Origin of the sequence: Rhodococcus jostii NBRC 16295, from assembly GCF_001894825.1 — a bacterium.
Taxonomy (GTDB): Bacteria; Actinomycetota; Actinomycetes; order Mycobacteriales; family Mycobacteriaceae; genus Rhodococcus_F; species Rhodococcus_F jostii.
Window position 1 is genome coordinate 1 of record NZ_BCWY01000008.1, and the last position, 85,690, is coordinate 85,690.

Genomic DNA, 85,690 nt, shown 5'->3' on the forward strand with positions numbered 1-85,690 from the left:
GGTGCGGAGAGCACCTTGCCGGACCAGCTGTGGTGGGCGGGGTCGGCGAGAAAGACGAGGGCGGTGTCGAAATCCGGTGCGATGTGCTGGTCGGGGAATTCGGGTGACGGGAGTTCGTCGACCAAGCGGATGGTGTTGACCTGTACGGTTCGCGCGCTGATGTCGTGTGCCGCGGCGGCGGTGAAGGCCTCGATCGCGCCGTCTATCACCTGACGGGCCAGGGTGGATTCCCTTGTGTCAGAGGCTGATCGGTCCACGCCCACGACGGTGACGATGGATCCTGCGCGGTTGCGGTCACTCATCGACTGCATCGCCCGGCGAACGGTTGTGAACAGCATCCGCAGGTGAGCGTGGAGGAATCGGTCCCAGTCGTGGAGATGGATCGACTGGAGCGATGTGCCGGTGGATTCGGGTCCGGGGATCCAGGCGGCGTGAATGACGGTGTCGATATGGCCGTGGGTGTCTTCGATGCCGGTGAACAGCCGGTCGACCTCCCCGTGGATGGTGAGATCGGCGACGGCGGCGGTCGCGCGGCCACCGAAGCCGGTGATGTCGTGGGCGATCCGTTCGGCCGCCTCCGAAAGGAAACTGTGTGCGATGACGTCGAATCCGTGCGTGCCGAGAGTGCGGGCAGCATGGGCGCCCTCAGGGTGTTCGACACCGGTGACCAGGACCAGTTTGCTGTTTCGTGTGGGTGGAGTCTGCGGGTTCAGCGGTATGGGGTCCACGTAGGTTCAGTGTGCGTCGGTGTCGGTGAGGATTCGCTGGGCACCGGCGACGGCGACGGCGTCCGCTTCGAAGAGCATGCCGTCGACGAGTAACGAGTTCTGTACCGCGGTCACCGCCGGCCAGGGGCTGGTGAAGAATTCGGCGCGGACCTTCTTGAACGTCTCGAAGTCGTCGCGGTTGCCGAGGTAGGCGGTCAGCTTGACCACCGACGACATCGAGGCGCCGTGCTGGTGCAGGATCTTTTCGATGTTGCGGAACACCTGACGTGCCTGGGCCTCGAAGCCGCCCTCGACGAGGTTGCCGGCGTCGTCGTAGCCGGCCTGACCGGACGTGAACACCAGGTCTCCGGCCTTGGCGCCCTGGCTGTACTGCGCGGACCGCGCCCAGGTGAAGGGGGCGGGGCGGGTTTCGACGATGTTCTCGGTGGTCGTCATCGACTGGTCGTCCTTTCGGTTCAGGTCCCGGTACGGGACCCGGGGTGGGTGAGGCGTGGCGCAGCCTTCGTCCGGTGACGGGTTGTCAGCCGAGCCGTTGCAGGGTGTGCCCCATGCGGTCGCGTTTGGTGGTCAGGTAGGAGCGGTTGTAGGCGGTCGGTGAGGACTCGTGTGGGATTTGTTCGGCGACGGTGATGCCGTGATCGCTCAGGGCCCGGACCTTGTCGGGGTTGTTCGTCATCAGCCGCACGCGGCCCACTTCCAGGTCGTCGAGGATTTCGCACGCGACGCGGTAGTCGCGGCTGTCGACCGGCAGGCCGAGGCTGACGTTGGCGTCGATGGTGTCGAGGCCCTCGTGTTGCTGGAGTTCGTAGGCGCGCAGTTTGTGACCCAGGCCGATACCGCGGCCCTCGTGTCCGCGCAGATAGATCAAGATGCCGGCGCCGGCCTCGGCGATCGCGCTCATGGCGGATCGGAACTGGGGGCCGCAGTCGCAGCGCAGGGAGCCGGCGAGGTCACCGGTGATGCATTCGCTGTGCAGCCGGACCAGCGGGGCGTCGGCGGCGGCAACGTCGCCCATCACCAGGGCCATGTGCTCGACGCCGTCGCCGGGTGCTTGATAGGCGAGCGCGTCGAACGTGCCGACCTCGGTCGGCAGGGTGCTGCGACCGGACCGCAGGACGGTGTTCTCGGGGCGGGCGGCGTTGTGGCGCAGCGGGGTCACCGTGCCCGCGGTGCGTGAGCGCCACGTTCGATCGGTGCGCGAGCGCCATGCGCGCAGTTCGGCGATGGAGATCATCGGGATCGAGTGTTGTGCGGCGAGTTGTTCGAGGTCGTCGCGGCGCATCATCTCGCGCCGGTCGGGGGTGACGATCTCACAGAGCAGGGCGGCGCCGCTGAGCCCGGCCATGCGGCACAGGTCGACTCCGGCTTCGGTGTGCCCTGGGCGCTCGAGGACTCCGCCGGGCTTGGCGAGTAGCGGCATCACGTGGCCGGGCCGGGCGAGGTCGGCGGGCTGCAGGGTGGGGTCGGCCAGAGCCCGGATGGTGGCGCCGCGATCGCCCGCACTGATTCCCGTGGTGGTGCCGTGCCGGTAGTCGACGCTGATCAGGAATGCGGTGTTGTGGGCTTCGGTGTTGTCGGGGACCATCAGGTCGAGACCGAGCTTGTCGGCGCGGGCCTCGTCGATGGCGACGCAGAGAAATCCGGATGTGTGTTCGAGGAAGAACGCGACCGCATCGGTGCTCGCGTATTCGGCGGCCATGATCAGGTCGCCCTCGTTCTCGCGGTCTTCGTCGTCGACGACGAGGACCATTCCCTTGTTTGCCAGTGCGGTGACCGCGTCCGAGATGGTCGACATGATCGCTGGCTCCTTCCTTGGCGAACACACGGAGTGTGGTGGGACGTCGGGGGTCGAGGCGGAGTCGCGGGCTGACATCGTTGTCCGCCCGACGACTCCGCGCTCGGGATCGGGGTGGTTACCGCTGGTGCGGAGCGGAGGTTTCGCTGAGGCTGCGGCCCATCGTTTCCGGGGCGAGGAGCTGGGAGACCGAGGCACCGACGACGCAGATGCCGGCAGCGATGAGCATCGTGGTGCCGGCGCCGAGGTTGTGCATCGACCACGGCAGCAAGAACGTGCCCAGGCCGGCGCCGACGCGGCTGAACGCGGTCGCGAAACCGGTGCCGAGGCCGCGGATCTCGGTCGGGAAGATCTCACCCGGGTAGACACCGGTCAGCGCAGTGCACATGGCGTTGGCGAATGCGAAGACCAGGAAGCCGATCAGCACCAGTACCGGCGGTGCAGAGGTCCACAGCCCGATGGCGGCCAGGACCGCGGCGCACACCCACTGCTGCGGGATGGTCAGCTTTCGCCGGCCGATGCGTTCGATGAGCAGGACCGCCACCACCACACCGGCCAGGGCGAGGCCGTTGACCCCCAAGGCGCCGACGAGTCCGTCACCGAGACCGTAGTCGGCGAGCACGCTGGCCGCGAAGGTGGCGATGGCGAAGTACGGTGCCACCACGCAGAACCAGAAGACGGAGATGAAGATCGTCGCCCGCCGGTAGGCCGGGGAGAACAACATCCCGAACGTGCCCTTGCGGGTTTGCTCGTTGGTGATGTCGAGGACGTCGGCGGGGTCTTCGAGATACGTGTGGGCGATCTCGGTTGCCTCTTCGGTGCGGCCCTTGTTCATCAGCCAGCGCGGGGATTCGGGCATGCCCAACCGGGCCAGGAGCAGGATGACGGCGGGCAGAGTGCTCGAGCCGAGCACGATGCGCCAGTCGAGGGACCATACGGCGGTCATCAGGAAGCCGGCGATAAAGGCCGTCATGAATCCGAGGTACCAGGCGACCTCGTTGCAGGCCATCAACCGGCCGCGCAGACGGGCAGGAGCGAATTCGGCGAGCAGTGGCCAGCCGACCGAGTAGTCGGCGCCGATCGCGACGCCCATCAGCAGCCGGACCAGGAACAGTTGCCACGTCGAGTCGACGAAGAACTGCAGGACCGAACCGACGGTGAAGATCACCAGGTCGATCGTGAACAGCGGCTTGCGGCCGAGTTTGTCGGCGAGCCAGCCGCCGAGGGGGCCGCCGATGAAGATGCCGATCAGCGCGGACGCCCCGATCAGCCCCTCCCAGAACAGCGACATGCCGAGATCGAGGGTGATGGCCCCGATGACGGTGCCGATGATGCCGAGAATGTAGCCGTCGATGAACATACCACCGGCGATGACACCGGTCAGCTTGACCAGGAAGCGCTTCTTGTCGACTGACTGCTCGTCAATGTCCACGGGTTCGTTGTTCGTGATGGTCATCAGCCCTCCTCGCTCGTGCGCGTCGACGTGGCGATCACGACCGACGACGGTGGGCAATCACCGTGCGCAGTGGCGGATAGGCGGGAAGCAGATGTTCGCACGTGATGTCACAACCTTCGTGAAGTGGTGCACGGCCGCGGAATCCGAGGGATCACTGGCGACTGCGGGTCGTTGGGATGGGCTCTATCGGTAGGGCGCTGCAGCTCAGCCCCGCTACGTGTTCATAAACTGAACGATGTGGTCAAAAGTGTGACATGGGACTCAGGGCACGTCAAGGCCCGCTCCAGCGAAACCTGCAATGGACGAAGGCGCGCCGTCTCGCGAATCGGTACCGACGGATCACCCCTCGCCCCAGCGCAGGGGCGAATCCGGCACCGGCGCGGCACATCACCAGCACCAGGCCCATACAGTCGCGAAGCGGAGCTCGACCAATGGACAGCCGTCGCCCGCAGCGGTGACCGGGCGAGCCGCGCCCGAGCATCCACACGGCGAACTCCACTGACGCACGCCCTGCCCCGCCACCCTTGACAGATTGTGATCTACAGCTCAGGATCGTTGGCAGCAGATTTTGAACTAGCTGTTCACTTTATGAACATTATTCGTTTTCGGAGGGTGCACCCCTCCCCCTGAGTTCATGGCGGTGAGGAGAGGCAATGGCGGAGACCGAGATCGTCACCGAACTGCACCCCGACCACGCCCGCACCGCTGCCGAGTCCGGCGCCACACACCGAAGAGGAGCCACCATGCTCACTGCCACCATCGACCAGGCGCACTACCGCACCGTGATGGGCCACCTGCCCACCGGCGTCGTCGCCCTCTCCGGCATCACCCCCGACGCCGAATACCCCTGCGGCCTGGTGGTCGGCACCTTCCAGTCGCTTTCCCTGGACCCGCCGCTTGTCAGCTTCAGCGTCGCCCACACCTCCACCAGCTGGCCCAAGGTCCGCGCCGCCGGCCGACTGTGCGCCAGCGTCCTCGCCGCCGGCCAGGAATCGGTCTGCCGCGCCCTCTCGAGCAAGCAGCCCGACAAGTTCGCCGACATCGACTGGTCCCTCTCCGAGGCCGGATCACCCCGGATCAACGGGGCCCACGCCTTCGTCGACTGCGAGGTCACCCACGAACTCGACGGCGGCGACCACGTCATCGTCATCGCCCGGGTCCTGCAGATGGACACCGGACACGGCGAGCCCCTCGTCTTCCACCAGGGCCGACTCGGCGGAATCCGGCAACTCACCGCCGCCTGACCTCTACCCCCGGCTACGCCGCACCCCGGCGCGAGCCTCGACTTCAGAAAAGGATCCCGCACTTCATGACTGACACCGCTCATTCGATCGAGACGGACACCACCGACGCACAACTCGACCACATCCTCGACGCCGCGGCAGCCGCCGCGCCGCTCTGGGAGGACCGCACCCCCCACGATCGCGCCGCTGTGCTCATCGCGATCGCCGACGCCCTCGAGGCACACGCGGACGGGCTGGTCGCCGAGGCCCTCACCGAAACCGGGCTTCCTCGGGCCCGGCTGAGCGGGGAACTGAACCGCACCTGCGTGCAGTTGCGGATGTTCGCCGAGGAACTGATCGACGGCACCTTCCTGGACGTGATCATCGACCGCGCCGATCCCGACTTCGTCCTCGGCGCCCGCCCGGACCTGCGCCGGTACCAGATCCCCGTGGGACCGGTCCTGGTCTTCGCCGCCAGCAACTTCCCCTTCGCGTTCTCCGTCGCCGGCACCGACACCGCCTCCGCGCTGGCCGCCGGCTGCCCGGTGGTGCTCAAGGCCCATCCCGGCCACCCCCGCACCTCCGCTGCCACCGCCGACGTCGTTGCCGGGGCTCTGTCCGCGGCCGGCGCCCCGGACGGCACGTTCGCGCTGATCAGCGGTTTCCGGGCCGGCACCCGCGCCCTCGAGGACCCACGGATCGCGGCGGCCGCCTTCACCGGGTCGGTCGCCGGTGGCCGCGCCCTGTTCGACATCGCCGCCGCACGCCCCAACCCGATCCCCTTCTTCGGTGAACTCGGCAGCGTCAACCCGGCCGTCGTCACCGCCGGTGCCCTCGACGAGCGGGTCGAGGCGATCGCGTCCGGGTTCGTCGGCTCGTTCACTCTCGGGGCGGGACAGTTCTGCACCAAGCCCGGCATCCTGCTGGTGCCCGCCGGCTCGCCGGTCACCGAGCAGATCACCGCCCTCGCCCAGCAGGTGCCCGCGGCGCGGATGCTCACCGCGAAGATCGCCGAGGGTTACCACCACCGGATCGACGAGGCCACCGCGGTGCCCGGCGTCGAGGTCCTCGTCAAGGGCACCGCCTCGACCGGCGAGAGCGGGGTACCCGAGGTCACCCCGACGCTGCTGCGCACCACCGCCGAGCAACTGGTCGCCCAGGCGGACACGCTGCTCGAGGAGAGCTTCGGCCCCGCCGCGATCATCGCCGAGTACGGCACCGAGGACGAGGTTCACCGAGTCCTGAACGGTGTCGACGGCACTCTGACCGTGACCGTGCACACCCGCACCGAACCGACCCCCGACGAACGCGACCAGCTCCGCAGGATCACCCGGATCGCCGCCACCCGCGCCGGGCGACTGGTGTTCAACGGCTGGCCCACCGGAGTCGCGGTCACCCCCGCCCAGCACCACGGCGGCCCCTACCCCGCCACCACCGCGGTCTCGCATACCTCGGTGGGCACCACCGCGATCCGCCGATTCCTGCGCCCGGTCACCTACCAGGACGCCCCGGAGGTGCTCCTGCCCGCACCGATTCAGGAACGCAATCCGCTCGAGATTCCCCGCACGGTCAACGCCGCCGGCGAATCGTCCACTTGGGGCCGCGCCCAGTCCTGACAATCCGCGAGCGCGCGGTATGCGCTCGATATTTCGCCACACTCTACCGCCCCGGCGTTCACTATATGAACGCCGGGGCGGTAGAGTGGTCGTGGAAGCGCGTTTCCCGAAGGATGTGGGTGCGCACCGACACGACAAAGGGGTGGCATGAGCGAAGTACCCGAACCGACGGAGATGACGAACAAGTCGGTGACCAAAGCGGTTCGGCTGCTACGGGAGTTGGCCGCGCACCCGCGCACCGGCGCCACCGTGACCACGCTCGCGAAGGGCGTGGGGATCTCCCGGCCCACCGCGTTCCGTCTGCTCTACAGCCTCGAACGCACCGGGCTCGTGGACCGGGTCGACAACAACTACATCCTCGGCTGGGAAATGGCCCGCCTCGGACGGCGCGCCGACCCCTACGCCGGCCTCGTTGCGCGCGCGCAACCGCTGCTGCAGGAGTTGGCCGACAAGTTCAACGAGTCGGTGACGCTGTCGGTGCCGAATTCGCACGACGGCCTGGACCTGGTCGCCGAGGCCGCCGGGTCGCACGTGGTCGGCATCATGAGCCGCATGTCATCGCACATGGTCGGCCAGCAATATCCGCTGCATGCCAGCTCCACCGGCAAGGTACTGCTCGCCGAGATGCCGCTGGACAAGGTGCTCGCGCTGCTGCCCGAGAAGCTCGAGGCCTATACCTCCCACACCATCACCGACCGCGCCGTTCTGCTCCGGGAACTCGACCAGGTCCGCGAGCAGGGGTTCGGCATCATCGACAACGAACTCGAAGAGGAACTGATTTCGCTGTCGCGGCCGGTGCGGGACTCCTCGGGCACGCTGGTGGCGATCTTGACCCTCAACAGCCCCCGCTACCGCTTCGGGCGCGACCGCATCCCCGAAGCGCTCCAGCAGATGCAGGCGATCGTCGACCGCCTCGTCGACGTGTTCTGGCAGGACGCGGCAGGCGAATAATCCAGTCGATCAACCACACTGCGTGAGCCACCGGAAACCGGAGCCCTGGTACGGACTCCGGTTCCCGGTGCTGTGTGCGGACGGCTCTCGCCGTTCCGCGAGAAGACGATCGGTCAGGTTCGAACGGGCTGACCGACGCGCGGGGCCGAGGTTTCGCTGAGGTTGCGGCCCATCGTTTCCGGGGCGAGGACCTGGGAGACCACGGCACCGACGACGCAGATGCCGGCGGCGATGAGCATCGTCACCCCGCTTCCGAGGTTGTGCATCGACCACGGCAGGAAGAACGTGCCCAGACCCGCACCGACCCGGCTGAACGCGGTCGCGAAACCGGTTCCCAGACCACGGATCTCGGTCGGGAAGATCTCCCCCGGGTAGACCCCGGTCAGGGCGGTGGACATGGCGTTGGCGAACGCGAAGACCAGGAAGCAGATCAGCACCACCGCGGGCGGCGCGGACGACCACAATCCGATGATCAGCAGGACCACCGCGCAGACCCACTGCTGCGGGATGGTCAGCTTCCGGCGGCCGACGCGTTCGATGAGCAGGACCGAGACCATGACACCGACCAGGGCGAGGCCGTTGACCCCGATGGCGCCAACGAGTCCGTCACCGAGACCGTAGCCCTCCAGCACGCTGGCGGCGAAGGTGGCGATCGCGAAATACGGTGCCACCGCGCAGAACCAGAAGACCGAGATGAAGATCGTCGCCCGCCGGTAGGCCGGGGAGAACAGCATCCCGAAGGTGCCCTTGCGGGTGCCCTCGTTGGCGATGTCGACGACATCGGACGGGTCCTCGAGGTAGGCGTGGGCGATCTCGGTTGCCTCTTCGGTGCGGCCCTTGTTCATCAGCCAACGCGGGGATTCGGGCATACCCAACCGGGCCAGGAACAAAATCACTGCCGGAACGGTGCTCGACCCGAGCACGATGCGCCAGTCGAGGGACCACACGGTGGTCATCAGGAAGCCGGCGACGAAGGCGAACATGAAGCCGACGTACCAGGCGACCTCGCAGTAGGCCAGCAGCTTGCCGCGCAGCCGCCGGGGGGCGAATTCGGAGAGCAGTGGCCAGCCGACGGAGTAGTCGGCGCCGATCGCGATGCCCATCAGCAGCCGGACCAGGAATAGTTGCCAGGCCGAGTCGACGAAGAACTGCATAACCGATCCGAGGATGAAGATCGCCAGGTCGATCGCGAACAGTGGCTTGCGGCCCAGTTTGTCGGCCAGCCAACCGCCGAGAGGGCCGCCGACGAAGATGCCGATGAGCGCGGAGGCGCCGATGAGCCCCTCCCAGTACAGCGACATATCCAAATCGAGGGTGATGGCACCGATGACGGTGCCGACGATGCCGAGGATGTAGCCGTCGATGAACATGCCACCGGCGATCACACCGGTCAGCTTGACCAGGAATCGCTTCTTGTCGACCGGCCCTTGGTCGGCCTTCGTGCCGACCGGGCCGTCCTCATACTCTCCGACGGAATCCGTGTTGGTAATCGTCACCAGGTCACTCCTTGCTGGTGCGCGTCGACATGACAGCCGACGTGGACGGTGCGAATGCCGTCCGGGGCGGGGAAAGGCGGGGATGAAGTGTTCACGTGCGTCGGCAGAACCAATTTCCACCAAAGACACACGTACGTTCAATAAGTGAACGTCACGATCAAAAGTGTGACATGGGCCTCACGGCCCGTCAAGACCCCACCTCCACGCCACTGCGACGAACCTGCCATTCCCAGGGCAGGCGCGAGGTCGAGCAGGACACACACGGCGGGCACTATCCCCAAATAGTGCACTTCGGCTGTGTAATTCGAGACGCCCGTAGGCGGGGCGCCCCCACGCACCGACTGCCGGCGCGGGCCCCCGCGGACGTCCGGTCCGTGACCCCGCCTTGACAAGCTGTGATCTACACCGCACTATCATCAACCACACACAATGAACGAACTGTTCAAATAGTGAGGATTCCGTAGGCGGTCGCGCAGGATGTGCAGCCGGCGCACGGAACGGCCGTCGGTACCGGGTCGGGCTCGTCTACGTGCTCATGGTGTGCAGACGGGACCGGGGAATCGCGACCCGTCAGCTGCCGCGGCACATCGGTCCTCGATCAACGGGTCGACGCGATCCCTACAACCGCGCGCACCAGGTCACGGTTCGCCGGACAATCTCGTCCCTGGTCGACGGATTCGAACACGCAGAGCACACGATGGGAGAGTTTCACGTGCGGTTGATCAATCTCGATGGCCGCCTACAGGTGTCGACGCGAAACGGTCTCGTCGATGTCGAGGCGGAAAGCCACGGCTACTTTTCTGCCGAACCGCAGAAGATTTACGAGCGGTGGGCGGAGTTCGTTACCTGGTACACGGGTAACCGAGACCGGGTCACCCCGACGCACTGCGGCGGGATCGACCCGGGTCGGCTCGGGGCGCCGGTGCCGGCTCCGCGCCAGGTGTTCGCCGTAGGGTTGAACTATGCCGACCACGCGGCGGAATCCGGGGTGGAGCGGCCCGAGTCGCCGGTGATCTTCACCAAGTTCGCCTCGGCGATCTCCGGCCCGGTCACCACGGTCCCTCTTCCCTCGGAGACGGTGGACTGGGAGGTCGAACTCGTGGTCGTGATCGGCCGGGGTGGCCGCAACATCCCGGCCGATCGGGCATGGGAGTCCGTCGCGGGGTTGTCCATCGGACAGGATCTGTCCGACCGCGGCCGGCAGCTGGCCGGACCGGTTCCGCAGTTCAGCCTGGCCAAGTCGCATCGCGGGTTCGCCCCGATCGGACCGGCGCTGGTGACGATCGACGAATTCGACGATCCGGACGATCTCACGCTCGAGGCCGGCATCAACGGCGAACTCGTCCAGTTCGGACGCACCGCACAGATGATCTTCCCGGTTCCGGCGTTGATCGAGCACCTGTCGCACACCCTCGAGCTCTACCCCGGCGACGTGGTGTTCACCGGCACGCCCGCCGGTGTGGGGGTGGGCCGGAGACCGCAGCGGTTCCTCGGCCCCGGTGACGTGCTGCGTAGCCGCATCACCGACATCGGCGAACTCGTCCAGACCTTTACCTCCAGCGTCGAACCGGTCGCCGCGCTGGTGTGAGGGTGCGCCGGGCGCGCACCCTCACAGGCCGCGACGCTCTCGCAGGCCGATCGCCACAGTCAGAGCAGCACTTCCCATGAAATGCCGAAGGAGCCAACCTTGTTGCCGGAAGACATGACCGCAGTTCTCTTGACCGGTCACGGAGGACTCGACAAGCTCGAGTACCGCACCGACGTTGCTGTCCCCCAACCCGATCGGGGCGAGGTGTTGATCGAAGTCGCCGCCGCCGGGATCAACAACACCGACATCAACACCCGCATCGGATGGTATTCGAAGACAATCACCTCCGAGACGAGCTCTGGTGGCGCGAGCGGCTTCGAGTCGGTCGACGACGACGACGCCAGCTGGTCCGGGACGACCCTGAAATTCCCCCGAATTCAGGGCGGGGACGTGTGCGGGCGCATCGTCGCGGTCGGGGACGGTGTATCTCCCGACCGCATCGGTGAACGGGTCCTCGTGAGCACCATGCTGCGCAGCTACGTCGACTACCGCCCGTACGAATGCTGGACCTTCGGTAGTGAGGTCGACGGCGGTTTCGCGCAGTACGCGGTGGCCCCGGCACGGGAGACCTACGTGGTCGACTGCGATTGGAGTGACGCCGAGCTCGCGGCACTTCCGTGCGCCTACTCCACCGCCGAGAACATGCTGCACCGCGCCGCGGTCGGAGCCGAACGTGTGCTGGTCACCGGCGCATCGGGCGGTGTCGGCCTCGCTGCGGTGCAACTCGCCAAACGCCGCGGCGCCACGGTGATCGCCGTCTGCTCGCCCGACAAGGCGGCCGAGGTCAAGGCGCAGGGCGCCGATCAGACCATCGAGCGCGGAGTCGATCTGATCGGAGAGCTCGGTGCCGGATCGGTGGATGTGGTGATCGATCTCGTCGTCGGACCGCAGTGGCCCCAACTGCTCGACGTGCTGCGCACGGGCGGGCGCTACGCCATCGCCGGTGCCATCGGTGGGCCGATCTCCGAGATCGACCTGCGCACGGTCTACCTCAGGGACCTCACGCTGTACGGATGCACCTTCCAGGACGAGGCGGTGTTCGAGAACCTCATCGGATACATCGAGCGAAACGAAATCCGTCCGGTCGTCTCGGCCACCTATCCGTTGTCGGACATCGTCCGCGCGCAAGAAGATTTCCTCGCCAAGAAGCACATCGGCAAGCTGGTGCTGATTCCACCGACGCCCCGGAAGTGACCGAGGCCGGCCGGCCCGGCCCTCCGCCCTGCCCACCACCAGTACAGAACTGGGATTGCATGTCCGACAGACTTTTCCCGATCCGGCCCCTGCCGCACCCGACCAGGATGTTCCCCGCGGGGAGGGTCTCCTAGATGCGCAGTGCTCAGTGGTTCGCGCGGGACGATCTGGCCGGCTTCCTGCATCGCTCCTCGATCGCGGCGACCGGCATCAACAGGCACACCCTCGACGGGCGCCCGGTGATCGGCATCTGCAACTCCTGGTCCGACCTGGTGAGCTGCAACTTCCATCTGAGGGGACTCGCCGACGCCGTCAAGCGCGGCGTCGCCCAGGCAGGCGGCATCGCCGTCGAGTTTCCGACCATGAGCCTGGGCGAGAGCCTCATGAAACCGACCGCGATGCTGTACCGCAACCTCGTGGCGATGGAGGTCGAGGAGTCCATCCGGGCGTACCCGATCGACGCCGTAGTTTTGCTCGGCGGCTGCGACAAGACCGTTCCAGCACAGCTCATGGGTGCGGCCGGTGCCGATGTGCCGGCGATCGCACTCACCGGGGGCCCGGCGAACCCCGCGATCTTCCGGGGACGGGAACTCGGAGTCGGAACCGACCTGTGGGGGTACGTCAACGAACTGCGTGCCGGCCGGATGAGCCAGTCCGACTTCGACGAGCTAGAGGCGGCATCCATGCCGTCGGTGGGGCACTGCCCGGAACTCGGCACCGCATCCACCATGGCCGCGCTCACCGAGGCGCTGGGCATGGCCCTGCCGGGGAGCGCGACGATACCGGCCACCAATTCCCGGCGCTACGCCTTTGGTGAAGCGACCGGCGAGCGCGCGGTGGCCTTGGCCCGCAGCGGGCCCCGCCCGTCACAGATCCTCACCGCGGCCGCCTTCGACAATGCGATCACCACCCTCATGGCCCTCGGCGGCTCCACGAACGCCGTGGTCCACCTACTCGCGATTGCACGCCGGATCGGTGTCCCGCTGTCCTTGGATCGCTTCGACGAAATCTCCGCACGGACACCTCTGATCGCCAATCTGCGACCGAGTGGCGAGGAGTTGTTCGCGCGGCTCAACGCCGTCGGCGGCATCCCCGCCGTCCTCGACCGGCTGGCCCCGCTGCTCGATACGACCGCGCTCACCGTGACCGGGCAGCCGTTGCTGGCCGGGACCCGCCCCAGCCCGGTCGACGACGTCGTCTTGTCCTCGCTCGACACGCCGTTCGCGCCCACCGGGGGCATTGCGGTGCTGCGGGGCAACCTCGCCCCCGACGGTGCGCTGATCAAGACCAGCGCCGCGACACCGGCGCTGTTGCGGCACCGAGGGCCGGCGCTCGTCTTCGACGATCACCACGAACTCAGCCACCGCATCGACGACCCGGACCTCGATGTCACACCGGACACCGTGCTGGTGCTGCGCAATGCCGGTCCCATCGGAGGACCCGGAATGCCCGAATGGGGGGCGCTGCCGCTACCCGAGAAGCTGCTCCGTCGAGGGGTCACCGACATGGTGCGCATCTCGGACGGCCGAATGAGCGGAACGGCGTTCGGCACGGTGGCCGTGCACGTCGCGCCGGAGGCGGCCGCGGGCGGGCCGCTGAGCAAGCTCCGCACCGGCGATCCGGTGGTGCTCGACGTCGATCAGCGGCTGCTGGCCGTGGACGTTCCCGACGACGAGTTCCACGGGCGAACCCCGTCGACCATGCCGGACAGCCCCTCGCGGGGGTACCTGCGGCTGGTCAACGACCACATCATGCAGGCCGACCAGGGCTGCGACTTCGACTTCATGCCCGCAGACGGGGCCGCGCAGGACCTGGCTCCGCGCTCGATCCCCGCCGGCTGGCACGGAGGTTGGTAACGCGTTCACGGACGGTCGCCGGTAAATCCACAGAATGGAGAACAACAGAATGACCTCGAACTCACCCTCGTCGTCTCTCGGAGCATGGCTGACACTCGACTCCGTATTCGGTGCCGAACTCATGGTGCGAACAGGATTCGATTGGGCCGTCATCGATTTGCAGCACGGCGCGATAGGAACAGATTCTGTCGTGCCCCTGCTTTCAGCCGTACAGGGCGCCGGCGCCGAGGCCTGGGTCCGTACGCAGGCGACGAACTACGCACAAGCGAATTGGGCACTCGACATGGGGGCCGATGTCGTTGTCGTGCCGCAGATCGGTTCTGCTGCCCAGGCACGTGAGGCGGTGGCTTTCTGCCGCTACGCTCCCGACGGCCACCGTTCGTGGGGACCGGTTCGGGCAGCACTACGCCCGGCGTCGGCACCCCGTCAACGGGTCTACCTGATGATCGAGGACACGGACGGCCTGGCCGAATCCGAGGCGATCTGCGCAACGCCCGGACTCGACGGGATCCTCATCGGTACCGCAGACCTCACGCTGTCCCTGGCCGGAACCGTCTCGGACGTATTGGGGGGAGCCACTTTCGATGCCGTTCGCACCATCGTGGAGGCATGCACCCGCCACGGCCTGGACGTCGCCGCCTACGGAGGGAGTCAGGAGATGACGACGGCCTGCGCCGAAAACGGAATCCGGACGGTCGCTGTCGCCGCCGACTACGAAGTGCTTCACGAAGGAGCGCAAGCGGCCTTGGCGCAAGCACGCGGATCATATGCCGCCCAAGGTGCCCGCTTCTGACAGCTGTTGCGTTACAAGTTCTTGCGTGGAGCGAGGCCCGTGTCGGGGTGAGTGGCAACACCCACCCGGACACGGGCCTCGCTGCTACCTCAGGCGCTCCACACGGCGACCGGGTCGCCGAGCACGGCCTCGTCGACCTCGATACCGAGGCCGGGGGCGATAGGGGGCAGGATGCCACCGTCCTCGGTCAGTACGTCGAACCTTGCGGTCTGCAGCGTGACCATGTCCTCGCAATTGAGGACGCACCGCAGGGTGCGCGGCGGCACGGTGGCACCGAGTTGCACGATCGCCGCGAACGCGATGGACGAGCCGACGGTGTCCTGCACACTGACGGTCATCCCCGCGGAGCGGCAGATGTCGCGGTGACGACGGCCCCGGGTCAGTCCGCCGGCCTTGGAGATCTTCAGGCCGATCCCGTCGGCGACATCGTGTGCCGAGGCGAAGGCGATGTCGTCGTCCTGCTGCGCGAGCTCGTCGATGATGATCGGGTACGGGCAGCGCTGGCGCAGTGAGATCGTCTCCCTCCACGTGGCGCAGGGGGCCTCGAGCACGAAGTCGAGGCCAGGCGGCAGCATCCGCAGCATCCGTAGCGCGGTCTCCGGCAACATCCCACCGTTCGCGTCGACCAGGAAGAACTCACCGGGTTGCTTGTCGGCCAGAGATGCGGCGATCCGCTCCGCATCGAGCGCGGGTCCACCCTCGCTGTCGAGTGCACCGATTTTGATGGAGTGACCGCGGTACCCCTTGGCGCGGTGATCGGCGACCCGTCGGCGCATCTCCTCTGGTTCGCCGGCGTAGATCGAGGAGATCATCGGCATCGGAACACCGGTCGAGCCGCCGAGGAGTTCGGCAACCGGAAGTCCGACGGACTTGCCGAAGACGTCCCAGCACGCCACGTCGAGAGCGGTCTTGGCGTGGTTGTGGCCGACGAGTGCCTCGTCCATGGCGTCGTTGATCCTGTCGACCTGGCGCGGGTCCCGGCCGAGGAGACGGGGCGCAATCTCCGCGATCCCGGCGCGGGTGCCGAGCGCATGGGAGGCGATGTAGGTGGAGCCGAACGGTGTGCTCTCGCCCCATCCTTGTTGGCCGTCATCGGTGGTGATGCGGACGATGGAGGCATCGAAGGCGGTGTACGAACGGCCGCCCGAGAGCAGGTAGACACCGCCCGAGTACGGCAAGTCCACCTGGAAGAGTTCGATCTGCGAGATCTTCACCTGTTCTCCTTGTTCATTGTTGATCAGTTTTCGTACTTGGTGGTTCAGCCGCGAGGAGCCGAAGTTTCACTGAGGTTGCGGCCCATCGTTTTCCGGAGCGAGGAGCTGGGAGACCGACGCACCGACGACGCAGATGCCGGCGGCGATGAGCATCGTGGTGCCCGCGCCGAGGTTGTGCATCGACCACGGCAGAAAGAACGTGCCCAGACCCGCACCGACACGGCTGGACGCAGTTGCGAAACCTGTGCCCAACCCGCGGATCTCGGTCGGGAAGATCTCACCCGGGTAGACGCCCGTCAAGGCCCGTGCACATGGCGTTGGCGAACGCGAAGACCAGGAAGCAGATCAGCACCACCACGGGCGGGATCGAGGACCACAAACCGAGGATGAGCAGGACCACCGCGCACACCCACTGCTGCGGGATGGTCAGCTTTCGCCGGCCGATGCGTTCGATGAGCAGCACCGCCACCACCACACCGACCAGGGCGAGCCCGTTGAAAGCGATGACACCGGCGAGTCCGTCCCCGAGACCGTAGCCCGATAGCACGCTGAGCGCTTCCTGTCGACCGATTCGTATTCGATGCCGACGGATCCGTGACTATCGACGGATTCTGGATTGGTAATCGTCACCAGTTCACTCCTTGCAGGTGGAGCGCCGAGGGGCCGGTCGGCGGGCGCCAGGGGGCAGATGGACAGTGAGACGCGTTGGCACGGGGTTGCCACGGGTTGCACGGGTAGACGAGGCCGAGGCTTGGCTCGATGCAACCGGGAGGAGGAGCAGGACGAGAACGTACCGCGTGTGTTCATATTCCGAACGCAGCGGTTGAAAGCGTGACAGAGGCCTCACTGGTCGTCAAGGTGGTCCGGGGCACGCCTACGCCGGTCGCGGCGACCGACGTCGGTGTCGCTCTGGACCGCACTTGTCGACCCCAGTGGCTGGAGTGCGAGATATCTGAACACTTCAGGTCAAGACTGGATTCGAGCGCAAGATTCCACGTTCGGCTGGTCGCTCACCGGTGGCGGCGCCGGCCCGGCCGCATGCTGCTTGCGCGCCCGACCGGCGACCCTCAAACGCTTGACAGGGTGTGACCTAGGACGCAATACTGTTGTCAGTTTGAACAAGACGTTCACTTTATGAACGTAATCAAGACTCCGTCCCCGACCCGACCGGCGTCCGCGCCAGCGTATGAGCCCGAAGAGGAGCCACCATGCTCACTGCCAGCATCGACCAGGCGCACTACCGCACCGTGATGGGCCACCTGCCCACCGGCGTCGTCGCCCTCTCCGGCATCACCCCCGACGCCGAGTACCCCTGCGGCCTGGTGGTCGGCACCTTCCAGTCGCTTTCCCTGGACCCGCCGCTTGTCAGCTTCAGCGTCGCCCACACCTCCACCAGCTGGCCCAAGGTCCGCGCCGCCGGCCGGTTGTGCGCCAGCGTCCTCGCCGCCGGCCAGGAATCGGTCTGCCGCGCCCTCTCGAGCAAGCAGCCCGACAAGTTCGCCGACATCGACTGGTCCCTCTCCGAGGCCGGATCACCCCGGATCAACGGGGCCCACGCCTTCGTCGACTGCGAGGTCACCCACGAACTCGACGGCGGCGACCACGTCATCGTCATCGCCCGGGTCCTGCAGATGGACACCGGACACGGCGAGCCCCTCGTCTTCCACCAGGGCCGACTCGGCGGAATCCGGCAACTCACCGCCGCCTGACCCACGACCGGGGCACGGCTTACGCGAGTGAAAAATGGTGTGGCGCGAACAGTTTCGAACAATAGGAACCGCGTAGAGGCGAGTCGCGTCCCGAGGTGGGAAGCGCCGAAGGAATCGAGGGTGTCATGACCGAGCCGAAGGCGGCCGCATTGATCGCGGTGAAGACCGGTGAACCGACGGAGATCGCCAACAAGTCGGTGACCAAGGCGGTTCGTCTGCTGCGCGAGCTTGCTTCCCGACCCAAGTCCGGTGCGACGGTGAGCACCCTTGCCAAAGCGGTCGGAATTTCTCGTCCCACCGCGTTTCGCCTGCTCCACAGCCTCGAGCGGACGGGTTTGGTGGACCGCATCGACAACAACTACATCCTCGGCTCGGAAATGTCCCGACTCGGACGGCACGCCGACCCCTATGCCGGTCTGGCTGCCCGCGCTCAGCCCTTACTGCAGGAGCTCGCCGACACGTTCAACGAAACGGTGACTCTGTCGGTGCCCAATGCAAAGGACGAGCTCGACCTCATCGCCGAGGCCGCCGGAACGCACGTCGTGGGCACCACATCCCGGACGTCGCATCACATGATCGGCAAACAGTATCCACTCCACGCCAGCTCGAGCGGCAAGGTCCTCTTGGCAGAGTGGCCGATCAAGAAGATCGTCGGCCGGCTGCCCGAAAAGCTCGACGCATTCACCGCGCGCACCATCACCGACCGCGCAGCACTGCTGACCGACCTCGAGCGGATCCGCGAAAACGGCTTTGCGCTCATCGACAACGAACTCGAGGAAGAACTGATCTCCCTCTCGCGTCCGGTCCGGGATTCGTCAGGGAATCTGGTGGCGATCGTGTCGCTCAACGGTCCCCGATACCGGTTCGGCCCCGACCGTATTCCCGAAGGCCTGCAACAGATGCAGCTGCTCGTCGACCGTCTCGTCGATGCCTTCTGGCGAGATTCGGCAATCGCCTAATCGGAATAGACACGCACTGAACGGGATACATGTCAACGATGCACGAGACCGACAACACCAATTACATGCTCACCTTCGCTCGAAAGTGGCGCCACTGGGGTGGTGGATCCGGGGAGGACATTCTCGTCGAATTCGGTCTCTCCCAGCGCGAGTACTTCCGGAAACTGCTGTTGCTACTCGACCAGAGAATCGGCGCCGCCGCGGATCTCCCGTTGCCGATCCGGCAGCAGCTCACCCATATTTGCCACTCACGTCTGCGAGATCGGCGCACCCATCGGACAGCGCCCTCCCGCTACCGGCCCGTCGGACTGGACTGAGGACCGGCCACATCGCTGCCCGAGTTCAGGAAACGAGATTCGCTGCGGCTTCGAGTGCGGCGCGGACAGCGAAGATGTCGCGTATCTCCTCGGCGGTTGCGCCCGGTCGGATCGCGACCAAAATGATCGACAGCCTGGAAGAGCAGTGGTCTCAGGGCAACGCGACGGCAGCGTACGACCAGCTCGTCTCCCAGATCCCCCTCGACCGCTACGGCACCGCCGACGACTCGTCGCCTGGCTGTTGTCGGACGACGCTTCCTTCGTCAACGGCGCCGTCTACTCCGTCGACGGGGGCACCACGGCATAGCGAAGCCGGACGTGAGCCGAACGACGCGGCCTCGAATGTCTCGTTCCTCTAGATCGGACTTCGAGGGGTACGAATGCCTCGGAGATGGTGTGCTGCCACTGGTCGAACGGGGTGGGCTCGCCTGTGGCCTCAGCGTGATCGGCCAGTAGCACGGGGTCTCCTCACACAGCAGTTCGGTCGTTGATCCGGCCACCGGAAGCACGTCGGCCGCAGTCTTCTCCCTCGCGGGAGTGCCGTCTATTGATAACCGAATTGTTGGTCGGTAAACAAGGAATGTTGCGAACAAATTACTTGGACTGAGCCGCGCGCATGGAGTATTGACCGTGCCGCGCAGGCAGTGCGACGTCATGGCTGATCACGATGAATGCGTTCTGAGCGTTCACATTTGATATAGGTAAAGCGCGGTGAGGCTCCAAAACAGTATCGAACTAGGATCTTGACACAGGGCGACACAGAAGACGGTTGTCAGTTACCTACTGAACGTACGGTTACGAAGAGTTGTCACACGGATGAGAAGGAAGTGACCGGTGAGCCTGAAAGTCGTTGTCTGTTACGGACACCCCGATGACCCAGACGCGTTCGATGCGTACTACCGGGATACCCACATACCGCTGGCACGCAAGATCCCCGGGCTGGCCGACTTCACGTGGGGCAAATGCAGTGCGCTCGAGGGTGACACGCCGCCCTACTACGGTGTCGCGACCCTGTCCTTCCCGGATGTCGAGACGCTGCACAGCGCCTTGACGTCGGAGGAGATGGGCGCGGCCGCCGAGGACGTGGCGAATTTCGCCACTGGTGGGGTGACGATGTACACGCAGGAAGAGCGGTCGGTCGTCACTGCGTGAGGCTTTCGGGATCAGTTTCCGGTGCCACGGGGCAGGCTGGTGAGATAGGCATCGGCAGCGTCCGACCAGCCGGGCGGCCGGAGGCGTGTGCGCAACGCGTTGTCGAGGGCGCTGAGGGCGTCGTGTATTCCCGGTCCTCCGTCCAGCAGGGGGCGGATGAGACCGTGCTCGGTGCAGGTGACGATGGCGGGCACGAGTTCGACGACGGCGTCGTCGGGCCGGCCGGCGGCATGCAGCGCACAGACGAGAAGCAGGCGTGCCCGCAGTTCCGCACGTGGCCGTGCCGATTGTTGTGCGCGGGTGAGTAGTTCGATGGCCAGCGTGACGGCCTGGTCGGCGTGCTCGTCCTCGGGATCGGCGAGAAGAAGCCGGATGGCCGAGTCGGCGTCGAGTTCGGTGGTGATGGCCGCGATGCCGTCGGACACCGCGTCGGTGGGTCGCGGGAGCTCACCCGTGTGGCGTTCGGTGATCAGGCCGGCGCGGATGCGTTCGTTCTCGATCCGCGCCGCCAGTCGTGGCAGGGACAAGTTCGCTGCGATTTCGGCGCCTTCGCGTAGTCGCTGTTCGGCCGCAGGTCGGTCGCCGCGCAAGGCCTTGATACGGGCGCCGGTGCCATAGGTGGCCAGCATGAAATCGACTACCCCGCCCTCGGATCCGAGTTCGTAGCTCTCGTCGAGAAGCTGATCGGCGTCGTCGATGTTCCCCTGCTCGTACAACAGGTCGGCGAGGATCGCTCCGGCCAGCCGTAGGGCGTGTGAGGAGCGGCCGCCGATCTGCCGGGCGAGCTGCCGCGCAGTGAGGAAGGCATCGTGTGCGCCGGTGGTGTCGAGTTGTTCCATTGCGGCGATGCCGGTGAAGCATGCCCCATACATCACGCTGAATGGTCCGGTGGTGCGTTCGTGGTACGGCGTCGCCCACTCCTGCCAGCGGCGGGCGGCGGCGAAGTCGAAGGTGTAGATGGCTTGGAATGCGGCGAGATTGGCTGCCGCGGAGACGATGAACGGACGCCGTGTCTCGGGTCGGGCGAGGCATTCGGCGATTCGCTTGTCCAGGCCGGCGACGTGGTCTGCGAACAACTCACTGACTCCCCGCACGAGGGAGACCTCGGCGAGCAGGTCGTCGGCGTCGCCGATGATGCTGGTGCGCGCGTGTTCGAGTGTGGATTCGGCGCTGCGGAGGGCATCCCGGACCGGGTGAGGTGGGTGGTGCAGCAAGACGTGAGCCCAGGCCACCGCGATCTGCAGTCGTGGGCGAGAGTGCACCTGCTCGGGAGCGAGCTTGGCGGTCAATCCCAGCAGTGTGGCCATCTGGGAGTGTTCGATCAGCAGCATGCCCTGGGCCTCGACGAGGTCTGCAGCGGTGTCGGGGTCGCCGGCGGCAAGGGCATGGTCGACGGCCTCACTGAGCATGGCGTGCTCGGCGAACCAGTGCGAGGCTGTGGAATTCAGGTCAGCGACCAGGTCGGGGTGGTCGCGTTCGAGTCGGCGACGGAGGAAGTCGGCGAAGAGGTGGTGATACCGGAACCAGTCGCCGTCGTCGTCGAGCCGGCGGAGAAACAGGTCACGCGCCTCGACCTGTTCGAGCATGGCCTGCCCGCGGGGGATGTCGGCCAGCCGGGCGGCAAGTGGGCCGCACAGTCGTTCGGTGACCGAGGTGCGTAGGAGGAAGTCGAGGACGTCGGGTTCGAGGGTATTGAGGACGTTCTCGACGAGGTAGTCGCCGATCGCGCGGTGCCGCCCGGACAGGTGCGCGATCAGCTCGGTGGGGTCGTCGCGGCCGCGCAATGACAGTGACGCGAGCTGCAGGGCGGCCACCCATCCGTCGGTGAAGGCGCGCAGCCGGGCGACGTCGTCAGGCGCCAGAGTGAGACCGGCCAGGTCGACGAGGAAGGATCGGGCTTCCCCGTCGTCGAAGCGGAGAGCTGTGGCGTCGACTTCGACCAATTCGTCGCGAACCCGCAGCCGGCTCAGCGGTAGCCCGGACCGGCTGCGGCTGGTCACGACGATCTGCAGGTGGTGGCAGCTGTGGGTGAGCAGGAAGTCGATGGACCCGAGGGTGGTCGGGTCGATGATGCGGTGCCAGTCGTCGATGATCACCACGAGTAGTTCACCGGTCTCGTGGATCTCGTTGACCAGCGAGGTGAGCACGTACCGTTCGGCGTCGTCGCCGTGCTCTTCGAGGGCTTGCCCGAGTTCGTGAGCCAGAGTGGGGCGCACCGTGCGGATGGCCTCGATCAGGTGGGCGAGGAACCAGACGGCGTTGTTGTCGTCGTGGTCGATGCTGAGCCAGGCCACCGGGGTGCCCGCGGCCGTCAGGTTCTCGCGCCATTGGGCGGCGAGGGTGCTCTTGCCGAAGCCGGCGGGGGCGTGGATGAGGACCAGGCGCCGGCGCTGCCCGGCCCGGAGCAGGGCGAGCAGCCGTGCCCGGGGCACGAGGGCCCGGGTCGGTGTCGGAGGCCGGTATTTCGTCGAGGCACTCGGTGGCACCTGGGCCCCCGGCGACCGCGGTGCCGGTGAGCGGGCCGCGGCACCGACCTGGACAGGCTCACGCGAACCGGTGAGGTCGTCCGGGAGCGCCATGTCGTCGGCGGGAAGACCGAGCTGTCGCTGCGCGTCGCGCAGCCGTTCGGCGAACTCGGCTACGGTGGCGGGACGCCCAGCCGGTTCGCGGGACATCGCCTGCTCGAGGACGGTGCAGACCGTGTCCGGGACACCGGTGGGACGCAGGTCGGGAATCGGTTCGCCGGTGATGCGCAGGAACTGTGCGACGATGCGCTCACCGGGCTTGCGCTCGAACGGAGAGTGGCCGGTGATCAGGCAATAGAGGGTTACCGCGAGGCTGTAGACGTCCGAGGTGACGGTGGGGGGTTCCCCTTTGAGGACCTCGGGGGCGGTGAACGACGGGGATCCCGCGACCGAGCCGGTGGTGGTCTCGAATCCGCCGGTGACCCGGGCGATACCGAAGTCGGTCAGCTGCGGTTCCCCGTACGCGGTGACCAGGATGTTGGCTGGCTTGACGTCGCGGTGCACGATGCCTACGCGATGCGCGAGGTGCAGGGCCCCGGCGAGTTTGACACCGATGGTGAGGGTCTCGGGTACCGAGAGTGGGCCGTGCTCGCGGAGGCGGGCGTCGAGGGAGGCGCCGGAGTGGTAGGGCATGACGATGTAGGGGCGACCGTGGGAGGTCACCCCGGTTTGCAGGACGTCGACGATGTTCGGGTGCCCGGACAAGGTGCCCATCGCCTGCTGCTCGCGCAGGAATCGAGCGCGATGATCCTGGTCTGTGTCATCCGTGAAGAGCACCTTGATCGCCACGGAGCGGTGCAGTGCTGGTTGCCTGCAGCGGTAGACGATTCCGAAACCGCCGCGGCCGATCTCACGGGCGTCCTCGAACCCGGCGTCCTCGAACTCGTCTTCGAGCGTCGGGCCTGCGTCCGCCTGGGTCGGCTCGGGATCGGTCGGATGCGACGGCATCTCACCGGTCCGTCGTCGGACGCCGGCCGCGTCGTTGCTGTGGAGGTGGACGCATCTCTCCTCGACCGTCACTGTGCTCAGACAGGTGGGTGGTCGCCCCGCAACGACCGGTCACCTGCGGCGGACGTCCTGGCTCGACCCACTGTCATTATGCGCGCAGCGGTCCGTCTGCAGGCGAACTCGGGCAGTTCTGCTCCCAGGTCTGCGGGCGGTCGTGGTCGGTGTGAGCGGCCTGCGCCCTGTACTCCCGGGGGGAGATGCCGTAGGTGGTCTTGAACAGCTTGGAGAAGTACGAGGAGTCGAGCAGACCCCATTGGGCGGCGATGGTCGCGATCGGTGTGGTGCTGTTCCGGGGGTCGAGGAGGTCGCGACGGCAGTGTTCGAGGCGCCGGCGGCGGATCCACTCGGTGACCGTTGTCCCTTCGCCCTCGAACATCTTCTGCAAGTAGCGGGATGAGATGTTGTGGGCACGGGCGATCAGTGTCGAGCTCAGCTCGGGATCGTAGAGGCGGGCGTCGATGAACGACTTGATCTGCAGCACCAGGGCGGCCCGGTGCGTTTCCGGGGGCACGTTCGACTCGCAGCCGAGCTGTTCGGACAGCGCCGCGGCGAGAAGATTGAGGACCCCGTTCGACAGTTGCTGGTTGGCGGCGAGTTCTTCGACGCCGCGGAGCTGTTCGGCGATACCGACCAGGAACTTCGACACGAGTCCGCCGACGCCGTGGCGACCGGAGACACGGCGGGCGGTCATGTCCTTCATCGAATCCGGCCGCAGGTGGATCAACTCGTACGGGAACATCACCACCAACTGCGCGAAGTCCCGTTCGAACGAGACCTGGTAGGGGCGGCGGGTGTCGTAGATGCTGAAGTCCCCAGGGGTCAGCGCGGCCTCACGGTCGTCCTGGGACAGGACGCAGTAGCCGCGGACCTGCATGCCCAGCTTCAGGTATCCGGGGTCGGAGCGCCGGATCGACTCGCGGGTGCGGCGCACCTCGACCGCTCCCCCGGTCACCTCGGAGACCTGCAATGAACCGATCGCTTCGGTCAGTAGACTTCCGCTGAAGGTGCCGGGGACGTGCGACTTGGCATCCAATGGCACGAACGCGTTGGACACCGTCTCGCGCCAGGCATCGAACTTATCCTGTGCGGGAAGGTCGTTGAACGAATGCAGGGAACTCACGGAATCACTCCTCACTCGCCATCCAGCGGCGTTCAGAGGTCGCTACACCGTCTCCGGAACAACGCTTTTCGCGTTCTACGGGGAAGTTTCGCCCTCTGCCGGAAACGATAGCCGCATCGGGGGTGGGGCATTGTCCGCCGAGCGCAGAAACTATCCGGTTCGCGCAAAGACTTTGTCACTCTGTTGATCTCGGGGCTTCTACGCCTTGGTCAGGGTCACGGAGGGGGACTGACCGTAGCGTCTGCGGTACTCGACGGAGAATCGCCCCAGGTGCCGAAAACCCCAGTGATAGGCGACATCCGATACCGCGCTGTAGCGCGGGTCGGCCACGACCAGCTCTTCGTGAGCGCGCTCGAGGCGGATACCGCGTAGATATGCCATCGGTGAAGCGCCGACGTACCGGGCGAATCCGTCCTGCAGCGTACGCACACTGACACCGGACAGGTCGGCGAGAGCGCGTACAGTCCACGACTCCTCAGGGTGCGCGTGCATGGCGTCGAGGGCAGACTTGACCGTCCTCGGGCGAGCAGCAGGCACCCGAGTGTCGAGCAACTCCCGGTGATCATGGTTCGCTGCAAGTAGTAAACCGCTGGTCAGAGCCTCGACGAGGGGGCGTGAGATCAACGGTGAGTAGAGCATGCTGTGATGCTTGTCCAGGTCCGCGACGAGGGTTCTCACCAGCGACAGCCAGCTGCTCACCTGAGGATCTGCCAGGTCGAGCACCGGGTCGAACGTCACCGGTGCTCGGGTGGGCCGCCCGAGAATCCCCTGCAGTTCCGCTTCGAGGTAGTCGCGGTCGAACTTGATCCCGTACTGGATGCCGCCCGCGCTCCATCGTGTGATCCGCGTGGGACGGTGCGGGAGGTAGATGCAGGCCTGACCGGGAGTGAAGATATGGCGCTGACCAGCGGAATCTGTGTCGTGTCGACCGGCAAGTGGGATGGCGATGTTGTAGGCGTTTCCGAGTTCGCCGAGATCGAGGCTGACCTCGACTCCTCCATAGGTCAGCCTCCCCACCGTCAGTGGTCCGAGTTGGACGGTGTGCAGTGACATGTCCATGACACTGCCCGTGCTGAGCTGGTCCAATCGGTGGGGAAAGTAAGTGTCCCCAAGCGCAGCCTGTGCATGATCGAGGTCGGTGGCCTCGAACGCGTGGACCTCAGGCTCCTCTGGCGCACCAGTTGCCTCACCCGCTGCCTTCGGCGACTCCTGCATCGTCCCTTTGCCTCCATACCTCACGCTACGCGTCCACCGATTTCGCTGGACCGGACGCCGAATCCGTCAGTTCCGCACCAGATCTTGGCAGGTGCCACTGCCGCCGACGCACGTTATTCGTCATCAGGGGGTGGATACCGCGCAAATCGGGCGCCCACAGGGTCGGATGTGCGGCTTGCGGTGAGGGCTGCGCGTGCAGCCAACTCGGCGTGCGGTTTTCTCCAACTATCTGTGCGCTCGAGTGCATGACTGGTCGGTGAGTGCGTGTACATACTCGTGATGCGGGTCACAACTGACCACAGTAATCGGGTGCAGACACCCTCGAGCGCTTGAAACAAGCGCAATCGACTCACCCGGAAATCCCGTGTCACACACACCGACGCGTCCGACGCGTCAGCAGGAGGAGATCTTCCATGAGCAAGCGAATCGCCATCGTCGGAGCCGGCACCGCCGGCCTGCACCTCGGTCTGTACCTGAACGAGAAGGGCATCGATGCAACGATTTTCACGGATCGCCGCCCAGAGGAGTACGCGAACGTCCGGCTGCTCAACACGGTCGCTCATCACTCGGTGACCACCGTTCGCGAAGACGCTCTCGGCGTGAATCACTGGCCGAACGACGGCTACTTCGGTCACTACTACTATGTCGGGATCCCGGGCATGCCGATCCGTTTCTACGGCGACCTGGCCAAGCCCAGCCGTGCGGTGGACTACCGAATCCTTCTGCCCACGCTCATGCAGGACTTCCTCGACCGCGGTGGAAGGATCGAATACCGCGACGTCGGCGTCGACGACCTCACCGATCTGTCCGACGCGTACGACCTCGTCGTGGTGGGCACCGGCAAGGGCGGGCTCGGCCAGAAGTTCGCCCGCGACGAGCAGAGTTCGCCATTCGCGGATCCACAGCGCCAGCTGTGCGTCGGCTTGTTCAAGGGTATCGCCGAACCGGAGACACGCGCCGTCACCTTCTGCATCTCCCCCGGCGCCGGCGAGATGATCGAGATTCCCACTGTCAGCTTCAACGGCCACTCGACGGCCCTGGTGTTCGAGAACCACATCGGTGGTGACCTCGAGATCCTGGCCAAGACTCGCTACGAGGACGACCCGCAGGCCTTCCGTCAGCTGATGATCGACAAGCTCCGCAAGCACTACCCGATCACTGCAGAGCGGCTCGACGAGGACGAGTTCGACGTGGCCAACAGCCACCTCGACATCCTGCAGGGCGGTGTCACCCCGGCCGTGCGGCACGGTCACATCAAGCTCGACAACGGCAAGCTCGCAGTCCTCCTCGGCGACGCCCACGCCACCGTCGACCCCGTGTTGGGCCAGGGCGGCAACATGGCGTCCTACGCCGCGCACGTGCTCGGCGAGGAGATCACGAACAGCGAGGTGTTCGACGAGCTGTTCTGCGAGCGCGTCGACGCCCGCCGGGCGAACAGGGTTCTCGGCGCCACTCGCTGGACCAACTTCATGCTGACCAACCTGCGGGAGCTGCCCAACGACTTCGTCGAGTTCCTCGGCCGAGTCGCGATGGACCGCCAGCTCGCCGACCGGTTCACCGACAACTTCAACTACCCCGAAACGCAGTGGGACATCTTCTCGAGCCCGGAAAACATGGTCGCCTGGATCGAGGCGAACGAGACCGGCGCGGAGGAGACCGAGCGCCCTTTCGCCCAGACGGGAGCACAGTCATGACCCGCGCGGCCGAAGCTCCCCCCGCGCCCGAGGTTCTCTCCGCGCCGGTGGAGGTCGCCGCCGACTCGACTCAGTTCCGAAACTCGGTCGCGCTGTTCGCTACCGGCATCGCGGTAGTGACCATGCAGGACGGTGAGGGCAGTGTGCACGGCGCCACCATCAACAGCTTCACCTCGATCAGCCTCGACCCGCCGACAGTGATGATCTCCCTCAAACCCGGCTACGCCCACGAGCTGATCAGCAAGAGCGGCTGGTACGGGGTAAGCGTGCTGAGCAAGACCCAGCAGGAGCACTCCCGATACTTCTGCGGCACCCGCGACAGCGACTGGCATCCCCAGTTCGTCGCCGGCGAGAACGTGCCCACCCTGTTCGGCAGCCTCGCCCGCTTCGAATGCAAGGTCATCGACACGATCACCGTCAACGACCACACCCTGTTCCTGGCCCGAGTGGCCCGGTGTGAATCCGAGGACGGCTCACCGCTGATGTTCTTCGCCAGTACCTACCACCAGCCGGCGCTGGGCGAGAGCTGACGTCAGTAGTCCCGGGCGGCCGCTGACGCGATTTACCCACAAACACCTGAGATACACGGAGAAACCATGAAAACGCTCGAACGGAAGATTTACGGACACGGAGTGCTGATGATCCTCAGCACGCTGATCTTCGGGTTGTTCCTGTGGATGAACCTCGTCGGCGGCTTCGAGATCGTTCCGGGGTACATCATCAACTTCAACATCCCCGGAACCGCAGAAGGCTGGGCGAAGGCCCACGTCGGGCCGGCACTCAACGGCATGATGGTGATCGCCATCGGCCTGGTCCTGCCGAAGCTGGCGTTCCCACTCAAGACCGCCAAGAAGCTCGGGTACATCATCGTGCTGGACGGCTGGGGCAACGTGTGCTTCTACTTCTTCAGCAACTTCGCCCCCAGCCGCGGCCTGAGCTTCGGCTCGAACCGCCTCGGTGAGACCAACATCTTCGGCGTCCTCGCTCTGGCCCCGGCCTACGTCTTCGGTGTCCTGGCGATCGGCGCACTGGCCATCATCGGCATCAAGGCCCTGCGGCAGACCGACGCCGAGGATCGTTCCATCGAATCGGCAAATGCCTGAGATCACCTTCACCGAGCGGATTCGACGACTCGGGTCCCGCTTCACAGCCCCTCGACCTACCCAGAAAGAACTCGCGATGACCACTGCAGACACCCTGCCCGGCGTCGGCACACCGCTGCCGGCCGGGACCCCCACCCAACTGTTCCTCAACGGCAACTGGCAACCGGCCTCCGACGGCGGCGTCTTCACCAACATCAACCCCGCCACCGAACAGGTCCTGGCCGAGGTGTCGGCCGGAACCCCCGACGACATCGACGTAGCCGTCCGCGCGGCCCGAGCTCAGCTGGGCGGCCAGTGGGGCGCGACCCCCGGAGTTGTGCGCGGACAGATCCTGAACAAGATCGCCGATCTGATCGAGCGCGACATCGACATCCTCGCCACACTCGAGGCGCTCGACGTCGGCAAGCCGGTCGGTCAGCCCAAGATGCTCGACGTCCCCAATGCGGCCGCCACCTTCCGGCACTTCGCCGGCTGGGCCGACAAGATCACCGGATCCTCGATCCCCACCGCCGGATACTTCGGCAAGCCCACCCACTCGTTCACCGTCCGGGAACCGGTCGGCGTCATCGGAGCGATCGTCCCGTGGAACACCCCGCTGATGATCGCCGCATGGAAGCTCGCCCCAGCCTTGGCCTGCGGCAACACCGTGGTCGTCAAGCCGCCGGAAGAAGCCCCGCTCTCGATCCTGCACCTGGGCAAGATCCTCGAGGAAGCCGGCCTGCCCGCGGGCGTGGTCAGCATCGTGCCCGGTAACGGTGCCGTCACCGGCAACGCGCTCGTCGAGCACCCCGACGTCGACAAGATCAGCTTCACCGGTTCCCCGGCGGTCGGCCGCCTGATCCAGCAACGGGCAGCGGCGACGTTCAAGCGCGTCACCCTCGAACTCGGCGGCAAGTCCCCACAGATCATCCTCGACGACGCCGACGTCCAGGCCGCCGTGCAGGGCACCGCCATGGGGTTGTTCTTCAACCAGGGCGAGGTCTGCGCCGCCGGCACCCGCGTGTTCGTGCACCGCTCCCTCTACAACGACGTCGTCGACGCGCTAAGCGGGGCTGCCGACGCACAGGTTCTCGGAGATCCGTTCGATCCGTCGACCACGCTCGGTGCGCTGGTCAGCGCCAAGCAGCGGGACACCGTCCTGAGCTACATCGAACTGGGCAAGAAGGAAGGCGCCCGCGTCGCCGCCGGCGGCACCCGACCCGATCACTCCGGCTTCTTCGTGCGGCCGACGATCTTCGCCGACGCCAACAACGACATGACCATCGCGCGGGAAGAGATCTTCGGTCCCGTCGGCACCGTCATCGCGTTCGACGACCCGGAAGAGGCAATCCGCCTGGCTAACGACACCCAGTACGGCCTCGCGGCCAGCATCTGGACCCGCGACGTCTCCCGCGCCCACACCCTGGCCCGCCAGGTGCGTGCCGGTGCGGTGTGGGTCAACGGCTGGGCTGCCATCGACCCCGCACTGCCCTGGGGCGGCATGAAGACCTCCGGCATCGGCCGGGAACTCGGCTACGCCGGCATCCTCGCCAACACAGAGGAAAAGGTCGTCACGATCGTCCTCTAGACCGACCGGCTGGTTGATCCGGACCTCTCCCCGTGGCGGGTCAACCAGCCGATTCCCCTGTAGTCCCCCATCTCTCGGAGTAGCCATGAACGCACCTCGCATACGCACCGACCAGCCCTGTCTGCAGCTGAAGGGAGTGGTTAAACGGTTCGGGAACACCACCGCGGTGGGCGGGGTGGACTTGCAACTCGCACCCGCGCGAATCCTGGCCCTGCTCGGCCCCAACGGTGCGGGCAAAACCACCACGATCGAGATGTGCGAAGGGTTCACTGCGCCGGACGAGGGGGAAATCTCCGTACTCGGGTTGAACCCGAGCACCGACGCCGATGCCCTCCGTCCCCGCATCGGGGTCATGCTCCAAGGTGGCGGTGGCTACCCCGGAGCCCGAACCGGGGAGATGCTCCGGGTCGTCGCCGGCTGCGCTCTCGACCCCCTCGACCCGGAATGGCTGCTGCAGACCCTCGGGTTGGCGGACGCCACCCGCACACCGTTCAAACGTCTCTCCGGCGGCCAGCAACAACGCCTGTCCTTGGCGTGTGCGCTCGTCGGCCGGCCCGAGCTGGTCTTCCTGGACGAACCAACCGCCGGACTCGACCCGCAGGCACGCCATGTGGTGTGGGAGCTGATCGACAGTCTTCGTCGCGACGGTGTCGCTGTCGTGCTCACCACCCATCTGATGGACGAAGCGGAAGCTCTCGCCGACGAGGCCGTCATCCTCGACCACGGACGAATCGTGGCCGCCGGATCCCCGGGCGAATTGGTCCGACGCGGAGCCGAACAGCAGGTGCGTTTCACTGCACTACCGGGCCTGGACCTTTCGACCTTGCAGACGACTCTGGCGGGCACCCACCGGGTTGACGAAACCAGCCCCGGCTCCTACCTGATCGAAGGCCATTTGAGCCCGCAGCTGTTAACGACCATCTCCACCTGGTGCGCTGGGATGAACGTGCTCATGACCGAATTGCAGGTCGAGCAACGCAGTCTCGAGGACTATTTTCTCGACCTGACCGGGCGGGAGATGAGCTACCGATGAGCACCCTCTCCCCCGGCCCGATGTTCACCGCCGGCACCTTCGCCCCCGCACCGCGACGAAACACCGCTCCGGCCATGCTCGCCGCCCTGACCCGACTCGAAGCAACATTGCTGCTCCGCAACAGCGAACAACAGCTGTTGACGATGATGCTGCCGGTCACCTTCCTGATCGGACTGACCGTCCTGCCGATCGGAACTATGCCCCACCCCCGCATCGACACCGTTTTCCCCGTCGTTCTCGCGGTGGCGATCATGTCCACCGGGTTCACCGGCCAAGCCATCGCCATCGGATTCGACCGGCGCTACGGCGCGCTGAAACGGCTCGGCGCCAACGCCATCCCCAAATGGGCGATGATCACCGGCAAGAGCGCCGCGGTCGTAGTCGTGGTCGCCCTGCAAACGTTGCTACTCGGCACGATCGCGGCAGTCCTCGGCTGGCGACCGAACCTACTGGAAATGCTCCTCACTGCCGCAGTGATCACCGTCGGCACCGCTGCTTTCGCCGCGCTCGGGTTGTTGCTCGGCGGCAGTCTACGTGCTGAAATCATTCTGGCGCTGGCGAATATCCTCTGGTTCTTGCAGCTGGGATTGTGCTCGATCGCGACGCTGCCCGGCACCTCTTCCACGGTGCAGAACCTGGTCGAGCTCACTCCCGCCGGCGCCCTCTCAGACGCGCTGCACCAGGCGAACACCGGCAGCCTCGCACTGTCCAGCCTCATCGTTATGGCGGTGTGGGCTTCTGCTGCAGCAGCTTTGGCGCGACGAACGTTCACGTTCGCCTGAGCTTGTCCGCTCTGGGCCGCAGCTACGTCATTACCTCTGGGAGAGTGGCGATCCTGAGGAGCCCTTCGGTTCGGAATCGTCGCACAATCCGAGCGCAAATTGACAAGACCGGACCCCGTCGGATGACAGAAGATGTGAGTGCCATCACAAAGCGGGGGCTCGAGTGGCGTACACCGCACCTGTTGGCGCGCTCAATTCTTCTGCAACGTAGACGAAATCCCCGTGCCTGCACCGAAGTCTCTGGAGACCAGGGACTTCCGACGCGAAACCCGCCCCCGAACTACACAGTGACCAGCTCGACAACGAGTTGGCGAAACACAAAAGGAGATGAGATACATGACCGACAAGCTGAAGTTCTTCTCGCAGGAGTGGTGTGACGCCGCACGCGAGGCTGTCAACGCCAACCCGGACGTCCTCGCTGGATTCAAGGACGCATCGTCGTTCACCAACAAGATGGAATTCGGCGTGATCGGCCGCGACGACGTCGCCAGCCACCTTGAGTTCAAGGAGGGCAAGGTCGTCTCCTGGTCACCGCGCGTCTTCGACCAGAGCGAGCTGTGGCTGGTCATTAACGGCAGCTTCCAGACCTGGCAGACCGCGGCCGCCGGTGAGGAAGAGGGCGGAAAGCTTCTGATGAAGGGCCTGATCAAGTTCGCCAAGGGACCGATGTCCGCGGCGATCGAGAACGCCGGCGCCCTCAACGCGTTCCTGCGCACCTGGGGACAGATCCCCACCGACTGGGACGTGTAGTCGACCTCCGTCAATTCGCTCACACCAGTTAGCCCCTCGCGCGGGACTCATGTCCTGCTGGAACGAGTCCCGCGCGGGTCCGAACATCCGAACCCTCACCGAACACCATGCTTGGAAAGGCCTTGACCCATGACAACCGTCGAGAAGGGCTACGCCGTCACGATGTACGACGGCGAGGACGCTAACGGCGTCGCCGGTATTGTCGGGATGCTGCTTGGGCAGAATCTCGAGAACTTCCCCTCCCGCGTGAAGTTCGCGCGTCGCATCTCCCGGCCGGTATCGATCTACAGCACCGACACCGAGACCGCCTGCACCATCATCTTCGGCAGTGACGAGGCCGTCGTCTACAACGACATCGTCGGCAAGCCCGCCGTCACGGTGATGGCGACCGTCGATCAGATCCTCGACGTCTCCCAGTTGCCGATGAAGGCCGGTGGTCTGGTGCCGGTCGGATTCTTCACCGGCCGCGGTGTGTCCGTTCTCGGGGAAATCCTCGAGCACAAGCTCGTCGTCAAGGGACTGCTGACCCACACCGTGACAGCGCTACGCACGATCGCGTTGGTCTCGGTCGTCGACGCATGACCGCGCTCTCGGGCCGAGGGCGCCCGTCAAGTCACGCCCTCGACGATCGCACCGACGTCTTCGAGTTGCCCTATGTCGGTGACCCCGAGGCATTCGAACCGGATCCGCCGCGGGCGTCGGCGAAGATGAACATTGCCCGCGGGCTGCTCGTGCTCGCGTTGATCCCGATTGGCGCGTTGTACCTGTATCCGCGGATCTACGATCTGACGGCGACGCCGTACCGGCTCGATCAGGCAGTGGTCTCGGCAGGTAATTACAACCCCGCGCTCGACCAAATCGTCGAGCACGAGAAAGTCACTCTCGCCGCGTTCGATTCGCTCGAGAAGATGAAGATCTCGCTGGCGAGTGTGCTGAGCACCGACGCGACGGTGACCGCGGAACTGAACACCTTGACCGGGCAGATCAGCGGCGACGTCCAGGCAACCCTGAATCAGGCCGGGGCGAACGTGACCGACCTGGTCGCTTCCCTCGATACCTTGACCGCGCACATCAATTCGCTGCAGCCCGCGGCCGACGGCGCCACTGACGCCGTTGCCGGCAACCGGGCCACCTTGGACGCGATCCTCGACGACGCACGCTCGACCGCCGAGAAGGTCCACAGCGCCCGCCTGTCCGCCGAAGAATCCGCCAACGATTTGTCCGGAAAGTAGGAGATGTACCCGTGATTTTCTTCGGACGCCGCGGCGGTCCGGCCCGATTGGTGCTGTCGGTCGTCGCGGTTGGCGTGCTCGGCCTGCTCGCGTTCGTGGTGTTCAACCTCAACACCCGACTCGACAACCAGCAACGGGCCAACGAAACCAGTATCACCGCCTCCTCAGCGATTGTCGACGTGAACGACCGGCTGACCAACCAGCTGCAGCAGCTGACCGAGCTCACCCACACCGCGCAGAACGCGCTCGACTCCACTGCGGCGCTGGGTCCGTTGCTCGTCAAGCTGGACGAGGCGATCTCCCCCGCCGCGCAGATGCTGGCCAGTAACACCGAAGGGGCGCAGCTGACCAATGATCAGCTGACGAACATTCAGGGCATCCTCGGCGAGGTGCAGAACACCGTGGTGCCGCTGGTGGAATCCGCCCGCGCCTTCGGCGATCAGGGCCAGCAGCTGTTGGCCGTCGTGCAGGGCCTGGTCAGTGACCTGCAAGGGTCGGTCGCTGCGGCGCAGACCATCAACCAGATGCTGCCGCTGCCCGGCTGATCGACCTTCCCCTCCCCTTTGAACCGACAACCGATCGATGACTGGACGTGACATGAAGATGGGCACCGACCTGCCGGACGAGGCATATCCACGCCGCGGCCTGGCCCGATTCCAGCGTTTCGATGTTCCCGCATCAGCGCTGCCGTACCGCAAGGGCGTGATACCGCAACGCCCGGATGTACCAGCGACCGCCGTAGCCGGCTCGAATGGTTTCACTGTGGCCACCGAATGGATGGGCCGGTTGGCCGCGGTCCTGGCCCTCGTCCTGTTCGCACTGGTCCTCATGGCCATCCACAAAGGCCAGCTCGTGCAGGACAGTGCCCGCACCATCGTGGACAATTTCCGGACGACCAACGGTTACTTCGCCGACCGCGCCGACCTGACCGCGCCGGCGACCGCCCGCAAGCAACTCGACGAACTCGCCGGGGTACTGGCGGATCTCAACACGGCCACCGCGACCGATGTCGATCATCTTGCGGCGCTGCTGCCGGACGCGCGGGCGTTGCTTGCCGCCGGGCAGGGTGACACCGCGATCGCCGGGCAGCTCGAAGGTGTCGCCACCACCCTGCAGGGATCGGCTGCCTCCCTGCACCAGATCTCCGGGGACGCCAACACCACGGTCTCCGCTGTCGACAACGAACTCACCACGGCCATCGACCTGGTCAACCAGCTCAACCGTGAGCTCACCCGCACAACCAACAAGCTGGCGCTCATTCCCGCCCAAGACGCCATCATTCCTGCACCCGGAGGCAACTGAATGATCACCAAGAAGGCATGGCTCGGGGTCGTCCTCGGTCTCGGCGTGGCACCGGCGGTGCTGCTGTGCGCGGTCAACGGGTTCGTTCCCGGTCTCGACGACGTCGTCGACCCTCTTGGTCGGCCGTCCCAGCTCAGCCTCGAAGTCATCGACTCCGCCGGACAGTTCGACACCCTCACCGGCATCCTCGTTCCCAAGCACACCCAGCTCTCCGGAGACATCCAGACCCTGGGCCCGCTGGCCGACGACCTCGAGGGTCTCACCGACAAGGCCGGCGAACTATCCGGGCAGGCGAAAACGCTCAACTCCTCGACCGGCGACGTCAGCACGATCGCCAAGCCGCTACCGGACCTGGTCGCGAACGTGACCGGTCGCGCCAATCAGGCCGCCCCCACCGTTGCGGGACTGTCTACCGCCGTCGGGTCGGTGACCACCCAACTCGAGGCCGTCAACGAAGGTCTGACGACGGTCGGAGGCACTCTGAGCACCCTCGGCCCGAAGGCCACCGCGATCGCCGCGACCCTGGCGAACGTGGAGGAAGAAGCACGCCACGTCCAGGAGATGGGTCCGCTGCTCGCAGTAGTCGGACCTCCCGTCAACTCCCTCAACCTCCCCGCACTCGGTGTCGCAACCACTCCCACCCCGTAACGCTCGCCGCGGCCACCCGGCCGCACACGAGTGAAAGGCAGAACACAGACGATGTTTCGGCTCTCCTGGGCAATTGCCGCAGCCTCCACCATCGCGCTCCTGTGTGGCATCTTGATCGTCACAAGGGACCTCGCCATCACCAACGACATCTTCAAAGACGGTGTGGTACAAGCGCAAACGGTGGACAAGACCACCAACGACGCACTGGTGGGTGCGAAAGAGCTTCCTCCCGCCAACGCCGCCATCAACCAGGGCCTGCCCGAGGTGGTGGGAGTCCTGGACTCCCTGACCCGCGCCGACCAGACACTGGGCGATCTCGGCACCCAGCTGGCATCTCTCGGTGACGCTCTGAAGGCCGCCGACGCCCCCCTGGGCGGGATCATCGACGCCGGCGCGGCGGCGACGGATCAGGCCAACGCCGCCGCAATGCCGGCCGAGCAGATCGTGCACACCCTGGCCGACGCCGATGGCAAGGTGCAAGCTTTGGCTCCGCTGCTGGACCAGTCCCTCGCCCTCGGGCAGGAAATCGACTCGAAGCTGCGGATCGCGCTGATCTTGCCCGTGATCGGGGAGTAACCGGTGGGGCGGTAACACCGGACCCTCGCTCGTGCTCGTCGGAGGAGCACGAAACGAGACCGCACCTCACGCATCAACCATCCGAAGTACGACGGAGAACGACATGGATCCCTACGATCAGGCCCTGCTCGAGCACACCTTGCGGTGGTGCAACTACGGGGGCGGTGACGAACACATCTTCCCCGAGTTCGGTCTCACCCCGGAAATGTTCTATCGGCGTGTCCTCGCCGTGGTCGACACGCGCAGTGACCTCGAGTTTCCCGCCAAGCAGTACCTCCGCGCGTACTGCACCGAGAAGGTCACCAATTCCGCTCGCCGACGCAGGACCCACCCGTTCGGCCTTTGACAACCGGGGATCATCACGCCGGGGCGGATCCTCAGGATCTATGGTCTGCCACGGCTGCGGCTACTAGCGTCGCCTATAACTGCCGCACCCCGCGACTTCTTCATCGAGGGAGCGCCATCGTGACCGAACGTCAGTTGCGCCGACATCAGGTGACGCCATCGCTCCGACACGTCCTCCGGGCAACGTCGCGGCGTGAACCCGACCTCGATCGTTTGTATCCGAACGCCACAAAATGGAGGTGGAAGTTATGGAAACCCTGCAGCGAAAGATGGCCGGCCACGGCATCTTGATGATCTTCTCCACACTGATCGCGGGGCTGGTCCTGTGGGCGAAGCTCCTCGGAGGATGGGAAGTTCGCCCCGGCAAGATCGTCAAGTTCGACGTCCCCGGAACCGATGAGGGGTGGGCTCGCGCGCACACCGGCCCAGCGCTCAACGGCATGATGGTCATCGCGGCCGCGTCGGTGATGCCCCACACCGGCTTGCCCACCAAGACCGCGAAACGTCTCGGATGGATCGTCGTTGCCGACGGTTGGGCGAATGTCCTGTTCTACTTCGCGTCGAACTTCACCGAGAACCGGTCGCTGAGTTTCGGCCCGAACAAGCACGGCAAGCAAAACATCTTCTCGACCATCGGACTTCTGCCCGCATACGTGTTCGGCGTCCTCGTCACCGTCGCGATGCCGATCATTGGTTGGAAGGCTCTGAAGAACAGCACCGCGACGAGCAAGGTTCTCGAGCAGATCTGAAGTCCACACCCGCGCTCAGCCCTAGCGCAGGTCAAGTATCAGGAGTTCCGTGGGCGCCGCCCGAACCGGCCGGCGCCCACGCCTCTCGATCGCCCCCCGAGCACCGCTCTCAGCTTCGAACAAGACAAAAGCAACGATTGTCGTGGATCCCCAGACGACTTCATTGGTCAAAACGAGCTTCACATCCATCGGAGCGTCTCCCGGGGGCGAGAACGCGTTCGCGCGATCCTTTTACGCCGTCCTGTTCGCCGCGCACCCTGAAATCCGCCATTACTTTCCGGCCGCCATGGACATGCAACGCGATCGACTCATGCGGGCCGTCGGGTACGTGATCGACCGACTCGACACACCGGCCACCGTTCTCTCGTTACTGGCCCAACTCGGATGCGATCACCGCAAGTACGACGTCACCGAGGAACACTACGGCGCCGTCGGGGAAGCGCTCGTCACCACGCTGGCGGGCCTGGCGGGACCCGAATTGTGGACCGACGAGACCGAGCAGGCATGGCGCAACGCGATCGCGCTGATCGTCACCACCATGACGGAAGCCGCCGACGCGGAGCCTGGCCCACCGACGTGGGTGGGCGCCGTGATCGACCACCGCCGAGTCCTCGACGACCTCGCCATCGTCCGCCTCGAACTCGACCAGCCCATGCCCTACGCCCCCGGCCAGTACGTCAGTGTCCAGGTACCCAGCCGGCCGCGAATGTGGCGCTACCTCTCGTTCGCCACCCCACCTACCTCCGACCGGATCGTCGAGTTCCACGTCCGCCGGGTATCCGGTGGCTGGGTCAGCCCGGCGATCACCGGAGAAGCCCACGTAGGTGACACCTGGCTGATCGCTTCTCCGCTCGGCGCCCTCGGTGCGCGGCAGAGGCCCGGCCGAAGTCGGCTGATGATCGCCGAGGGAACCGGAATCGCGCCGTTGCGAGCGCAGCTGATAGACACGCCTCGCCTCGGCGACAATCCCCGGACCCACCTGTTCTTCGGCGGCACGTACCCACACGATCTCTACGACCTCGATCTCCTCTGGGCAATGTCCCGGACAGGTCCGTGGCTCACTGTCGTTCCGGCCACCGAGAACAGCGACAATCCGTGGTGGTTCTCGGGAACATTTCAAATTCCTGATGCGATGCACGATCGGCTCGTCGGCCAGATCGGAGGTGTCGTGGCCGAGTACGCGGACTGGACCGACCACGACATCCAGGTCGTCGGCTCGCCCTCTATGGTTCACACCACCAAATACCGGTTGATGGCCGCCGGCGTCGAATCCGACGACATTCACCACGACCCCCTGTACTGAGAACCTCGCAGCCGCGTGTGGGAGCGTGCACCAGCCTGCGTAACTGCTGACACACGAAGACAGTGCCCGCGGACGTCGGCCGGCCGCTAGGGCTTCACGTCTATCCGGACTGCCTGATATCCGAGCTCCGGCATCCGGGTAGGTACCGGCTCGCTGACCAACGTGAGCGCTGTGGAGCCGTCGAGGATGGCGTCGAGGCCCACACTGATGATCCCGCGGGCCAGATGCATTCCGACGCACTGATGCCGGCCGACTCCGAAGCCGAGGTGTTGCGCGATGTTGTCTCTGTCCAGCACGAACTCGTGTGGGTTGTCGAAGACGGCCGGATCACGATTGGCTGCCGCATAGACCAGGGTGACCGGCTCGGTGGGTGTGATCGTTGTCCCCCGGATCGTGGTCTCGCGGCTGACTGTCCGGGCGAAACCGCGATAGGGAGTGAAGAGACGGATGTATTCCTCCGTAGCTGACGATCGGAACTGGCGGTTGCGGCGAAGTTGCTCCTGCAGTTCGGGTTCGGTGGCCAGATGTTTGGCCATGGAGCCGATGAGCAGTGGCGGCGCCACCATGCCCACTACCAGCGATTGGCGGATAGCACCGATGACGAGGTCGGGCTCGAGGGGCTGACCGTCGACGCGTTCGCTCAACAGCGAGCTGGCCGGGTCCGCTGTGACGTCCCGTGGGTTGCTGGTTCGGTCGTCCACCAGCCATCGAGCGACCTGGTACATCTCCTCGCTGAATCGGGTGACCTGGTCCGAGTCCCGGTTCCGCCATGCGTCGACCCAGGCTGTTGCTGTGGTGGCAAGCCATTCGACACGCTGCTCGTCGAGGTTCAACCACGTTGCTGCGGCGTACGCGGGAAGCAGGGTTCCGAAGGATCGGGCGATGTCCTGGTCCGGGCCATCGACAAAGTCGGCGAACAGCGCAGCGGCACGGAGACGAAGGGCCTGGACGATCTGCTCGACCCTGGTGGTGGACAGGGTCCTGAGTAGTGCACGTCGGAACGGCGTGTGCCGGGGTGCGTCGAAGTTGAGGGGCGGTCGTCGGATCCCGCGTGGATCGCTGGGGACTACGGCTTTCACGGAGGAGATGAAGAGATCCGAGTCGACCGCCGCGTCGCGTACGTCGTCGTAGCGTGTCAGGGCCCAGTATCCGCCGTAGTCGGAGGTGTGGGCGACGGGACAGTTGGCTTGCAGATCCTGATACACCTTGAATACGTGGTCGGGATCGTCGTTGCCTTCGATGCTGAAATCGTCCCTGGTGGTGGTTCCCATTCGTTGGTCCTTAGAGTCCGATGAATTCGAGTGGGACCGAGCGTGTGCCCCATTCCGCCCACATGGCCATGCCGGGCGAGTCCGTGAGGAGGAATTCGGCGCGGGAGAGGGCTTCTTCGAGTGTCACTGTGAGCATGATGCGCGCGAGTGGGGCACCGGGGCAGCTGTGAGTTCCTCGGCCGAAGCTGATGTGGTCTTTGATGTTGGAACGGTCGAGGATGAACTCGTCGGGGCTTTCGAAGACGCGGGGGTCTCGGTTCGCCGCCGTGTACACCAGCGCTATCGGGTCGTCTTTCAGAATTTCTTGGCCGCCGACCGTGGTGGTGTCGCGGGCTGTGCGTGCCATGCCGCGGTACGGGTTGTACAGACGGAGGAATTCTTCGACGGCGGCGGGAATCTTGTCGGGGTTGGCACGCAGAAACGACTGCAGGTCTGTATCGCGGCCGAGGTGTACGAACATGTTGCCGATGAAGACGCTGGGCGCGACCATCCCGGTCACGATGAGCTGCCTGACGCATCCGAGGATCATCGCGGCCGGGAGAGGTTCGCCGTCGTGTGTGCCGTCGAGCAGGGCTGCGGTGAGGTCTTCATCGGGACTGTACGACCCGCTCGCGCGGTCGTCGATGATGGCCTGGGCGACTTGGTACAGTTCGCGGCTCAGTCGGCGGACGGTGTCGTGGTCGAGGACCTGGATGGCGTCGACGTAGGTTCCACTGATGCGCTTGATGTCGGAGCTCAATTCCACTGAGAGATTGAAGAACTCGGCGAAGACGTGGGCGGGGAGCTTTTGCGAGTACTCGAGAGCTACATCGACCTTCCCCTTGTGGATGAGCGGATCGAGGAGCTCTGTCGAGCAGCGGCGGACCTTCGGTTCGATGGCTCTCATTTTCGGAGGGGTGAAGAACTGGTTGATGATTCGCCGATACGCCATGTGTTCTGGAGGGTCCAGGTGGAGCGGTGGGCGGACGCCGGTGAACGCGAAGGATGGGATCGCATTCTGTTTGGTGGTGGTGAACCGGGAGATGTCGGTGATGACCTCGAGCAGTTCGGGGTAACCCAGCATTGCCCAGAAGCCGCCGAACTCTTGGCTGCGGGCGACGGGGCAGCGACTGCGGATTTCCCGGAACTGCGTGTGCGCAGTGTCGAAGGCCTCGGGTACTTGTGGATCGAAGTCGTGGTCGTCTCGTCGTGAGTGGTTGATCGGGGCGGATTCGTTGGTCATCAGTTGACTCCCAGTAGGGCGTTGATCTGTGCCGAGTCGGCCAGGTTGATGTTTTCCACTCGCGTGAATCGCTTCGTTCCCTCAGGGTCGTACGGTGAGATGCCGTCGGAGTCGTCGTTGAGCAGTGTGTTGCCTTCCTCCGACATCAGGTAGCTGGCGAGAAGCTTTGCGCCGGCCGGGTTGGGCGAGTTCTCGGACAGCGCCAGGGCAGCTTCGGGGCCGGTGGTGGGCGCCAGGCTTACCAATTGAACGGGCGCGCCTTGCTTGGTCAGGTTGTTGACGATCGCGGCGACTCCGGGAAAGCCGACTTGGGCTTCGCCGGCGGCAATTCCCTGTGTCAGCGGCACTGCACTGCTCATGAACTGGGGCTGGTTGGCGGCAATCTGCTCGAGGAAGCCGTCGCCGAACTGCTGTTTCATCAGGCTCCAGAATGCGATGTTGGCGGGCGACGAGTCCGGCTTCGTCAGCATCAGCTTGCCTTTGAATTGGGGATCGGCGTACGCATCCCAATCGGATGGAGTGTCCGAGGTTTCGTCGGAGTTGATGACCATCTCGCTGGGAATGAGGGAAACCACCGCGGCGGAGCCGTCGTGTGTGAGGTATTCCTCGGGGAAGGTGTCGGCGGCCGGCGGCAGGTCTTGTTGGGCGATGGGTGTGATCCAGTCCTTGGCGAGAGCATCGGCGAAGAATCCGGAATCGGTCAGCAACATGATGTCGGCGGCGCTCTTGCCCGTCGAGGCTTCGGCCGAGTATCGCTGGATGAGGTCGGCGGTTACCAGCCGGACGGGTTCGACGCGGACTCCGTAGCGCTTGGTGAAGTCTTCGGAGAGCGCGCGCAAAGTGCTCTCGTCGAGCATGCTGTAGAAGGTGACGGGCCCGGCGTTCTTTGCCTCTGTGACCAGGGCTTGGGTTTCTGCGTCGAGGTTGGTTGCGGTGCCGGTGTTTGCGGTGTCGGTGCCACCTCCGCCGCAGGCGGCCAGCAGGGAGGTTGCGCACGCGAGTGCGAGGAGAGTGAGTTTCTTCATGGTTCTTCCCTGTTCTCGATTCGAGGGTCAGTGAGTGGATCGGGACTTGGCGACACCGAATCGCTTCGATGTCCAGATCACCAGCAGCAGAACCGTTCCCGTCACCAGGACGAGGACGGCGGACAGCGCAGCGAGTGTGGCGTAGGAGCCCCCGTTGAACACTTCGAGGATTCGAAAGCCGAGGACGACGTTGTTCGTTCCGGACAGGATCGCCGAAGCCGTGAGGTCACCGACGATGCGGATGAACAGCAGAGCCCATCCGCCCACCAGTCCGGGCAGCATGAGGGGTGCGTAGATGCGTAGGAACGTTTTCCAGTCCCTGCCGCCGCTGATCCTGGATGCCTCGGCGAGTTCGCGGCCGACGACGGCGACTGCCGCGTCGGAAGCGATGGAAGCCTGTGGGAGGTATATCGCCAGGTATCCCACTAGCAGGATAATCCAGGTGCCGCCGAGGTGGAAGGGTGCGCCGCCGAGGAGGAGCAGGATTCCCACGGCGATGACCATGTGGGAGATCGACGAGGGGAGTTTGATGGCTGCGTCCAGGATTTGGGTCGCACGACTGCGTCGCTGGGCGATATAGATGGAGACGATTGCGGCAGCAGAGATGCCGATCAGCCCGCCGACGAGGCCCAGTCCGAGGCTGTTGGTGAAGGCCTGTTGTGTCTTGGGATCTGCGAACAGCGCAGTGTGGAAGGCTTCGAAGCCGAGCGAATCCCATTTGATCTTGGGAGTCCAGTAGCCGTTGAGGGCCACGAGGAACAGTCCGGCCATGGGCAATACGGTCGACAGGGTGACGTAGAGCAGGACGATCCCGCGGACGATGGGCCGCCATCTGCCCAGGCGGGTGATTTTGTGCGTGGCGCTCTTGCCGGTCATGCTGCTGAAGCGTGAGGTTTTCAGAATTCTGTACTGGACGAAGTACGAGATCCCGACGAACACCATGACGATAGCGCTCAGCCCGAGTGCGAGATCTTCTTCCGGGGGGTAGGAGAAGGTCAGCAATTGGACGATGCGCACCGCGATGACGTCGATGTGTGCGGGGGTTCCGATGATGGCGGCGATCGAGAACATGCCGAAGCCGAACCATGTGCAGAGCAGGAATCCGGCACCGATCGAGGGCGCCAGGGCGGGGATGGTGACGCGGCGCAAGGTGGTGAGGTAACTGGCGCCGCTCAGTCGCGAGGCTTCTTCGAGACTGGAGTCGAACGTGGTCATCGCCGCGGAGACGTTCATGTAGACGTAGGGCACTGCGTAGATGGTGTAGACCATGACCAGTCCGTACCAGGTGTTGATGTCGAACGGTCCGCTGTCGAGGTGAATCCCGATCAGCTCCAGACCATCCCGTAGCCATGCGTTGATCAGCCCGGCCTTGGGTGAGAGGAGCATCGTCCATCCCACCGCTCCGGCGATGGGAGGAAGTAGGAACGGCAGGTACGGGAGGACGTCGTTGAGTATTCCCATGCGGGCGTCGGTGCGTTCGTTGGCCCATGCGATGAGGGTGCCGATGATGACGGCCATCACGCTGCTGGCGGCAACGACGACGACGGTGTTCAGGATCAGTTTCCCAAGGTCGGGAATCGCCAAGGTGCGTCGAATGGCATCGAAACTGAGAGTGCCGTTCTGCCAGAACATGTCGACCACGACGTTCAACAGTGGAACGCACACGATGACGATCAGGCCCGCGGCGATCAGGAGGGCGACGAGGTTGAAGCTCGTGGGTGCTGCGAGTTTGCGTGGACGCGAGCCCTTTACGGGCAGGTTGTCTGTGGGTGGAAGGGTGTGTGTGGTCGTCACGAGGCGGCCTTCTCGAGCTCGCGTGCGTCGGTGGTGGAGGTACTCGAAGTGTTCGGGAAGACCATGACGTCCTCGGGTCGGATTCCGATCCAGACGGTGTCGTCGACCTGGAAGCGTCCGTGTTGGCTCGTCCAGACCCTGGATCGCACCTCGGCGGACCGAATGATGTACTCGGTGTGTGTTCCCATGAACAAGGACGCGACGATCCGGCCCTGGAACCCGTTCATGTGCGTCGGCTGCTCGTGAAAGAGGTGACCGGCTTCTGGTCGCCAGAGCAGGGTCGCCTGCTCGGGTGAGCCGGATTCCGGGCCGGTGTGAATCTCGCCGACGTCGGTCGCGTAGATGGCGGCGGCGCTACCTGTGACCCGGCGCCCGGGCAGCTCGTTGGTGTTCCCGATGAATTTCGCGACGTATTCGGTCGACGGGCGGCTGTAGATCTCGGCAGGCGTGCCGAGCTGCTGCACTCTTCCCTTGTCGAGAACTGCTATTCGGGTCGCGAGCTCCATGGCCTCGGCCTGGTCATGGGTGACGAACAGAGCTGTGAATCCGAGCCGCCGCTGAGTGGCGAGCAGTTCGATACGTAGTTGCTCACGAACCTTGGCGTCGACATTGGACAACGGTTCGTCGAAAAGCACGACGTCGGAGTCGTTGACGAGCGCGCGGGCAAGTGCGACCCGCTGCTGTTGTCCACCGCTGAGCTGGGCGGGGTATTGGTCGCCGAGGTCACCGATACCCACCAGAGTGAGCGCGGCGTCGACCTTGTCCTTCATCGCTGCGCGGGACGGGCGTCGAGTGCGCTGATTCTCGAGGGGGTATTGGACGTTCTTGCGGGCCGTCATGTGGGGCCAGAGGGCGTACGACTGGAACATCATGCTCAATTGGCGTCGTTCAGGCGGTACACAGACCCCTGCTGCGCTGTTGAACACGGCTTGGCCGTTTACCTGAATTGTTCCCGAGTCTGGCGTCTCGAGCCCTGCTACCGACCGCAGCAGGGTGGTCTTGCCGCATCCGCTCGGTCCGAGAAGGACGATGAACTCGCCGCGGTCGATGTGGATGGTGGCGTTGTCGATCGCACTGACAACGGCGCCGTCTCGGCGTCGGAACCGTTTCGACAGATTTTCGATGGCCACGGAGTGATTCATGCTTCCTCTTTCCCAGTTCGCGCCTGGAGTTCGACCGTCCCCTGCTCAGCAGGATGAGATCGGCGTCACTGTCCGATTATTGTCGGCGTATTTGTGACGATCGTCAATAGTTTGCGATTAATTCGCGCGGCTACGCTAGATTCACAACACACTCTCCCGAAGGAGTCGTATGGTCAGCGCAGGTCAGCACCACTTTCTCGAGCAGATGCGAGTCCGCACCGCCGACGGGACACGGGCGCGTCAGATGTTGGTCACCTTGATGGCCGACTACTGGCTGGCAGAGGGGGCGCTTGCGCCGTCCGGTGTATTGGTGGATCTGATGTGCGATTTCGGCGTGTCCGAATCAGGCAGCCGCACGCTGTTGAGCCGGCTGACCAAAGAGGGGCGCCTGGTTGTGGTCAGGGAAGGCCGGCGAACCTTCTACTGCCTGTCCGAGCAGGCCAGAGTTCGCCTGGCGTCGGGACTGCGACGAATCGCCGACTTCGGTCATGTTCGACGTGAGGGCCCGGACCAATGGACGTGCGTCGGCTTCTCGGTCCCCGAGCAACAACGGGCGCTGCGACAACAACTCCGCAAGGGATTGTCCTGGTTGGGTTTCGCCCCGCTCTACGATGGCCTGTGGATTACGCCGAGGCCGGTGGCCCGTGATGCGGCGGCACTGATCACCAAGTTGGGCATCGATTCCGCCTCGCTCTTCGAGGGAAAGATCGACGGTATCGGGCTCGGCCACGGCAACCCGACCGACGCCTGGGACCTCACCGTGATCGAGGGGTTGTACCGGGAGTTCCTCGACGGTGCGGAACCGCTGCTCGGAGGACTCGACGAGGTGAGCCTCGACCCGGCCTCGGCGCTGGTCCTTCGTACCGAACTCGTCAATGTCTGGCGGTCGTTTCCGAGGATCGACCCTGATCTGCCACTGGATCTGCTTCCGGAGGATTGGCCGCGGTCGGATGCCCAAGGCGTATTTGTCCGTCTCTACGATTCACTCGCTCCGGCCGCGATGCGCCGGGTGCGGGGCGTGCTGGACCGCAACGCCCCGGACTACGGACAGCATGTCTCGGCTCACATCATCGGCACGCGGACCAGTACCTGGCTCGATTGATGCCCGCGGAGCGCGCCCAATGTATCGCATTCTATGGACGTTCGTGTCAATTATGAGATACGTCTGAGAGGCATTGCGTCACCCTGTGGGGGAAGTTGTGCGACGCATGGTCGAACAGTGGATCGAGGAGTCCATCGCGACCCGTTTCCCGACCTAGCCTCACGGGGTCGTCGAGGTCCCGCTTTGGGGCACTTCGATATCCATCAGTTCCACGTTGATTGCGACGGCGGGGTCTATGTCTGCCAGAAGTGTCCTGAGCCTGGCCAGTGCCAATGGTCCCAAGCCCCTCCACAGAACCTCGAAGACCTGGCGCGCCTCGCCCTGAGGCCAGTCCATCGGTAGCAGCTGCTGCGGCAGCGCGGGGTCCAACGCGGCGATTCTCCGCCAGTCGCGCAGCACGGTCGTCCGCAACACCAACGCCCGGTCCGCGGTCAGCTGCCCCCGGATGATCGCGGCTGCCTCATCGGCGTGGGTGTCGAGGAAGGTGTCGTACTCCTTCCGCACGGCCCGGAGGTCGAAGGCTCGGCTCGGCGTCATCTCGGAGTCGCCGCAAGCGAAGAACTCCCCGCGAAAAAGTGCCAAGTGCACGCCCAGATCGGAGCCGATCCGGGACGCGTGGTCGCGTCGGTCCCAAGGGCAGACCCAGACTGCATCTGCAAACATCGCGAACCCGCCGTTCTCGAGCAATGTTCGAAGGCGTTGGCGAAGTATCCGCTGGGTCTCGGGGACCGAGAACACGGCCACGGTCCACTGTCCGTCCCAGAGCGGTGCGGGGGTTCCGAACCTCACCACGGCACCGAGCTTCGCGCGGTGGGTCAGCCGTGCCGTGTCGCTGATGTCGTAGGTCACCGTCCGTCCCCGACGATGCGGGACGAGTAGTCCCCGCTTCACGATGCGGCTCAGCGCCGATCGGGCACCAGAGGACGATATGCCGAATTCGGCGAGCAACCGCACGACCGCTTCGGACGTCAGGCCGCCCGCGTCCTCGAAGGTGTAGTCCGCCAGTAAGGCTCCCAACAACGCCTGCGAGCTGGACCCGGCCTGTTGCCGTGGTAAATCGACGACCTCCGGGTCGGGCCACCGGTCCTCGTTGGCATTCGTCATCTGGGCTTCCTCTCTTTGTCATGCACCATCTTCACAGATCCCGCCGGAGTATTGCAGTTAAAACGACGGTCACATATTCTTGTGCAAACATTTGTCCGGTCATCCACGCGAAAGAGGCCACTCGATGGCAGCAGAGACAATGCGTCACGGCGACTGGGACCCGCTCGCCGCCATACACGAGACCGACCCCTCGGCGGAGCACGCCAGACTCCGGGGACAGTGCCCGGTTGCGCATACAGAACGATTCGGTGGGTTCTGGACATTGAGTCGATACGAGGACGTGGTGGCGGCGGCGCGGGACACCGACCTTTTCGCCAGCCGCTACAAAACCACCATTCCAGATTCGACGGGGCCCACCCGACCTCCTCGGCCGCCCCTGGAATCGGATCCGCCCGAGCATCGCCAGTACCGCGATCTGTTGAACAAATACTTCTCCCCCCAACGTATTCGAGCCATCGAGCCGGCCATTCGGCGAATTGCACGGGATCTATTGGGTTCGGCAGTTGCGGCAGGACGGGCGGAGGTCGTCGAGTCGGTCGCCTACCCCCTGCCCGCCCAAGTGTTGTGCACCTTTCTCGGGATCCCCACCGCGGACGCCGCCGGGATCAAAGAGATGGCGAACGCGGTGCTGGCAGCCGGTACCCAGGGAGATGCAGCTCGACACAGCCAGGCCAACGACCGGCTCTACGCGTACGTCGAGGCACTCGTGGAGCGGCGCCGACAGCAACCGCTCACCCCGGAGACCGACGTGACCACCGGCCTTCTCACAGGTGAGATCAACGGGCGTCTGCTGAGTAACGACGAAGTGGTCGCAGTCCTACGCCTGCTCCTTCAGGCCGGGCACGGCACTACGACCAACGGCATCGGCAGCGTGATCGCCTTCCTCGCCAGCCATCCCGAGGAGCAGCGACATCTGCGGGAGAACCCGGATGCGATTCCGACAGCGATCGAAGAGATCCTGCGCGTCTGGTCACCGGCCCGACTCCTGGCCAGGACTGCCACCCGAGATGTCGACCTCCACGGGCGAACCATTCCCGCAGGCGACAAGGTCGCCCTCATGTGGTCCTCCGCCAATCGGGACGCGACGGTATTCGACGACGCCGACCGTTGCGTGATCGACCGCCGCCCGAACCGTCACGTTGCCTTCGGCCACGGAATTCATACCTGCCTGGGCGCCCCCTTGGCGCGTGCCGAGTTGCGGATCGTGGTGGAGGAACTGTTTGCGTTGACCGACGAGATTGTTCTCGACGGCGAACCGGTACAGGCCGGTTGGCCCCATATCGGCTTGTCTGCCTTGCCGATCCGGTTCACCCCGGCCACCGGGCATCGAACTCTCGACTACGGGTCAGATCTCCGATCGGGCGAACGCATCACGGTCGTCTCCGAGGTGCGAGACGTGGCCGATCGCGTAGTGGAACTGACGCTGGCTGATCCCGGCGGGAGTGCACTGCCACGGTGGGAACCTGGCGCGCACATAGAACTGCGCCTTCCTACGGGACTGGCCCGCCAGTACTCTCTGTGCGGAAACCCTGAGGAGTCCGACACATGGACCATCGCTGTCCTTCGTGAGGACGACAGCCGCGGCGGTTCGGCGTTCGTTCACGAGATGATCAAGGCCGGCGATTCACTCACTGTGGCAGGTCCGAAGAATCATTTTCCGCTGGTCGACGCCGATCGGTACCTGTTCGTCGCCGGAGGGATCGGGGTGACTCCCATGCTCACCATGGCGCGGCGGGTCCTCGACCGGCGCCGTCCGTTCGAGTTCCACTACATCGGCAAGCAGCGCACGTCGATGGCGTATGCCGATACCGTCGCAGAGCTTCCCGCCGCTCGGCTGCACGAATCCGCGGTGTCCGGCCGGCCCGACCTGCTTGCGGTGATAGCCGCACAGCCGCCGGGGACGGCCGTATACTCTTGCGGCCCTGAATCTTTGCTGTCCGAGCTCGAAGAGTCCTGTCGGGTGGCCGGGCAGGAGCTACACGTCGAGTGGTTCTCTCCGAAGCCCGGCGCGAATGTCGGCGGCGATGGTGCGCTCGAATCGTTCCGAGTGCAGCTGGAGCGGTCTGACGTACAGGTGACGGTGCTTCCGGGTCAGTCGATCATCGACGCGTGCGCCGAGGCGGGTGTGGTCATACCCGGATCGTGCTTCGAAGGAACGTGTGGTTCCTGCGAGACTCGCGTGATCGATGGAACGCCAGATCATCGCGATTCGGTACTCGATCAGTCGCAGCGTGAGGAGGGGCAGGTGATGATGCCGTGCGTGTCCCGCTCATGCACCGAGGCTCTGACTCTCGACGCGTGACCAACGCTGTAAATGCCGAGCCGGTGGAGCGGCAACTGCCCTCAGCTGGACCCGAACCCGCCCGCCGAGCTGTTGCCAAAGGACTGGCCCGGCCGTCACGCCCGTGGAATGCTGCGCGGCATGGACCGCGGGCTCACCGGATGCTCGGGCTGAATCCTCTGCGTGTCAGCGAGGCGGAGCACTCACGCGCAGCCCGTCGACGATGAGGTCTAGGATCCGCGCGGCGCGGGCCTCGCCTCCGGCCGCGGGATCGATCCGCCACAGGACGCTCAGTTGGAGGAGGACGTCTTCTGGATCTAATCCAGGTTTGAGGACACCGTCGGCGGCACCGGCTTCGAGAAGTTGCGCGATCGCCACGACGAAAGGCCGGTAGTGCTCGTCGTCCACGCCACCGCTCGTGGCCGCGTGGATCACTTCCGCGAAACCGAACTTCAATCGCCCGTAGCGGGCGATCTCTTCGAACCATCGCCGCAGCGCAACGAGTGGGGGTGACGACTCGAGGAGTTCCGGGACGAGGTCGATCAATTTCTGGAGTTCCTGCCGATACAGGGCAAGGATCAGCGACTCTCGATTCGGGAAATGCCGGTAGAGCGTGCCGATCCCGATTCCGGCCTGCTTGGCGATCGCGGTGAGGGAGACCTCGTTGTTTTCGGCTGCGGCAGTGCGTGCGACGGCGAGGATTCGCTCACGGTTGAGGCGCGCATCGGACCGGGTCGGTCTGCGGGGCGACGCGTCCACGGGTACTCCTTCTCGATCGATTGCAAAGCGGAGGGTCCTCCGTTACGGTGGAAGTAACCGGAGGGCACTCCGTTTCATTCTGGCACATGAAGGTGGGACGCCATGACCGAGTTTGTACTGGTCACCGGTGGCAGCGGCTACGTCGCGGGCTGGTGCATCGTCGAGTTGCTGCGGCGCGGATTTGACGTGCGCACGACCGTCCGCAACTCGGGCAAGGAGAACGAAGTGCGGGCAGCGGTGTCCGGCGTGGTCGACGTCGATCCGGGCCGCCTGACATTCGCCGTCGCAGATCTCACCGCAGACGCCGGCTGGGACGACGCCGTCGACGGGGTCTCCTCTGTGCTGCACGTGGCGTCGCCGCTGGGAATCTCCGCCTCCGTCGCCGAAGACGTGCTGATCGCCTCGGCGCGTGACGGCGCAGTCCGGGTTCTGCGCGCCGCTACTGCGGCGAAGGTGCGACGTGTAGTGATGACGTCCGCCGCCAACGCGGCGAGCCCCTCCTCCTATGCGACCGACGGCGTCACGGACGAAGAGTTGTGGACCGATCCCGACGATCCCACACTGATTCCGTATCGCCGGTCGAAGACACTCGCCGAGCGGTCGGCCTGGGACTTCATGCGCGAGCAGGACGGCGTGACCGAGCTGACGACGGTGTTGCCCGGCGCCGTGTTCGGCCCGGTCCTCACCACCGCCAACCTCGGATCCGTCGCGATCATCCAGCGGATGATCTCCGGCCGCATGCGCGGAGTCCCGCGCATCGGACTGGAGATCGTCGACGTCCGCGACCTCGCCGACATCCACATCCGCGCCATGACCTCGCCGGCGGCGGGCGGGGAACGGTTTCTGGCGACCGGAGACTTCAGATGGATGCGAGAAATGGCCGAAGTCCTGCACTCCGGCCTCGGCGATCGAGGCCGGAAGGTGCACACGCGTCAACTCCCCGACTTCGCCGTTCGTCTCGCCGCCCGCTACCTCGATCCGTCGCTGCGGGAGATCACCCCGGCGCTGGGTCGGCGGAATCGGCACAGCACCGACAAGGCGCAGCGTGTGCTCGGCTGGGAACCCCGTTCTCCCGATCAGACGGTATTGGACTGCGCACGAGACCTCGTGGAGAAGGGTGCCGTCTGACGCCGTGATCCGAGCGCCGGCCAACGGGTGACCGGACCCTGCTCGTCGGGGAACAATGAGACGAAGCCGCCGGTGACCGTCCACCGCGCGAATGTATTCCCGATCGCCCAGGAGGCGCTCACCATGGACTATCTCGTCACCATGACGACCCACGTCCCCGAGGGAACTTCGGAAGTAGCCGTTCAGGACATCCGCGACCGCGAGGCCGCACATTCACGTGAACTCGCGGCACAGGGGCACCTACTGCGACTGTGGCGCCCGCCGCTGAAACCCGGCGAATGGCGCACGCTCGGCCTGTTCGCCGCCGATGACGGGGACGGGCTCGAGAAGGTTCTCGCCTCGATGCCGCTGCGGGTGTGGCGCACCGACGAGGTCACGCCGCTCGCGTCGCACCCGAACGACCCGCCCGGACACGTCGAGAAGCCCGGACCGCCCGCGCCGGAAGCCGGGGGCAGCGAGTTTCTGACAACGTTCACGGTCACCGTCCCGGAAGGCACACCCGGCGAGACCGTCGATGCCACCACCGCGCGCGAGGCCGACCGCGCGCGGGAGCTGGCCGGGCAGGGACACCTGCTGCGGCTCTGGACGCTGCCCGGCCAGGGCCACTCGCTGGGTCTGTGGTGGGCCCGGGAGGCCGCCGAGATGCAGGCGATCCTGACGTCGCTGCCGATGGATGCCTGGATGAGCGTGCAGACCACGCCGCTCACCCGGCACCCCAGCGACCCGGCGGTCACCGGCAGCTGACGACGGCAGAGTGGGTGCGATCCCGGCGACTCTTGTCAGGAGTTCCGCCGAGGGGCTTGACTGAAATGTGCTCGACGGCACCGTCGAGCCTGTGCTGACTACACACAGACAGTGAGGATGCAGATGCCAACCCATCAGGCTGTTCACGTCCAGGGCCCCGGCGAACCGCTGACGCTCGTCGAAGTCGACACGGTGTCACCCCCGCGCGACCACGTACGCCTAGCCGTCTCCGCGTGCGGCGTGTGCGGTACCGACCACGGATTCGTCCACGGCGGGTTCCCCGACATGTCGTGGCCACTCACACCGGGACACGAGATCGCCGGAACGATCGCCGAGGTCGGCGAAGGCGTGGACAACTACTCAGTCGGCGACCGCGTGGCAGTCGGTTGGTTCGGTGGTCACTGCAACAAGTGCATCCCCTGCCGTAAGGGCTTGTTCATCAACTGCGAGAAGTTGCAGGTTCCGAGTTGGCAGTACCCGGGCGGTTACGCCGAGTCGGTGACGGCGCCGGCCAATGCACTGGCCCGTATTCCCGAAGAGCTGTCCTTCGCCGAGGCCGCACCCATGAGCTGCGCCGGCGTCACCACGTACGATGCGCTCCGCAAGACCAAGGCGGTCCCGGGTGACCGCGTCGCTGTCCTCGGTATCGGCGGACTCGGCCACCTCGGTGTGCAGTTCGCCCGGGCGATGGGATTCGAGACGATCGCCATCGCCCGTGGCGCGCACAAGGCGGACGACGCCCGCGAACTCGGCGCTCACCACTACATCGACTCCACCGCCGGCGACGTCAGCAACGCGTTGCAGGCACTCGGTGGCGTGTCGGTCGTTCTCGCGACCGCGGCAAATTCGAAAGCCATGGGTGACACGGTCGGCGGGCTGCTTCCGCAGGGAGAACTCACCGTCGTCGGGGTCACCCCCGACCCATTACCGATCAGTCCGCTGCAGCTGATCACTCCCGGCCTCAACGTGACCGGTCACCCCTCCGGCACCGCCCGCGACGTCGAGGAGACGATGCACTTCGCTGTCCTGTCGGGAGTGCGCGCCCGAATCGAGGAACGGCCTCTGGCCCAGGCCGCGGAGGCCTACGCTGCGATGGAGGAAGGAAAGGCGCGCTATCGCATGGTCCTCACCATGTGAACCTTCCGGCACGGGCGGGTCTGCACCCTAGGAGGTGGCCGTGATGTCGAGGAATGTCACGGCAGCCGGGACGGTGAGTGTCCGATGACCGAAGGATCGGCGACCAGCGGTTCCGAGCGCGCGGCGGGCGGGCAGCGCTTGCTCGCGATCCTGCTGGCGATGGCGATGTTCGTCCTGGTGGTCGACACGTCCCTGATGAACGTGTCGATCTCGTCGGTGGTTCGCGATCTCGACACGACCGTCAGCGGCGTCCAGGCCGCGATCGCCCTCGAGGCGCTGGTATCTGCGGCCTTCATCTTGATCGGCAGTAAGGTCGGCGATCTCATCGGACGCAAACGCGCCTACGTGCTGGGTCTGCTCGGCTACGCAGTCGGTGCGACGGCGATGGCGCTCGCGCAGAGCCTGACAGCGGTCATCGTCTTCTGGGCCGTGCTGGGCGGAATCGGCGCATCACTCCTGCTGCCCGCGATGCAGTCCCTCATTCACGGTAACTTCGAAGGAGACGCCCAGAAGAAGGTCTACGCCCTGGTCGGGGCGGCGGCCGCGATTGCCGCGGCGGTCGGACCGCTGCTCGGAGGTTTCATCACCACCTTCCTTTCCTGGCGTATTGCGTTCGTGCTCGAGGTCGTCATCATCGCGATCGTGCTCTCCGGCATCAGACTCGTCCGGGATGTGCGGTACACCGGACCTCGGCACATCGACACGGTCGGCGCGGCGCTGTCCGTGCTGGGCATGGGCGGCATCGTGCTGGGAATCCTGGTGTGGCAGGAGGGCGGCGAAGCCGTTGCCGCGCTTCTGGTGATCGGTGCGCTGGCACTGGCCGGACTGGCGTACTGGCTCGTGCGGCGCAAGCGGCGCGGCGAACCGACCCTGCTGGACCCGGATCTGTTCAGGTCCAAGGTCTTCCGGCTGGGGATCACCCAGCAGATGCTTCAGCAGATAGCGCTGGGCGGCACCATGATTGCGTTGCCGATCTACCTGCAGATGGTGCTCGAGTACAACGCGATGCAGGCGGGCCTGTCCCTCGCACCGCTGTCCCTCAGCATGTTCGCGGTCGCGTTGCTCGCCGGGAAGAAGGCCGGGGATCGGCGGCCCAGCGGCATCGTCCGGTGGGGATTCCTTCTGCTGACGGTCGGGATAGCCGTCCTGATCCCGATCGTGCCCCGGGCCGAGTTCGGCTGGGCACTGGTGCTCCCGCTGATCGTCGCGGGTTCGGGGTTGGGACTGCTGGTGTCGCAGCTGAACAACTACACGCTCGCCCCGATCTCGGACGAACGGGTCAGCGAGGCCGCCGGCACCAACTCGGCGGCGGGCTCGTTCGGGCTGTCGTTCGGGTTGGCGTTCGCCGGCGCCATCATGCTGGCAACGCTGTCCTTCACCTTCACCGCGATGGCGCAATCGAGCACCGTCCTCCCGCCTGCAGACCAGCAGCACGTGGCGCAGGTGCTCGAGAGCGACGCGGAAGTCATGAGCAACACCCAACTCGAGGAATTGCTGGTCGACCAACCCCCGGAGATTCAGGACGAGATCATCCGCATCAACACGGACGCGCGACCTCTCGCTTTGCAGATAGCGTTGCTCGTGCCGATACTGGCCGGTCTGCTCGGGCTCCTCAACTCGTTCCGCATGATGCGCGTGCGGGACCCCGTGTGATCCGGACCGAATCGAGGACCGTAGCTGACCTCTGGGCGTGGCAGGGTGAGGTCCATCCGATCCGCACACCCCGAAAGGACGGCACTGATGACCCGCGAAATCCAGGTGACCTTCGATTGCGGCGACCCGGCGGCGCTCGCGAGTTTCTGGGCCGAGGCCCTCGGCTACCGGATCCAGGACCCGCCGCCCGGGTTCGACACGTGGGACGCCGCGCTCGCTGCGATGGGAATCCCACCCGAGCGTCGCAACGACGCGTCGGCACTGATCGACCCCGACGGATCCGGTCCGCGGATCTTCTTCCAGCGTGTCCCGGAGGGCAAGACCGCGAAGAACCGGGTGCACCTCGACGTTCGTGCGGCCCCGGGATCGACGGGTGACGAGCGGATGGCGGCGCTGGAAGAGGAATGCACGCGACTGGTCGCCCTCGGCGCGACGCGGGTTGCGCGATTCGAGCCCGCGCCGCCGCTGCAGGGCGGCCACATCGTGCTCACCGACCCCGAGGGCAACGAGTTCTGCCTCGACTGACGCGCCGGAGAAGTTCCGGCCGATCGGCGACCACGGCATGCAACGATGAGGTGCCGAGATCAGTCGCTGTGGGAAGGGACGCAGATGTCCGAGCGATCAGACACCCCCGCCGACGACCCGTTCCGCGGCCGGCAGCCGACCAGTCACGAGCAACGGGCGGGTCAGCCGTGGGATGCGTCGTACCAGGACGGCCCCGCGCCGTGGGACATCGGGCAGCCGCAGCCGGCAATCGTGCGCCTGGCCTCGGGCGGTGGATTCGCCGGCGCGGTTCTCGATGCGGGCTGCGGAACCGGCGACAACGCACTTCATGTGGCGTCGCTGGGGTTGCCGGTTCTGGGTGTCGATGTCGCCGAGACCGCGGTGGCGATCGCACGGGAGAAGGCCGGGGCGCGCGGAATCGATGCCGAGTTCGTGGTGGGCGATGCGTTCGAGCTGGGGCGTCTGGGCCGCACGTTCGAGACGGTGCTGGACTGCGGCCTGTTCCACACTTTCGAGTGCGAGGAGCGGCAAGACTACGTGACGAGTCTGGCGTCGGTGACCGAGCGTGGCGCAACCCTGTACGTGTTGTGCTTCAGCGACGTCGACCCGGACAACAGTGGCCCGCATCCGGTCGGTGAGGACGAGCTGAGAGCGGCATTCGGCCGCGGCGCCGGCTGGAATGTCGAGGCTGTCGAGCCGAGCCGGATCGAGACGACGTTTGCCGCGGAAGGCATGCCGGCCTGGTTGGCGACGATCACACGGATCTAGGGACGCGGGAGCGTCGCTGGTCCCTCCGCTCCCCTCGGATCTGGCTCTGGGCGCGCCCTGTTTCGGGGTCGTAGTGTGAGGTGACTCACCAAAATAAGTGATGTGGATCACACTTGCTCGGTGCCCGATCTGCACCGCTGTCCGAGGACGGACGGTAGGCCGGCAGTCGGCGCTCCCGGTCAACGCCTTCTGGAGGAAATGTGGACAGTACCGTTCCCGAACACACCGACAGTTCCGGTCTCGGTAAGGGCCTGAAACGCCGGCACATGAACCTGATCGCCCTCGGCGGCGTGATCGGTGCCGGCCTGTTCGTGGGCAGCGGCGTCGTCATCGGCGGCGCGGGACCCGCCGCGATCATCTCCTTCCTCATCGCCGGCATCATCACGTTGCTGATCATGCGGATGCTGGCGGAGATGGCGGTGGCCAGGCCGGTGGTCGGATCGTTCTATGTCTACGCCCGCCAGGCCCTCGGTCGTCGGGCCGGGTTCGCCACGGGGTGGATGTACTGGTACTTCTTCGTGATCGTCGTCGCGGTCGAGGCCATCGCCGGTGGCCGGATCCTGCAGCTCTGGATACCCATGGTCCCGCTGTGGATCCTGAGCCTGGGACTGATGCTCCTGCTGACGGCCACCAACATGGTGTCCGCCCGCTCCTACGGCGAGTTCGAATACTGGTTCTCGTCGATCAAGGTGGTCGCGATCGTCCTGTTCCTCGGGATGGGCTCCCTCTGGATCACCGGACTGTGGCCCGATTCCACACCGGGACTCGGCAACCTCGTGAGTCACGGTGGTTTCACCCCGCTGGGCTGGGGCGCGGTGCTCGCTGCGGTCGTCCCCTGCGTCGCCTTCTACACCGGGGCCGAGATCGTGACGATCGCCGCCGCCGAGTCGGAGGAGCCGAAACGCGCTGTTGCCCGGGCCATGCGGTCGATCGTCGTGCGGATCGTGACGTTCTACGTCGGGTCGATTCTCGTGGTCGTCGCGATTCAGCCGTGGGACAGCGAGAGCGTCGGTGTGAGTCCGTACGCCTCGGTGCTCGAAGTACTCGGAATTCCCGGCGTGGCCACGATCATGAACTTCATCGTCCTCACCGCGGTACTCTCCTGCTTGAACTCCGCCCTGTACACCACGTCCCGAATGCTGTTCGCACTCACCCGGAACGGCGACGCCCCCAAATTCTTCACCAAACTGTCCCGCAACGGCGTGCCGCGTCGCGCCATTCTGCTCGGCACCACCATCGGATACATCTCCGTCGCCTGCACGTACGTGTGGGGCGACATCGTCTTCAACTTCCTCGTCAACTCCTACGGGGCTGTCGCGCTCTTCGTGTACCTTCTGATCGCCATCTCCCAGGTGGTACTCCGCCGCAGACTCGAGCACGAAGATCCTGCGGCACTGCAGCTCCGGATGTGGCTGTTCCCGTGGCTGAGCTACGCCACCATCGCGCTGATGGCCACGGTCATCCTCGCGATGGCCTTCCTGCCGACCACCCGCTCGCAGTTCCTCATGAGCGGTCTCACCCTGATCGCCATCCTGATCAGTTACGAGGTGCGCAGGTGGATGGGCAAGGCCGGAATCGACTCCGAGTCGCTGTCCGCCGCTCCCCCGATCGGCTCGTCGGACGAGTCCGTCGCGGAGGCCGAGAAGCGCATCGAGTCGGTGGAGACGCTCGGCGGCTCGGACATCGAACTGATCGCGGCGGCGCAGCAGGAGCCGAATTCCCGTCGCCACCACAGGAGGCAGTCGTGACCCCTAGACGGGGGTGAGGTGTCGGGCGAGATAGGTGGCGGTGGCGGAGTCGGCGGTCCCGGCGACGGTCGCCGGGGGTCCGGAGGCGATGATGCGTCCGCCGTTGTCTCCGCCGCCCGGCCCGAGATCGATCATCCAGTCAGCCGACGACACGACCGACATGTCGTGTTCGACCAGCACGACGGTGTTGCCGGCCTCGACGAGACGACGCAGCACCACCATGAGGCGGTCGACGTCGGCCGGATGCAGTCCGGTGGTGGGTTCGTCGAGGACGTAGAGGGTGTGACCGGATCGGATGCGCTGCAGTTCGCTGGCGAGCTTGACCCGTTGCGCTTCGCCACCCGACAGGGTGGTGGCCGATTGTCCGAGCCGCAGGTATCCGAGACCGACCTCGACCAGCATGTCCAGGCTTTTCACCGCTGCCGGAACGTGGTCGAGGAAGTCGCGGGCATCGTCGACCGTCATCGTGAGCACTTCGGCGATCGTCCGGCCGTCGACGAGGATCTCGAGGGTCTCCGCGTTGTACCGTGCGCCGGCGCAGGTCGGGCACGGTGCGGAGGCCTCGGGCAGGAACAGCATGCCGACGGTGATCGACCCGGCTCCCTCACACTCCTCGCATCGGCCCCCGATGACGTTGAACGAGAACCGGCCGGGACGGTATCCCCGCTCGCGGGCCGTGGGATCGGCAGCGAACAGACGCCGGATCACATCGAAGAGTCCGGTGTAGGTCGCGAGATTCGAGCGCGGCGTCCGCCCGATGGGGGTCTGGTCGACCCGGACCAGCCGGTCGAGGTGCCCGAGCCCCTGCGTGGCCACGACCGTCGGCTGGGTGTCGTTCTCGCGGGCGTCGGCCGCCGCGGTGGTGAAGTCTTCGGTCTCGGCTTCCGCAGTCTCGGTGCCGGGTTCGGTGTCGACGCCGAGGTGCTGGGACACGACGTCGGTGAGCACCCGGCTGACGAGCGTGGACTTTCCCGATCCGGACACCCCGGTGACGGCGGTGAGCACCCCGAGCGGTATCCGTACGGTCAGATCCCGCAGGTTGTGCATGGTGATGCCGGCGAGTTCGATCCACCGGCCCGGCGGGACCGGTGCCGGATGGCGGGCGGGGGCTTCGAAAAGGTATCGGCGAGTGACCGATTCGGTGACGTGCTCGAGTCCGTCCACCGTGCCGCTGTACAGGACCCGCCCGCCGTGCTCGCCGGCCCCGGGACCGACGTCGACGATCCAATCGGCTGCCCGGACGACGTCGAGGTTGTGTTCGATGACGAAGACGGAGTTACCCGCCGCCCGCAGTCGCCGCACGGCGGAGACCAGCGCCTCGGTGTCGGCGGGATGCAGGCCCGCGGACGGTTCGTCGAGGACGTACAGCACTCCGAACAGACCCGATTGCAGCTGGGTCGCCAACCGCAGGCGCTGCAGCTCACCCGGCGAGAGGGTGGTGGTGGATCGGCCGAGACTCAGGTACCCCAGCCCGAGCTCGGTCAACCCCGCGAGGCGTCCGAGAAGGTTGTCCACCAACGCCGCCGCTGCCTGTTCGGTTGCCGCGGAGGCGGTGGAATCGTGTGAGAGAACTGCTGTTTCGAGGACCGTGGCCAGATCGGCCAGGGACAGCTCGCCGGCCTCGGCCACGTCGAGGCCGGCGAACCGCACCGCCAACGCCTCCGGGCGCAGCCTCTTGCCGTTGCAGGCGCTGCAGGGGCGGGACACCAGATAGCGTCCGACCTTCGCCCGCTGCGTTGCGCTCTTCGTCGTGGCGAAGGTGTGCAGGACGTAGGTGCGGGCGCTCGAGAACGTTCCCTGATAGTCCCGCACCATCTTTCCCGGGTCGCGGATCGGAGACACCGTGACCGTGGGTTGTTCGTCGGTGGTGAGGATCCACTCCCGCCGGTCGGCCGGAAGCTCGGACCAGGGGCGGTCCACGTCGATCCCCAGAGTGTCGAGGATGTCGCGGTAATTCTTCCCCAGCCAGGCGCCCGGCCAGGCCGCGACGGCGCCGTCGCGGATACTCAGGCTCGGGTCCGGTACCAACGCGGCGACGTCGACGTCATGGGTGCGGCCGAGCCCGTGGCACGCCGGGCATCCGCCTTCGGGCGTGTTGGGCGAGAAGGCGTTCGAGTCGAGGACGGCCGCGCCCGGCGGGTAGGTCCCGGCTCGGGAGAACAGCATTCGCAGCACGTTCGAGATGTGGGTGAGGGTGCCGACCGACGACCTGACGGAGGTATGACCGCGCGCATGCTGCAACGCCACCGCCGGTGGGAGCCCGGTGATGTCCCCGACCTTGGGCGCGCCGATCTGATCCATCAGCCGGCGTGCGTACGGAGTGACGGACTCGAGGAAGCGTCGCTGCGCTTCGGCGTAGATGGTGCCGAACGCCAGCGAGGACTTGCCCGATCCCGAGACGCCGGTGAACGCGACGATGCTGTCCCGGGGAATGAACACGTCGACGTGGTCGAGGTTGTGTTCGCTGGCATCGAACACCTCGACCCCGTTGAACCCCAGGGCATGTGCCGGTTCGGCCGGTGGCGCGGGTTCGAAGGTGGGCACAACTACTCCAGAGGTCGATGCGTGCTCGGACAGGTTACCTCCCGGCCGCGAGAGCCGCGGTCAGACGATGTTCGTTTCGCCCGCCGCGATACCCGCCTGCGCGAAGCGGTCGAGCGCGAAGGAACTGATGTCGTATCCGGGTTCTCTGCCGTGGTAGAGGTCGCGCACGATCTCGCCGGTCGCCGGCCCCATCAGGAATCCGTGGCCGGAATAGCCGGTGGCGATCAGCAGGCCGTCGACCTCGGTGCAGCGGTCGATGATCTGGTTGCGGTCGGGGGTGACCTCGTACAGACCGGCCCAGCCGGTGCTGATGCCGTAGTCCAGCACTGCCGGCACCCGGGTCTCGGCGATGGTGCCCAGTCCCATCAGCCAGTCCTCGAGTTCGAATTTGAGGTTGAATCCCGCGGGCTCGTCCGGGTCGGACCAGCCGAGCAGGAGGCCCTTCCCTTCGGGGTGGAAGTAGAAGTTGGACGGAAAGTCGATGGTCAGCGACGGTGAGGATTCGGGCAGCTCGGAGAGCGGTTCGGTGAAGGCGATCTGTCGGCGGACGGGGACGACCGGGATGTTCACTCCGAGCATGGCGCCGATGCCGGCCGACCAGGCGCCGGCGGCACAGACCACGGTGCCGGTCTTGATGCGTCCGTGTTCGGTGACGACTGCGGTGATGGTGCCGCCGGTGCTCTCGATGTCGGTGACCGCGCAGTGCCGGATGATGCGGGCACCGTGCCGGCGAGCGGCGGCCGCATATCCCATCACGACCGATTCCGGGGTGGCCTTGCCGTCCTGAGGGGACCAGGAGGCGGCGAGGAGGCCGTCGGTGCCGATCAGCGGCGAGATCTTCTGTGCCTCTACGGGAGTGATCATGCGGCTCGGCACGCCGTGCCGGTTCTGCAGCGCGACGCTTTCGGTGAAGATGTCGACGTTGGTCTGGTCCGAGAGGAGGTACAGGTAGCCGTCTCGGCTGAAGTCGATCTCCTGGTCGTACTCCTGGGCGAACCGCGAATACACGTCGAGGCCGCGCAGGCCGATCGCGATGTTGGCCTCGTTGCTGAAGGAGGCGCGGACACCGCCGGCGGCCTTGCAGGTCGAGCCGCAGGCCAACTCGTCCTTTTCCAGCAGGACGACATCGGAGACCCCGGATTCGGCGAGGTGGAACGCGATGCTGGCGCCGATGACGCCGCCGCCGATCACGACGACGGACGCCTGTTCGGGAAGGTCCTTGCTCATGTCGTCCTCTTCTTTCCTTCGAGAATAGAGATGTAGTGCCCGGACCGGTCAGAATGCGGCGTTCTGCGGGGCACGCCCGCGGAGCACCATGGCTTCGCGCACGCGCTCCTGGGCGGTGGTGCGGGCCACCTCGTGGGTGGTGCGCCCCTGCGCCTGCGACGCGTCGAGCGTGTCGATGGTGCTGGCGCGCAGCTTGTTCGAGATGCTGTCGAAGACGGCGGCGGGTTCGGGCCGGATCCCGGAGTAGCGGGCGTCCATGGCCACGGCGGCCGCAACCACACCACCGGCGTTGGCGATGAAGTCGGGAACCACCGTCACCCCGCGGTCGCGCAGGATCGATTGCGCTGCGGGGCTGCTCGGCAGGTTCGCGCCTTCGACGACGATCGTGGCCGGCAGGGTCCGGGCGAGTTCGGCGTCGATGACGTCCTGCAACGCCGCCGGGATCAGGATGTCCGCGGTCACCGAGAGTTCTTCCCCGGCCGCGAGAGGCTTCGCGTCGGAGTACTGGTCGACGAGTCCGTCACCGTACTGATCACGCAGGTCGAGCAAGGTGGCGACGTCGAGCCCGTCCGGGTTGTGGATTCCGCCCTGCGAGGTGGACACGGCGACGACGGTGGCCCCGAGTTCGGCGAGGCGCTTCGCGCTCGCCGCTCCGACCGCTCCGAAGCCCTGGATGGACACGCTCAGCGAACCGGTGGACAGACCGAGGGTCTGCGCGGCGGCGTCCGCCGACTCCGCGACACCGTGGCCGGTGACGCCGAGCTGGTCGTACGGGAGCCCGCCGAGCGCGTGGGGGGTGCCCACAGCGCCGCCGCGGCCGCCGACCTCGTCGAGCATGATCGCGGCGTCCTTCTCGGTGAGCCCGACGTCGAGCCCGAAGACGTATTCCTCGGGGACCTCGTTGCGCAGTGCTCGGACGAAGGCCCGCAGCACCGCTTCCTTCGAGGAGGCGTTCGGGTCTGCCCAGATCCCGGCCTTGGCGCCGCCGTAGAACAGGTCGACCCCCGCCCACTTCCACGTCATGTTGCGGGCCAGGCGCGCGACCTCGCCGACACTGACCGTGGTGGACATGCGGGTGCCGCCCTTACCCATTCCGCGGGCGGTGTTGTCGATGACCAGGACACCGCGCATGCCGGTGCGGGCGTCGGAGACGCACACGACCTTCTCCGGTCCCCATTCGTCGATCAATTCGAACATCGTCGTTGCTCCTCGTGACTCGACAGGGGATTTCAGGCGAAGTTGACGCCCTGAGCCAGCGGCAGCTCACGGGAGTAGTTGATGGTGTTGGTCGCCCGGCGCATGTAGGCGCGCCAAGCGTCCGAGCCGGATTCGCGGCCGCCGCCGGTGGTCTTCTCGCCGCCGAATGCGCCGCCGATCTCGGCGCCGGACGTGCCGATGTTGACGTTGACGATGCCGCAGTCCGAACCGTCGGCGGCAATGAACCGCTCGGCCTCACGCTGGTCGGTGGTGAAGATCGACGACGACAGGCCCTGCGGGACGTCGTTGTGCAGGGCGATCGCTTCCTCGAACGTGTTGTAGGTCAGCACGTAGAGGATCGGGGCGAAGGTTTCGTCCTTGACGATCTCGCTCTGGGCCGGCATCCGCACGATCGCCGGCTCGACGTAGTACGAGTCTTCGCTGCTCGGGCGGCGTTTGCCGCCGACGAGGATCTCGCCGCCCTGCGCGACGGCCTTGTCGAGGGCTGCGGTCATGTTGGCGTGGGACTTGCCGTCGATCAGCGGGCCCACGAGGGTGCCGTCGGCGAACGGGTCACCGATCGGGAGGCGGCCGTAGACCTGGGAGATCCGGTCGATCAGCTCGTCGGCGATGTCCTGGTGGACGATGATGCGGCGCATCGAGGTGCAGCGCTGACCGGCGGTGCCGGCGGCGGCGAAAACGATTCCGCGGGTGGCGATGTCGAGGGCTGCCGACGGGGTGACGATCGCAGCGCTGTTGCCGCCGAGCTCGAGGATGGCGCGGCCGAACCGGGCGGCGACGCGGGGAGCGATCTGCTCACCCATCCGCTCGGAACCGGTGGCGCTGATCAAAGGCACTTTCGGGCTGTCGATGAGGGCCTGGGTGTCGGCGGCACTCGCCGAGACGAGGACATTCAGGTTGGCCGGGGCGCCGGATTCTTCCGCGGCACGGTCGAACAGCGACGAGCATGCGGCCGCGGTGAGGGTGGTCAGCTGCGCCGGCTTCCAGATCACCGAGTCGCCGCAGACGATCGCCAGGGCCAGGTTCCACGACCACACCGCGGCGGGGAAGTTGAACGCGGAGACGACACCGACCACACCGAGCGGGTGCCAGGTCTCCATCAGGCGGTGGCCGGGACGCTCCGACGGCATGGTGCGGCCGTCGAGCTGACGGGACAGACCGACTGCGAAGTCGCAGATGTCGATCATTTCCTGGACCTCACCGAGGGCCTCGGAGCGGATCTTGCCGACCTCGATGCTGATGAGGTTGGCGACGTCCTCCTTGTGCTCGGTCAGCAATTCGCCGAGCCGCTTGATCAGAAATCCGCGGACCGGTCCGGGCACGGTGCGCCACTGCAGGAACGCCTCGTGGGCGGCGTCGATCGCGGCGTCGACGTCGGTCGCGTCGGCGGCGGGGTAGGCGAAGAGGCTCTCGCCGGTGACCGGGGTGCGCGCGGTGACGGTGTTCTTCGCCCCGGTCGTGTCGAGTACCGACGGGTCGACACCACATCGCTGCAGGCTGGTGCGGGCCAGGGTGCGCAGTTCGTCGGTGGTGGGCAGGGCGATGGTTTCGGTGACGGCGGTGCTCATTTACTTAACTCCTCGAGTAGCGATGGTTGCCGGTTCTTCGATGGGTCCGCGGATTCCCAGTCGGTTGGCAACGTGGACGAGGGATTCGCGGCGGATCCCGTCGTAGAGCTCGTACTGGTCGTGCAAGGGGCGGCCCAGGACTCCTTCCATCCAGGCGGCGTCGATGTCGGTCGTCGACTGTGTGGTGTCCTTGCGGCCGTCCGAGGTCAGGTTGGACTGGAAGATACCGGCGGCGGACTTCGGCAGGAAGTCCTCGTAGACAATGGGTTCCGGGCGCACCCAGCCCTGGTCGATCAGATCCGTCAGTGTACGTTCGGGGGCGGTGCCGTTGCGCTGTTTGCCGGTGTTCACGGCGTAGGTGAAGTACGCCAGATCGTGCAGGGCCAGGCCCTGTTCGGTGGCGGGCACCTGCCGGTTCCACAACTCGGCGGCGATCGCGTTGCGCTGTCGGGCCGAGATCGGCGCGGTGGCCGCCGCCTCCGCGAACACCTGCTCGGTCTCGACGGTCAACCGGTCGTAGACCGCGCGGCCACGGACGGTGGCGGCGATGCCCCGGGCTTCGACCTCCCCGAAGCGCACCCGCAGCGAGCCCTTGACGACGCTGCCGTCGGATTCGCGGAACACCCGCGGTTCGGCGAGCGCCCGGAACGAGGTCTGACGCAACAGCAGATCCGGACCGGCCCACCGCGGTGGCCCCTGGATCGTGTCGATCATGTCGATCTGGCGGCGTTCCATGCGCGCATAGAGGTCGTCGATGTCGAGCACGCGCGGGGTCAGGTGGTTGATGTGCGTGCTGGTGACTCCGCCGATGTCGGCGGCCACCGAGGACACCTCCTCGAGTTCGCGGTACCAGGCGCGGTCGACGGCCTCGGTGGAGAGCGTGAACGCCGTGGTGGCCAGCGTCAGGAACATCTCGGCGTCACCGGAATTCAGCCCCCCGTACTCGGTGGCCCGGTCGGCCAGGACCAGCAGTTCGGTGGTGAACAGTCTCCGCCTGGCGAGGAAATTCTCGAGACGTCGCTGCAGGTCTGCGCTGAAGAAACGGCGATCCGACGGCACCAGCAGGGACGTAAACACCCGGAACGGGTTGCGTGCCAGCTCATCCGGATCGATCGGACGGAACGCGGTCGAGACGACCGGGACCGAACTGGCAGCGGCCTCGCGCAGATCGTAGAACCCGACCGGGTACATGCCCATGGCCGCGAACACCCGGGCGACCTGCGCCATCTCCTGCGGGGTGCCCACCCGGATCGCTCCGTGACGCTCGGCGGTGACCCGGGCGGTCGAGCCCAGCCGCTCGGCGCCTGCACCGAGGTTCGACAGCACGGTGTCGTTGACGGCCTGCGACACTTCGAGCAACGTCGTGTAGGCCGGAACTTCTTTCCCGTACAGATGCGAGAGGCGGCGAGCGAACTCGGCGCGCAGTTCCCACTGCTGAGTGATCGGCATGGCGTGCAACTCCAGGGTCGATGAGGATCGGGTGAGACCGAAGTCGTGGTCGCGGCCTGCGCGTAGGAGCCCCGACTGTTCGACGTTTTCGTTCCCGCATGCTCATCGTGGTGCGCAGAAATGGATAGCACCAGCGAAGAAATCTGGCCATCACCGTTTAGAATCCCTATATGAACATGAGCCTGGCGCACCTCGTCGCGCTCCGAGAGCTGGCCCGACGGGGAACGATGGTCGCGGTCGCCGAGGAACTCGGATACACGGCGGGCGCCGTATCGCAGCAGATCGCAGCCCTGGAGAAGGCCGTCGGCTCACAGCTCGTCACCAAGATGGGGCGCAACGTCGTGCTCACCGACTCGGGCACCGTGCTGGCCGACCACGCGGTGAAGATCCTGAATGCGGAACAGGCGGCCCGCGATGCGCTGCGCGCGGTGCACGACGACGTTGCCGCGCCGCTCCTGCTCGGCACCTTCGGCAGCACCGCCGCAGCGTTGCTGCCGCCGGTGGTGGCCGCCGCGCAGCGCAAGTATCCGCACCTCGAGCTGAGCAGCCGCGAGCTCGACGTCGACGAGGCCGCCACCGAGGTCCAACGCGGTCACGTGGACGTCGCCTTCGGGCTGGACTATCCCCATTCCCCGATGCCCCGGACCCCGGACATCGAGATGATCACCCTGCGCAGCGAGCGGTTCGGACTCGCCGTCTCCCCCGGCGCGTACGGCATCCGCACCGAGGGCACCATCGATCTGCGCGAGGCCGCGGAGTGGAACTGGATCCTGCCGCCGGCGGAAACCCAGTTCGGCCGTGCGGTGCGGACGGCCTGCCGGCAGGAGGGCTTCGAGCCGATCGTGCGACACGAAATCGTCGATACCGCCGTGTCCCTGGCGCTGGCCGGAAAAGGACTGGGAGCGGCCCCGGTCACGGACATGATGATGAGGCTCAACAGCTCGGTGCCGATCATCCGGGTGAACCTCACCCAGGAAATCGGCCGACGCATCGTGCTCATCCGGCTCGCCGGCTCGGAGGTGAGGCCGACGGTGCGGGCCATCACGGAGATCGTGCGCGGGGCGGTCGACCCGGCGTCCACAGCGGTCGAGAAGATCTGACGGTCGGAGCGCACAGGACGTCAGGTTTCCGCGCCGCTGCGGGTCTCCTCGGTGCGGAGGTGCTCGAAGATGAAGCGCCCGAGGGTGAGGCCGACATGCAGTTCCAGCCGCTGCGCACCCACCGACAGATCGAGTCCGGTGATCTCCTCGATCTTGGCGAGTCGGTAGTAGAGGGTCTGACGGTGGATTCCGAGGACACCGGCCGTCGCGCCGGTGTCGCCTGCCTGGTCGAGATAGGTCTGTGCGGTGACGAGAAGGTCGATGTTGCGGTGGTCGAGCAGGGCACGCACCGACGGTGTCAGGACGGCCTCGGCGAGCAGTCCGGCGGGCCCGCACGAGGACAGTCGATAGATGCCGAGTTCCTCCCAGTAGGCGATCGGTCCGATCGAGTTGTCGTGCCGGGCGACTCGGACGGCGATTTTCGCCTGCTGCCAGCTTCGGCGGGCGGAGCGCAATCCCTGAGTCGAACCACCCACCCCGACCAGAGATCCGGCACCCGCACCGCTTTCGGCAATGGACCGCACGGGATCGACGGCGCCGGCGGCGGCGGGAACCAGGACGGCGGTCAGTGATCCGATCGGTGCCAGCAGGGTTCGGGTGCCGGGGGCGGGGAGCAGACCGTCGACGGCCAGTACGGTCAACGCGCAGCCGTCGGGGAAGAGCCCCGAGTCCTCGATGCGAGGGAGTGCGCGGGCGAAGGCTTTTCGGTCGCCCTCGAGGAGGTCCGCGACGGCGACCGCCATGTGGTCGCGGCCCCGCGAGGTGTGTGCGAGTTCCGCGCCGGCCTGCCCGGCCAGGGACATCGCGGCGGTGAGGTCCCGCTCGGTCACGTTGCTGCTCTCGTCCGGCAGGACGAAGAGATAGCCGTACGCCGTTCCGGCGTAGCGGGCCGGCAGGCAGATCCGCGCCGATGCTTCGATGTCCGGGTTCTCTGGCGTAACCACCGGTCGCGTGGTATCGGCGATGCCGAAGCTTTCGTACCATGCCCGCGCGTCCGGCGGGCAGCTGCGGGCGAGGATCGACTGCACCCGATCCTTGTCGACGCCCGGCGACTGCGTGCTGTAGGCGATCAGCGAGAACGCCCTGTCGACCAGGACGACCGATGCCGACAGACGTTCGGCCACCTCGGTGACCACTTCATCGAGATTCACTTCACCATCTCCGTGAACAGCATATTTCGTGCGCGATAAGTATGGCGATCATCCCGAGTCGGCCATACAGGTGTCTGACTGTCGGTGCGAAAAGTTCTGGCATCTGTCCCTAGCATGCTACGTGCTCCGTCGTTACGTTGGTCACACACGAACGCCGCACCTGCGAATACCGAGGCGCAGCCCGCACTTTCGATCTCGTGACCGACTCGACCTTTGGAGCGTGTGATGTCCACTCTCGAACAACCGCCCGAGACGTTGCAGAAGTCTCTGAAACAGCGGCACCTGACGATGATCGCGATCGGGGGTGTGGTGGGCGCGGGTCTGTTCGTGGGGTCGAGTGCCCTGCTGCACAGTTCCGGTCCGGCCGCGTTCGTGTCGTACGCGGTCACCGGCCTCGTCATCGTGCTGGTGATGCGGATGCTCGGCGAGATGGCCACCACCAATCCGTCGACCGGATCGTTCGCCGGATACGCCCGCAAGGCGTTCGGTGGGTGGGCCGGCTTCACCACCGGGTGGCTGTACTGGTTCTTCTGGGTCGTCGTCGTGGGCGCGGAAGCCGTCATCGGCGGCAAACTGCTGCAACGATGGATCGACCTGCCCTCCTGGATGATGGCCGCCGCCCTGTTGCTCGCCATGGTCGCCACCAATCTCCGTTCGGTCCGCAATTTCGGTGAGTTCGAATACTGGTTCGCCGGTATCAAAGTCGCCGCGATCGTGCTGTTCCTCGGGCTCGGCGCCGCCTACGTCTTCGGCCTCTGGCCCAGCCATTCCGCAGACTTCTCCAACCTCACCGACCACGGCGGGTTCACACCCAACGGCTGGACGGTCATCCTCTCCGGTGTCGTCGTCGCCGTCTTCTCGATGGTCGGCCCCGAGATCGCCACCATCGCCGCCGCGGAATCCGCCGAACCCGAAAAGGCCATCACCAAGGCCACCAACTCCGTCATCGCCCGGGTCGGGTTCTTCTACATCGGCTCGGTGCTGCTGCTCGCGATCATCGTTCCGTGGACGGAGGTGAAGATCGGCCAGTCGCCGTTCGTGGAGGCGCTGACCCACATGGGTATTCCGGGCGGGCCCGACATCATGAACGCCGTCATCCTCGTCGCGGTCCTGTCGTGCCTGAACTCCGGTCTGTACACCTCCTCGCGGATGCTGTTCACCCTCGCCCGCCACGGCGACGCACCCCAGGGCATCGCCAAACTCGACAAACACGGCGTTCCCCGCAACTCGCTGCTGCTCGCCACCCTCGTCGGGTTCGCCTGCATCGGACTGGATTACCTGTCGCCCGACACCGTCTTCGTGTTCCTGCTCAACGCGTCCGGTGCCACCATCCTGATGGTGTACCTCATGATCGCGCTGTCGCAGATCAAGCTGCGCGGCCTGATGACTCGCGAAGAAGTCGGACAGCTCCGCCTGAAGATGTGGCTGTTCCCCTACCTGTCCATCCTCGCTGCCGGCGGCATCCTCGCTGTCTTGGTATCGATGTTCTTCGTCGACTCGTCCCGCTCGCAGATCTCGTTGAGTGTCGCAGCCCTGATCCTGACGTTGGTCGCCTACCAGGTTCGGCGCCGAATCAGTCCGGGTAATCCGCTCGCGGACAACATCTCCGCTCCTGCTCCGCACGCGATCACCGAGTCCTCTCCGGGGTAACCCACGACCGCCGGGGGCGGTGGCGGAGACCGACCATGGTCTCCGCCACCGCCCCTTCCGTGTTTCCAGCGGTCGACGAGGGTCAGTCCCGCCGGCGCGCGGCCCCACCTTCGAGTTGCGTGGCGTCGAGTTGCGCGGCGAGCAATTGCGCCAGGTGGTCACCGCGGCGGTCGGTCAGGTCCGACAGCTGCGTTCGGCAGGAGTACCCGTCGGCGAGGATGGTGGTGTCCGCGTCTGCCGCAGCCACCGCGGGGAGCAGCTGCTGCTCGGCGACTGCCACCGACACCTCGTAGTGTCCCTTCTCGACACCGAAGTTGCCGGCCAGGCCGCAGCATCCGCCCAACCGCTGCACCTGTGCACCGGCCTTCTCCAGGAGTTGCGCGTCCGGGCTCCACCCCATCACCGAATGGTGGTGGCAGTGTGGTTGTGCGACAACGGACCGGCCTTCGAGCGACGGCGGTTCCCAGCCGCGCTCCGTCAGCAGTTCCGCGAGGGTGCGGGTTGCGGCGGCGACCGGTTCGGCTGCCGCCCTGCCGAGCAGTTCTGCTGCGTCGGAACGCAACACACCCGTGCAGGACGGTTCCATCCCGACGATCGGTATTCCGGCGGCGGCGCTGTCGGACAACGCGTCGACGGTGCGTCCGAGGATCTTCTTCGCCGCGGTGAGTTGCCCGGTGGAGATCCAGGTCAACCCGCAGCACTGCTGCTTGTCGGTCAGTCGCGGCCGGTAGCCGGCGGCCTCGAGAACCTGCACGGTGGCCTGCCCGACTTCGGGGGTGAAGTAGTTGGTGAACGAGTCCACGAACAGCATCACCGGGTCGCCGGTGGTGGCACGGTCGTGCTCGGTTTCCTTGAACCAGGACCGGAACGTCTGCGTGGCGAACGGGGGAATGGTGCGGCGCTTGTCCACCCCGGCGGACGACAACGCGAGCGGTCCGATGCCGGGAACCCGCATCGTGGCGTTGACCAGACCGGGCGCGTGGCTGGCGATCTTCGCCCACCGCGGGAGCCACCCAAGCGAGTAGTGCGAGGCGGGGCGGATGCGGCCCTTGTAGCTCTGGTGCAGGACCTCGGCTTTGAACGCCGCCATGTCGACACCGGTCGGGCAGTCCGAGGAACACCCCTTGCAGGACAGGCACAGGTCGAGGGCGTCGTGGACCTCCGGGGACCGCCACCCTCCGTCGACGGCGGTGCCGTTGATCATCTCCTGCAGCACGCGGGCGCGGCCGCGCGTGGAGTCCTTCTCCTCCCGGGTCGCCTGGTACGACGGGCACATCACGCCCCCGGTGGCGGTGTTGTCCGCCCGGCACTTCCCGACACCGGTGCAGCGGTGCACGGCCTGGGTGAAGTCGCCGTCGTCGTGGTGGTAAGCCATCGCCAGTTGGCGGCGGACGAGTGGGGCGGCGGGAATGCGCAGGTCCGCGTCGACGGGACGGGGATCGACCACCACACCGGGATTGAGGATGTTGTCCGGGTCGAAGGCGTGCTTGACAGCGGAGAAGAGTGCCATCGCGTCCGGGGAGTACATGAGCGGAAGGAGTTCGCTGCGGGCGCGACCGTCGCCGTGCTCGCCCGACAGCGATCCGCCGTAGCCGGCGACGAGCGTGCTCGCCGAGACCAGGAAGTCCCGGAAGATAGTGCTGCCACCTGGCTTGTCGAGCGGCCAATCGATCCGCACGTGCATACATCCGTCGCCGAAATGCCCGTACGGCAGGCCGGTGACGCCGTACTCGTCCATCAGAGCGTCGAAGTCGCGAAGATAGTTGCCCAGCATCGCCGGGGGCACGGCCGCGTCCTCCCAGCCGGCGTGCGCCGGCAGTCCGGCGGGACTGCGCCCGGCGAGCCCGGCGCCGTCGGCCCGGATCCGCCACAGCTGTGCGGTGCGGCCCTCGTCGGTGACCACGAGGCTGTCCACGGCGCAGCAATCGCGTCCGACCTGCTGGGCCATGGCGATCGTCTCGTCGAGATCGTCGCCGACGACCTCCACGAACAACCAGGCCGCGCCCGCGGGCAACGGTGGAACCGCATCCGGGCCCCGGCGCTCGCGCACCACGTCGACGATCCGGGAATCGATGCCCTCGCAGGCGGTCGGATCGAACTTCAGCACCAGCGGGGTCGCGTCGCCCGCCGACGCGATGTCGGCGTATCCCAGCACGACCAGGACGCGGTGGGCGGGCTCCGTCACCAACCGGACCGTGGCCTGTGTTGCCACCGCGAGGGTGCCCTCGGTGCCGACGAGCATGCGGGTGACGTCGAACCGATTCTCCGGCAGAAGGTGCTCGAGGGCGTATCCGGACACCTGACGGCCGAACTGCCCGAGCTCGGTGCGGATGGTGGCCAACCCGGCACGGGTGACCTGCTGCAATCCACTCAGGACCGGGGACGCCGGCACCTCGCCGCCCGACTCCAGGTGCAACGACTCCCCGGTTCCGGTGAGAACGTGCAGGCCCTTCACATTGTCCGAGGTGCGGCCGTATCCGAGAGTGCGTGAGCCGCAGGCATTGTTGCCGATCATGCCGCCGATGGTGCAGCGGGTGAACGTCGACGGGTCGGGTCCGAATCGCAGGCCGTGCGGTGCGACGGCCTGCTGCAGCACCGTCTGAATCGTGCCCGGTTCGACGGTGGCGGTCTGGACCTCCGTGTCGATCGAGAGCACCCGGTTCATGTGCCGGCTGAAGTCGAGAATCAGTCCCGTCCCGACCGCGTTACCCGCGACGGAGGTGCCCCCGCCCCGTGAGGTCAGCGGCACACCCACGCGGCGGCACACCGCGAGGGCGGCGGCGACCTCGTCGGCATGTCGCGGCCGCGCGACGACCAGCGGTCGTACCCGGTACAGGGACGCATCGGACGAATAGGCGGCGCGGGTCGTGCCGTCGGAGAGAACGTCGCTCACTCCCGAACTGCGCAGCTCAGCGGCCAGTGATTCAGCGGAGATCATTCGTAGCATGCTACAGCTTCTAGCATGCTACGAAAAGCCTCGAGTTGTTAGAGTGATCGAGTGGCAGACGAAGCGCTCGAACTCGAACCGCTCGCCCCGTTCGCGGGACGACGGATGGAACAGGCGATCGCGGCGGTACGGGCCGCCATCGACGACGGGCGCATGAAGCCGGGCGTGAAGTACTCGGTCTACCAACTCGCCGAGGGTCTGGGCATCTCCCGCACCCCCGTACGGGACGCCTTGCTGCGACTCGAAGAAGTGGGACTCATCAAGTTCGAAGCCCGCCAGGGCTTCCGCATCCTGCTGCCCCAGCCCAAGGAGATCGCCGAGATCTTCGCCGTTCGGCTGGCGCTGGAACTCCCCGCGGTCCGCAAGGCCGCCGTCACGGCGAACCCCGCACTCCCGGGCGCACTGCAGCGGCAACGTCGTTTGATGCAGGACGCCGCCGCCGTCGGCGACGAAAACGAGTTCGCCCATTACGATCTCGGGCTCCACGACCTCATCCTCGACGCCGCCGACAACGGCCGGGCCCGGGCGATCGTCAAGACCCTCCGCGAGACCACCCGGCTACTCGGGGCCACCACCGCCGAACAGACGAGGACTCTCGCCGACATCGACAACGAGCACGCTCCCATCATCGACGCGATCATGGCCGGTGACCCGGACGAAGCGGAGGCGGCCATGCGCACGCACCTCGAGAACACGGGGAGACTTCTGGTCACGCAGGCGCTCCGCACGGCCGAGTCCACTCAGTCGGTCGACGAGATCTGGTCCGCGGTCATCCCGTGACCTGACCGAACGCGCAGCAGCCGATGACCAGAACCTGTCGACGAACCCGGAACGCGCCAGGACCGGCCGGGCGACACTGGGCGGCGCTCGTCGCGGCAGTCTCCCTGAGCGTGGCGTGCGCGGCTCCGGCGGCGCTACCCCCGCCCCTCGCGGGCGACTACTCCGAATACGCACTACCCGACGGTGCGCAGATCCTGCCGCCCGCGAGCAGCGTTCCGCCGCCCCCGCCGGATCCCTCCTCCTGCGGCGCACTGTCGAGTCTGCGACCCGATCCCGGTCTGCGACCGGACACGGCGCCACCCGGATCGGCGTTGGCCGCGATCGTCGCGCGCGGGCGGCTGATCGTCGGAACCGACCAGAACACGAACCTCTTCAGTTTCCGTGATCCCAAGACGGGCACATTGCAGGGGTTCGACATCGACCTGGCGAGGGAGATCGCCCGCGACCTCTTCGGTGACCCGTCCAAGGTGGAATTCCGTCTGCTGACGTCGGCCGGCCGGTTCGACGCACTGGAGAACAACGACGTCGACCTCGTGGTACACGCCACCTCCATTACGTGCGAACGCGCCGCGCGGGTCGGATTCTCCACCGTGTACTTCGAGGCGTTTCAGCGCCTCCTCGTGCCGGAGGGGTCCGACATCTCCTCTCCGGCAGACCTGGCTGGCAAGCGGGTGTGCACCTTCATCGACACCACCTCCCTCGCCACGATCCAGCGGGTGGCACCCGCCGCCACGATCGTGGGTGTGCCCGACTGGGACGACTGCCTGACCACGCTGCAACTGGGTCAGGCCGACGCCGCCAGCACCGACAACTCGATCCTTGCCGGCCTCGCAGCTCAGGATCCGAACCTCGACATCGTCGGTCCGAATCTGGAGCTGGAGCCGTACGGCGTCGTCGCGAACAAGAGCCACGACGATCTGGTGCGCTTCGTCAACGGGACGCTCGAACGGATGCGCGCGGACGGAACCTGGATTCGCTTGTACGACAGGTGGTTGAGTCTGTTGGGGCCGACGGCGGGTCCGCCGGCGCCGAGCTATCGGGACTGATGCGCGCACAGGGGACTACGGTGCGGGTCGTACCGGGCGCGAGCGCCCGGCCATGGTCCGCACCTGCCGGGCCGCGACCGACAGAGTCGCCAGTCCGGTGGGCCCGGTTGCGAAGATCTCGGCGAGGATGGAGCGGGCACGAGCCAGCCGGAACGCGTTGGTCGATTCCCAGTCGGCGATCTTCTCCGCGGCCGTCTCGGCCGGCGACGATCCGGACAACACGTCCAGGCTGAGCAACCGCATCGAGCTGTAGACGTCGTCGCGGAGGGCCAAGCGGGCGAGCGCATTCCAGCGGTCGGTGTCGTCCAGCCCGGAGATCGCTGTCAGCAGGTGATCGATGCCGAGGTGGGCATTGAGGGCGTAGTACAGTTCCGCGACTTCGTCGACGTCGCGGTCCTCGAGATCGGCGACGTCGATGATGTCCATCGCGCAGAACCCGTGCAGCAGGCCGACCACCGCGGTGGCGTCGTCGGTCCGAGCGCCGAGCGCGGTCAGTTCGGCCGACCGGGTCGCGACGGTGTGGGCATCCGGGCCCTGCAGCCATCCGGCTACCTTCGGCATCAAGCCGTCGAAGGCCCGTCCGTAGCGGGTGATCTCGGCACCGACCGCGATCGGCTGCGGTCGATGGGTGAGCAACCAGCGCGACAACCGGTCGAGCACCCGGCGCACCTCGGCCGTCGTCGCATCGGACACGGCCGTGTTCGGTGCGCTCAGCCGGATCCGCTGATTCCGCTGAGGCAGATCGATGATCGCGGCGGCCGCGGCATACGCCCGGACCGCGTCGACAGGCGACGCGCCGACGTCCTCACCGAGCCGGAACACGTAGGAGATGCCTCCCGTGTCGACCACCTCGTTGGTGACGACCGTCGCGATGATCTCGCGGCGCAGCCGATGGGTGAGGATGGCGTCGGGATACTCCTGCCGGAGTATCGGGGGGAAGTAGCCCAGCAGTCTGTCGGTGAACGTGTCTCCGTCGGGGAGATCGCCGGCAAGCAGGTCGGCCTTGAGGGACAGTTTCACGTGCGCGGTCAGGGTGGACAGCTCGGGAGAGGTCAGTCCCAGCCCCTGCTGCGCCCGCAGGTCGAGTTCTTCGTCGTCCGGGAGAGCTTCGAGGGCGCGGTCGAGACCCCGCTGGGAGGCGAGTGCCCGGATCTGCCTGCCGTGCACGCGCAGCCGATCCGTCGCGGTCGCGCGGCTGGTGCCCAGCAGGTCGTTCTGGGCGATGTTGTCGGCGAGGACGAGGTGTTCGACGTCGTCGGTCATCGACCGCAGCAGTGTGGTGCGCGCCGTGCGGCTCATCCGGCCGGTCGAGACGAGCCCGTCGAGCAGGATCTTGATGTTCACCTCGTGATCCGAGCAGTCGACACCGGCGGAGTTGTCGAGGGCGTCGCTGTTGATGCGTCCGCCGCCGCGGGCGTACTCGATGCGCCCGTGTGCGGTCACCCCGAGGTTGCCGCCCTCCCCGATCACCCGGGCGCGCACGTCGGCGGCGTCGACACGGACACCGTCGTTGGCCTTGTCGGCGACGTCGAGGTGCGATTCGAGGGCACCCTTGACGTAGGTGCCGATTCCGCCGTTCCACAGCAGATCCACCCGGGCGCGCAGAATCGCGCCGATCAACTCCTGCGGCGACAGCCGCGATGTTCCCGGGTGCAGGTCGAGAGCGTCCCGCATCGAGGCGGAGACGGGAATGGATTTGGCCGTCCGCTCGAAGACCCCTCCCCCGGCGCTGATCAGCGACCGGTCGTAGTCGTCCCAGGACGAGCGCGGCAGAGCGAACAGACGCTGCCGCTCCCGGTAGGAGCCGGCCGCATCGGGTCGGGGATCGACGAAGATGTGGCGGTGGTCGAACGCGGCGACGAGCCGGATGTGTTCGCTGAGCAGCATGCCGTTCCCGAACACGTCCCCACTCATGTCGCCGACGCCGACGACGGTGAAATCCTGCGTCCCGGTGTCGATTCCCAGTTCTCGGAAGTGCCGGGTGACGCTCTCCCACGCGCCCTTGGCGGTGATACCCATCGCCTTGTGGTCGTAGCCGAGGGAGCCACCCGAGGCGAACGCGTCACCGAGCCAGAACCCGTATTCCGCGGCCACCGCGTTGGCCTCGTCGGAGAACGTGGCGGTGCCCTTGTCCGCGGCGACAACCAGATACGGGTCGTCGCCGTCGCGGCACACCACGCCGGTGGGGGTCACGACAGCCCCCGTCGAGGGATCGACATTGTCGGTGATGTCGAGAAGCGCCCCGATGAATGTGCGATAGCACTCGATTCCTCTGATGCGCAGAGTATCTCGATCGTCAGGTTCGGCGCCTGCGCGCGCGGGTGGCTGTTTGACGACGAACCCGCCCTTCGCCCCGGCCGGGACGATGACCGCATTCTTCACTGCCTGCGCCTTGACCAGACCGAGGATCTCGGTGCGGAAGTCCTCGAGCCGGTCGGACCACCGGAGGCCACCGCGGGCGACACTGCCGTACCGCAAATGCACACCCTCCACCCACGGGGAGTACACGAACACCTCGAATCGTGGCCGTGGCTGCGGCAATTGGGTGAGTGCGCGAGGGTCGAGCTTCAGGGCCAGCGCACTCGACCGTCGGGTACCGGCATCGGCGCCGCGGTAGTAGTTCGTACGAACGGTCGCCTGCACCAGGTCGAGGAAGGCGCGCAGTACCCGATCGGCCTCGAGGCCGACGGCCTCGTCGATCGCACCACCGATCGTTTCGGTGAGGTCGGCGGCGACCTCGGGGTCGACCACGCGCGGATCGAAGTGGGCGGCGAACAGCTGCACCAGATCGTCGCAGGTGCGGGGGTGTTCGGCGAGCACACCGGCGATGCGTTCGCAGCTGTAGGGAAACCCGATCTGGCCCAGATACTTCGCGTACGCCCGCAGCAGCGCCGCCTCGGCCCACATCAGACCCGCGAACGGAACGAGGGTGTTGAACGAGTCCGCTTCCGCCGCGCCGGACCAGACGGCGACGAAGGTGTCGCAGAACCGGCGGGCGAGGGTTTCCGTCGGCCGCTGGTCGGTGTCGCCGGCGGCAACCTCCGACGGGTTCGCCAGTGCCCGGGCATGGTGCAGTCCGAAATCGTAGATCCAGGTGAGCACACCGTCCGGCCGCACGACCGGGTAGGGCCGTTCGTCGATCACGTCGACGCCGAGGCTGTGCAGAATCGGCAGTACCTCACTCAGCGAGACACGGGCTCCCGCAATGTAGAGCGTGAAGCGAAGATCGGTGTGTCCGTCGGTGTGCCGGGTATACAACAGCACATCGATGTCGTGGTCCTCGAGCGCGTCGAGGCGGGTGATGTCGGCTACGGCGCGGTGGACGTCGAAGTCCTTCTTGTACGCGTCGGGCAGGCGGGTGGCGTAGTCCCCGCCGCCGTTCAGGGCCGGGCCGGTGTCGGTGCCCCGCAGGTCGCGTAGATCGTCGTCCCACGTTCGGCTGACCGCGGCCAGTCGCCGCTGCAGCCCCTGCTGCTCGGCGTCCCAGTCGACGCCGACCGCGCCATCGGCGGTGGCGAGACGGATCGTGAAATGGACGAGTGCGAGCGAAGTTTCGGTGACACGGACCGCGTGCTCGATGCCCGAACCGGGGAAGTCCTCGAGTAGAACCTTTTCCATGGCGACCCGCACCCCCGTGGTGTACCGGTCGCGAGGAAGGTAGACGAGAGCGGAGACGACGCGACGGTCCACCCCCGGCCGCAGGAAGAGCAGCAGCTGTTCACGGGAGGCTGCGCCGAGGACCGACACGACCGTGCGGTGGAGGGCATCGGCGCCGAGGGAGAACAGTTCCGGCCGGGGATAATCCTGGACGATCTCGAGGAGAGCCTGCCCGGAATGCGACTCGATCCGGTAGCCTGCGCGGGCGATCACTTCGCGGGCGCGGCGAGCGAGAACCGGTATGTCGAGCACGGTTTCGTGCAACGCGGTGACGGTGAACAGGCCGACGAAGCGGTGCACCCCGACGATCTCCCTCCCCGCGAAGGCCGGGACCGTCACGATCTGCGGATGCAGGCCCTGCCGGGTGGTGGGGAACTCCGGTCCCGGAATCAGCGCGACCAGCGGGGCGTCCGGTGTGGGCTCCGCGGTCAGCTCCTCGGGCAGCCGGTACCTGAAGCGGCTGCGGAACAGTCCGAGTGATGTCGGGGTTTCGCCGGCACGGTCGGTGGTGGAGAACTGGTAGCCGAGCGGGGTGAAAGCCCCGGCGCCGAGCCAGCGCAGAAGTGCTGCGGCCTCGTCGAGGTCTACTCTGTCCCAGGATGTTCCCTCGTCCGGTGCGAACTCGAGCGCGGAGGCGATCTGCCCCTGCGTCTCCGCCATCGCGGGGGTGTCGGCGACGACCCGCCGCAGGACCGCGACGGTGTCCTCCACGGATCCGACGATCTCGCGGCGAACGGCAGCATCGGGGGCGGAATCGAACTCGACGCGTATCCACGACTCCACCGTGGCGTCGGTGGTGTCGTGCCCGGTCGCGACGTCGGTCAGGCCCCCGTCGGCGGCGCGGCTCACCGCGATCACCGGGTGGAGCAGATGCGCGATTTTCATTCCGGCCGTCTCCACGATGGCAGTCACCGCGTCGACCAGATGCGGCATGTCGTCGGTGACGACGAGAAGGGCGGGCCCGGTGTGGGCGTCGGGATCGGCGGGAAGGCACGTGATCAGGTCGCCGCCCGGCTCTCTGTGCGACGCCAGATCGAGGTGCTGACGAACCGTCTCGTCCGCCGCCGTCGTGTCGTCCTGAGCAACGTGGCGGAAGAACGCCGACCTCAAGCAGTCGAACTTCTCGAGGTGTGAAACAGTCTGCGCCGCAGTCTCGGTCGCCTCGGATTCTGTCGACACGCTCACAGTGAGTTCACCATTCCTTCGTCAAGGTCCGCGCGCATGGCGTCGTTGCCACGAACTCGTGGCAGTCAGTCAACCCGTGCGGCACCCGCGAAGTATTGGGGCTGTCGTTCGAAACGTCCGGCGCCTTTTTGGCGTCCTGACCAAAGTCAGTCCGGTGGGTTCGGCACCGTCGCGCGTCGGCGCATGGCGAGTTGCAATTCGAACAGCAGGCGGTCGGAGGCGTCCTGCAGACCGATGCCGATGATCTCCTCCACTCTGCGGATCCGGTAGCGCAACGTGTTGGGGTGCACGCGCAGGGTGGCCGCGGCGTTCCGGACGTCGCCGTGCTCGGCGAGATACGTCTCGGCGCTCTCGCACAGGTTCGAACCGTGCTTGCGGTCGTAGTCGAACAGTGCGTCGAGGCGCGGATCGTGCAGTTCCGGGTGCTCGCCGACGAGGTCGAGGATCTCACCGAGCAGCACCGCGGTGCGGGATTCGGCGAGGGTCGTCACCCGCCCCTCGGGGAACGAGGAGGCGGTGCCGTCGAGGACTCGGTCGACCTCGGTGCGCGCCCCGGCCACCTGCGCGAGATCGGGGACGGGGATCGCGATGGCGGCCCGCAGCACGATCGACCGCTTGGCCTCGAACTGGTCGACGAGTAACCGCGTCCAGGCGGCGACACTGGTCGCGGACTTGTAGCGAGGAAGCAGCACGTAGGCGCGGTTACCGATCACGGTGGCGACCGAATCACGGCTGAACGAACTCGCGTGCAGACGAAGCATGCTGCCCATACCGGCGAACTCGTCGTTCGTCGTCGACGTCTCGGACACGGTCGGCGCGAAACCCACGACAGCGGCCGGGCCGGTCACCGGCAGGTTCAGGGCACTCGCCACAGAGGGAACGTCGACGCCCCCGCCACGCGCGCCGAACAACCGTTGGATCAGCAGCCCCTCGGTGGAGGGGGCGTTGAGGCTTCGGGAGATGATCCGGGCGGCGATCGCCGAGGCGCCGCGCAGCACGTCCACCGCATCCGGGTTGAACGGGGTGTCTCCCTGTTGCACCCAGATCGAGCCGAGAAGCCGGGGTGTGGTCGAGGTGTCCGCGGTGGACTGACGGATGCTGACCACCAATCGTCGTTTGGTGGCGAGTTCGTCGTGTGCAGGAACGTCGATGACCTCGTCGCTCTCGCGCAGCCGGTCGAACACCCCCAACTTCTGCAGCGCCCGCAGGTAGTCCCGCGGCCCTTCACGGCCGAGGATCGACAGGGCGCGCAGTTCGTCCGCCGCCTCGTCCGAGGCCGAGTAGGCCAGCACCTTCGACTGGGCGTCCTCGATCGAGACCATTCCCCCGGCGTTCTGGGCAACGATCTGCGCAAGTCCGAACAGGTCGGTGTCCGTGGCGAGCAGATCCGGATCCGCCGGTGCGCCACGCCCGCGGCGTGAGCGATCGAGCATCCGCTGGACCAGCGGGAACACGTGATCCCATCGAGCCTTCGGGTGCACCGCCACCAGGGCGACGCCGGCACGGTGGGCCGCCGCTCGCACGTCGCTCGACTCGCGCGCGGTCTTCGACATCACCGCGTGCGGCCGGTGGTCGCGCGCCCGGCCGGACACGTCGTCGAACCAGCGCACGGCGTCGTCGTCGGTGACCCCCACATGCAGATACAGGTCCTGCATCGGAGATTGCGATTCGGTCTCGACCGTCAGATCGGAGCTGTCCACCAGCGCCACCGACGAGACCACGACCTCCTCGCCGGCGGGAGCGTCGACCAGCTCGACGACCGCGGTGTCGAGGGCGCGGAGAAGCTCACGCAGAGTGATGGTTTCGGTGGAAGGCGATGGTGCCGCGGGCTCCGCGGTCCGGCTTCGATTTCCAGGAGTCACCGACATGTCTCCGTTCGGATGGTGAGAACACGATTAGCCAACTGTACAACCGATTCAGGCAATTATTGTCCGCCTGGCTCATTATCTCGGTGCTGCGCTGGTGTTGACTACGGCTAGTTCGAGCGGCGGTTCTTGCGCCGCCACACCTTTGTAGGAGGTTCCATGGACGCCGTCACCACCACCCCCCAGCCGATCAACGAGCCGGTGGGCTCCTTCACGCCGGGGAGCCCGGAGCGGGCGCGCCTGCAGGCGAAGCTGGCCGAACTCGGGTCGAATCCGACCGAGATCCACAACGTGATCGGCGGTGCGCGCCGGCGTGGCGACGGCCCCACGATCGACGTCGTGCAGCCACACCGGCACGCCGCGGTCCTCGGCACCTTCACCAATGCGGGCCCCCGGGACATCCAGGATGCCGTCGCGGCCGCCACCGCAGCCGCCCCGGCCTGGCGGGCGCTGTCGTTCGAGGATCGCGCCGCGGTGTTCCTGCGCGCAGCCGACTTGCTGTCCGGGCCGTGGCGCGAAACCCTCTCCGCCGCAACCATGCTCGGACAGTCGAAGACCGCATACCAGGCCGAGATCGACACCCCGTGCGAGCTGATCGACTTCTGGCGGTTCAACGTTCACTTCGCCCGGCAGATCCTCGCCGACCAGCCGATCTCCTCCCCGGGGGTGTGGAACAAGCTCGAGTACCGCTCCCTCGAGGGCTTCGTCTACGCGATCACCCCGTTCAACTTCACCGCCATCGCCGGCAACCTGCCCACCGCACCCGCGCTGATGGGCAACACCGTGGTGTGGAAGCCGTCGCAGACGCAGGCCGTCGCCGCGTACTGGACGATGAAGCTGCTCGAGGCCGCCGGACTGCCGCCCGGCGTGATCAACCTCGTCAACGGATCCGGCCCCGAGGTCTCCGACGTCGTCCTCGCCGACCCGCGCCTGGCCGGCATCCACTTCACCGGCTCCACCGCCACCTTCCAGCACCTGTGGCGTCAGGTCGGGAACAACATCGCGAACTACCACTCCTACCCGCGCCTGGTCGGCGAGACCGGCGGCAAGGACTTCGTCCTCGCCCACAGCTCCGCGAACCCCGACACTCTGACCACCGCACTGATCCGCGGCGCGTTCGACTTCCAAGGCCAGAAGTGCTCCGCCGCCTCCCGTGCGTTCGTCCCGAAGTCGGTGTGGGCGAAGATGGGTGACGACTTCATCGAGAAGGCGGCCTCGCTGTCCTACGGCGATGTCACCGACTTCTCGCACTTCGGTGGCGCCGTCATCGACCGGCGGGCCTTCGACCGCAACGCCGAGGCCATCGCCCGCGCCAAGGCCACCCCCAGCCTGACCATCGCCGCCGGCGGCCACGTCGACGACAGTGTCGGCTACTTCGTCGACCCCACCGTTCTCCTCGGCGACGACCCCACCGACGAGGCGTTCCGCACCGAATACTTCGGTCCGATCCTCTCGGTGCACGTCTACGACGACTCCGCGACCGGATCCTTCGAGAGGGTCCTCGGGCTGGTCGACAAGGGTTCGGCGTACGCGCTGACCGGTTCGATCATCGCCGACGACCGCGCCGCGATCGCTCAGGCCACCGACGACCTGCGGTTCGCCGCCGGCAACTTCTACATCAACGACAAGCCCACCGGTGCCGTTGTCGGGCAGCAGCCCTTCGGCGGAGCCCGGGCATCGGGCACCAACGACAAGGCCGGCTCCCCGCAGAACCTGTTGCGCTGGGCCTCCGCCCGCACCATCAAGGAAACGTTCGTCCCGGCCACCGACCACCACTACCCCCACCAGGGCGCCGACACCTCCGAGGACAAGTGATGGCACCGTCCGATCTGCTCCGGCCCGCCCTGCTGGCCGCGGCCCGCTCCCCGCGTATCGAGCGCACGGTCACCAAGATCCCGGTGACCCGTAACCTCGTCGACCGGTTCGTCGCCGGCGGCACCGAGGACGACGCCGTCAGCGCGACGACATCGATCCTCGGCTCCGGCCGCTACATCAGCATCGACTACCTCGGCGAGGACACCACCGATCTCGCGCAGGCCTCCGGTACGGTGTCGCACTACCTGACGCTGCTGTCCTCGCTGGCTCAGCTCGCCCCGGCGAGCGACACCGACGGTCGGCCCCGCAGCATCGAGGTGTCCCTGAAGCTGTCCGCCCTCGGTCAGTTCCTTCCCCGGGACGGTCACAACGTGGCGCTCGAGAACGCCCACAAGATCTGCACTGCCGCAGAGGAAGCCGGCGTGTGGGTCACCGTGGACGCCGAGGACCACACCACCACCGACTCGACGCTGTCGATCGTGCGGGAGTTGCGGCAGGACTTCCCGTCGCTGGGCACCGTGTTGCAGGCCTACCTGAGGCGGACCGAGGCGGACTGTAAGGAACTCTCCGGACCGGGATCACGCATCCGGTTGTGCAAGGGCGCCTACAAGGAACCGGCGTCGGTGGCATTCCAGGGCAAGGAGGCGGTCGACGAGGCCTACCTGCGTTGCCTGCGGATCCTGATGAACGGTCAGGGCTATCCAATGGTCGCCTCGCACGACCCGGTGATGGTCGACGCCGCCCTGCAGCAGGCGAAGGCCACGGGTCGCACCACCGACGAGTTCGAGATCCAGATGCTCTACGGCATCCGGGACACCGAACAACTCCGGCTGATCGGGGAGCAGCAGCACGTGCGGGTCTACCTGCCCTACGGCGACCAGTGGTATGGCTACTTCATGCGCCGCCTCGCCGAGCGGCCCGCGAACCTGGCCTTCTTCCTCAAGTCGCTGACCTCGAAGAACTGACCCGCGGAAGGCCGTCGCGGGAATTCGTCGGTCCCGGCCCACACTCTGTGGGCCGGGACCGAGCGCTATCGTGCCGACGTCGACGGCACGAGCCAGATTCCGAAACACCTCTGCAGTAGGCGGCCTACCAGCCGATTTGTTCAGGTAGACAAAATCAACGCCGAGCTTTCATCCGATCCTCCGATCACATCGGCCGCCCGGTCGGCTTGAGTAGCACCCGTCAACATGTTGTGAGGGCCATCACAATCTCGAGCGACGCCCTCACACACATCTCGATCAGATCCGTCAGGCCGACTGTGCCCGCGTGCCCGTCCGTGCCCGACTCGACCCTGGGAGCGTGTGATGTCCACTCTCGAACAACCGCCCGAGACGTTGCAGAAGTCTCTGAAACAGCGGCACCTGACGATGATCGCGATCGGGGGTGTGGTGGGTGCCGGTCTGTTCGTGGGGTCGAGCGCCCTGCTGCACAGTTCCGGTCCGGCCGCGTTCGTGTCGTATGCGATCACCGGTGTGGTCATCGTGCTGGTGATGCGGATGCTCGGCGAGATGGCGACCACCAATCCGTCGACCGGATCGTTCGCCGGATACGCCCGCAAGGCGTTCGGTGGGTGGGCCGGCTTCACCACCGGGTGGCTGTACTGGTTCTTCTGGGTCGTCGTCGTGGGCGCGGAAGCCGTCATCGGCGGCAAACTGCTGCAGCGTTGGATCGACCTGCCCTCCTGGATGATGGCCGCCGCCCTGTTGCTGGCCATGGTTGCCACCAATCTCCGTTCGGTCCGCAATTTCGGTGAGTTCGAATACTGGTTCGCCGGTATCAAAGTCGCCGCGATCGTGCTGTTCCTGGGTCTCGGCGCCGCCTACGTCTTCGGTCTCTGGCCCAGCCATTCCGCAGACTTCTCCAACCTCACCGACCACGGCGGGTTCACACCCAACGGCTGGACGGTCATCCTCTCCGGTGTCGTCGTCGCCGTCTTTTCGATGGTCGGCCCCGAGATCGCCACCATCGCCGCCGCGGAATCCGCCGAACCCGAAAAGGCCATCACCAAGGCCACCAACTCCGTCATCGCCCGGGTCGGGTTCTTCTACATCGGCTCGGTGCTGTTGCTCGCGATCATCGTTCCGTGGACGGAGGTGAAGATCGG

General features: G+C 66.2%; 71 protein-coding genes. 44 read left to right on the top strand and 27 right to left on the bottom strand.

Features of this window, described 5'->3' with window-relative positions:
* From RJ1_RS08420 to RJ1_RS08435, 4 genes are all read right to left on the bottom strand, one after another.
* The coding region (locus tag RJ1_RS08420) for an SDR family NAD(P)-dependent oxidoreductase (protein ID WP_073359507.1) at nt 1-728 on the bottom strand (728 nt) is incomplete at its 3' end.
* 6 nt (nt 729-734) lie between these two features.
* Entirely contained in the window at nt 735-1,163 is a 429-nt protein-coding gene (locus tag RJ1_RS08425; protein ID WP_073359508.1) for a RidA family protein, read from the bottom strand.
* 85 nt (nt 1,164-1,248) lie between these two features.
* The gene (locus RJ1_RS08430; RefSeq protein WP_073359509.1) at nt 1,249-2,523 is read right to left on the bottom strand and encodes a bifunctional 3,4-dihydroxy-2-butanone-4-phosphate synthase/GTP cyclohydrolase II; all 1,275 of its coding nucleotides are present in this window, start codon (nt 2,521-2,523) and stop codon (nt 1,249-1,251) included.
* A 118-nt stretch (nt 2,524-2,641) separates the two neighbouring features.
* Nucleotides 2,642-3,979, bottom strand: coding sequence for an MFS transporter (locus tag RJ1_RS08435; protein ID WP_073359510.1), 1,338 nt, complete (start codon nt 3,977-3,979; stop codon nt 2,642-2,644).
* Nucleotides 3,980-4,722: 743 nt separating this feature from the next.
* Here RJ1_RS08435 and RJ1_RS08440 point away from each other — a divergent pair.
* The 3 genes from RJ1_RS08440 (at nt 4,723) to RJ1_RS08450 (ending at nt 7,769) form a co-directional block, all read left to right on the top strand.
* Nucleotides 4,723-5,223, top strand: a complete 501-nt coding sequence (locus RJ1_RS08440) for a flavin reductase (RefSeq protein WP_073359564.1) — start codon at nt 4,723-4,725, stop codon at nt 5,221-5,223.
* A gap of 65 nt (nt 5,224-5,288) precedes the next feature.
* A complete protein-coding gene (locus tag RJ1_RS08445; protein WP_073359511.1) occupies nt 5,289-6,818 on the top strand; it encodes an aldehyde dehydrogenase (NADP(+)) in 1,530 nt (509 codons plus the stop codon).
* A gap of 147 nt (nt 6,819-6,965) precedes the next feature.
* The gene (locus tag RJ1_RS08450) at nt 6,966-7,769 is read left to right on the top strand and encodes an IclR family transcriptional regulator (protein ID WP_073359512.1); all 804 of its coding nucleotides are present in this window, start codon (nt 6,966-6,968) and stop codon (nt 7,767-7,769) included.
* A 113-nt stretch (nt 7,770-7,882) separates the two neighbouring features.
* Here the strand turns inward: RJ1_RS08450 and RJ1_RS08455 are convergent, their stop codons facing one another.
* A complete protein-coding gene (locus tag RJ1_RS08455; protein WP_083400593.1) occupies nt 7,883-9,265 on the bottom strand; it encodes an MFS transporter in 1,383 nt (460 codons plus the stop codon).
* 697 nt (nt 9,266-9,962) lie between these two features.
* Between RJ1_RS08455 and RJ1_RS08460 the strand changes: the two genes are divergently transcribed.
* The 4 genes from RJ1_RS08460 (at nt 9,963) to RJ1_RS08475 (ending at nt 14,696) form a co-directional block, all read left to right on the top strand.
* Entirely contained in the window at nt 9,963-10,853 is an 891-nt protein-coding gene (locus tag RJ1_RS08460) for a fumarylacetoacetate hydrolase family protein (protein ID WP_083400741.1), read from the top strand.
* Between the two features lie 114 nt (nt 10,854-10,967).
* Nucleotides 10,968-12,047, top strand: a complete 1,080-nt coding sequence (locus RJ1_RS08465) for an alcohol dehydrogenase family protein (RefSeq protein ID WP_174694952.1) — start codon at nt 10,968-10,970, stop codon at nt 12,045-12,047.
* Between the two features lie 134 nt (nt 12,048-12,181).
* A complete protein-coding gene (locus RJ1_RS08470) occupies nt 12,182-13,903 on the top strand; it encodes a dihydroxy-acid dehydratase (protein ID WP_073359514.1) in 1,722 nt (573 codons plus the stop codon).
* Nucleotides 13,904-14,024: 121 nt separating this feature from the next.
* Complete coding sequence (locus RJ1_RS08475; protein WP_255284870.1) at nt 14,025-14,696, top strand: HpcH/HpaI aldolase family protein; 672 nt, start codon at nt 14,025-14,027, stop codon at nt 14,694-14,696.
* A gap of 89 nt (nt 14,697-14,785) precedes the next feature.
* Here the strand turns inward: RJ1_RS08475 and RJ1_RS08480 are convergent, their stop codons facing one another.
* The 3 genes from RJ1_RS08480 to RJ1_RS49240 form a co-directional block, all read right to left on the bottom strand.
* Nucleotides 14,786-15,910, bottom strand: a complete 1,125-nt coding sequence (locus tag RJ1_RS08480) for a mandelate racemase/muconate lactonizing enzyme family protein (RefSeq protein ID WP_073359516.1) — start codon at nt 15,908-15,910, stop codon at nt 14,786-14,788.
* A gap of 66 nt (nt 15,911-15,976) precedes the next feature.
* A complete protein-coding gene (locus RJ1_RS49235; protein ID WP_240319861.1) occupies nt 15,977-16,210 on the bottom strand; it encodes an MFS transporter in 234 nt (77 codons plus the stop codon).
* A complete protein-coding gene (locus RJ1_RS49240) occupies nt 16,188-16,457 on the bottom strand; it encodes a hypothetical protein (protein WP_240319860.1) in 270 nt (89 codons plus the stop codon). Before RJ1_RS49240 ends, RJ1_RS49235 begins: the two co-directional genes overlap by 23 nt.
* A gap of 661 nt (nt 16,458-17,118) precedes the next feature.
* Between RJ1_RS49240 and RJ1_RS08490 the strand changes: the two genes are divergently transcribed.
* The 4 genes from RJ1_RS08490 (at nt 17,119) to RJ1_RS08505 (ending at nt 20,047) form a co-directional block, all read left to right on the top strand.
* Complete coding sequence (locus RJ1_RS08490) at nt 17,119-17,619, top strand: flavin reductase family protein (protein WP_073359517.1); 501 nt, start codon at nt 17,119-17,121, stop codon at nt 17,617-17,619.
* A gap of 125 nt (nt 17,620-17,744) precedes the next feature.
* The gene (locus tag RJ1_RS08495; RefSeq protein WP_073359567.1) at nt 17,745-18,578 is read left to right on the top strand and encodes an IclR family transcriptional regulator; all 834 of its coding nucleotides are present in this window, start codon (nt 17,745-17,747) and stop codon (nt 18,576-18,578) included.
* A gap of 38 nt (nt 18,579-18,616) precedes the next feature.
* Nucleotides 18,617-18,895, top strand: a complete 279-nt coding sequence (locus RJ1_RS08500) for a DUF3263 domain-containing protein (RefSeq protein WP_073359518.1) — start codon at nt 18,617-18,619, stop codon at nt 18,893-18,895.
* Nucleotides 18,896-19,729: 834 nt separating this feature from the next.
* Nucleotides 19,730-20,047, top strand: coding sequence for an EthD family reductase (locus RJ1_RS08505; protein WP_073359519.1), 318 nt, complete (start codon nt 19,730-19,732; stop codon nt 20,045-20,047).
* 11 nt (nt 20,048-20,058) lie between these two features.
* Here RJ1_RS08505 and RJ1_RS08510 read toward each other — a convergent pair whose 3' ends face one another.
* The 3 genes from RJ1_RS08510 to RJ1_RS08520 form a co-directional block, all read right to left on the bottom strand.
* The gene (locus RJ1_RS08510) at nt 20,059-23,520 is read right to left on the bottom strand and encodes a serine/threonine-protein kinase (RefSeq protein ID WP_073359568.1); all 3,462 of its coding nucleotides are present in this window, start codon (nt 23,518-23,520) and stop codon (nt 20,059-20,061) included.
* Between the two features lie 148 nt (nt 23,521-23,668).
* Nucleotides 23,669-24,700, bottom strand: coding sequence for an AraC-like ligand-binding domain-containing protein (locus RJ1_RS08515; protein WP_073359520.1), 1,032 nt, complete (start codon nt 24,698-24,700; stop codon nt 23,669-23,671).
* Nucleotides 24,701-24,898: 198 nt separating this feature from the next.
* The gene (locus RJ1_RS08520; RefSeq protein ID WP_073359521.1) at nt 24,899-25,915 is read right to left on the bottom strand and encodes an AraC family transcriptional regulator; all 1,017 of its coding nucleotides are present in this window, start codon (nt 25,913-25,915) and stop codon (nt 24,899-24,901) included.
* 413 nt (nt 25,916-26,328) lie between these two features.
* On the opposite strand from RJ1_RS08520, the gene styA reads away from it, so the two are divergent.
* The 16 genes from styA to RJ1_RS08600 all read left to right on the top strand — a co-directional run bounded on the left by styA (nt 26,329) and on the right by RJ1_RS08600 (nt 38,999).
* Nucleotides 26,329-27,609: a styrene monooxygenase subunit StyA gene (gene styA, locus RJ1_RS08525; protein WP_073359522.1), complete on the top strand. Its 1,281-nt coding sequence runs from the start codon at nt 26,329-26,331 to the stop codon at nt 27,607-27,609.
* Complete coding sequence (gene styB, locus RJ1_RS08530; RefSeq protein ID WP_073359523.1) at nt 27,606-28,139, top strand: styrene monooxygenase NADH-dependent flavin reductase subunit StyB; 534 nt, start codon at nt 27,606-27,608, stop codon at nt 28,137-28,139. The genes styA and styB overlap by 4 nt, the downstream gene beginning before the upstream one ends.
* Before the next feature lie 66 nt (nt 28,140-28,205).
* A complete protein-coding gene (gene styC / locus RJ1_RS08535) occupies nt 28,206-28,712 on the top strand; it encodes a styrene-oxide isomerase StyC (protein ID WP_073359524.1) in 507 nt (168 codons plus the stop codon).
* 76 nt (nt 28,713-28,788) lie between these two features.
* The gene (gene styD, locus RJ1_RS08540) at nt 28,789-30,279 is read left to right on the top strand and encodes a phenylacetaldehyde dehydrogenase StyD (RefSeq protein ID WP_073359569.1); all 1,491 of its coding nucleotides are present in this window, start codon (nt 28,789-28,791) and stop codon (nt 30,277-30,279) included.
* A gap of 85 nt (nt 30,280-30,364) precedes the next feature.
* Complete coding sequence (locus RJ1_RS08545) at nt 30,365-31,312, top strand: ABC transporter ATP-binding protein (RefSeq protein ID WP_073359525.1); 948 nt, start codon at nt 30,365-30,367, stop codon at nt 31,310-31,312.
* A 74-nt stretch (nt 31,313-31,386) separates the two neighbouring features.
* Nucleotides 31,387-32,094 (top strand): ABC-2 transporter permease, encoded by a 708-nt coding sequence (locus RJ1_RS08550; RefSeq protein WP_378380906.1) that lies wholly within the window; start codon nt 31,387-31,389, stop codon nt 32,092-32,094.
* A 336-nt stretch (nt 32,095-32,430) separates the two neighbouring features.
* Nucleotides 32,431-32,844: a hypothetical protein gene (locus RJ1_RS08555; RefSeq protein WP_073359527.1), complete on the top strand. Its 414-nt coding sequence runs from the start codon at nt 32,431-32,433 to the stop codon at nt 32,842-32,844.
* 129 nt (nt 32,845-32,973) lie between these two features.
* Entirely contained in the window at nt 32,974-33,426 is a 453-nt protein-coding gene (locus RJ1_RS08560; RefSeq protein ID WP_073359528.1) for a hypothetical protein, read from the top strand.
* Entirely contained in the window at nt 33,423-34,076 is a 654-nt protein-coding gene (locus tag RJ1_RS08565; protein WP_073359529.1) for a flagellin family protein, read from the top strand. Before RJ1_RS08560 ends, RJ1_RS08565 begins: the two co-directional genes overlap by 4 nt.
* Nucleotides 34,077-34,087: 11 nt before the next feature.
* Nucleotides 34,088-34,621 (top strand): hypothetical protein, encoded by a 534-nt coding sequence (locus RJ1_RS08570; protein ID WP_073359530.1) that lies wholly within the window; start codon nt 34,088-34,090, stop codon nt 34,619-34,621.
* A gap of 52 nt (nt 34,622-34,673) precedes the next feature.
* A complete protein-coding gene (locus RJ1_RS08575) occupies nt 34,674-35,378 on the top strand; it encodes a hypothetical protein (protein ID WP_073359531.1) in 705 nt (234 codons plus the stop codon).
* Nucleotides 35,379-36,026: a hypothetical protein gene (locus RJ1_RS08580; RefSeq protein WP_073359532.1), complete on the top strand. Its 648-nt coding sequence runs from the start codon at nt 35,379-35,381 to the stop codon at nt 36,024-36,026.
* A gap of 51 nt (nt 36,027-36,077) precedes the next feature.
* On the top strand, nt 36,078-36,602 hold the full coding sequence (locus RJ1_RS08585; protein WP_073359533.1) for a hypothetical protein: 525 nt from the start codon (nt 36,078-36,080) through the stop codon (nt 36,600-36,602).
* 103 nt (nt 36,603-36,705) lie between these two features.
* Nucleotides 36,706-36,948, top strand: coding sequence for a hypothetical protein (locus RJ1_RS08590; protein ID WP_073359534.1), 243 nt, complete (start codon nt 36,706-36,708; stop codon nt 36,946-36,948).
* A gap of 247 nt (nt 36,949-37,195) precedes the next feature.
* Complete coding sequence (styC, locus tag RJ1_RS08595) at nt 37,196-37,696, top strand: styrene-oxide isomerase StyC (protein ID WP_240319859.1); 501 nt, start codon at nt 37,196-37,198, stop codon at nt 37,694-37,696.
* Nucleotides 37,697-37,838: 142 nt separating this feature from the next.
* Nucleotides 37,839-38,999, top strand: coding sequence for a globin domain-containing protein (locus RJ1_RS08600; protein ID WP_073359535.1), 1,161 nt, complete (start codon nt 37,839-37,841; stop codon nt 38,997-38,999).
* Between the two features lie 86 nt (nt 39,000-39,085).
* On the opposite strand, the gene RJ1_RS08605 is transcribed toward RJ1_RS08600, so the two are convergent.
* Genes RJ1_RS08605 through RJ1_RS08625 form a run of 5 tightly spaced genes read right to left on the bottom strand, consistent with a single transcriptional unit; the run spans nt 39,086 to nt 45,453 of the window.
* Entirely contained in the window at nt 39,086-40,270 is a 1,185-nt protein-coding gene (locus RJ1_RS08605) for a cytochrome P450 (RefSeq protein ID WP_073359536.1), read from the bottom strand.
* 10 nt (nt 40,271-40,280) lie between these two features.
* A complete protein-coding gene (locus RJ1_RS08610; protein ID WP_073359537.1) occupies nt 40,281-41,492 on the bottom strand; it encodes a cytochrome P450 in 1,212 nt (403 codons plus the stop codon).
* A complete protein-coding gene (locus tag RJ1_RS08615; RefSeq protein ID WP_073359538.1) occupies nt 41,492-42,517 on the bottom strand; it encodes an ABC transporter substrate-binding protein in 1,026 nt (341 codons plus the stop codon). Before RJ1_RS08615 ends, RJ1_RS08610 begins: the two co-directional genes overlap by 1 nt.
* Before the next feature lie 27 nt (nt 42,518-42,544).
* Nucleotides 42,545-44,311 carry an ABC transporter permease gene (locus tag RJ1_RS08620; RefSeq protein ID WP_073359539.1) on the bottom strand — a complete coding sequence of 589 codons (1,767 nt, stop codon included), beginning with the start codon at nt 44,309-44,311 and terminating at the stop codon, nt 42,545-42,547.
* Nucleotides 44,308-45,453 carry an ABC transporter ATP-binding protein gene (locus RJ1_RS08625; protein WP_073359540.1) on the bottom strand — a complete coding sequence of 382 codons (1,146 nt, stop codon included), beginning with the start codon at nt 45,451-45,453 and terminating at the stop codon, nt 44,308-44,310. The genes RJ1_RS08620 and RJ1_RS08625 overlap by 4 nt, the downstream gene beginning before the upstream one ends.
* Nucleotides 45,454-45,622: 169 nt before the next feature.
* On the opposite strand from RJ1_RS08625, the gene RJ1_RS08630 reads away from it, so the two are divergent.
* Complete coding sequence (locus RJ1_RS08630) at nt 45,623-46,555, top strand: PaaX family transcriptional regulator (protein WP_083400591.1); 933 nt, start codon at nt 45,623-45,625, stop codon at nt 46,553-46,555.
* Between the two features lie 159 nt (nt 46,556-46,714).
* Here RJ1_RS08630 and RJ1_RS08635 read toward each other — a convergent pair whose 3' ends face one another.
* A complete protein-coding gene (locus RJ1_RS08635; RefSeq protein ID WP_073359541.1) occupies nt 46,715-47,659 on the bottom strand; it encodes a PaaX family transcriptional regulator in 945 nt (314 codons plus the stop codon).
* 124 nt (nt 47,660-47,783) lie between these two features.
* Between RJ1_RS08635 and RJ1_RS08640 the strand changes: the two genes are divergently transcribed.
* Nucleotides 47,784-49,961, top strand: coding sequence for a cytochrome P450/oxidoreductase (locus RJ1_RS08640; RefSeq protein ID WP_083400590.1), 2,178 nt, complete (start codon nt 47,784-47,786; stop codon nt 49,959-49,961).
* Between the two features lie 12 nt (nt 49,962-49,973).
* On the top strand, nt 49,974-50,114 hold the full coding sequence (locus tag RJ1_RS48785; protein WP_083400589.1) for a PaaX family transcriptional regulator C-terminal domain-containing protein: 141 nt from the start codon (nt 49,974-49,976) through the stop codon (nt 50,112-50,114).
* 12 nt (nt 50,115-50,126) lie between these two features.
* On the opposite strand, the gene RJ1_RS08650 is transcribed toward RJ1_RS48785, so the two are convergent.
* On the bottom strand, nt 50,127-50,699 hold the full coding sequence (locus RJ1_RS08650; protein ID WP_073359543.1) for a TetR/AcrR family transcriptional regulator: 573 nt from the start codon (nt 50,697-50,699) through the stop codon (nt 50,127-50,129).
* A 102-nt stretch (nt 50,700-50,801) separates the two neighbouring features.
* Between RJ1_RS08650 and RJ1_RS08655 the strand changes: the two genes are divergently transcribed.
* From RJ1_RS08655 to RJ1_RS08685, 7 genes are all read left to right on the top strand, one after another.
* Nucleotides 50,802-51,827, top strand: coding sequence for an NAD-dependent epimerase/dehydratase family protein (locus tag RJ1_RS08655; RefSeq protein ID WP_073359544.1), 1,026 nt, complete (start codon nt 50,802-50,804; stop codon nt 51,825-51,827).
* Nucleotides 51,828-51,950: 123 nt separating this feature from the next.
* Complete coding sequence (locus RJ1_RS08660; protein WP_073359572.1) at nt 51,951-52,571, top strand: muconolactone Delta-isomerase family protein; 621 nt, start codon at nt 51,951-51,953, stop codon at nt 52,569-52,571.
* 123 nt (nt 52,572-52,694) lie between these two features.
* Complete coding sequence (locus RJ1_RS08665) at nt 52,695-53,708, top strand: alcohol dehydrogenase catalytic domain-containing protein (protein WP_073359573.1); 1,014 nt, start codon at nt 52,695-52,697, stop codon at nt 53,706-53,708.
* Between the two features lie 84 nt (nt 53,709-53,792).
* A complete protein-coding gene (locus tag RJ1_RS08670) occupies nt 53,793-55,361 on the top strand; it encodes an MFS transporter (protein ID WP_073359545.1) in 1,569 nt (522 codons plus the stop codon).
* A gap of 87 nt (nt 55,362-55,448) precedes the next feature.
* Nucleotides 55,449-55,886, top strand: coding sequence for a VOC family protein (locus tag RJ1_RS08675; RefSeq protein ID WP_073359546.1), 438 nt, complete (start codon nt 55,449-55,451; stop codon nt 55,884-55,886).
* A gap of 84 nt (nt 55,887-55,970) precedes the next feature.
* Nucleotides 55,971-56,633 carry a class I SAM-dependent methyltransferase gene (locus RJ1_RS08680; RefSeq protein WP_073359547.1) on the top strand — a complete coding sequence of 221 codons (663 nt, stop codon included), beginning with the start codon at nt 55,971-55,973 and terminating at the stop codon, nt 56,631-56,633.
* Nucleotides 56,634-56,833: 200 nt separating this feature from the next.
* Nucleotides 56,834-58,381: an amino acid permease gene (locus RJ1_RS08685; RefSeq protein ID WP_073359548.1), complete on the top strand. Its 1,548-nt coding sequence runs from the start codon at nt 56,834-56,836 to the stop codon at nt 58,379-58,381.
* Nucleotides 58,382-58,384: 3 nt separating this feature from the next.
* Here the strand turns inward: RJ1_RS08685 and uvrA are convergent, their stop codons facing one another.
* From uvrA to hglS, 5 genes are read right to left on the bottom strand one after another with little or no spacing between them, the layout of a single operon-like run.
* Complete coding sequence (gene uvrA / locus RJ1_RS08690; protein ID WP_073359549.1) at nt 58,385-60,925, bottom strand: excinuclease ABC subunit UvrA; 2,541 nt, start codon at nt 60,923-60,925, stop codon at nt 58,385-58,387.
* A gap of 60 nt (nt 60,926-60,985) precedes the next feature.
* Entirely contained in the window at nt 60,986-62,152 is a 1,167-nt protein-coding gene (locus RJ1_RS08695) for an NAD(P)/FAD-dependent oxidoreductase (RefSeq protein WP_073359550.1), read from the bottom strand.
* Nucleotides 62,153-62,200: 48 nt separating this feature from the next.
* Nucleotides 62,201-63,349, bottom strand: a complete 1,149-nt coding sequence (locus RJ1_RS08700) for a Glu/Leu/Phe/Val family dehydrogenase (protein ID WP_073359551.1) — start codon at nt 63,347-63,349, stop codon at nt 62,201-62,203.
* 32 nt (nt 63,350-63,381) lie between these two features.
* A complete protein-coding gene (gene amaB, locus RJ1_RS08705) occupies nt 63,382-64,938 on the bottom strand; it encodes an L-piperidine-6-carboxylate dehydrogenase (protein ID WP_073359552.1) in 1,557 nt (518 codons plus the stop codon).
* Complete coding sequence (gene hglS / locus RJ1_RS08710; RefSeq protein WP_073359553.1) at nt 64,939-66,387, bottom strand: 2-oxoadipate dioxygenase/decarboxylase; 1,449 nt, start codon at nt 66,385-66,387, stop codon at nt 64,939-64,941.
* Between the two features lie 170 nt (nt 66,388-66,557).
* Here hglS and RJ1_RS08715 point away from each other — a divergent pair, with 170 nt between their 5' ends.
* Nucleotides 66,558-67,487, top strand: a complete 930-nt coding sequence (locus tag RJ1_RS08715) for a LysR family transcriptional regulator (protein ID WP_073359554.1) — start codon at nt 66,558-66,560, stop codon at nt 67,485-67,487.
* Nucleotides 67,488-67,507: 20 nt separating this feature from the next.
* Here RJ1_RS08715 and RJ1_RS08720 read toward each other — a convergent pair whose 3' ends face one another.
* Entirely contained in the window at nt 67,508-68,638 is a 1,131-nt protein-coding gene (locus tag RJ1_RS08720) for a PucR family transcriptional regulator (protein WP_073359555.1), read from the bottom strand.
* A gap of 225 nt (nt 68,639-68,863) precedes the next feature.
* Here RJ1_RS08720 and RJ1_RS08725 point away from each other — a divergent pair, with 225 nt between their 5' ends.
* A complete protein-coding gene (locus RJ1_RS08725) occupies nt 68,864-70,288 on the top strand; it encodes an amino acid permease (RefSeq protein WP_073359556.1) in 1,425 nt (474 codons plus the stop codon).
* Between the two features lie 82 nt (nt 70,289-70,370).
* On the opposite strand, the gene RJ1_RS08730 is transcribed toward RJ1_RS08725, so the two are convergent.
* The gene (locus RJ1_RS08730; RefSeq protein ID WP_073359557.1) at nt 70,371-73,235 is read right to left on the bottom strand and encodes an FAD-binding and (Fe-S)-binding domain-containing protein; all 2,865 of its coding nucleotides are present in this window, start codon (nt 73,233-73,235) and stop codon (nt 70,371-70,373) included.
* Nucleotides 73,236-73,286: 51 nt separating this feature from the next.
* Here RJ1_RS08730 and RJ1_RS08735 point away from each other — a divergent pair, with 51 nt between their 5' ends.
* Complete coding sequence (locus RJ1_RS08735) at nt 73,287-74,015, top strand: GntR family transcriptional regulator (RefSeq protein ID WP_073359558.1); 729 nt, start codon at nt 73,287-73,289, stop codon at nt 74,013-74,015.
* Between the two features lie 23 nt (nt 74,016-74,038).
* A complete protein-coding gene (locus RJ1_RS08740) occupies nt 74,039-75,061 on the top strand; it encodes a glutamate ABC transporter substrate-binding protein (protein ID WP_073359559.1) in 1,023 nt (340 codons plus the stop codon).
* Between the two features lie 15 nt (nt 75,062-75,076).
* Here the strand turns inward: RJ1_RS08740 and RJ1_RS08745 are convergent, their stop codons facing one another.
* Together RJ1_RS08745 and RJ1_RS08750 are read right to left on the bottom strand one after the other, a co-directional pair.
* Nucleotides 75,077-79,897 carry an NAD-glutamate dehydrogenase gene (locus RJ1_RS08745; protein WP_083400740.1) on the bottom strand — a complete coding sequence of 1,607 codons (4,821 nt, stop codon included), beginning with the start codon at nt 79,895-79,897 and terminating at the stop codon, nt 75,077-75,079.
* 152 nt (nt 79,898-80,049) lie between these two features.
* A complete protein-coding gene (locus RJ1_RS08750) occupies nt 80,050-81,771 on the bottom strand; it encodes a PucR family transcriptional regulator (protein WP_073359561.1) in 1,722 nt (573 codons plus the stop codon).
* A gap of 156 nt (nt 81,772-81,927) precedes the next feature.
* Between RJ1_RS08750 and pruA the strand changes: the two genes are divergently transcribed.
* From pruA to RJ1_RS08765, 3 genes are all read left to right on the top strand, one after another.
* Nucleotides 81,928-83,583, top strand: a complete 1,656-nt coding sequence (gene pruA, locus RJ1_RS08755) for an L-glutamate gamma-semialdehyde dehydrogenase (protein WP_073359562.1) — start codon at nt 81,928-81,930, stop codon at nt 83,581-83,583.
* Complete coding sequence (locus tag RJ1_RS08760) at nt 83,583-84,548, top strand: proline dehydrogenase family protein (RefSeq protein ID WP_073359563.1); 966 nt, start codon at nt 83,583-83,585, stop codon at nt 84,546-84,548. Before pruA ends, RJ1_RS08760 begins: the two co-directional genes overlap by 1 nt.
* A 342-nt stretch (nt 84,549-84,890) precedes the next feature.
* Nucleotides 84,891-85,690: amino acid permease (locus tag RJ1_RS08765; protein ID WP_143169551.1), on the top strand; the 800-nt coding region annotated here is incomplete at its 3' end.

Bases quoted from the DNA above. Each gene is read 5' to 3' on its own strand.
- RJ1_RS08425 (WP_073359508.1), bottom strand. From the start codon at position 1,163: ATGACGACCACCGAGAACATCGTCGAAACCCGCCCCGCCCCCTTCACC.
- RJ1_RS08430 (WP_073359509.1), bottom strand. From the start codon at position 2,523: ATGTCGACCATCTCGGACGCGGTCACCGCACTGGCAAACAAGGGAATG.
- RJ1_RS08435 (WP_073359510.1), bottom strand. From the start codon at position 3,979: ATGACCATCACGAACAACGAACCCGTGGACATTGACGAGCAGTCAGTC.
- RJ1_RS08440 (WP_073359564.1), top strand. From the start codon at position 4,723: ATGCTCACTGCCACCATCGACCAGGCGCACTACCGCACCGTGATGGGC.
- RJ1_RS08445 (WP_073359511.1), top strand. From the start codon at position 5,289: ATGACTGACACCGCTCATTCGATCGAGACGGACACCACCGACGCACAA.
- RJ1_RS08450 (WP_073359512.1), top strand. From the start codon at position 6,966: ATGAGCGAAGTACCCGAACCGACGGAGATGACGAACAAGTCGGTGACC.
- RJ1_RS08460 (WP_083400741.1), top strand. From the start codon at position 9,963: ATGGGAGAGTTTCACGTGCGGTTGATCAATCTCGATGGCCGCCTACAG.
- RJ1_RS08465 (WP_174694952.1), top strand. From the start codon at position 10,968: ATGACCGCAGTTCTCTTGACCGGTCACGGAGGACTCGACAAGCTCGAG.
- RJ1_RS08470 (WP_073359514.1), top strand. From the start codon at position 12,182: ATGCGCAGTGCTCAGTGGTTCGCGCGGGACGATCTGGCCGGCTTCCTG.
- RJ1_RS08475 (WP_255284870.1), top strand. From the start codon at position 14,025: ATGGTGCGAACAGGATTCGATTGGGCCGTCATCGATTTGCAGCACGGC.
- RJ1_RS08490 (WP_073359517.1), top strand. From the start codon at position 17,119: ATGCTCACTGCCAGCATCGACCAGGCGCACTACCGCACCGTGATGGGC.
- RJ1_RS08495 (WP_073359567.1), top strand. From the start codon at position 17,745: ATGACCGAGCCGAAGGCGGCCGCATTGATCGCGGTGAAGACCGGTGAA.
- RJ1_RS08500 (WP_073359518.1), top strand. From the start codon at position 18,617: ATGCACGAGACCGACAACACCAATTACATGCTCACCTTCGCTCGAAAG.
- RJ1_RS08510 (WP_073359568.1), bottom strand. From the start codon at position 23,520: ATGCCGTCGCATCCGACCGATCCCGAGCCGACCCAGGCGGACGCAGGC.
- RJ1_RS08520 (WP_073359521.1), bottom strand. From the start codon at position 25,915: ATGCAGGAGTCGCCGAAGGCAGCGGGTGAGGCAACTGGTGCGCCAGAG.
- styA (WP_073359522.1), top strand. From the start codon at position 26,329: ATGAGCAAGCGAATCGCCATCGTCGGAGCCGGCACCGCCGGCCTGCAC.
- styB (WP_073359523.1), top strand. From the start codon at position 27,606: ATGACCCGCGCGGCCGAAGCTCCCCCCGCGCCCGAGGTTCTCTCCGCG.
- styC (WP_073359524.1), top strand. From the start codon at position 28,206: ATGAAAACGCTCGAACGGAAGATTTACGGACACGGAGTGCTGATGATC.
- styD (WP_073359569.1), top strand. From the start codon at position 28,789: ATGACCACTGCAGACACCCTGCCCGGCGTCGGCACACCGCTGCCGGCC.
- RJ1_RS08545 (WP_073359525.1), top strand. From the start codon at position 30,365: ATGAACGCACCTCGCATACGCACCGACCAGCCCTGTCTGCAGCTGAAG.
- RJ1_RS08550 (WP_378380906.1), top strand. From the start codon at position 31,387: ATGCTCGCCGCCCTGACCCGACTCGAAGCAACATTGCTGCTCCGCAAC.
- RJ1_RS08555 (WP_073359527.1), top strand. From the start codon at position 32,431: ATGACCGACAAGCTGAAGTTCTTCTCGCAGGAGTGGTGTGACGCCGCA.
- RJ1_RS08560 (WP_073359528.1), top strand. From the start codon at position 32,974: ATGACAACCGTCGAGAAGGGCTACGCCGTCACGATGTACGACGGCGAG.
- RJ1_RS08565 (WP_073359529.1), top strand. From the start codon at position 33,423: ATGACCGCGCTCTCGGGCCGAGGGCGCCCGTCAAGTCACGCCCTCGAC.
- RJ1_RS08575 (WP_073359531.1), top strand. From the start codon at position 34,674: ATGAAGATGGGCACCGACCTGCCGGACGAGGCATATCCACGCCGCGGC.
- RJ1_RS08580 (WP_073359532.1), top strand. From the start codon at position 35,379: ATGATCACCAAGAAGGCATGGCTCGGGGTCGTCCTCGGTCTCGGCGTG.
- RJ1_RS08585 (WP_073359533.1), top strand. From the start codon at position 36,078: ATGTTTCGGCTCTCCTGGGCAATTGCCGCAGCCTCCACCATCGCGCTC.
- RJ1_RS08590 (WP_073359534.1), top strand. From the start codon at position 36,706: ATGGATCCCTACGATCAGGCCCTGCTCGAGCACACCTTGCGGTGGTGC.
- styC (WP_240319859.1), top strand. From the start codon at position 37,196: ATGGAAACCCTGCAGCGAAAGATGGCCGGCCACGGCATCTTGATGATC.
- RJ1_RS08605 (WP_073359536.1), bottom strand. From the start codon at position 40,270: ATGGGAACCACCACCAGGGACGATTTCAGCATCGAAGGCAACGACGAT.
- RJ1_RS08610 (WP_073359537.1), bottom strand. From the start codon at position 41,492: ATGACCAACGAATCCGCCCCGATCAACCACTCACGACGAGACGACCAC.
- RJ1_RS08615 (WP_073359538.1), bottom strand. From the start codon at position 42,517: ATGAAGAAACTCACTCTCCTCGCACTCGCGTGCGCAACCTCCCTGCTG.
- RJ1_RS08625 (WP_073359540.1), bottom strand. From the start codon at position 45,453: ATGAATCACTCCGTGGCCATCGAAAATCTGTCGAAACGGTTCCGACGC.
- RJ1_RS08630 (WP_083400591.1), top strand. From the start codon at position 45,623: ATGGTCAGCGCAGGTCAGCACCACTTTCTCGAGCAGATGCGAGTCCGC.
- RJ1_RS08635 (WP_073359541.1), bottom strand. From the start codon at position 47,659: ATGACGAATGCCAACGAGGACCGGTGGCCCGACCCGGAGGTCGTCGAT.
- RJ1_RS08640 (WP_083400590.1), top strand. From the start codon at position 47,784: ATGGCAGCAGAGACAATGCGTCACGGCGACTGGGACCCGCTCGCCGCC.
- RJ1_RS48785 (WP_083400589.1), top strand. From the start codon at position 49,974: ATGCCGAGCCGGTGGAGCGGCAACTGCCCTCAGCTGGACCCGAACCCG.
- RJ1_RS08655 (WP_073359544.1), top strand. From the start codon at position 50,802: ATGACCGAGTTTGTACTGGTCACCGGTGGCAGCGGCTACGTCGCGGGC.
- RJ1_RS08660 (WP_073359572.1), top strand. From the start codon at position 51,951: ATGGACTATCTCGTCACCATGACGACCCACGTCCCCGAGGGAACTTCG.
- RJ1_RS08665 (WP_073359573.1), top strand. From the start codon at position 52,695: ATGCCAACCCATCAGGCTGTTCACGTCCAGGGCCCCGGCGAACCGCTG.
- RJ1_RS08670 (WP_073359545.1), top strand. From the start codon at position 53,793: ATGACCGAAGGATCGGCGACCAGCGGTTCCGAGCGCGCGGCGGGCGGG.
- RJ1_RS08675 (WP_073359546.1), top strand. From the start codon at position 55,449: ATGACCCGCGAAATCCAGGTGACCTTCGATTGCGGCGACCCGGCGGCG.
- RJ1_RS08680 (WP_073359547.1), top strand. From the start codon at position 55,971: ATGTCCGAGCGATCAGACACCCCCGCCGACGACCCGTTCCGCGGCCGG.
- RJ1_RS08695 (WP_073359550.1), bottom strand. From the start codon at position 62,152: ATGAGCAAGGACCTTCCCGAACAGGCGTCCGTCGTCGTGATCGGCGGC.
- RJ1_RS08700 (WP_073359551.1), bottom strand. From the start codon at position 63,349: ATGTTCGAATTGATCGACGAATGGGGACCGGAGAAGGTCGTGTGCGTC.
- amaB (WP_073359552.1), bottom strand. From the start codon at position 64,938: ATGAGCACCGCCGTCACCGAAACCATCGCCCTGCCCACCACCGACGAA.
- hglS (WP_073359553.1), bottom strand. From the start codon at position 66,387: ATGCCGATCACTCAGCAGTGGGAACTGCGCGCCGAGTTCGCTCGCCGC.
- RJ1_RS08715 (WP_073359554.1), top strand. From the start codon at position 66,558: ATGAACATGAGCCTGGCGCACCTCGTCGCGCTCCGAGAGCTGGCCCGA.
- RJ1_RS08725 (WP_073359556.1), top strand. From the start codon at position 68,864: ATGTCCACTCTCGAACAACCGCCCGAGACGTTGCAGAAGTCTCTGAAA.
- RJ1_RS08730 (WP_073359557.1), bottom strand. From the start codon at position 73,235: ATGCTACGAATGATCTCCGCTGAATCACTGGCCGCTGAGCTGCGCAGT.
- RJ1_RS08740 (WP_073359559.1), top strand. From the start codon at position 74,039: ATGACCAGAACCTGTCGACGAACCCGGAACGCGCCAGGACCGGCCGGG.
- RJ1_RS08750 (WP_073359561.1), bottom strand. From the start codon at position 81,771: ATGTCGGTGACTCCTGGAAATCGAAGCCGGACCGCGGAGCCCGCGGCA.
- pruA (WP_073359562.1), top strand. From the start codon at position 81,928: ATGGACGCCGTCACCACCACCCCCCAGCCGATCAACGAGCCGGTGGGC.
- RJ1_RS08760 (WP_073359563.1), top strand. From the start codon at position 83,583: ATGGCACCGTCCGATCTGCTCCGGCCCGCCCTGCTGGCCGCGGCCCGC.